Origin of the sequence: Nocardioides immobilis (assembly GCF_003515065.1) — a bacterium.
GTDB lineage: Bacteria > Actinomycetota > Actinomycetes > Propionibacteriales > Nocardioidaceae > Nocardioides > Nocardioides immobilis.
This window is the reverse complement of the sequence record NZ_QXGH01000020.1, coordinates 1-112135: the sequence shown is the minus strand read 5'-3', so window position 1 is coordinate 112135 and position 112135 is coordinate 1. Positions and strand designations below refer to the sequence as shown.

The 112135-nt window shown below is 69.9% G+C and carries 106 protein-coding genes, 1 tRNA gene and 6 pseudogenes (1 of these 113 cut by a window edge); 45 read left to right on the top strand and 68 right to left on the bottom strand.

What is annotated here, in order from left to right; translation table 11 throughout:
• The 7 genes in view from D0Z08_RS16810 to D0Z08_RS16780 are tightly spaced (at most 25 nt apart) and all read right to left on the bottom strand, a layout consistent with a single transcriptional unit that may run on beyond the window.
• Positions 1 to 591, bottom strand: partial view of an ABC transporter substrate-binding protein gene (locus D0Z08_RS16810; RefSeq protein ID WP_118926402.1) — the 5' portion only. 594 nt of this gene lie to the left of the window's left edge; 591 of the gene's 1185 nt are visible here — the first part of the coding sequence; it begins with the start codon at positions 589 to 591; the stop codon falls past the left edge of the window.
• Between the two features lie 25 nt (positions 592 to 616).
• Positions 617 to 1432, bottom strand: coding sequence for an ABC transporter permease (locus D0Z08_RS16805; RefSeq protein WP_118926401.1), 816 nt, complete (start codon positions 1430 to 1432; stop codon positions 617 to 619).
• Positions 1432 to 2268 carry an ABC transporter ATP-binding protein gene (locus tag D0Z08_RS16800; protein ID WP_118926400.1) on the bottom strand — a complete coding sequence of 279 codons (837 nt, stop codon included), beginning with the start codon at positions 2266 to 2268 and terminating at the stop codon, positions 1432 to 1434. Before D0Z08_RS16800 ends, D0Z08_RS16805 begins: the two co-directional genes overlap by 1 nt.
• Positions 2265 to 3149, bottom strand: a complete 885-nt coding sequence (locus D0Z08_RS16795; protein WP_118926399.1) for an ABC transporter permease — start codon at positions 3147 to 3149, stop codon at positions 2265 to 2267. Before D0Z08_RS16795 ends, D0Z08_RS16800 begins: the two co-directional genes overlap by 4 nt.
• A gap of 6 nt (positions 3150 to 3155) precedes the next feature.
• A complete protein-coding gene (locus tag D0Z08_RS16790) occupies positions 3156 to 4178 on the bottom strand; it encodes a TIGR03842 family LLM class F420-dependent oxidoreductase (protein WP_118926398.1) in 1023 nt (340 codons plus the stop codon).
• Between the two features lie 9 nt (positions 4179 to 4187).
• Positions 4188 to 5615, bottom strand: a complete 1428-nt coding sequence (gene hydA, locus D0Z08_RS16785; RefSeq protein WP_118926397.1) for a dihydropyrimidinase — start codon at positions 5613 to 5615, stop codon at positions 4188 to 4190.
• A 9-nt stretch (positions 5616 to 5624) separates the two neighbouring features.
• Entirely contained in the window at positions 5625 to 6464 is an 840-nt protein-coding gene (locus tag D0Z08_RS16780; RefSeq protein WP_245994062.1) for a nitrilase-related carbon-nitrogen hydrolase, read from the bottom strand.
• 94 nt (positions 6465 to 6558) lie between these two features.
• On the opposite strand from D0Z08_RS16780, the gene D0Z08_RS16775 reads away from it, so the two are divergent.
• Entirely contained in the window at positions 6559 to 7884 is a 1326-nt protein-coding gene (locus tag D0Z08_RS16775) for an aminotransferase-like domain-containing protein (protein ID WP_118926395.1), read from the top strand.
• A gap of 12 nt (positions 7885 to 7896) precedes the next feature.
• Here D0Z08_RS16775 and D0Z08_RS16770 read toward each other — a convergent pair whose 3' ends face one another.
• Positions 7897 to 8463 (bottom strand): M28 family peptidase, encoded by a 567-nt coding sequence (locus D0Z08_RS16770; protein WP_118926394.1) that lies wholly within the window; start codon positions 8461 to 8463, stop codon positions 7897 to 7899.
• A gap of 121 nt (positions 8464 to 8584) precedes the next feature.
• Positions 8585 to 9256, bottom strand: a pseudogene (locus tag D0Z08_RS33060) (PA domain-containing protein); the annotation flags it as partial.
• Between the two features lie 95 nt (positions 9257 to 9351).
• Between D0Z08_RS33060 and D0Z08_RS16760 the strand changes: the two are divergent.
• Together D0Z08_RS16760 and D0Z08_RS16755 are read left to right on the top strand one after the other, a co-directional pair.
• Positions 9352 to 10359, top strand: coding sequence for a DUF4349 domain-containing protein (locus D0Z08_RS16760; RefSeq protein WP_118926392.1), 1008 nt, complete (start codon positions 9352 to 9354; stop codon positions 10357 to 10359).
• Positions 10360 to 10399: 40 nt separating this feature from the next.
• On the top strand, positions 10400 to 10975 hold the full coding sequence (locus D0Z08_RS16755; RefSeq protein ID WP_118926391.1) for a hypothetical protein: 576 nt from the start codon (positions 10400 to 10402) through the stop codon (positions 10973 to 10975).
• 243 nt (positions 10976 to 11218) lie between these two features.
• On the opposite strand, the gene D0Z08_RS16750 is transcribed toward D0Z08_RS16755, so the two are convergent.
• Complete coding sequence (locus tag D0Z08_RS16750; RefSeq protein ID WP_118926390.1) at positions 11219 to 13423, bottom strand: 3-hydroxyacyl-CoA dehydrogenase NAD-binding domain-containing protein; 2205 nt, start codon at positions 13421 to 13423, stop codon at positions 11219 to 11221.
• A 48-nt stretch (positions 13424 to 13471) separates the two neighbouring features.
• Entirely contained in the window at positions 13472 to 14683 is a 1212-nt protein-coding gene (locus tag D0Z08_RS16745) for an acetyl-CoA C-acetyltransferase (protein WP_118926389.1), read from the bottom strand.
• Positions 14684 to 14762: 79 nt separating this feature from the next.
• Between D0Z08_RS16745 and D0Z08_RS16740 the strand changes: the two genes are divergently transcribed.
• Entirely contained in the window at positions 14763 to 15503 is a 741-nt protein-coding gene (locus D0Z08_RS16740) for a MerR family transcriptional regulator (RefSeq protein WP_118926388.1), read from the top strand.
• A 12-nt stretch (positions 15504 to 15515) separates the two neighbouring features.
• On the opposite strand, the gene D0Z08_RS16735 is transcribed toward D0Z08_RS16740, so the two are convergent.
• The 11 genes from D0Z08_RS16735 to D0Z08_RS16685 all read right to left on the bottom strand — a co-directional run bounded on the left by D0Z08_RS16735 (position 15516) and on the right by D0Z08_RS16685 (position 27403).
• Complete coding sequence (locus D0Z08_RS16735) at positions 15516 to 16973, bottom strand: DEAD/DEAH box helicase (protein WP_245994045.1); 1458 nt, start codon at positions 16971 to 16973, stop codon at positions 15516 to 15518.
• A 224-nt stretch (positions 16974 to 17197) separates the two neighbouring features.
• Positions 17198 to 18661, bottom strand: a complete 1464-nt coding sequence (locus D0Z08_RS16730; RefSeq protein WP_118926386.1) for a flavin-containing monooxygenase — start codon at positions 18659 to 18661, stop codon at positions 17198 to 17200.
• Between the two features lie 9 nt (positions 18662 to 18670).
• Positions 18671 to 19846: a CaiB/BaiF CoA transferase family protein gene (locus D0Z08_RS16725; protein WP_118926385.1), complete on the bottom strand. Its 1176-nt coding sequence runs from the start codon at positions 19844 to 19846 to the stop codon at positions 18671 to 18673.
• Positions 19847 to 19927: 81 nt separating this feature from the next.
• Positions 19928 to 21151 carry a M15 family metallopeptidase gene (locus tag D0Z08_RS16720; protein ID WP_118926384.1) on the bottom strand — a complete coding sequence of 408 codons (1224 nt, stop codon included), beginning with the start codon at positions 21149 to 21151 and terminating at the stop codon, positions 19928 to 19930.
• A 95-nt stretch (positions 21152 to 21246) separates the two neighbouring features.
• Positions 21247 to 21843 (bottom strand): TetR/AcrR family transcriptional regulator, encoded by a 597-nt coding sequence (locus D0Z08_RS16715; protein ID WP_245994043.1) that lies wholly within the window; start codon positions 21841 to 21843, stop codon positions 21247 to 21249.
• Between the two features lie 21 nt (positions 21844 to 21864).
• The gene (locus D0Z08_RS16710) at positions 21865 to 22059 is read right to left on the bottom strand and encodes a ferredoxin (RefSeq protein ID WP_118926382.1); all 195 of its coding nucleotides are present in this window, start codon (positions 22057 to 22059) and stop codon (positions 21865 to 21867) included.
• On the bottom strand, positions 22056 to 23594 hold the full coding sequence (locus D0Z08_RS16705) for a fatty acid desaturase (RefSeq protein WP_245994042.1): 1539 nt from the start codon (positions 23592 to 23594) through the stop codon (positions 22056 to 22058). The genes D0Z08_RS16710 and D0Z08_RS16705 overlap by 4 nt, the downstream gene beginning before the upstream one ends.
• An 81-nt stretch (positions 23595 to 23675) precedes the next feature.
• The gene (locus D0Z08_RS16700; protein WP_118926380.1) at positions 23676 to 25304 is read right to left on the bottom strand and encodes a vWA domain-containing protein; all 1629 of its coding nucleotides are present in this window, start codon (positions 25302 to 25304) and stop codon (positions 23676 to 23678) included.
• A gap of 33 nt (positions 25305 to 25337) precedes the next feature.
• Positions 25338 to 25745 (bottom strand): hypothetical protein, encoded by a 408-nt coding sequence (locus D0Z08_RS16695; protein WP_118926379.1) that lies wholly within the window; start codon positions 25743 to 25745, stop codon positions 25338 to 25340.
• 22 nt (positions 25746 to 25767) lie between these two features.
• The gene (locus D0Z08_RS16690; RefSeq protein WP_245994041.1) at positions 25768 to 27108 is read right to left on the bottom strand and encodes a cytochrome P450; all 1341 of its coding nucleotides are present in this window, start codon (positions 27106 to 27108) and stop codon (positions 25768 to 25770) included.
• A complete protein-coding gene (locus D0Z08_RS16685) occupies positions 27095 to 27403 on the bottom strand; it encodes a hypothetical protein (protein ID WP_118926378.1) in 309 nt (102 codons plus the stop codon). Before D0Z08_RS16685 ends, D0Z08_RS16690 begins: the two co-directional genes overlap by 14 nt.
• A gap of 174 nt (positions 27404 to 27577) precedes the next feature.
• Here D0Z08_RS16685 and D0Z08_RS16680 point away from each other — a divergent pair, with 174 nt between their 5' ends.
• Positions 27578 to 28870 (top strand): sensor histidine kinase, encoded by a 1293-nt coding sequence (locus D0Z08_RS16680; RefSeq protein WP_118926377.1) that lies wholly within the window; start codon positions 27578 to 27580, stop codon positions 28868 to 28870.
• Positions 28867 to 29574, top strand: a complete 708-nt coding sequence (locus D0Z08_RS16675) for a response regulator transcription factor (protein WP_118926452.1) — start codon at positions 28867 to 28869, stop codon at positions 29572 to 29574. The genes D0Z08_RS16680 and D0Z08_RS16675 overlap by 4 nt, the downstream gene beginning before the upstream one ends.
• On the opposite strand, the gene D0Z08_RS16670 is transcribed toward D0Z08_RS16675, so the two are convergent.
• Entirely contained in the window at positions 29555 to 30496 is a 942-nt protein-coding gene (locus D0Z08_RS16670) for a DMT family transporter (protein ID WP_245994039.1), read from the bottom strand. The genes D0Z08_RS16675 and D0Z08_RS16670 overlap by 20 nt on opposite strands.
• Positions 30497 to 30724: 228 nt before the next feature.
• On the opposite strand from D0Z08_RS16670, the gene D0Z08_RS16665 reads away from it, so the two are divergent.
• Together D0Z08_RS16665 and D0Z08_RS16660 are read left to right on the top strand one after the other, a co-directional pair.
• Positions 30725 to 31336: a TetR/AcrR family transcriptional regulator gene (locus D0Z08_RS16665; protein WP_118926375.1), complete on the top strand. Its 612-nt coding sequence runs from the start codon at positions 30725 to 30727 to the stop codon at positions 31334 to 31336.
• 68 nt (positions 31337 to 31404) lie between these two features.
• Positions 31405 to 33705 (top strand): MMPL family transporter, encoded by a 2301-nt coding sequence (locus tag D0Z08_RS16660; RefSeq protein WP_118926374.1) that lies wholly within the window; start codon positions 31405 to 31407, stop codon positions 33703 to 33705.
• A 51-nt stretch (positions 33706 to 33756) separates the two neighbouring features.
• Here D0Z08_RS16660 and D0Z08_RS32205 read toward each other — a convergent pair whose 3' ends face one another.
• The 5 genes from D0Z08_RS32205 to D0Z08_RS16635 form a co-directional block, all read right to left on the bottom strand.
• Positions 33757 to 34188: an ABC transporter substrate-binding protein gene (locus tag D0Z08_RS32205; protein ID WP_182481351.1), complete on the bottom strand. Its 432-nt coding sequence runs from the start codon at positions 34186 to 34188 to the stop codon at positions 33757 to 33759.
• Positions 34189 to 34446: 258 nt separating this feature from the next.
• Complete coding sequence (locus tag D0Z08_RS16650) at positions 34447 to 34740, bottom strand: phosphatase RsbU N-terminal domain-containing protein (protein WP_118926373.1); 294 nt, start codon at positions 34738 to 34740, stop codon at positions 34447 to 34449.
• A 1-nt stretch (position 34741) separates the two neighbouring features.
• A complete protein-coding gene (locus D0Z08_RS16645) occupies positions 34742 to 35836 on the bottom strand; it encodes a sigma-70 family RNA polymerase sigma factor (protein ID WP_220454222.1) in 1095 nt (364 codons plus the stop codon).
• A gap of 99 nt (positions 35837 to 35935) precedes the next feature.
• Positions 35936 to 36418 carry a glutathione peroxidase gene (locus tag D0Z08_RS16640; RefSeq protein ID WP_118926451.1) on the bottom strand — a complete coding sequence of 161 codons (483 nt, stop codon included), beginning with the start codon at positions 36416 to 36418 and terminating at the stop codon, positions 35936 to 35938.
• A complete protein-coding gene (locus tag D0Z08_RS16635) occupies positions 36418 to 37068 on the bottom strand; it encodes a nitroreductase family protein (RefSeq protein WP_118926371.1) in 651 nt (216 codons plus the stop codon). Before D0Z08_RS16635 ends, D0Z08_RS16640 begins: the two co-directional genes overlap by 1 nt.
• A gap of 101 nt (positions 37069 to 37169) precedes the next feature.
• Here D0Z08_RS16635 and D0Z08_RS16630 point away from each other — a divergent pair, with 101 nt between their 5' ends.
• Complete coding sequence (locus D0Z08_RS16630) at positions 37170 to 39011, top strand: carboxypeptidase-like regulatory domain-containing protein (RefSeq protein WP_182481350.1); 1842 nt, start codon at positions 37170 to 37172, stop codon at positions 39009 to 39011.
• Positions 39012 to 39140: 129 nt separating this feature from the next.
• Here the strand turns inward: D0Z08_RS16630 and D0Z08_RS16625 are convergent, their stop codons facing one another.
• Both D0Z08_RS16625 and D0Z08_RS16620 read right to left on the bottom strand, forming a co-directional pair.
• Complete coding sequence (locus tag D0Z08_RS16625; RefSeq protein ID WP_118926369.1) at positions 39141 to 40697, bottom strand: phytoene desaturase family protein; 1557 nt, start codon at positions 40695 to 40697, stop codon at positions 39141 to 39143.
• Positions 40698 to 40749: 52 nt separating this feature from the next.
• On the bottom strand, positions 40750 to 41346 hold the full coding sequence (locus D0Z08_RS16620; RefSeq protein WP_118926368.1) for a TetR/AcrR family transcriptional regulator: 597 nt from the start codon (positions 41344 to 41346) through the stop codon (positions 40750 to 40752).
• A 79-nt stretch (positions 41347 to 41425) separates the two neighbouring features.
• On the opposite strand from D0Z08_RS16620, the gene D0Z08_RS16615 reads away from it, so the two are divergent.
• The gene (locus tag D0Z08_RS16615; protein WP_118926367.1) at positions 41426 to 41926 is read left to right on the top strand and encodes a DUF2834 domain-containing protein; all 501 of its coding nucleotides are present in this window, start codon (positions 41426 to 41428) and stop codon (positions 41924 to 41926) included.
• Here D0Z08_RS16615 and D0Z08_RS16610 read toward each other — a convergent pair.
• Positions 41923 to 42342 (bottom strand): VOC family protein, encoded by a 420-nt coding sequence (locus tag D0Z08_RS16610; RefSeq protein ID WP_118926366.1) that lies wholly within the window; start codon positions 42340 to 42342, stop codon positions 41923 to 41925. The genes D0Z08_RS16615 and D0Z08_RS16610 overlap by 4 nt on opposite strands.
• Before the next feature lie 171 nt (positions 42343 to 42513).
• On the opposite strand from D0Z08_RS16610, the gene D0Z08_RS16605 reads away from it, so the two are divergent.
• Positions 42514 to 43152, top strand: coding sequence for a hypothetical protein (locus D0Z08_RS16605; protein ID WP_118926365.1), 639 nt, complete (start codon positions 42514 to 42516; stop codon positions 43150 to 43152).
• A 158-nt stretch (positions 43153 to 43310) separates the two neighbouring features.
• Here D0Z08_RS16605 and D0Z08_RS16600 read toward each other — a convergent pair whose 3' ends face one another.
• The gene (locus D0Z08_RS16600) at positions 43311 to 44048 is read right to left on the bottom strand and encodes a sulfotransferase family protein (protein ID WP_182481349.1); all 738 of its coding nucleotides are present in this window, start codon (positions 44046 to 44048) and stop codon (positions 43311 to 43313) included.
• A gap of 136 nt (positions 44049 to 44184) precedes the next feature.
• Here D0Z08_RS16600 and D0Z08_RS16595 point away from each other — a divergent pair, with 136 nt between their 5' ends.
• Complete coding sequence (locus tag D0Z08_RS16595; RefSeq protein WP_118926363.1) at positions 44185 to 44577, top strand: hypothetical protein; 393 nt, start codon at positions 44185 to 44187, stop codon at positions 44575 to 44577.
• A 475-nt stretch (positions 44578 to 45052) separates the two neighbouring features.
• On the opposite strand, the pseudogene D0Z08_RS33055 reads toward D0Z08_RS16595, so the two are convergent.
• Positions 45053 to 46182, bottom strand: a pseudogene (locus tag D0Z08_RS33055) (ISAzo13 family transposase); the annotation flags it as partial.
• Between D0Z08_RS33055 and D0Z08_RS33590 the strand changes: the two are divergent.
• The 3 genes and pseudogenes from D0Z08_RS33590 to D0Z08_RS33050 form a co-directional block, all read left to right on the top strand.
• A pseudogene (locus tag D0Z08_RS33590) lies at positions 46181 to 46381 on the top strand (hypothetical protein); the annotation flags it as partial. The pseudogenes D0Z08_RS33055 and D0Z08_RS33590 overlap by 2 nt on opposite strands.
• A 211-nt stretch (positions 46382 to 46592) precedes the next feature.
• Positions 46593 to 46928 (top strand): annotated as a pseudogene (locus tag D0Z08_RS33755) (hypothetical protein); the annotation flags it as partial.
• 118 nt (positions 46929 to 47046) lie between these two features.
• Positions 47047 to 47253, top strand: a complete 207-nt coding sequence (locus tag D0Z08_RS33050; RefSeq protein ID WP_245994035.1) for a rhodanese-like domain-containing protein — start codon at positions 47047 to 47049, stop codon at positions 47251 to 47253.
• 18 nt (positions 47254 to 47271) lie between these two features.
• On the opposite strand, the gene D0Z08_RS16570 is transcribed toward D0Z08_RS33050, so the two are convergent.
• The gene (locus tag D0Z08_RS16570) at positions 47272 to 48495 is read right to left on the bottom strand and encodes a glycoside hydrolase family 16 protein (protein ID WP_118926359.1); all 1224 of its coding nucleotides are present in this window, start codon (positions 48493 to 48495) and stop codon (positions 47272 to 47274) included.
• 228 nt (positions 48496 to 48723) lie between these two features.
• On the opposite strand from D0Z08_RS16570, the gene D0Z08_RS16565 reads away from it, so the two are divergent.
• A complete protein-coding gene (locus tag D0Z08_RS16565; RefSeq protein WP_118926358.1) occupies positions 48724 to 49476 on the top strand; it encodes a class I SAM-dependent methyltransferase in 753 nt (250 codons plus the stop codon).
• Positions 49477 to 49499: 23 nt separating this feature from the next.
• Positions 49500 to 50402 (top strand): LysR family transcriptional regulator, encoded by a 903-nt coding sequence (locus D0Z08_RS16560; protein ID WP_245994033.1) that lies wholly within the window; start codon positions 49500 to 49502, stop codon positions 50400 to 50402.
• A gap of 316 nt (positions 50403 to 50718) precedes the next feature.
• On the opposite strand, the gene D0Z08_RS16555 is transcribed toward D0Z08_RS16560, so the two are convergent.
• From D0Z08_RS16555 to D0Z08_RS32190, 3 genes are all read right to left on the bottom strand, one after another.
• Entirely contained in the window at positions 50719 to 51603 is an 885-nt protein-coding gene (locus D0Z08_RS16555) for an NAD(P)-binding domain-containing protein (RefSeq protein ID WP_118926356.1), read from the bottom strand.
• Positions 51604 to 51665: 62 nt separating this feature from the next.
• Positions 51666 to 52088: an ester cyclase gene (locus D0Z08_RS16550; protein ID WP_118926355.1), complete on the bottom strand. Its 423-nt coding sequence runs from the start codon at positions 52086 to 52088 to the stop codon at positions 51666 to 51668.
• 147 nt (positions 52089 to 52235) lie between these two features.
• Positions 52236 to 52526: a hypothetical protein gene (locus D0Z08_RS32190; RefSeq protein ID WP_182481345.1), complete on the bottom strand. Its 291-nt coding sequence runs from the start codon at positions 52524 to 52526 to the stop codon at positions 52236 to 52238.
• Between the two features lie 81 nt (positions 52527 to 52607).
• On the opposite strand from D0Z08_RS32190, the gene D0Z08_RS16545 reads away from it, so the two are divergent.
• Positions 52608 to 53348, top strand: coding sequence for a helix-turn-helix transcriptional regulator (locus tag D0Z08_RS16545; RefSeq protein ID WP_182481344.1), 741 nt, complete (start codon positions 52608 to 52610; stop codon positions 53346 to 53348).
• Between the two features lie 89 nt (positions 53349 to 53437).
• On the opposite strand, the gene D0Z08_RS16540 is transcribed toward D0Z08_RS16545, so the two are convergent.
• The 6 genes from D0Z08_RS16540 to D0Z08_RS16515 form a co-directional block, all read right to left on the bottom strand.
• A complete protein-coding gene (locus D0Z08_RS16540; RefSeq protein ID WP_118926353.1) occupies positions 53438 to 54664 on the bottom strand; it encodes an MFS transporter in 1227 nt (408 codons plus the stop codon).
• A 3-nt stretch (positions 54665 to 54667) separates the two neighbouring features.
• Positions 54668 to 56101: an aldehyde dehydrogenase family protein gene (locus D0Z08_RS16535; protein ID WP_220454220.1), complete on the bottom strand. Its 1434-nt coding sequence runs from the start codon at positions 56099 to 56101 to the stop codon at positions 54668 to 54670.
• Positions 56094 to 56972, bottom strand: coding sequence for an SDR family NAD(P)-dependent oxidoreductase (locus tag D0Z08_RS16530; RefSeq protein ID WP_118926352.1), 879 nt, complete (start codon positions 56970 to 56972; stop codon positions 56094 to 56096). The genes D0Z08_RS16535 and D0Z08_RS16530 overlap by 8 nt, the downstream gene beginning before the upstream one ends.
• A complete protein-coding gene (locus D0Z08_RS16525) occupies positions 56969 to 58360 on the bottom strand; it encodes a flavin-containing monooxygenase (RefSeq protein ID WP_220454219.1) in 1392 nt (463 codons plus the stop codon). Before D0Z08_RS16525 ends, D0Z08_RS16530 begins: the two co-directional genes overlap by 4 nt.
• Before the next feature lie 90 nt (positions 58361 to 58450).
• A complete protein-coding gene (locus D0Z08_RS16520) occupies positions 58451 to 59539 on the bottom strand; it encodes an AraC family transcriptional regulator (RefSeq protein ID WP_118926351.1) in 1089 nt (362 codons plus the stop codon).
• A 41-nt stretch (positions 59540 to 59580) separates the two neighbouring features.
• The gene (locus D0Z08_RS16515; protein WP_118926350.1) at positions 59581 to 60156 is read right to left on the bottom strand and encodes a TetR family transcriptional regulator; all 576 of its coding nucleotides are present in this window, start codon (positions 60154 to 60156) and stop codon (positions 59581 to 59583) included.
• A 227-nt stretch (positions 60157 to 60383) separates the two neighbouring features.
• Here D0Z08_RS16515 and D0Z08_RS16510 point away from each other — a divergent pair, with 227 nt between their 5' ends.
• Positions 60384 to 62057, top strand: a complete 1674-nt coding sequence (locus D0Z08_RS16510) for an MFS transporter (RefSeq protein ID WP_220454218.1) — start codon at positions 60384 to 60386, stop codon at positions 62055 to 62057.
• Positions 62058 to 62604: 547 nt separating this feature from the next.
• Here D0Z08_RS16510 and D0Z08_RS16505 read toward each other — a convergent pair.
• Positions 62605 to 63006: a RidA family protein gene (locus tag D0Z08_RS16505; RefSeq protein ID WP_118926348.1), complete on the bottom strand. Its 402-nt coding sequence runs from the start codon at positions 63004 to 63006 to the stop codon at positions 62605 to 62607.
• A 115-nt stretch (positions 63007 to 63121) separates the two neighbouring features.
• On the opposite strand from D0Z08_RS16505, the gene D0Z08_RS33045 reads away from it, so the two are divergent.
• Together D0Z08_RS33045 and D0Z08_RS33750 are read left to right on the top strand one after the other, a co-directional pair.
• Positions 63122 to 63583, top strand: coding sequence for a MarR family winged helix-turn-helix transcriptional regulator (locus D0Z08_RS33045; protein ID WP_118926347.1), 462 nt, complete (start codon positions 63122 to 63124; stop codon positions 63581 to 63583).
• 169 nt (positions 63584 to 63752) lie between these two features.
• The gene (locus D0Z08_RS33750; protein ID WP_182481343.1) at positions 63753 to 64172 is read left to right on the top strand and encodes an IclR family transcriptional regulator domain-containing protein; all 420 of its coding nucleotides are present in this window, start codon (positions 63753 to 63755) and stop codon (positions 64170 to 64172) included.
• 316 nt (positions 64173 to 64488) lie between these two features.
• On the opposite strand, the gene D0Z08_RS16490 is transcribed toward D0Z08_RS33750, so the two are convergent.
• Positions 64489 to 64572, bottom strand: a tRNA-Leu gene (locus D0Z08_RS16490).
• 191 nt (positions 64573 to 64763) lie between these two features.
• On the opposite strand from D0Z08_RS16490, the gene D0Z08_RS16485 reads away from it, so the two are divergent.
• From D0Z08_RS16485 to pknB, 7 genes are read left to right on the top strand one after another with little or no spacing between them, the layout of a single operon-like run.
• Positions 64764 to 65504, top strand: a complete 741-nt coding sequence (locus D0Z08_RS16485) for an FHA domain-containing protein (RefSeq protein ID WP_118926345.1) — start codon at positions 64764 to 64766, stop codon at positions 65502 to 65504.
• The gene (locus tag D0Z08_RS16480) at positions 65497 to 65973 is read left to right on the top strand and encodes an FHA domain-containing protein FhaB/FipA (protein WP_118926344.1); all 477 of its coding nucleotides are present in this window, start codon (positions 65497 to 65499) and stop codon (positions 65971 to 65973) included. The genes D0Z08_RS16485 and D0Z08_RS16480 overlap by 8 nt, the downstream gene beginning before the upstream one ends.
• A gap of 4 nt (positions 65974 to 65977) precedes the next feature.
• Positions 65978 to 67582: a PP2C family protein-serine/threonine phosphatase gene (locus D0Z08_RS16475; RefSeq protein WP_245994031.1), complete on the top strand. Its 1605-nt coding sequence runs from the start codon at positions 65978 to 65980 to the stop codon at positions 67580 to 67582.
• Between the two features lie 9 nt (positions 67583 to 67591).
• A complete protein-coding gene (locus D0Z08_RS16470; RefSeq protein WP_118926343.1) occupies positions 67592 to 68977 on the top strand; it encodes an FtsW/RodA/SpoVE family cell cycle protein in 1386 nt (461 codons plus the stop codon).
• Positions 68974 to 70485, top strand: a complete 1512-nt coding sequence (locus D0Z08_RS16465; RefSeq protein ID WP_118926342.1) for a peptidoglycan D,D-transpeptidase FtsI family protein — start codon at positions 68974 to 68976, stop codon at positions 70483 to 70485. The genes D0Z08_RS16470 and D0Z08_RS16465 overlap by 4 nt, the downstream gene beginning before the upstream one ends.
• Entirely contained in the window at positions 70478 to 71983 is a 1506-nt protein-coding gene (locus D0Z08_RS16460; protein WP_118926341.1) for a serine/threonine-protein kinase, read from the top strand. Before D0Z08_RS16465 ends, D0Z08_RS16460 begins: the two co-directional genes overlap by 8 nt.
• Positions 71980 to 73923, top strand: a complete 1944-nt coding sequence (pknB, locus tag D0Z08_RS16455) for a Stk1 family PASTA domain-containing Ser/Thr kinase (RefSeq protein WP_118926340.1) — start codon at positions 71980 to 71982, stop codon at positions 73921 to 73923. Before D0Z08_RS16460 ends, pknB begins: the two co-directional genes overlap by 4 nt.
• Here the strand turns inward: pknB and D0Z08_RS16450 are convergent.
• Positions 73920 to 74747: a DUF881 domain-containing protein gene (locus tag D0Z08_RS16450; protein ID WP_118926339.1), complete on the bottom strand. Its 828-nt coding sequence runs from the start codon at positions 74745 to 74747 to the stop codon at positions 73920 to 73922. The genes pknB and D0Z08_RS16450 overlap by 4 nt on opposite strands.
• 86 nt (positions 74748 to 74833) lie before the next feature.
• Here D0Z08_RS16450 and D0Z08_RS16445 point away from each other — a divergent pair, with 86 nt between their 5' ends.
• Complete coding sequence (locus D0Z08_RS16445; protein WP_245994029.1) at positions 74834 to 75358, top strand: cell division protein CrgA; 525 nt, start codon at positions 74834 to 74836, stop codon at positions 75356 to 75358.
• A gap of 96 nt (positions 75359 to 75454) precedes the next feature.
• On the opposite strand, the gene D0Z08_RS16440 is transcribed toward D0Z08_RS16445, so the two are convergent.
• Positions 75455 to 76402: a rhomboid family intramembrane serine protease gene (locus D0Z08_RS16440; RefSeq protein WP_220454216.1), complete on the bottom strand. Its 948-nt coding sequence runs from the start codon at positions 76400 to 76402 to the stop codon at positions 75455 to 75457.
• Entirely contained in the window at positions 76403 to 76960 is a 558-nt protein-coding gene (locus D0Z08_RS16435; RefSeq protein WP_118926338.1) for a peptidylprolyl isomerase, read from the bottom strand. It lies immediately after the preceding gene.
• Between the two features lie 185 nt (positions 76961 to 77145).
• Between D0Z08_RS16435 and D0Z08_RS32185 the strand changes: the two genes are divergently transcribed.
• Positions 77146 to 77730, top strand: coding sequence for a hypothetical protein (locus D0Z08_RS32185; RefSeq protein WP_182481342.1), 585 nt, complete (start codon positions 77146 to 77148; stop codon positions 77728 to 77730).
• Here the strand turns inward: D0Z08_RS32185 and D0Z08_RS16425 are convergent.
• A complete protein-coding gene (locus D0Z08_RS16425; RefSeq protein ID WP_118926337.1) occupies positions 77727 to 78074 on the bottom strand; it encodes a DUF3817 domain-containing protein in 348 nt (115 codons plus the stop codon). The two genes, D0Z08_RS32185 and D0Z08_RS16425, sit on opposite strands and share 4 nt — an antisense overlap.
• Positions 78071 to 78877: an SURF1 family protein gene (locus tag D0Z08_RS16420; RefSeq protein WP_118926336.1), complete on the bottom strand. Its 807-nt coding sequence runs from the start codon at positions 78875 to 78877 to the stop codon at positions 78071 to 78073. The genes D0Z08_RS16425 and D0Z08_RS16420 overlap by 4 nt, the downstream gene beginning before the upstream one ends.
• Positions 78878 to 79017: 140 nt before the next feature.
• Here D0Z08_RS16420 and D0Z08_RS16415 point away from each other — a divergent pair, with 140 nt between their 5' ends.
• From D0Z08_RS16415 to D0Z08_RS16405, 3 genes are read left to right on the top strand one after another with little or no spacing between them, the layout of a single operon-like run.
• A complete protein-coding gene (locus D0Z08_RS16415; RefSeq protein WP_118926335.1) occupies positions 79018 to 79764 on the top strand; it encodes a FadR/GntR family transcriptional regulator in 747 nt (248 codons plus the stop codon).
• On the top strand, positions 79761 to 80477 hold the full coding sequence (locus tag D0Z08_RS16410; RefSeq protein WP_118926334.1) for a sterol desaturase family protein: 717 nt from the start codon (positions 79761 to 79763) through the stop codon (positions 80475 to 80477). The genes D0Z08_RS16415 and D0Z08_RS16410 overlap by 4 nt, the downstream gene beginning before the upstream one ends.
• Before the next feature lie 18 nt (positions 80478 to 80495).
• Positions 80496 to 81272: an MBL fold metallo-hydrolase gene (locus tag D0Z08_RS16405; protein ID WP_182481341.1), complete on the top strand. Its 777-nt coding sequence runs from the start codon at positions 80496 to 80498 to the stop codon at positions 81270 to 81272.
• Positions 81273 to 81282: 10 nt separating this feature from the next.
• On the opposite strand, the gene D0Z08_RS16400 is transcribed toward D0Z08_RS16405, so the two are convergent.
• Complete coding sequence (locus tag D0Z08_RS16400; protein WP_147381446.1) at positions 81283 to 82236, bottom strand: hypothetical protein; 954 nt, start codon at positions 82234 to 82236, stop codon at positions 81283 to 81285.
• A gap of 157 nt (positions 82237 to 82393) precedes the next feature.
• On the opposite strand from D0Z08_RS16400, the gene D0Z08_RS16395 reads away from it, so the two are divergent.
• Positions 82394 to 83002, top strand: coding sequence for a calcium-binding protein (locus D0Z08_RS16395; RefSeq protein ID WP_118926331.1), 609 nt, complete (start codon positions 82394 to 82396; stop codon positions 83000 to 83002).
• Positions 83003 to 83104: 102 nt separating this feature from the next.
• On the opposite strand, the gene D0Z08_RS16390 is transcribed toward D0Z08_RS16395, so the two are convergent.
• The 5 genes from D0Z08_RS16390 to D0Z08_RS16370 are packed head-to-tail and all read right to left on the bottom strand — an operon-like array spanning position 83105 to position 89948.
• Positions 83105 to 86050, bottom strand: a complete 2946-nt coding sequence (locus D0Z08_RS16390; protein ID WP_118926330.1) for a S8 family serine peptidase — start codon at positions 86048 to 86050, stop codon at positions 83105 to 83107.
• Positions 86051 to 86101: 51 nt separating this feature from the next.
• Positions 86102 to 88375 carry a heavy metal translocating P-type ATPase gene (locus D0Z08_RS16385; RefSeq protein WP_118926445.1) on the bottom strand — a complete coding sequence of 758 codons (2274 nt, stop codon included), beginning with the start codon at positions 88373 to 88375 and terminating at the stop codon, positions 86102 to 86104.
• A 34-nt stretch (positions 88376 to 88409) separates the two neighbouring features.
• On the bottom strand, positions 88410 to 89393 hold the full coding sequence (locus D0Z08_RS16380) for a hypothetical protein (protein ID WP_118926329.1): 984 nt from the start codon (positions 89391 to 89393) through the stop codon (positions 88410 to 88412).
• Entirely contained in the window at positions 89390 to 89596 is a 207-nt protein-coding gene (locus D0Z08_RS16375; RefSeq protein ID WP_118926328.1) for a heavy-metal-associated domain-containing protein, read from the bottom strand. The genes D0Z08_RS16380 and D0Z08_RS16375 overlap by 4 nt, the downstream gene beginning before the upstream one ends.
• Before the next feature lie 40 nt (positions 89597 to 89636).
• A complete protein-coding gene (locus D0Z08_RS16370) occupies positions 89637 to 89948 on the bottom strand; it encodes a metal-sensitive transcriptional regulator (RefSeq protein ID WP_118926327.1) in 312 nt (103 codons plus the stop codon).
• 172 nt (positions 89949 to 90120) lie between these two features.
• On the opposite strand from D0Z08_RS16370, the gene D0Z08_RS16365 reads away from it, so the two are divergent.
• Positions 90121 to 91209: an endonuclease/exonuclease/phosphatase family protein gene (locus D0Z08_RS16365; protein ID WP_118926326.1), complete on the top strand. Its 1089-nt coding sequence runs from the start codon at positions 90121 to 90123 to the stop codon at positions 91207 to 91209.
• 29 nt (positions 91210 to 91238) lie between these two features.
• Here D0Z08_RS16365 and D0Z08_RS16360 read toward each other — a convergent pair whose 3' ends face one another.
• Both D0Z08_RS16360 and D0Z08_RS16355 read right to left on the bottom strand, forming a co-directional pair.
• Positions 91239 to 91487 carry a hypothetical protein gene (locus tag D0Z08_RS16360; RefSeq protein WP_118926325.1) on the bottom strand — a complete coding sequence of 83 codons (249 nt, stop codon included), beginning with the start codon at positions 91485 to 91487 and terminating at the stop codon, positions 91239 to 91241.
• On the bottom strand, positions 91484 to 91738 hold the full coding sequence (locus tag D0Z08_RS16355) for a hypothetical protein (RefSeq protein ID WP_118926324.1): 255 nt from the start codon (positions 91736 to 91738) through the stop codon (positions 91484 to 91486). The genes D0Z08_RS16360 and D0Z08_RS16355 overlap by 4 nt, the downstream gene beginning before the upstream one ends.
• 687 nt (positions 91739 to 92425) lie before the next feature.
• Between D0Z08_RS16355 and D0Z08_RS16350 the strand changes: the two genes are divergently transcribed.
• Positions 92426 to 93007, top strand: coding sequence for an AfsR/SARP family transcriptional regulator (locus D0Z08_RS16350; RefSeq protein WP_182481340.1), 582 nt, complete (start codon positions 92426 to 92428; stop codon positions 93005 to 93007).
• On the opposite strand, the gene D0Z08_RS16345 is transcribed toward D0Z08_RS16350, so the two are convergent.
• Entirely contained in the window at positions 92940 to 94844 is a 1905-nt protein-coding gene (locus tag D0Z08_RS16345; protein ID WP_425454063.1) for an APC family permease, read from the bottom strand. The two genes, D0Z08_RS16350 and D0Z08_RS16345, sit on opposite strands and share 68 nt — an antisense overlap.
• Before the next feature lie 155 nt (positions 94845 to 94999).
• On the opposite strand from D0Z08_RS16345, the gene D0Z08_RS16340 reads away from it, so the two are divergent.
• The 3 genes from D0Z08_RS16340 to D0Z08_RS16330 are packed head-to-tail and all read left to right on the top strand — an operon-like array spanning position 95000 to position 97055.
• Positions 95000 to 95326, top strand: a complete 327-nt coding sequence (locus D0Z08_RS16340) for a hypothetical protein (protein ID WP_118926322.1) — start codon at positions 95000 to 95002, stop codon at positions 95324 to 95326.
• 5 nt (positions 95327 to 95331) lie between these two features.
• A complete protein-coding gene (locus D0Z08_RS16335; protein WP_182481339.1) occupies positions 95332 to 96384 on the top strand; it encodes a sensor histidine kinase in 1053 nt (350 codons plus the stop codon).
• Complete coding sequence (locus D0Z08_RS16330; RefSeq protein WP_118926320.1) at positions 96381 to 97055, top strand: response regulator; 675 nt, start codon at positions 96381 to 96383, stop codon at positions 97053 to 97055. The genes D0Z08_RS16335 and D0Z08_RS16330 overlap by 4 nt, the downstream gene beginning before the upstream one ends.
• Before the next feature lie 10 nt (positions 97056 to 97065).
• Here D0Z08_RS16330 and D0Z08_RS16325 read toward each other — a convergent pair whose 3' ends face one another.
• Together D0Z08_RS16325 and D0Z08_RS16320 are read right to left on the bottom strand one after the other, a co-directional pair.
• Positions 97066 to 97737 carry a potassium channel family protein gene (locus D0Z08_RS16325; RefSeq protein WP_118926319.1) on the bottom strand — a complete coding sequence of 224 codons (672 nt, stop codon included), beginning with the start codon at positions 97735 to 97737 and terminating at the stop codon, positions 97066 to 97068.
• The gene (locus tag D0Z08_RS16320) at positions 97730 to 99049 is read right to left on the bottom strand and encodes a TrkH family potassium uptake protein (protein ID WP_118926318.1); all 1320 of its coding nucleotides are present in this window, start codon (positions 99047 to 99049) and stop codon (positions 97730 to 97732) included. Before D0Z08_RS16320 ends, D0Z08_RS16325 begins: the two co-directional genes overlap by 8 nt.
• Before the next feature lie 125 nt (positions 99050 to 99174).
• Between D0Z08_RS16320 and D0Z08_RS31685 the strand changes: the two genes are divergently transcribed.
• From D0Z08_RS31685 to D0Z08_RS16315, 3 genes are all read left to right on the top strand, one after another.
• On the top strand, positions 99175 to 99366 hold the full coding sequence (locus D0Z08_RS31685) for a hypothetical protein (protein WP_147381445.1): 192 nt from the start codon (positions 99175 to 99177) through the stop codon (positions 99364 to 99366).
• A 10-nt stretch (positions 99367 to 99376) separates the two neighbouring features.
• Positions 99377 to 99550: a hypothetical protein gene (locus D0Z08_RS32180; protein WP_182481338.1), complete on the top strand. Its 174-nt coding sequence runs from the start codon at positions 99377 to 99379 to the stop codon at positions 99548 to 99550.
• A gap of 319 nt (positions 99551 to 99869) precedes the next feature.
• Complete coding sequence (locus D0Z08_RS16315; protein ID WP_118926317.1) at positions 99870 to 101546, top strand: RNA-binding domain-containing protein; 1677 nt, start codon at positions 99870 to 99872, stop codon at positions 101544 to 101546.
• Positions 101547 to 101569: 23 nt separating this feature from the next.
• Here the strand turns inward: D0Z08_RS16315 and D0Z08_RS16310 are convergent, their stop codons facing one another.
• Positions 101570 to 101872, bottom strand: coding sequence for a hypothetical protein (locus D0Z08_RS16310; RefSeq protein ID WP_118926316.1), 303 nt, complete (start codon positions 101870 to 101872; stop codon positions 101570 to 101572).
• Between the two features lie 331 nt (positions 101873 to 102203).
• Here D0Z08_RS16310 and D0Z08_RS16300 point away from each other — a divergent pair, with 331 nt between their 5' ends.
• Positions 102204 to 103481: a tyrosine-type recombinase/integrase gene (locus tag D0Z08_RS16300; protein ID WP_118926315.1), complete on the top strand. Its 1278-nt coding sequence runs from the start codon at positions 102204 to 102206 to the stop codon at positions 103479 to 103481.
• A 57-nt stretch (positions 103482 to 103538) separates the two neighbouring features.
• The gene (locus D0Z08_RS16295; RefSeq protein WP_147381444.1) at positions 103539 to 103724 is read left to right on the top strand and encodes a hypothetical protein; all 186 of its coding nucleotides are present in this window, start codon (positions 103539 to 103541) and stop codon (positions 103722 to 103724) included.
• A 691-nt stretch (positions 103725 to 104415) separates the two neighbouring features.
• Here the strand turns inward: D0Z08_RS16295 and D0Z08_RS32175 are convergent.
• From D0Z08_RS32175 to D0Z08_RS16270, 6 genes and pseudogenes are all read right to left on the bottom strand, one after another.
• The gene (locus D0Z08_RS32175; RefSeq protein WP_182481337.1) at positions 104416 to 104871 is read right to left on the bottom strand and encodes a type II toxin-antitoxin system TacA family antitoxin; all 456 of its coding nucleotides are present in this window, start codon (positions 104869 to 104871) and stop codon (positions 104416 to 104418) included.
• A 268-nt stretch (positions 104872 to 105139) separates the two neighbouring features.
• Positions 105140 to 106027, bottom strand: coding sequence for an MOSC domain-containing protein (locus D0Z08_RS16285; protein ID WP_118926312.1), 888 nt, complete (start codon positions 106025 to 106027; stop codon positions 105140 to 105142).
• 85 nt (positions 106028 to 106112) lie between these two features.
• Positions 106113 to 107006: pseudogene (locus D0Z08_RS16280) on the bottom strand (PLP-dependent cysteine synthase family protein); the annotation flags it as partial.
• Between the two features lie 104 nt (positions 107007 to 107110).
• The gene (locus D0Z08_RS33420) at positions 107111 to 108523 is read right to left on the bottom strand and encodes a molybdopterin-containing oxidoreductase family protein (protein WP_220454215.1); all 1413 of its coding nucleotides are present in this window, start codon (positions 108521 to 108523) and stop codon (positions 107111 to 107113) included.
• Between the two features lie 67 nt (positions 108524 to 108590).
• Positions 108591 to 109313: pseudogene (locus tag D0Z08_RS33745) on the bottom strand (molybdopterin-dependent oxidoreductase); the annotation flags it as partial.
• Positions 109314 to 109364: 51 nt separating this feature from the next.
• Positions 109365 to 111011: a helix-turn-helix transcriptional regulator gene (locus tag D0Z08_RS16270; protein ID WP_118926310.1), complete on the bottom strand. Its 1647-nt coding sequence runs from the start codon at positions 111009 to 111011 to the stop codon at positions 109365 to 109367.
• Between the two features lie 111 nt (positions 111012 to 111122).
• On the opposite strand from D0Z08_RS16270, the gene D0Z08_RS16265 reads away from it, so the two are divergent.
• Positions 111123 to 111917 (top strand): class I SAM-dependent methyltransferase, encoded by a 795-nt coding sequence (locus tag D0Z08_RS16265; RefSeq protein WP_118926309.1) that lies wholly within the window; start codon positions 111123 to 111125, stop codon positions 111915 to 111917.
• The last annotated feature ends 218 nt before the right edge of the window (positions 111918 to 112135 follow it).

Below are 112135 nucleotides of genomic sequence, written 5' to 3'. Positions count from 1 at the left end.
CGCGTTCATGTCGAACGCCTGCTGGACCAGGTTGATGTCGTCCACGCCCACGCCGGCGTCCTGCATGCCGGCGAACAGCTCCCACTCGTTGCCGAAGCCCCAGCTGCCGACGTTCTTGTTCTTCAGGTCGGCGGGCGTCGTGATGTCCTTGTCCTTGAACGAGATCTGGGTGGTGGCGCTGCGCTCGAAGATCTGCGCGACGTTGGTGATGCCGGCGCCCTGCTCGATCGAGCCGAGCACCTTCGGCACCCACGAGATGGCGTAGTCGACGTCGCCGGAGGCGAGCACGTCCTGCGGGACGATGTCGACGCCGCCCTCGATGATGTTGACGTCGAGGCCCTCGTCGACGAAGTAGCACTCCGCGACGGCGGCGTAGTAGCCGGCGAACTGGGCCTGCGACACCCACTGGAGCTGGAGCGACACCTCGGTGAGCTCACCGGCGTCCCGCGCCTCCTTGGTGCGCGTCTGGCAGTCCTCGCTCTGCTTGACGTCGACCTCGGAGGACGACTTGCCGTCGTCCTCGCTGCCGCATCCGGTCACGAAGACGGCGAGCGCGACGGCGGCGGCGCCCAGCTTCAGGGTTCTCCTCATGTGCTTCTCCAGTTTCTTTCGGGTGTCATGCGGGTTGGTGGTGCCGCGAGAACCACAGCTCGACGAGCAGGGTGACGACGTAGAACAGCAGGCCGAGGACGATCGACCCGAACACGTAGGCCCACGCGAGCGGGTAGTTGCTGCTCGCCGCGGACGAGGTGATCGACTTGCCGAGCCCGCCGATGGGGCCGCCGAAGTACTCCGCGATCAGGGCGGCGATCACCGCCAGCGACGACGCGACCCGGAGACCGGTGAAGACGTACGGCGTCGCCGTGGGCAGCGTCACCGAGCGGATCCGCTGCAGCGGGCCGGCGGCGTACGCCGTCATCAGCTCGCGGTGCACGGCCTTGACCTGCCGGATCCCGCGCAGGGTGTTGAGGTAGACCGGGACCGCGACGGAGACGCCGGCCACGATGATCCGGCCGGTGTTCACCGCGGCGCCGAACATCGAGTAGAGCACCGGCGCCAGCGCGACGATCGGGATCACGGCGAGCGCCGCGACGACCGGCGCCGCCATCTGGTCGACGAACCGGAACGACCCGGCGACCGCCGCGCCGACGACGCCGAGGACCGCGCCGGCGAGCATCCCGATCAACGCGTTGCGGCCGGTGACGGTGGCGCCGTCGACGATGTTGCCGGTGTTGGCGGTGACCTGCTCCCAGATCGCGCTCGGCGCGGGCAGGATGAACGGCTCGATCTCCGCCCGGTCGACCACCAGCTCCCAGGAGAGCAGGAACAGCGCACCCAGCACCAGCGGCGCGACGACCGTGCTCCACCGGACCTCGGTGATCGGGAACCGGGCGCGGGTGTCGCGGGTGACGGTGGTGTCGACGGCGGCCATCAGCGCTCCTCCACGCCCACGCCCGCCGGCTCGACCCCCGCCGAGCTTGTCGAGGCGCCCCCGTGCAACAGCGCCCGCACCTCGGCGACGGCGCGGAAGAAGCCCTCCTGGTCGCGGGCCCGCTCGGTCCGGTCGTGGTGGTCGGCGAGGCCGTCGGCCCGCACGTCGACGATGCCGGTGATCCGGCCCGGCCGCGGCGACATCACGACCACCCGGTCGGAGAGGAAGACGGCCTCGGGGATCGAGTGCGTCACGAACAGCACCGCGGCGCCGGTCTCGGCGCAGATCCGCACCAGCTCGTTCTGCATCCGCTCGCGGGTGATCTCGTCGAGGGCCCCGAACGGCTCGTCCATGAGCAGCAGCCGCGGGCTCTCGGCCAGCGCGCGCGCGATCGCCACCCGCTGCTGCATGCCGCCGGAGAGCTGGTCGGGGTGGTTCTTGGCGAAGTCGGTGAGTCCGACCAGCTCGAGCAGCTCGGCCACGCGGGCCTTGCGCAGAGCAGGGGCGGCGCCGTGGATCTTGAGCGGCAGCTCGATGTTGCCCGCGACGGTGCGCCACGGCAGCAGGCCGGCCTGCTGGAAGGCGATCCCGTAGTCCTGGTCGAGGCGGGCCTGGCGGGCGCCCTTGCCGAAGACCTTGATCTCCCCGGACGTCGCCGTGTCGAGGTCGGCGACCAGCCGGAGCAGGGTGCTCTTGCCGCACCCGCTCGGGCCGATCAGCGCCACGAACTCGCCGTCGGCCACCGTCAGGTCGACGTCGGTGAGGGCGACGACCTGCTTGCGGCCCTTGCCGAACACCCGGTCGACGCCGGTCACCGAGATCGCGGGTTCTGTCATTGCGTGCTGACTCCTGTCAGGCGGAAGGGGCGGAGGGCGAGGCCGAGCAGGCCGATCGCGCCGGCGGCGGCGAGGCCGACAGCGACCGCCCCGAAGATGGGCGCCCACGGCTTGGCCGGGTCACCGGAGGCGGCGACGGCGTAGTCGATCACCATCCGGCCGAGCCCGCCCTTGAGCCCGATCGACACCTCGGCGACGACCGCGCCGATGACCGCGCTCGCGGCGGCGAGGCGGAGTGCGGGCAGCAGGTAGGGCACCGAGGACGGCAGCCGCAGCGTGATCAGCGACCGCCACCAGCCGACGCCGTACGCCCGCATCAGGTCGAGGTGCGTCTTGTCGGGCGACTTGAGGCCGCGCAAGGCACCGACGGCGACGGGGAAGAAGGCGAGGTACGCCGCGATGACGGCGACCGAGTCCTCGCTGCTCCAGACGTAGCTGCCGATCTGGATCTCCGAGCCCCACCGGCGGACCAGTGGCGCGATCGCGATCAGGGGGACGGTCTGGCTGAGGATCACCCACGGCAGCAGTGCCGACTCGACGATCCGGAGCCGGCTCATCAGCAGCGCGAGGAGCATCCCGACCACGACGCCGATCAGCCAGCCGCGCGCCGCCAGGCCGAGGGAGAACATGCTGGCGTCGAAGACCGCCCGGATCGCGTCCGGGGCGTCCGGCAGCCCGGTGACCGGCTCCCCGAAGCGCTGCAGCATCTCCCAGGAGTGCGGCATCGCCAGGTCGGTCGTGCGCGGCAGGACCCGGGTGTCGCCGACCAATACGCCCTGCTCGGGCCCGAACGCCTTGTAGACGTCCCAGGTCGCGACGACGGCGGCGACGCCGAGGACGCCGAAGACCACCGCACGGAAGCGGTTCCAGAGCTGGGCCAACTCAGCTCATGCCTTCGCCGTGACGTGCTCGCGCAGCGGCGGCATGACCGTCTCGCCGTAGACCCGCATCGTCTCCTCCTTGTTGTCGTGCTGGAGGTAGATCGCGAACTGGTCGACGCCAATCTCTTGCAGAGCCTTGAGCTTCGCAATGTGCTGCTCCGGGGTGCCGAGCAGGCAGAACCGGTCGACGATCTCGTCCGGCACGAACGTGGTGTGGGTGTTCCCCGCCTTGCCGTGCTCGTTGTAGTCGTAGTCCTGCCGACCCTTGATGTAGTCGGTGAGGACCTTGGGGAAGTCCCCGTCCTCGCCGTACTTCCCCACGATGTCGGCGATGTGGTTGCCGACCATGCCGCCGAACCAGCGGCACTGCTCCCGCATGTGCGCCATCTCGTCGGCGCTCCCGACGTACGCCGGCGCGGCCACGCAGAACGTCAGCGCATCGGGGTCCCGCCCGGCCTGCTCAGCGGCATCGCGCACCCGGGCGATCATCCACTTCGCGACGTCGACGTCGGCGAGCTGCAGGATGAACCCGTCTCCGGCCTCGCCTGCCGTCTTGAGCGCGAGCGGCCCGTAGGCCGCGATCCACACCTCGAGCGCGGACGTGCGCGCCCACGGGAACTGCAGCGTCGACCCGTTGTGCTCGACCGGCCGGCAGTTGCCCAGCTCACGGATCACGTGTGCGGCCTCACGCACCTCCTTGAGCGTGGTCGGCTTTCCGTTGAGGACGCGTACGGCGGAGTCCCCGCGTCCGATGCCGACCACGGTGCGGTTGCCGTACATCTCGTTGAGGGTCGCGAACACCGACGCCGTGACCGTCCAGTCCCGGGTCGCCGGGTTGGTCACCATCGGGCCGACGATGATCCGCCGGGTCTCGGCGAGGATCTGGCTGTAGATGACGTAGGGCTCCTGCCACAGGAGGTGGGAGTCGAAGGTCCACACGTAGTCGAACCCGTGCTCCTCCGCCTCCTTCGCGAGCCCGACCGTGCGCCAAGCGGGCGGGTTGGTCTGCAGTACGACGCCGAAATCCATCTGTCTCTCCTAGACCAGGTACTGGGTCAGGTCGCGCTTCAGGAACCGGCCGTGGCCCTTGGTCCCCCTGAACTCGCCGTTCTCGACGAGCACGGTGCCGCGGGAGATCGTGACGTCGACGTGGCCGTCGATCTCGAAGCCCTCCCAGGCGGAGTGGTCCATCGCCATGTGGTGGGTCTTGCCGACCCCGATGGACGTGTGGCCGTTCGGGTCGTAGACGACGATGTCGGCGTCGGCACCGGGCTGGATCACGCCCTTCTTGCCGTAGAGGCCGAACATCCGAGCCGGCGTCGTCGAGATCAGCTCGACCCAGCGCGGAAGCGAGATCCGGCCGTCGACGACGCCTTGGTAGAGCAGGTCGACGCGGTGCTCGATGGAGCCGATGCCGTTGGGGATCGCGCGGAAGTCGTCCTTGCCCAGCTCCTTCTGGTCCTTCATGCAGAAGGGGCAGTGGTCGGTCGACACCATCTGCAGGTCGTTGGTCCGCAGGCCCTGCCACATCGCCTCGAGGTGGCCCTCCTCCTCCGACCGCAGCGGCGTCGAGCAGACCCACTTGGCGCCCTCGAAGTCGCCCCACTCGTCGCTCTTGGCGCCGAGGTTCTTCTCCAGCGACAGGTAGAGGTACTGCGGACAGGTCTCGCCGAAGACGTTCTTGCCGTTGTCACGGGCCCAGGCGACCTGGGCGACGGCCTGCTTCGCGCTCATGTGCACGATGTAGAGCGGCGCGTCGGTGACGTCGGCGAGCATGATCGCGCGGTGGGTGGCCTCCTCCTCCATCTGCCAGGCGCGCGCGATGCCGTGGTAGTAGGGCGCGGTCTTGCCGGACTCGGCCAGCTGCGCCGCGAGCACGTCGATCGCGGGACCGTTCTCGGCGTGCATCATCGTCAGCAGCCCGGTCTCACGGGCCTTCTGCATCGCCCGCAAGACCTGGGCGTCGTCGCTGTAGAAGACCCCCGGATAGGCCATGAACAGCTTGTACGACGAGACGCCCTCGTCGATCAGTCCCTCCATCGCCTTCAGCGACTCGTCGTCGACGCCGCCGATGATCTGGTGGAAGCCGTAGTCGATCGCACAGTTGCCGGACGCCTTCTCGTGCCACGCCGCCAGGCCGTCCTCGACGCGCTCGCCGTACCTCTGCACGGCGAAGTCGATGATCGACGTCGTGCCGCCCCACGCGGCCGCCGTCGTACCGGTCTCGAAGGTGTCGATCGCAGCGGTGCCGCCGAACGGCAGCTCCATGTGGGTGTGGGCGTCGATGCCGCCCGGGACGACGTACTTCCCGGTCGCGTCGATCACCCGGTCGGCGTTGATGCTGCCGAGTGCCTGAGAACCAGGCGCGAGCACCGCGACGATCCGCTCGCCGTCGACCAGCACGTCGGCGGCCACCGCCCCGGTCGCGTTCACGACCGTGCCGCCCTTGATGAGAATAGTGGCCATCACGTCTCCTCAGGGCCGGGCCGTCGCGGTGTAGGAGTCGGGCCGGCGGTCGCGATAGAACTGCCAGTCGTCGCGCATCTGCTGGACCATGTCGAGGTCGAGCTCGCGCACCAGCACCTCCTCCTTCTCGCTGGAGCCGCGCTCGCCGACGAAGTTTCCGCGGGGGTCGATCACCTGGCTGGTGCCGTAGAAGTCGACCGCCTCGTCGCCGTACTCGTTGTCCTCACGGCCGACCCGGTTGGGCTGCAGGACGAAGTAGCCGTTCGCGACCGCCGCGCACGGTCCCTCCACTTCCCACAGCCGGTTGCTCAGGCCGGGCTTGGTGGCGTTGGGGTTGAAGACGATGTGGGCGCCGTTGAGGCCCAGCTCGCGCCACCCCTCCGGAAAGTGCCGGTCGTAGCAGATGTAGGTGCCGACCTTGCCGACCGCGGTGTCGAAGACCGGGTAGCCCAGGTTGCCGGGGCGGAAGTAGAACTTCTCCCAGAACTTGTCCAGGTGCGGGATGTGGTGCTTGCGGTACTTGCCGAGGATGGTGCCGTCGGCGTCGACCACCACCGCGGTGTTGTAGTAGACGCCGGTCTGCTCCTCCTCGTAGATCGGGAGCACCATCACCATGCCGAGCTCCTTCGCCAGGGAGGCGAAGCGCTGGACGATCGGGCCGTCGGCAGGCTCGGCGTAGCGGTAGTACTTCTGGTCCTGGGTGATGCCGAAGTAGGGGCCGTAGAACAGCTCCTGGAAGCACATCACCTGCGCGTCCTGAGCGGCCGCGTCGCGCGCGAACTGCTCGTGCTTGTCGAGCATCGACTCCTTGTCGCCGGTCCACGTCGTCTGGCTGATGGCAGCACGCACGATGGTCAAGATCCACCTCCGCTGGGGTCGGGAAGTTCTGTTATCTTCCTGGTTGAACATTTCGCTTCGATTTCCCTCTTGTCAAGGGTTGGGCATGGATCTGGCGGCTCTGAACGACACCACGCCGCAGGGGATCGCGGGTGCGTTCAGCCGCGCCATCAGGGCGGGCGAGCTGGCTCCCGGCGACCGGCTGCCGACCGTGCGCGGCGTCGCCGCGGAGCTGGGCGTGTCACCGGCGACGGTGTCGGCGGCGTGGCAGGCGCTCCGTCGTACCGGCCTCGTGGTCTCGCGCGGTCGCGCCGGCACCTACGTCCGCGACACCCCCACGCCGTGGCTGTCGCCGCGGCAGCGCGGCCTCGTCGGCGCCGGCCCCGACGGCCTGCGGCTCGACCTCTCGCGCGGCACCCCGGACCCGACGCTGCTCCCCGACCTCGGGCCGGCGCTGCACCGGGTGTCGCAGCGCGCGGGCACCCTCGCGTACCAGGAGGAGCCGGTGCTGCCGGACCTCCGCGAGGTTCTCGAGGCGTCCTGGCCCTACCCGACCGAGGCCATCACCGTGGTCGACGGCGCGACCGACGGCGTCACCCGGATGCTCGAGCAGGTCGTCTCGTACGGCGACCGCGTGGTGCTCGAGTCGCCCGGCTTCCCGCCGTTCTTCGACCTCGTCGAGGCGCTCGGCGCCGAGGTGGTGCCGGTCGACCTCGACGCCTCCGGCATCACGCCCGACTCGTTGCGCCGCGCGCTCGACGCACGGCCGGTCGCCGTCGTCCTGCAGCCGCGAGCCCACAACCCGACCGGTGTCTCGACCACGATCGCGCGCGCGGAGCAGCTGGTGCGGGTGCTCAGGCGGCGCCGGGCAGACCTGCCGTGGATCGTCGAGGACGACCACTCCTCCGGTATCTCGGTCGCGCCCGACGTGAGCCTCGGCGCCTGGCTGCCGGAGCGGGTCGTGCACGTCCGGTCCTACTCGAAGTCGCACGGGCCCGACCTGCGGATCGCCGCGCTGGGCGGGCCGTCGGAGATCATCGACCGGATCGTCGCCCGCCGGATGCTCGGGCCGGCCTGGACGTCGCGGATGCTGCAGACGATCCTGCTCGACCTGCTCACCTCGTCGCAGTCGCTGGACCAGGTGGGCGAGGCGCGCCGTCAGTACATGGCGCGCCAGCGCACGCTCGTCGGCGCCCTCGGCGCCCTGGGCATCGACACCGCGGTGCCGGACGGGATCAACCTGTGGCTGTCCGTCCGCGACGAGCGGGCGGCGATGGTGCACCTGTCGGCGTCGGGGATCCGGGTCGCCGGCGGGTCGCCCTTCCTGGCGACGGACGGCGCGGCCTTCGTCCGCGTCACCTCCGGGCTGGTGTCCCCGGACGACGCCGACGACGTGGCGGCCGCACTCGCGGCCGCCAGCGTCGCGGGCTGAGCAGGATCAGCCTCACCCGGCGTTGATGGCCTCCCGCCGCGAGGCGTAGAGGAGCACGACGTACGCGACGGCGTCGGCGTTGATGCCCAGCGCGTCGTGGTCGAGGTTGTCGATCGTGTCGCAGGCGGAGTGGTAGCACGGGTCGTAGGCGAGGCCGGCCGTGCCGCCCCACTTGGCCGCCTGTGCGGGTGTCTTGACCCCCTCGGCTCCGGTGAACAGGCCGCCCGACGGGATGCCGTTGTTGATGAACGCCTGGTAGTCGGACCGGCCGCTGAACGCGGTCGGCTCGGACGGGATGCCGAGCTCTGCGTAGTACCGCTCGAAGAGCGCCTCGATCTCGTCAGAGCCGTCGGGGCCGACGAGCCCGAAGCCCGAGCCGTCGCCGTCGTAGATGAAGAGGCCGTAGTTGGGCGAGCCGATCAGGCCGGCTTCCTCGGCGCCCCACCAGGCGAAGCGCACCTTGTTGGGCAGCTTCAGCTTGGCGATCTGCTCGGCGACCTCGATCAGACCGCTGGACCCGGACCCGTTGTCGTTGATACCGGGACCCTCGGGCACCGAGTCGAGGTGGGCGCCTGCCATGATCACGTTGCTCGCGTCGCCGCCGCGCCACTCGGCGATGACGTTCTGCGTGGTGGGGGGTCCGGCTGACGTTGGCGAAGAGCCGGATCTCCAGGTCCGGGATGCCTGCCAGCTCGGCACCCAGCGCGTACGTCGCGCTCAGCGCCGGGATCTCGGCGGTGTAGTCGTTGCCCAGGGTGACCGCGGGGATGCCCTGCCGGCCGGCGTCGGTCGTGTTGCCCTGGTTGAACAACAGCACGCCGGAGGCACCGGCAGCAGCCGCGTTCTCAGCCTTCAGCTCGAACGTGCAGGTGCCGCGCTGGATCAGGGCGATGTCGCCCGCGGGGAACCCGGCGAAGTCGGCGGCCTCACAGCCGCTGGTCGAGGTGTTGCCGAGACCGAGCTGGATGTCGACCGGGGTCACGCTGGCCGTGACGTCGCCCGGCTCGGAGTGCGGTGTCGCCGCGAAGTCCGTGCCTTCGACATAGGTCTCCGGGGTCGGGCTGGTCTGCTCCAGGGCGGAGTCGCCGACCTCCTCCCAGCTGAACACGTTGAACGTCTGGCGGGTGACCACGTAACCGGCCCGGGTGAGCCGGTCCTCGACATAGTCGACCGACGCGTCGTAGCCGGGCGTCCCGGCCGAGCGGGTGCCGCCGTTGGCGTCCGCGATCTCAGCGAAGGCCTGCTGGTGCTCGAGGACGCCCTCGACCGTGACGCACTCGAGCAGCTTGCGCACCGAGTCGTTGGTCCGACCGCACCAGCGTTCATCGGCCTCCACCGATGTGGGTGTTGCGACCAAGACCACCAGGGCCATGCCGAGGGTTGCCAACGTTGCGATGATTCGCCGAAAGGGAATGGGGTCGGCGGATCGACAAGGAACCGATCGTTGCCGCGCGCCGTCGTACGGTCATGAGGCCTGCCGCGCGCCGTCGTACTCCGGTCCTGCTCTCGTTCGTCGCTGTGCTCCTCGCGGTCCTGCTCGCCGCCGCCGCGTGCTCGTCGGCCGGCAGTGACGACGACGGCGGGGTGAATCCCGCCTCCGACGCAGCGGAGCGGGAGGTGCCGGCGGACGCTCCGGCCATGACGGAGGGTCGGGACGGCGTCGCGGAGCGATCCATCGGCGACAACGCCCCCCTCGACAGCGCCGACCAGCTGTCGGTCGCGCTCGACGCCGCGGGCCGCCCGGACGACGGGGCCACGGACCGCAAGATCATCGCGAAGGGCAACGTCTCGCTCGAGAGCGACGACGTCGAGGCCGCGGTCGTCGACGTCCAGAAGATCAGCGACCGGTACTTCGGCGAGATCACCGAGCGCGAGACGACCACCAACGACGACGGCGACGTGAAGACGGCGCGGCTGCTGCTGCGGATCCCGGTCGCCGACTTCGACAAGGCGTTCCTCGCGCTCCAGGAGGTGGCGGACCTGGAGACCGCCAACACCGGCAAGGAGGACGTCACCACCCAGGTGATCGACACCCAGGTCCGGATCCGCGCCCAGCGCCGCAGCCTGGCCCGGGTCGAGGCGCTGCTGGACCGCGCGCAGTCGATCAGCGACATCGTCCGGATCGAGGGCCAGCTCACCCGTCGGCAGGCCGACCTCGAGTCACTCGAGCGGCGGTTGTCCTACCTCAGCAACCAGACGTCGATGTCCACGATCTCCGTCAACATCTCCCTCCCGCCCCCGGCGAAGGAGAGGGAGAAGAAGGAAGAGCCCGAGGAGGCCGGATTCCTCGCGGGCCTCGAGGACGGCTGGAAGGCGCTGAAGTCCTTCGGCACCGACACCGCGACCATCACCGGCAAGGCGCTCCCGTTCGCCGGCGTGCTGCTGGTCATCGGCGCCCCGCTCTTCCTGGTCCTGCGCCGCCTCCGACGCGGGGATGACGACGCGCCCGCCCCCGCTGCGCCGGCCGACGCCTGATTCGCCGGTGCGTCGGACGGTCCGCCCCTATCGTCAGCCCATGAGACGCAGTCGGACGGTCGCCGTACTCGGGGTTGCGTCGGCGGTGCTCGCGGCGTGCGGCAGCGATCCGGGCGAGGACGCCGGCAACCCCGGCGCATCCGACGACGCGCCCGACGGGAACGGCATCCTGGTGACGACCAGCGACGACCAGACGCTCGAGTTCACCGACTTCGTCGTGTCGTGCGAACCGACCCACGAGGACGACGGGGTCCGGTGGGACACCGCCGTCCGCGCGATCGCGGGCGCCGGCGACGGCGATCCGATGACGGACCGCGACGTGCCGGCGATGATCATCGAGGCCGACGCCGCGGTGGCTGACGGGAGCACGGTGGCGCTCCCTCACCACAACAAGGGGGGTCAGAAGCACACCTTCGTCAGCGTCTTCATCACCCATGCTGGTCCGGCGACCGAGCTGTCGTCGGCCGTGGAGGAGACGGCCGGAGAGATCGAGCTCGTCAGCGCGGGTTGTGACCCGGCTCCGCACCTCGAGGTGCGGATGGACGCCACCCTGCACAGCGAGTACATCGACGGCGGAACCGTCACCGCCGTCGGCACCGTCAGCGCGCCTGACTGACTGGGCGGCGCGCACTCGGACCCCGTCGACGTCTGGCGAGCGGGCGGGATGCGGCGGAGCCACTCACGCCCCAGAGGTCACATCGCCCAGGCAAAACTGGCGCTTATCGGGGGTTGCATTGGCCGATAAGTGCAGGGATCACCGGTGGACCGGGGATTCCTGCAACCCCTCAGACCGCCAACGCCAGAGGGCCCGCCGCGAATCGCGACGGGCCCTCCGGAGGGCTGAGCAGGTGGTGCGGGATCAGGCGGGGAAGGACCCACCGGAGGCGGCGAGGTCCCGCAGCCACGGGGTGGCCTGGAACCGGTCGCCGTACTTGGCGGCCAGCTCGTCGGCCCGCTTGAGGAAGGCGTTGAGACCAGTTTCCACGGTCTCGCCGGTCCTGTCCTTGCGCTCGTAGCCGGTCATGAACTGGGCGGCGCCACCGGTCATCGGCGGGAAGCCGATGCCCATGATCGAGCCGATGTTCGCGGCGGCTGCCGAGGTGATGACGCCCTCCTCGAAGCACTTCGCGGTCTCGAGCGCCTCGGCGAAGAGCATCCGGTCCTTGATGTCCTCGATCGACGGCTGCTCCTCGGCGACGGGGAACAGCTCGGCGAGACCGGCCCAGATGGAACCGCGCTTGCCGTCCTCGTAGTCGTAGAAGCCCGCGCCGCGGAGGCGACCGGGACGACCGGCCTCGAGCATCTTGTGGACGACGGCGATGCCGGGGTGCTCGACGTAGTCGTTGCCCGCGGCCTCCTCGCCTTCCTTGGTCGCCTTGGCGATCTTCGCCATCAGCTCGAGGTTGAGCTCGTCCGACAGCTGGAGCACGGCGGCCGGGTAGCCGGCCATCAGGGTGCCGCGCTCGATGGAGTACGGCGCCACGCCCTCCGCGAGCATCGCCATGCCCTCGTTGACCATGTAGCCGATGACCCGCGAGGTGTAGAAGCCGCGGCTGTCGTTGACGACGATCGGGGTCTTCCGGATCTGCTGGACGACGTCGTACGCCTTCGCCAGCGCGACCTCGTTGGTCTCCTTGCCGGTGATGATCTCGACCAGCGGCATCTTGTCCACGGGGGAGAAGAAGTGCAGTCCGATGAAGTCGGCCGGCCGGTCGACACCCTCGGCGAGCTGCGTGATCGGCAGCGTCGAGGTGTTGGAGCAGAGCAGCGCGTCCTTGTTGATGAACGGCGCGATCTCGGCGAACACCTTGGCCTTGAGAGCCGGGTCCTCGAACACGGCCTCGATGACCAGGTCGCACCCGGTGAGGTCCTCGGGGTTGGCCGTCGCGGTGATCCGGCCGAGCAGGTCGGCCTTCTTCTCCTCGGTCGACTTGCCGCGCGAGATCGCCTTGTCGAGGATGCCCTCGGAGTACGCCTTGCCCTTCTCGGCGTTCTCGACGGCGACGTCCTTGAGGACGACCTCCATGCCGGCCTTGGCGCACACGTAGGCGATACCGGCGCCCATCATGCCCGCGCCGAGGACGCCGACCTTGGTGGCCTTCCACGGCTCGATGCCCTGCGGGCGGAGCGAACCGGAGTTGATCGCCTGCAGGTCGAAGAAGAACGCCTGGATCATGTTCTTCGAGTTCTGGTTGACGACCAGGTTGGCGAGGTAGCGCGACTCGATCCGCGAGGCGGTGTCGAAGTCGGTGTTGGCGCCCTCGATCGCGGCCGACAGGATCGCCTTCTGCGCCGGGTAGTCGGCACCCTTGACCTGCGAGCGCAGCAGCGCGGGGAACGCCGGCAGGAACGCGGCCAGGGCCGGCGACTTCGGCGTCCCACCAGGCATCTTGTAGCCGGGGGCGTCCCACGGCTGCGCGGATGCCTCGGGGTTGGCCTTGATCCACGCCTTCGCGGCCGGGACGAGCTCGTCGCGGGTCGCGACCAGCTCGTCGACGAGGCCCTTGTCCTTGGCCTTCTGCGGGTCGAACTGCGGGCCCTGGAGCAGCAGGTCCATCAGGGCCGTCTGGATGCCGAACATCCGCACGGTGCGGGTGACACCGCCGCCGCCCGGGAGCAGGCCGAGGCTCGCCTCGGGGAGGCCGACCTTGACGCTGCGGTCGTCGACCGCGATGCGGTGGTTGGCGGCCAGGCAGATCTCGAGGCCACCGCCGAGCGCTGCCCCGTTGATGGCAGCCACGACCGGCTTGGGGAAGAGCTCGAGGCGGCGCAGGGACGACTTGATGCTCTCGCACTGGGCGAACACCGCTGCGGCGTCGTCCTTGGTGGTCTGGGTCATCAGCTTGAGGTCGCCGCCGGCGAAGAAGGTCTTCTTCGCACTGGCGATGACGACGCCGGTCACGTCGTCCTGCTCGGCGTACAGACGCTCGACCGCGGCCTCCATCGAGGTGCGGTAGAGCTCGTTCATGGTGTTGGCGCTCTGGTTCGGGTCGTCCAGCGTCAGCGTGACGATGCCGTCGCTGTCGCGCTCGTAGCGCACAGCGGTCTGGGTGTCAGTGCTCATGAGTCCTGGTGTGTTCCTGTTCGTGAAAGGTTCGAGGAGTACGACGAGTCAGACGCGCTCGACGATGGTCGCGATGCCCATGCCGCCGCCCACGCAGAGCGTGGCCAGGCCGCGGCGCAGGTCGCGACGCTCGAGCTCGTCGATCAGCGTGCCGAGGATCATCGCGCCGGTCGCGCCGAGCGGGTGGCCCATCGCGATCGCGCCGCCGTTGACGTTGGTGATCTCGTGGCTGATGTCCATGTCGCGCATGAACCGCATCGCGACGGCGGCGAACGCCTCGTTGATCTCGAACAGGTCGATGTCGCCGACCTCCAGGCCGGCCTTGGCCAGCGCCTTGCGGGCGGCGGGCGCGGGACCGGTCAGCATGATCACCGGGTCGGCGCCGGACACGGCGGTCGCGAGGATCCGGGCCCGCGGGGTCAGACCCAGGTCGGTGCCGGCCTCCTCGGTGCCGATCAGGGTCAGCGCGGCCCCGTCGACGATGCCGGAGCTGTTGCCGGCGTGGTGGACGTGGTTGATCTTCTCGAGCCAGTGGTACTTCTCGAGCGCGACGTTGTCGAAGCCCGCGTCGGCACCCATCTGGGCGAAGCTCGGCTTGAGGCCGGCCAGGCCCTCGGGGCTGGTGTCGGGGCGGACCGTCTCGTCGTGGTCGAGGATCGTGACGCCGTTGAGGTCCTTGACCGGCACCACGGCGCCGGCGAAGTAGCCGTTGGCCCACGCCTTGGCGGCGCGGTGGTGCGACTCGGCGGCGTAGGCGTCGACGTCGTCGCGGCTCCAGCCCTCGATCGTGGCGATCAGGTCGGCGCCGATGCCCTGGGGCACGAAGCTCGCCTTGAACGCGGTCGCGGGGTCCATCGCCCAGGCGCCACCGTCGGAGCCCATCGGCACCCGGCTCATGGCCTCGACGCCGCCGGCGACGATCAGGTCCTCGAAGCCACCGCGGACCCGCGAAGCGGCCTGGTTGACGGCCTCGAGGCCGGACGCGCAGAAGCGGTTGAGCTGGACACCGGCGACGGTGTCGGGCAGGCCGGCCGCGAGTGCAGCGGTCTTGGCGATGTCGCCACCCTGCTCGCCGATCGGCGACACGACGCCCAGGACGACGTCGTCGATCCGGTTGGTGTCGAGCGTCGGGTTCCGCACCTGGAGCTCGTCGAGGAGACCCACGGCGAGGTCGACGGGCTTCACCTCGTGGAGGGTGCCGGTCGCCTTGCCCCTGCCGCGCGGGGTGCGGAGGTGGTCGTACACGAATGCTTCTGCCATGACCGTCCTTGGAATTTGAGGAAACGCGCAGACAGCGCGATCAAGAGTGGCTGCTCATGATTGTGACACTATTACTGTCATGGTCAAGGGCGAGGGCACTGCGACGCAGGTCACACCGGGTCGGAACGGCGGCTCCGCGGAGGCGCTGCTGACGCTCGACGACCTCACGAGACGGGTCGGGATGAGCGTGCGGACGGTGCGGTTCTACACGACCAAGGGCCTGGTGCCGCCGCCGCTCCGACGCGGCCGTTCCGGCTACTACACGCCCGAGCACGTCGCCCGGCTCGAGCTCGTCCAGGAGCTGCAGAGCCACGGGTTCACGCTGGCGGCCATCGAGCGGTACGTCGCCGGCATCCCCGCCGACGCCACCCCCGAGGACATCGCGCTCGCCCGGACGATGCTCGCGCCCTGGCAGTCGGACCTACCGGTCGAGATGGACCGCCGACAGCTCGAGACCAAGGCCGGGCGGCCCCTGTCCGACGAGGACGTCGCCACCCTCCAGGCGCTCGGAGTGCTGCGGCGCCGCGACGCGTCGTACCTCGTCGCCGGCAACCAGCTGGCCATCGGCCTGCGGCTGCTCGAGCTCGGCTTCCCCCGCGAGGTGGCGGTCGCTGCCGCCGCCGTCTACCAGGAGCACGGCGAGCAGATGGCGAAGGAGCTCTTCGAGGTCATCCGCGACAAGCTGGCGCCGCTCTACGACGACCACCAGTCCGAGCACTTCCGTGAGGTGATGGAGCGGCTCAAGCCGCTCTCGGTCGGCGGCCTGGTGACGGCGTACGAGGCCGCCGTCGCGCGCACCGCCCGCAACCCGCGGGCGTGACGCGAGGACGCGTCAGCGGCGCCCGGAGCTGAACGACGAGGCGCTGTGCCCGCCGCCGGAGCCGGTACGACGACGCGAGCCGCCGCCGTTGCCACCGCCGCTGCCGCCCGAACGACCACTGCCGTTGCCGCCGGACTTCGGAGCACCACTGCGCTTCGCGCCGGCGCCGGCGCCGGCGCCGGAACCGCCGCGCTGGCCCGAGGGCTTCCGCGACCGGTTGCCACCGCCACCGCCGCCACCCCGGTTGCCCTGGGAGCGGCCGGCCGGCTGGGTCGACGATGCCGTCATCAGGCCGCCCGGGAGGGTGCGCTCGCCGGGGGCGAGCTCCTTGAGCACGGGGTGCTTGACGTCGGCCAGCTTGGTCGTTGTGGGCTTCACGCCGGCCGCGCGGGTGAGCGCGCGGACGTCGCGGACCTGGTCGTCGGTCATCAGGGTGACGACGGTGCCCGCGGCGCCGGCGCGCGCGGTGCGGCCGGAGCGGTGCAGGTAGGCCTTGTGCTCGGCCGGCGGGTCGGCGTGGACGACGACTGCGACGTCGTCGACGTGGATGCCACGGGCCGCGATGTCGGTCGCGACCAGCGTGGTCGCGGCGCCGCTGTGGAAGGCGTCGAGGTTCCGCGTCCGCGCACCCTGGCTCAGGTTGCCGTGCAGGTCGACCGCCGGAACGCCGGTCTTGTTGAGCTGGCGGGCCAGCGCCTTGGCACCGTGCTTGGTGCGGGTGAAGATCACGGTGCGACCGGGCGCGCTGGCGAGGTCGACGAGGACCGCCATCCGCAGCTCGCGGGAGACGTGCAGGACGTGGTGGTCCATCTGGGACACCGGCGACTGCGCCGAGTCGGCCTCGTGCACGACCGGGTGCTCGAGGAAGCGCTTCACCAGCACGTCGATCGCGTTGTCGAGGGTGGCGGAGAAGAGCATCCGCTGACCGCCGCGCGGGGTCTGACCGAGCAGGCGCCGGACGGCGGGGAGGAAGCCGAGGTCGGCCATGTGGTCGGCCTCGTCGAGCACGGTGATCTCGATGGCGCCGAGGTCGCAGTGGCCCTGGTTGATCAGGTCCTCCAGCCGGCCGGGGCAGGCGATGAGGACGTCGACGCCGCGCTTGAGCGCCGCGACCTGCGGGCCCTGGCCGACGCCACCGAAGACGGTGTGCGTGCGCAGGCCGGTCGCGTCGGCGAGCGGGCGGAGGGCGGCGTCGATCTGGCTGACGAGCTCGCGGGTCGGCGCGAGGATGAGTGCGCGCGGCTTGCGGGGGGCCGCGCGGCCGCCCTTGGCGGCGAGGCGAGCGGCGACCGGCAGCGCGAACGCGTAGGTCTTGCCGGAGCCGGTGCGGCCGCGGCCGAGCAGGTCCTTGCCGGCGAGCGAGTCGGGCAGGGTCGCGGCCTGGATCGGGGTGGGGACGGTGATGCCGTGGGCGGCCAGCACCTGGTCGAGGTTGGTGGGCACGCCGAGCTCGGCGAAGTTCGTGGTCACGAGAGGTCTCTCTGGAGCGCGCGCCATCAAGTCGGCGGGCTCCCTGTCGGGCGTCTCGCCGTGCTGTCCCGCCGGCGGCGGGAAGGGAAGCGGGCCTCGGTTTCGAGGAGCGCGGCGGACGATCCAGAAGCTCAGAAAGTCTGCGGTGCGCAGGGCCCGGGGCAAGACCGGCCGGACCAGTGTCATCAGCCTAGGGGTTGGCGACCTGCCGACGTGAATCCCCGCTATGTGAAGCGCAGCACCCCGTCGTCGATCTTGGCGCGCTGGATCACCCGCCGGTCGACGAGGTAGTTCTGGTCCAGCCGCCACGGCGCCCGGTCGCCCTCGCTCGGCAGCAGGTGCGCGGAGCGCTGGATGTAGCCCGAGGACAGCAGCATCAGCGGCCGCCGCTGCACCGCCGCGTCCGGCACGGGCACAGCGGTCCGGTAGCCGTGCTGGTCGAGGTGCGCGAGCAGTCGGCACACGTAGTCGATGACCAGGTCGGCCTTGAGGGTCCAGGAGGCGTTCGTATAGCCGAGGGTGAAGAAGAAGTTCGGCACGTCGCTCAGCATCAGCGCCTTGTAGGCCAGCCGCGACGGGAGGTCCAACGGCTCCCCGTCGATGTGGAACTCGATGCCGCCGAACGGCAGCTGCATCTGGAAGCCGGTCGCGGTGATGACGAGGTCCGCCGGCAGCTCCCGGCCGGAGGCCAGCCGGAGCCCGTCCGGCGTGAACGACTCGATGGTGTCGGTGACGACGGACGCGTCGCCGCTGCTCAACGACTTGAAGAGGTCGTTGTTGGGGACGAAGCAGAGCCGCTGCTCCCACGGGTTGTACGGCGGCGCGAAGTGCTCGTCGACCGCGAAGCCGGGCGGCAGCTGGCTCACGGCCCCCTTCCGGATCAGGGCCTTCGCCCGCGCCGGCCAGCGCATGCTGAACTTGTAGAAGCCGACCGCCTGCAGGATGTTGGCCCACCGCGCCGCCCGGTAGACCACCCGGTCGGGCAGCCGCAGCTTCGTGAGCAGCCGGGCCACCGGGTCGTGGCGGCCGCGGTTGATGACGTACGTCGGCGTCCGCTGCAGCATCGTCACGTGCTCCGCGGCGCCCTCACCAGTCAGCATCGCCGGCACCAGCGTCACCGCGGTGGCACCGCTGCCGACCACGACCACCCGCTTGCCGGCGTAGTCGAGATCCTCGGGCCAGTGCTGCGGGTGCACGATCTCGCCCGCGAAGTCGGCCATCCCGGGCCAGGTCGGCTGGAATCCCTGCTCGTACTGGTAGTAGCCGGCGCACGACCACAGGAAGCTCGCCGTGAGCGTGACCGTCTCACCGGCGGCAGGGTCGCCGACGCTCGCGGTCACCGTCCAGCGCGCCTGCTCGGAGTCCCAGTCGGCGCGGGTGATCCGGTGCCGGTAGCGGATCAGCCGGTTGACGTCGTACTCGTCGGCAACGGTGTCGATGTACTCCCGGATCAGCGGCCCGTCCGCGAGCGCGATGTCGCTCTGCCACGGCCGCCAGGTGTAGCCGAACGTGAACATGTCGCTGTCCGAGCGGATGCCGGGATAGCGGAACAGGTCCCAGGTGCCGCCCTTGGAGTCGCGGGACTCGAACACGGCGACCGTCTTCTTCGGCAGTCGCTCGCGGACCTGCGCGGCAGCGCCGACGCCCGAGAGACCGGCTCCGATGATGAGGACGTCGACGTGCTCCATGGGAGCTTCCTACTCCTCGGCGACCTGCACCGCGACCCCCTGCAGTAGGAGATCGTCGACGTTCGCGATGCCCCATGCGGTGAGTGCCGCACGCGTGTGGGCGCCGGCCTTCGGAGCGGGCGCCATCCCGAGGGTTGCCTCGGTGCGGGAGAACCGCGGTGCCGGCGCCGGCTGCACGATCCCGTCCTTCTCGACGAGGATCTCGCGCGCCTTCATGTGCGGGTGGTCGACGGCCTCGCTGAGCTTGAGGATCGGCGCGACGCAGGCGTCGGTGCCGTCGAAGACGGCGCACCACTCGTCGCGGGTCTTCTCCTTGAAGCGGGCGGCGATGAGGTCGCGCATCTCGTCGAACCGGTCGAACTCGAGCTGCCCGGGGACCTGCTCCCTGATCCCCAGCAGGTCGACGAAGGCAGCGAAGAACTGCGGCTCGAGCGCGCCGACCGACATGTGCTCGCCATCGGCGGTCTCGTAGATGCTGTAGAACGGCGTGCCGCCGTCGAGCAGGTTGCTGACCCGCTCCTCCTTGAAGGTCCCGCCGGCGAGGAACGCGGCGAGCATGGTGTTGAGGTGCGCGGTGCCGTCGACGATCGCGGCGTCGACCACTTGGCCCTCGCCCGAGACCTTGGCCTCCAGCAGCGCGGCCAGGATGCCGATGACGAGGTACGTCGACCCCCCGCCGAAGTCGCCCACCAGGTTGGCCGGGAACTGCGGCTTCTCGTTGACCTGGCCGAGGCCGTGCAGGGTCCCGGTGATCGCGATGTAGTTCATGTCGTGGCCGGCGGCCTGGCTCCACGGGCCGTCCTGGCCCCAGCCGGTCATCCGGCCGTAGACCAGCCGCGGGTTGCGGGCGAGGCACGCGTCGGGTCCGACGCCGAGCCGCTCGGCGACGCCGGGTCGCATCCCCTCGATCAGTACGTCGGCGTCGGCCACCAGGTCGAGGATGACCTGCGCGGCGGCCGGGTCCTTGAGGTTGAGGGCGACGCTCGGCCGGCCGCGGGTGAGCAGGTCGGTCGGGCCGCCGCTCAGCAGCTGGCCACCCGGCCGCTCCACCCGGATCACGTCCGCGCCGAGGTCGGCCAGGATCGTGCAGGCGTGCGGGCCGGGGCCGATGCCGGCGATCTCGACGACCTTGATCCCGCGCAGCGGACCGGTGCCCTGACCCAGTTCGATCTTCTCGAGCGTCATGCGGCCGATCATTGCACAACGCTGACAGTATCGCTGTCACGGTTCACGTTCTCGTCCGCCGAGCTCGTCGAGGCGTAGGGATCACCCGGGGTTCTTGATCTGCTCCAGCTCGAAGTGCATCGGGTCGGTGTAGGCCCAGTCGCCGCCCCAGGCGAAGCCCCAGTACTTGAAGATCGACACCACATCGGGATGCATCTGACCGACGGTGCCGCGCTGGTTCTCCAGCGAGTTGATGTCGATCGCCAGGCCGAAGGAGTGGTTGGACAGGGTCGTGCTGCCGTGGATGAAGCGCGGGTAGTAGCAGCCGACGTGGTACTTGATCTCGTTGGCGAGACCGCGCCGCTGGACCTCGGCGAGGGCCGCCTTCAGCTGCGGCATCATGTACTTGTTGCAGGTGAGCTCGCCGAGGATCGGCACCGTCTCGGTGACGATGTGCTCGCGCACCCAGGCCGGGTCGGGCTGGATCCGGCCGCCGCCGATGGGCGTGTAGTTGAAGACGCCGACTGCTTCGGAGAAGGTGCCGACCAGCACGGCGGTCTGGAAGGTGTTGGGGTCGATCCCCTCCTCCGCGACGATGTCGAGGTCGGTCATCGAGATGTCGCCGACGATCGGCTTCAGCTTCTTGCGGAGCGCCTGCGGGGAGATGACACCGGTGTAGAGGACCAGGGCGTTGTTCTCGACCAGGCCGAGCTGCTCGCCCCACTCGGTGTTGACGACCGCGTCGATGGTGCCGACCTGGTCGACGAAAGCGCCGACGTGGATCGGGAACGTCCGCTCACCGGAGCCGACCGCGAGGTAGCCGTCCTTGTCGACCGGCAACCGCGGCTCGAGCGCCTGGTCAACGGCGATCTCGCCGGCAGCGACCCGGTCCCAGGCGTCCTGCAGGACCGCCGACGTCTGGGGCGTGAACCGGCGGTAGTCAGCCGCGTCGACGGCGGCGACCCGGTAACCCTTGTTCTCGAGGGAGAACTCACCGATCGAGAGCGGCTCCGCCGCCGTGACCGCCTTCTGGCCCGCGATCCTGATGGCGAGGATCTGCTCGACGACGTCGTCGGGAATCGTCTCGGTGCTGACGAGGAGCATGTCGTCGCCGTTGAGGCGCCCGTCGTACTCCCCCGGCGGGTCGACCTCGTAGCGGGCGTACGTCGCCGAGGGCTCACCACCTTCGCCGGGCGGCGTGCTCGTCGACGATGCGGCGTTGCTGGCGTCCGGATCAGGGTCGTCGGCGGGTGCCGCGCAGGCAGCACCGAGCAGCGCGACGGCGCTGACCAGCGCAAGTCGCGCGCGGCGCGGCGCAACCCCCATAGAGCTTCCCTCCCCCTCCGAGGGTAATTCGGAACCTGAAGTGCTGCGAACCAGTCTCGCGCATCAGGCGGCGGGTGCGGGGCAGACCGAGCTGATCAGCCGAGGACCCGCTCCGCGACCCAGGCAATGTCGTCGGCCGTGGTCGCGGGATCGGCCGACGGCTGCATCACGTGGCTCAGCACCAGCCGGACCACCATGTCGATGCTGGCGTCGAGCCGGTCGGCCGGGAGGTCGATCTGGTAGCCGGCGAGCCGCTCGCCGACGACCATCTTGGCCGCGACGAGCAGCGACTCGGCGTGCGTGGTCAGCAGCGGGAGGAGCTCGGTGTCGGCGCCGTGCGTGGCCGAGACGACGGCGTGCAGGAGCGGGTTCTTCTGGGCGTACTTGAGCACCCGCCGGGCCGAGTCGCGGATCGCCTGGACCAGGTCGGTGGGGTTCTCGTCGAACGAGCGGATGACGCCGGCGAGGAACCGGTCGAGCTCCCTGAGCACGACGGCCTCGGCGAGATCGTTCTTGGTGCCGATCTCGTTGTAGACCGTCTGCCGGCTCACGCCGACCTCGTCGGCGAGCCGCGCCATCGTCACCCGCGCCCAGCCCTCGCTGGTGATCACGGCCGCGGCCGCGTCACAGAGCCGGTCGCGCAGCGCACCGACCGGGACCGGGGGCGGCACTGCCGCGGGCTGGGCGCTCACACGCGCGAGGATAGACATCGATCAGTCGGTCAGCGACAGCGCCAGCACCGGGCAGGCCTGGACCGCGGCGTACACGTGGGCCCGGTCCTCCTCCGGCGGCGAGTCGTCGAGGACGTTGACCTGGTCCTCGTCCTCATCGACCTCGAAGTAGTCGTTGGCCATCGCCTCGCACATGCCGAGGCCTTCGCACTTCTCGAGATCCGCGACGATCTTCATGGGGCATCCACCTTCTCCGGGTCGAACGGCACGAAGTCGATCTTCTCGCGGACGCCGCAGTCAGGACAGCACCACTCTTCGGGAATCTCGGCCCATGCCGTGCCGGCCAGGAAGCCCTCGTGCTCGTCGCCCGCGGCGACCTCGTAGACATAGCTGCAACCCGGGCACCTCGCGGCCAGCACCTCGCCCTCGAACTTCTGGGCGAAGTAGTCGTCCTTGTGCACGTCGTGCTCGACCGGCGCCGGGAATTTCTTGAGGTACTTGTCGACCTTGCGCGGGTGGATGTTCGAGAGGGTGATGTCGCCGTCGAGGTGGTCGACGACGCGCTTGTCCATGACCTTGCGCCAGAGCGGCGGGAACAGCGCCAGGGTGAGCATGCCGGCGTACCCGGTCGGCAGGGCCGGCGACTCCTTGAAGTCGCGCAGCGTCTGGTACCGCCGGGTCGGGTTCGCGTGGTGGTCGCTGTGGCGCTGGAGGTGGTAGAGGAAGATGTTGGTGACGATGTTGTTGCTGTTCCAGCTGTGCATGGGCAGCACCCGCTCGTACCGCTGCTTCTCGCCGACCTTCTGGCGCAGCATCCCGTAGTGCTCGAGGTAGTTGATGATCTCCAGCAGCGAGAAGCCCGCGACGATGATCACGAGGCAGTAGGGGATGACCTGCCACCCGAAGACCGCGATGATCGCGCCGTAGAGGACGGCCGACATCAGCCACGCGTTGAGCACGTCGTTGCCCACGTGGAACGGGTGGGTGCCCTTGCGCTTGTAGCGCTTGGCCTCCAGCTCCCAGGCGCTCTTCAGCGAGCCGGACACGGTGCGCGGCCAGAAGGCGTAGAAGCTCTCACCGAGACGGCTGGACGCGGGGTCCTCGAAGGTCGCGACGCGGACGTGGTGGCCGCGGTTGTGCTCGATGTAGAAGTGGCCGTAGAAGGTCGGCGCGAGCGCGATCTTGGACAGCCACCGCTCGACCGACTCCTTCTTGTGCCCGAGCTCGTGGGCGGTGTTGATGCCGATGCCCATCACGCCGGCCGCGGAGAACGCGATCGCCAGCTTCTCCCACCAGGCCAGGTCGGAGTGGCCGTCCGCGTTCTGCATCGAGCGCACCAGGTCGGCGCCGAGGGTGTCGGCGGCCCAGTCCTTGATGCCGAACAGGTCGGTGACGTAGGCGATCGGGTTGCCGTAGGCGATGAGGTACATGACCGCCCACAGGATGAAGAACTGCAGCGGGAGGTACATGAAGACGATCCACCGGTAGTACCGGTCGTTCTCGAGCTCCTCGATCACGTCGTCCGGCGGGTTCGACGGGTCGAGGCCGAGGGCCAGGTCGAGGACCGGGATGATCAGGTTGACGAGGATCGGGCCGGCGAGCAGCAGCCACCACCAGTCGGTGTAGGCGTAGGCGACGACCGCCATCACGCCGAAGCCGGGAACCATCAGGCCGAGCAGCCAGAGGTACCGCTTCTTGTCCTTCCACACCTCGGTGGTGCCGTCGGGAACGGTCTTGCCGATCTGCTCGGGGCTCATCCCAGAGGTCTCCATTGATCTCTCCAAACGTCTTTGTTGACAAGACGGTAGTATTTGTCAACGACGTTTGACAAGTCTCCCGCGAATGTAAACCTCTCAGTCGACGTCGATCGCCTGCTCGACGAGCGTGAGCAGGTCGCCGGCACCAGGGACGTCGGCGTCGACCAGCTCCTCGGCCCGGACCAGGAGGCCGTCGAGCGTGACGGCCCGGTCGGCGTACGGCGCCCTCTGCTTGAGCACCTGCGCGAGGTCGGCGACGGTCGCCGCCAGCTCCAGCCGGTACGACGGCGCGGCCTCCGGGTTGTCAGGGTCCGCGGCGACCAGGTCGATCGCCACCTCCTCCTGCGGCGTGTCGCCGGTGCTGCCTGTGCCAATTGGGTTCCAGCGGACCGCCGCGTTGCCGATCACCGCACCGGGCTCGACGCCGGGCGCCAGCCGCACCTCGTAGAGCGCGGTCGCGTGGTGGCCGGCGCCGAGCTCGCCCGCGTCGGTCCCGGGATCGGTGAAGTCCTCGTCCGCGATCTCCCGGTTGTCGTAGCCGATCAGCCGGTAGGAGGTGACCAGCTCCGGGTCGAAGGTGACCTGGGTCCGGGCCTCGGAGGCGACCGGGGTCAGCGTCGTGACCAGGTCCTCGCCGAAGAGCTGCTCGGCCTCGGCGTAGTCGTCGACGTACGCGTAGAAGCCGTCGCCGAGGTCGGCCAGCTGCTCCATCAGGTGGTCGTTGTAGTTGCCGAGCCCGTAGCCGACGGTGACCAGGTGGATGGCGCCATCACCAGAGCGGCCCTCCTCCTGGATGGTGTCGATGATCGAGCCCGGCCCGGTGCTGCCGACGTTGGCGACACCGTCGGAGGCGAGCACGACCATGTTCACGGCGTGGGGGTCGAAGGCGTCCCTCGCCTGCTCGTAGCCGAGGCGGAGGCCGGCTTCGAGGTTGGTGCTGCCGCCGGGCTTCAGGCCCTCGATCGCCTCGACGATCGCGGCCGTGTTCGCCACCGGCGTCGGCTCGAGGATCGGTCGGGCCTGGTCCTCGAAGGAGACGACCGAGACCGTGTCGTCCGGGTTCAGCCGGGCGGCCAGGAGGGCGAGCGACGACTGCACGAGGCCGAGCCGCTCGCGGATGTCCATGCTGCCGGACCGGTCGACGACGAGGGTGATGTTGACCCGCGGCCGGTCGGCGGCGGACACCTCACGGGCGGAGACCCCGACCCGCACCAGCTGGGTGCCGTCGGTGAGGCTCGGAGCGAGGCCGGTCTCGGCCGACAGGCCGAGGTCGCTGTCGGTGGGGGCGGGGTCGTCGTACTCGTAGGCGTTCACCCACTCCTCGACCCGGATCGCCGCCCGTGGCACCCGCAGGCCGTCACGCAGGAAGGTGCGGGCGACGCCGTACGACCCGGTGTCGACGTCGAGCGCGAACGTCGACCTCGGGTCGGCGGTCGCGTCGACGAAGCCGCTGGATCCGTGGTCGCGGAAGACGTTGTCCTCGTTCGGCCCGGGCGGGATGGTGGGCTCGGCGACGTCGCCGGCCTCGCTCTCGGCCTGCGTCGAGTACGTCGGCGCGGAGCCGTAGTCGGTGTCGGTGTCCGAGTCGTAGTCGTCGTAGTAGGACCGCGCGTCGATGTCCCGTGGGGAGTCGGGGCCGGGCTCCGGATCAGTGCCGGTGCACGCGGCCAGGACGGCGGTGGAGAGGAGGGCGGCGATCGCCGCTGCGGAGATCCGAGGGTTCATAGGCCTCCGACGGCTGGCGCACGCGCGTGGTTCCTACCCGTTGCGCTGCCGCCGGCCGATGATCCACAGCGAACCGGTGATCCACGCGACGCACGGGCCGACGAGGAGGACCAGTGTCCAGGGCAGGAGCGGGGCGCTGGACGCCATGACGCCGGCGAGCGCGGCGACCCCCAGCGCGACCAGGCCCCAGGTCACGGCCGGCGACATCGCGGACCCGTCCGACGGACCGGTCTGCAGCGGCAGGAGGAACGCGAGGAACACCCCGAGGACCCAGACCCCCAGGGCCACCAGGAATCCCTTCCCGATGTGCTCGAGGCCGCCGAACGCGAACGCGGCAGCCGCTGCGGTGGCAGGCAGACCGAACCCCAGCAGGACGAACGCGGTCACCAGCGTCGCTTCCGGTGGCGAGTCCTGGCGCGGACTCGGGACGTCGCTCGTCACACGGGGAGGTTAGAGCAGAACATCACGTCGCAGGCACTCGCGCGAGGGTCGAGACAGGCAGGTACTCGTAGCCGCGGAGCACCCGGGTCGTCCGCCGCTCGGGCCGGCCGACCACCCGCAGGTCGGGATACCGGTCGTAGAGGGTGCGGAGGGCGACGGCGGCCTCGAGCCGGGCCAGGCTGGCGCCGAGGCAGAAGTGGATCCCGGCGGAGAAGCCGAGGTGCTCGGCCGCGTTGGGGCGTCGTACGTCGAAGCGTGCCGGGTCCTCGAAGACCTCGGGGTCCCGGTTCGCCCCGCCGAGGTAGACGAGCACCGCCTCGCCCTCGGCGACCCGCTCGCCGGCGACCTCGGTGTCCCGCGTCGCCGCCCGCATCGTCAGCTGGACGGGGGCGTCGTAGCGCAGCACCTCCTCGACCGCGTTCGGCCAGCCGTCGGGATCGGACTGGAGCAGCCGCCGCTGGTCGGGGTGCTGGTCGAGCAGAGCGACGGCGTTGCCGATCAGGTTGACGGTCGTCTCGAAGCCCGCGCCGAGGACCAGCAGCCCGATGCCGTGCAGCTCCGCCCGGGTCAGGTCTGCGGCGTCGGGATCCTGGAGCACCTGGCTGAGCAGGTCGTCACCCGGTGCCCCCCGGAGCCGGTCGAGGTGCTGCTCGAACCACGCGTTCATCTCGCGCAGCGCGGCGGCGGCCTCGCGGTACTGGGGCCAGCTCAGCCCCGGGTCGAGGGTGGTCGCGGCGTGGTTGCCCCAGCCGAGCACCTGCTCGCGCTCGTCGTCGGGCACGCCGAGGATGTCGGCGATCACCGCGACCGGCAGCAGCGCGGCGTACCGCCCGACCAGGTCGAACGTCGGCTCGTGCTCGAGGTCGTCGAGCAGTCGGGTCGCGACCGACTCGACGCGGTCGGCCATCCGGCCGACCTTGCGCGCCGTGAACGCCCGTGCCACCAGGCGCCGGTAACGGGTGTGGTCCGGCGGGTCGACGACGAGCATCGACGGCGGGTCGACCGGGCTGAGCGTGTCGGGATCGCGGACCAGCTGGTGCAGCCGCCGCAACGCCGGCGGCAGCTCGCCCTGTCCGGCGCCGGTGCCGAAGTCGTCGCTGCGCAGGATCGCGTTGGCGACCGCGTGGTCGACGGTGCCGGCGACGAAGCCGTTGCGCACGACCCGGCCGTCGCTGCGGATCTGCTCGTACGACGGGTACGGGTCGTCGTAGAACGCCCGGTCGGTCGCGAGCCGCGCCATCAGGTCGCCGCGCTGGGCGGCGCGGTGCAGGAAGCGGCGCTGGATCCCGTGGGCGAGCGTCCAGGCGGCGTACGAACGCGGCGTGCTGGTGACCCGGTCGAGCGCACGGTCAAGCAACGGCACGGTGCCCACCCTGCTCCTCCGTGGCCGCGCGGTCCAGGATCCGCAGCATGGTCTGCGTCCGCTTCTCGACCCGGACGCGCTGCTCGTCCCACGCCGGCTCGGGCGAGTCGGTGTCCAGCTGGGCCTGGCGGGTCAGCTGCCAGCGATAGCGCAGGGCAGTCACCAGGTGGTCGCGGTCGCCGAACAGCTCGGCGAGCTCGTCGTTCCACGGAAGGGTGGCCGTCGGGTCCGCGACGAACAGGTCCTCGATCTCGCGCATGATGTGCCAGCGGCGCTTGGTCTCGCTCCAGGTCATGGTGCTCACCGTCCTCGGTGATGGGTGTGGTTCTCCGGTGACCAAGACGCTATTCGGTAACGCCCCCTCCGGACATCGCCCGAGGGCAGGCACTTCACTGCGACCCTGGTAGGAGGCGGACTCACCCTCTGGGGTCGGATGACGCCACCCCCTGAGGTGCCTACGCTGAGTGGTGTGAGTTGGACGATCCTGCGCAGGTTCCATGCGCGCATCGAGGAGCAGTGCGCTGCCCGCGGGATCCTCTACCCCTGGTGGGTTCCGATGATCGGCTTCGGCGGCCAGCTGACCTGCGTGGGGATGGCGCTCTACCTGCGGGACGCGCTGTGGACGCCCGACCCGCTGCTGCTCGCGCTCCCCCTGGTCCTCCTGGCACCGGTCGTCCAGCTCGGGTTCGGCAAGTGGCTGCCGTGGTGGCTCGACTCGCTTCCTGCGCTCGCGGTGGCGGGCTGGCTGCTCTCGGTGGCGCCCGATCTCGACCGCGCGCCGATCGACGCGGCTCCGGGTCTGCTCGCGTTCGTCGTCGCCGACGTCACCGCTCGTGACGGGGTGCGACCGGGCATCGCCGTCGGCGGCATCTCGTACGGCATCCTCGGCGTGGGCGCCGTCCTCGGGCCCGGCATCGTCGGCTTCTCGGTCCACGCCATCCTGCTGGAGGTGGGGTTCGTGGTCGGCGCGATGCTGCTCTGGCAGATGCGGGCACTGCTGGCTGAGCGCCAGCGGCGGGAGGCGACCTGGCAGCAGGCGACCACCGCCGAGCGTGAGCGGATCGCCCGCGAGATCCACGACCTGGTCGCGCACTCCCTGAGCGTCACGCTGCTGCACATCACCGGCGCCCGCCACGCCCTGCGCGACGTCGTGACCGGGGCAGTGCCGGCCGACGATGCCGTCGAGGAGGCCGACTCCGCACTCGCCGACGCCGAGCAGGTCGGCCGGCGCGCGATGACGGACATCCGGCGCACCATCAGCACCATGGCCGAGGGTGCCGGCAGCCGGCAGGCACTGCCCGGCGCCGCCGACATCGCCGCGCTGGTGCGGGAGGTCGACCAGGCCGGCCTGCACGTGGAGTACGACGAACGCGGCGACCTCGCCCAGCTCGCCGACGCCACCGGGCTCGGCCTCTACCGGATCGCGCAGGAGTCGCTCGCCAACGTCGCCAAGCACGCGCCCGGCAGCACCGCCCGGGTGGCGCTGTCCGTCTCCCGCGGGAGCGCCCGGCTCGTCGTACGCAACGAGCTGAACGGGACGCCCCGGACGCGCCGTGCCGACGGGCAGGGGTCGGGGCTGGCCGGCATGCACGCCCGGGCCGCGCAGCTCGGTGCGTCCCTCACGGCCGGTCAGGACGGCGACGAGTGGCTGGTCGACGTACGACTCGGGCAGCGCAGCGGCGGCGTCGAGCTGCCGTGCGGCCACACGATCCCCGGGCTGGGCCGGGCGCCCGGCGTCACGCCGAGCGGGGCGGTCTCGTGAGCGAGCCGACCACGCTGCCCGTGCGGGTGGTGCTGGTCGACGACCAGGAGCTGGTCAGGTCGGGGCTGCGGCGGATCCTGCGGCGCCGCGACGGGTTCGAGATCGTGGCCGAGTGCGCCGACGGCGCCGAGGTCCCGCGCACGCTTGCCGGGCTCTCTGCACAGTCGGGCGACGGCGACCCCGGGGTCGACGTCGTGCTGATGGACCTGCGGATGCGGGGGGTCGACGGCATCACCGCCACCCGCCGGCTCGGGGCCGACCCGGACGCGCCGCCGGTCCTGGTGCTGACGACGTTCGACGACGACGAGATGCTGTCGGGCGCCCTGCGCGCCGGCGCCGCCGGCTTCCTGCTCAAGGACTCCTCCGCCGACGACCTGATCCGCGGGGTGCGCGCTGTCGCCGCCGGCGACTCCTGGCTCGACCCGGCCGTGACCGGCCGGGTGCTGCGCAGCTACCGCAGCAGCGCTCCCAACACCCCTGTCGACCGCGGCGTGGTCGACGCGCTGACGCCGCGCGAGGTCGAGGTGCTGCGGGCGATGGCGATCGGCCGGAGCAACGGCGAGATCGCGGCCGACCTGGTGATCTCCGAGCTCACGGTGAAGAGCCACATCGGCCGGATCTTCACCAAGCTGCACCTGCGGGACCGGCCGGCGGCGATCGTCTACGCCTACGACCACGGCCTCGTCAGTCCGGCGACGTCCTGACCGCCCCCGTCGGCCCGGCCTCGGCCACCGGCTCGCGACCGGCTCCGGCGACGGCCGCCAGCACGAGCAGGATGCCGAGCGCGCCGAGCACGCCCACCCGCTCGTCGAGGAACAGGGCGGCGACGATCGCGGCGGTCACCGGCTCGAGCAGGCTGGCGATGACCGCCGCCGTGCTCGACGTCGTGCGCAGGCCCGCGTAGAGCAGGCCGTAGGCGAGCGCCATCGTCATCACGCCGAGGTAGGCCAGCGCGCCGAGCGCCACCGGGTCGCCGGTGGTGAGCGGCCCGCCGAGGAGCAGGGCGACAGGCACGAGCGCCACCGCGCCGGCGGTGGTCGCCACGGTCGTCAGCGCGAGCGGATCGGTGCGTTGCGAGAGGGGGCGCCCGAGCGCGGTGGTGGCGGCGTACGTCGTACCGGATGCGACCGCGAGGGCCACTCCCAGCCACGGGTTCGGCCCGGTGGACTCCTGACCGGCGGCACCGCTGACCAGCACCAGGCCGGCGAGCGCGGCGGCGAGGACGAGGAGCCGCCGTACGCCGGGATGCCGGCGGTGGTGGGCCGCCTCCGCCGCGGTCAGCAGCACCGGTGCCAGGCCGAGGCTGACGACGGTCGCGACCGTGACCCCGACCTCGACGACGGCGCCGAAGTACAGCGCCTGGTAGGCGCCGGTGCCGACGCCGACCAGGCACGCGGTGCCGGGTGAGGAGCGCAGCAGCGCCACGAGCTCGGCGCCGCGGCGCAGCAGTACGACCGCCGCGGCCAGGGCCACCGCCGCGATCAGCATCCGGTAGCCGCTGATCGTCACGAACGACATCGACGCGTGGTCGCGGATCACCTGCAGGGTGATGCCGCCCGTCCCCCAGAGCACCCCGGCCAGCGAGACCTGGACGATCCCGACCGGGAGGGTGTGGGTCGGGTTCACAGCCGCTGACGCTATCCCGTGAGTCGGCGCGTCTCGGACGGTGCAGGACGCCGAGTCGGCGCGTCTCGGACAGTGGAGGACGCCGAGTCGGCGCGTTCTGAGATGAGCCGACTCGGCGGGGCTGGCAGTCAGATTTGCGCCGGCTCGACGTGAGTTCGGGTCCGAGATGAGCCGACTCGCGCTGCCTACCGAGAGTGACGACCGTCACAGTTTTGCACTCTACGCCCGATGAGTGCAAAGATTGCTGCCATGACCGCGGCGGGCACCAAGTGGGAGGCACGTCGGGTGGAGACCACCCGGCGCCTCGAGTGGTGCGCGCTCGAGCTCACCCGCGACCGCGGCTTCGACGGCTGGACAATGGACGACCTGGCAGCGGCGGCCGACGTGTCGCGCCGCACGGTCTTCAACTACTTCGACAGCAAGGCCGCCGTCGTGCTCGGTCCCGACCACGAGCTGCCCGACGAGACCGTCTCCGCGTTCGTCGCGGGCGGCCCGACCGGCCACCTCTTCGACGACCTCGTGCACATCGCGAGCCAGGCGCTGCAGGAGAAGAGCGCCGACCTCGAGCTCGTCCATCTGCGCCGCAGCGTGATGTGCAAGGACCCGCGGGTGATCGCGATCGCCCACGAGCGGTTCGAGGTGATCACCGACGACGCGATCGAGATGATCCTGCAGCGCGAGGGCCAGGAGTACGGCGCCCAGCGCGCCCGGCTGCTCGTCCAGCTGCTGATCACGATCGTCGACTCCGTGCTCGAGCGCTCCGAGCCCGACCTCACCCGCCCGCTGCCCGACCTGATCAACGACGCGGTCGGGGACGCCCGCGCCGTACTCAACGCCTAGTCACGACGGCCCGCCGCAACCCGGCGCCCGTTCTATCCGCGCACGCCCACCAGGACCAGGAGATCCCCATGGCCCGCATGCTCTACCGCCTCGGCTCGACCGCCTTCCGGCGGTGGCCGTTCTTCATCGCCGGCTGGCTGCTGTTCGCCATCCTGCTCGGCAGCGTCGCCGCGGCGTTCTCCAAGCCGATGTCGGACGAGTTCACCATCCCCGGCATCCCGTCGGAGCAGGCGGCCGACCTCCAGCAGGAGCTCTTCCCCGAGGCCGAGGACGCCTTCGACGACGCGACCGTCAACGTGGTCGTCGCCGCGCCGGAGAGCCACACCCTCGCCGAGCAGCCGTACGCCGCCGCGATCGCCCACCTGATCGCCGCGATCCCGTCGCTGCCGCAGATGAGCGACGACCCGGAGGCCAACCCCGGCCTGGTCGACCCGAACGTGGCCGCCGCCAACGCGCCGCCCGCGTTCAGCCCGCTCTCCGAGGACGGCCGGATCGGCATCCTCAGCTTCTCGTGGGACGTCGACTCCCCGGCCGACATCAAGCCGACGACGATCGAGGCCGCCGAGGAGCTGTTCGACGAGCACTCGGGCGACGGGTTCGTCGTCGAGGCCAACGGCGCCGGCATGCAGGCGATGTCGCCGCCGGGCGGCGCGGCGGAGCTGATCGGCATCGGCATCGCGCTCGTCGTGCTCCTGCTGACGTTCGGCTCCGCGATCGCCGCGGGCATGCCGATCATCACGGCCATCTTCGGCGTCGCTCTCGGCATGACCGGCATCACCGCGATGACCGCCATCACCGACGTCGGATCCAGCACCCCGATGCTGGCCACGATGATCGGCCTCGCGGTCGGCATCGACTACACGCTCTTCATCCTCGCCCGCTACCGCAACGAACTGCACCACACCGACGACCGCCGGCACGCCGTCGGCCTCGCCGTCGGTACGGCGGGCTCGGCGGTCGTCTTCGCCGGCCTCACGGTGCTCATCGCCCTGTCGGCGCTGGCGATCGTGCGGATCCCGTTCCTGACCGCGATGGGCCTCGCTGCCGCCGCCACCGTGCTGATCGCGGTGCTGGTCGCGCTCACCCTGCTGCCCGCGATCCTCGGCATGCTGAAGTCGTGGACGTTCCGCGGCCGGGTCCGCAAGGAGCGCGTCAAGCGCGACGAGCAGGGCCTGGTCCTCAACAACGGCGTGCGCTGGGGCTGGCTCGTCGGCCGCGCGCCGATCGCCTTCGTCGCCGTGATCGTGATCGGCCTGGGCGCGCTGGCGATCCCGATCGGCCAGATGTACCTCGCGTTCCCGACCGACAGCACCGCGCCCAGCGACACGACCCGCCGCCAGGCGTCGGACCTGATGACCGAGGCGTTCGGCCCCGGTCGTGAGGGCCCGCTGCTGGTGGTCGTCGACGGCCGCGACATCGCCGACGACGAGCAGCGCCAGGCCGCGTTCGACGACGTCGCCGCCTGGGCCGGCGGCCAGGACGACGTCGCCAACGCCCAGCTGGTCGCGACCAACGCACCGGTCGGCCAGGACGGCACCCCGCAGGGCGTCGGCACCGGCGCGATGATCCAGGTGACGCCCGAGTCCGGCCCCGACGACGAGGCCACCCTCGACCTGCTGCAGGCGCTGCGCGACGGCCAGGGCGACATCGAGGAGGAGACCGGTACGACGACCGGCGTCACCGGCCTGACCGCGATCACGACCGACGTGTCCGACCGGCTGACCGGCGCGCTGCCGCTGTACCTGACCGTGGTCGTCGGGCTGGCGTTCATCCTGCTGATGCTGGTGTTCCGCTCGATCCTGGTGCCCCTCACGGCGACCCTGGGCTTCCTGCTGTCCGTGCTGGCCACCCTCGGCGCGACCGTGGCGGTCTTCCAGGAAGGCGCGCTCGGCATCTTCGAGGGCCAGCCGATCGTCAGCTTCATGCCGATCTTCCTGATCGGCATGGTGTTCGGCCTGGCCATGGACTACCAGGTGTTCCTGGTGACCCGGATGCGTGAGGCGCACGTGCACGGCCTGTCGACCCGCGAGGCGGTCGTCGACGGCTTCCGCAACAGTGCGAGGGTCGTCGTCGCGGCGGCCACGATCATGATCGCGGTCTTCGCCGGCTTCATGCTCGAGGACGACGCCGTGGTGAAGTCGATGGGCTTCGCCCTGGCCGCGTCGATCCTGTTCGACGCGTTCATCGTCCGGATGGCGCTGATCCCGGCCGTGCTCTACCTGCTCGGCGAGAGGGCCTGGTGGCTGCCGAAGTGGCTGGACCGGATCCTGCCGAACGTCGACGTCGAGGGCACCTCGCTCGAGCGGGACTCGGTCCCGGTCGCGCAGGAGACCCAGGTCGAGAAGGAGCTGGCGCCCGCTGGTCGCTGACCCCCACGTCGGACCCGGCCTGTTGGCCGGCCCGGTCCGACGCGGGTGGGGTCAGGCCGCGAGGCCGAGTCCGGCGAGCAACCGGTTGAGCAGGTTGGAGATGCCGGCGAGCGGACCCCCGCCCGGGTTGTCGAGCAGCCCGGCGATCGCGCAGAGGAGGTTGCCGAGCAGGTTGCCGGCACCCGGCACCGCGGTGATGTCGAGGCTGATCGGCGACAGATCGATCACCAGGCCCAGCAGGTCGAGGTGCAGCGGGCCGAGGTCGAGGTTGAGGATGCTGCACCCGGCACGGCTGCCCGGCCCGTCCGCGCCGGAGGTCGTGAGCTCCTGGATCGACGCGGTGAACGGCGCCCCGCCCTCCGGGATGCCGGTACCGGTGACGGTGCCACTGAGCTGCAGGACGTCGCCGACGACGGCGGTCGTGAGGTTGCCGAGCGCGCCGGTGAACGCGGTCCCGTCCGCGAGGGTCCCGGTGACCGGCAACGTCGCGCCCGTGGGTCGCGGCGCCTACGCCGTCACGGCGGTCTCCGGAGCGGCGGTTGCTGGTGGGGCGGGCAGGGTGGCGACGGCGCTGCCGAGTGCGACGGCGGTGAACGCCGCCATGAGCTTCATCCAGATCATGGATTCCTCCTGGGGCTGGTGATCGATCGGTGCCCGGGATCTCCGGGCCTCCACGGATGAAGAGCCCGCGGCACCGCCCGCATGACGCACCTCCAGAGGGAAATCTCGCCCGGTGCGCGATCAGTCCGCGCCCTGCGGCGGCTGGAGCATCTCGACCGCAGCGAGCACCTCACCGAGGAACTCCCCAGCCCGGTCGACGATCTCCGCGACCTCGTCGGGCGCCGCGTCGCTGAGGACCTCACCGAGGATCTCGTGGTGGATCTGGGCCAGCACGAGCACGCCGGTCCGCTCGGTCACCGCGACGCGGCCGAGGTCGTACGCACGCACGAGCGGATCCTCCGCCCGCCTGGTCAGGTAGCACAGGAAGGCCGTCCGGTAGTCGCGCCGGAGGTCCGCTACGCGATGGCCGGCCATCTCAAGCCGAGGGAGCAAGGCCGGCGGCGGGCGACCGGCGCCACTTCGTCATCGTCACCGTCGTGCCCCGGCCGGGACGGGTCGTGAGGTCGAAGTCATCCATGAGGCGCTGGGTTCCCGGCAGGCCGAGGCCGAGGCCGTCGCCGGTGCTGTACCGGACGGCCATCGCCCGCTCAGGGTCGAGGATGCCGGGCCCCGCGTCGCGGATGGTCACGCGCACGCCACTGCGCCCGTCGGCCGTGACCCGCTCCACGAGGAGCTCGCCACGGTCGGCGAAGGTCACCACGTTGCGGGCCATCTCGGAGACGCCGGCGGCCAGGACCGTCAGGTCGGACCCAGCGAGGCCCGCCTCTCGCGCGACCCGTCGTACGGCGCGGCGCGCGGCGACGATGTCGGCGTCCTGACGGACCGGCACCCGTACGTCGGCCGCGCGCTCCTCGTCCAGGTCGAGGAGCGGGACGGCGACCCGGGCGCAGAAGTCGCACTCCAGGCGGTGTCCTTCCGCGTCGGCGGCCCGCTGGCGGCGCCGGTCGCGCGCGGAGAAGGCGAGCAGGACCGTGCGGCAGCGCTCGGTCGGCGGCTCGGGCTCGTCGGCCAACAGGTACTCGACGCGGAGCCTCGACCGCAGCCGGTGCAGGCGCGCCCCCACCGCGGCAGCGGTGGCCCCCCGCCGCTCGGCGAGGACACCGAGGCTCGCGCGCTCCGCCTCGTGGGCCACCAGCAGGTCCCGGTCGTCCGGGCTCAGCTGGTCGAGGACCCGGGACATCGCGACCCGGTTCTCGGTCACCACCACCTGCTCGTCCGGGCCTGCGACCTGGCCCGGGTCGTGCAACCGGGGCAGGCAGCGGTGCAGCCGCTCCCGATCACGCATCAGGCGGGCCACCAGGTGTCGCGCGGTCGTGATGGCGTACGCCTCGGCGGTCCTGGCGTCGATCCGCTCGCCCGCCTCGATCACGCGGGCGAGCGTCTCCTGGACCAGGTCCTCGGCGTCGGCCTGCGGCACCCGCCCCGCAAGGACCCGCTGGACGACCGGCACGAGTGCGCCGACGTCGACCGTCTCCGGGCAGGCTTCGCCCGTCCTCCCTCGTGCTCCCACGATCTACGCTCCCTCCCCCCATGCCCTCGGCGGGGAGGTACCCATCCGCGCGGAAAGGTGACGCCCGCGACGAGAATGGCTGTCGGGAGCGCGGGCCGATCAGCGGGCGAGCGCGGCCTCGATGTCGGGGCGGATCTTCCCGGGCTTGGTCGTCGACCCGAAGCGGTCGATCACCAGGCCGTCGCGACCGACGAGGAACTTGGTGAAGTTCCACTTGATCGCGCCGCCGAGCAGGCCGCCCTGCTCGCTCTTGAGCCACTGGAAGAGCGGGTGGGCGTCGTCGCCGTTGACCTCGACCTTGGCGAACATGGGGAACGTGACGCCGTACTCCTTGTCGCAGAACGCCGCGATCTCGGACTCGTCACCGGGCTCCTGGTGACCGAACTGGTCGCACGGGAAGCCGAGTACGGCGAAGCCCTGGTCGGCGTAGTCGTCGTGGAGCCGCTGCAGACCCGCGTACTGCGGCGTGAAGCCGCACTTCGACGCGGTGTTGACGAGGAGGACGACCGATCCGTCGTACGACCCGAGATCGATCGCCGCGCCGTTGATGTCCGCCGCTTTGAAGTCGTGGAGGGTTGGCATCACGCCATTGTTGCAGGTGCCCACGGCACGCCCCACGCGTCGCCGTACGCGATCTCCGCGAGCTCCTTGCGGACCCGCACCCGGTGCTCGCGCTGCTGGTCGCGCTCGGAGACCTCGGCGGGGTTGCCACGGACGCCGACCGCGATGCCGGCGACGATCCGCCAGTACGGCGGGAAGCCGAGCCGGTCGGAGACCGCCTCCTTGTCGAGCCCGCCGAACTGGTGCGCCCACAGCCCCATCGCCTGTGCCTGGAGGGTGAGGTGCGCGGCGGCCTGCCCGAGGCAGTAGATGTTGATCGGCACATCGACCGGCTTCTCGGTCTCGGCACGGTCGGGAGCGTCCGCGACCTGGGTCGCAGCGAGGAACACCACCGAGGCCCGGGGCACCCACCCGGAGTTGCCGCGGCTCAGGTGCGGCACCAGCGCCTGGTGGGCGACGTCGCCGCGCTCCGCCACCACGAACCGCCACGGCTGGAGGTTGCCGCTGCTCGGCGCCCACTGCGCCGCGTGCAGGAGGCTGACGATCTCGGACGCCGACAGCCGGTGCCCGGCGTCGAAGATGCTCGGGCTCCAGCGGGAGCGCAGCGGCTCGGTGAGCGCCTCGGCGCCGGGCATCGGCGCGTGCGACTCAGCGTCCGGCTCGTCAGGCATGCCGCCCAGTATCCCGATCATCCTCAGGGATGAGTCCGTTGCAACCATCCGCGGACCGGTCGCGTCCTTCACCCGCAACCCCACTGGAAGAAGGAACCACCGTGACCACCCCGCGCTTCACCCTCGCCGCAGCCGCGGTCCTCACCGCCGGCCTGGCGACCACCCTCCCCGTCCTGACCTCCCCCGCAGCCGCTGCCGACCCGAGCGGGCTCGGCTGGGTGACCGGCGTCGTCGTCGACCGCTCCGGCGATCCCGTCGAAGGCGCGCTCGTCAACGTGCTGCCGCCGCGCGAGATCCCCGAGTTCGGGATGCTCGACGACACCACCGACCGGTGGGCGGTCACCGACGCCGACGGCAAGTTCCGGGTGCGCCAGGACCGGCACGGCTTCCTCGTCCAGGTCTGCGACCACGACGAGGAGCGACGGGCGACCTGCACCCAGCTGACCGAGGCCGACCACCTGATCCGGTACGTCGGCCCCGACGGCCAGTACGACAGCTGGCTCCAGCACACCGACCTGTACGACGCCAGCGGCACCGACCTCGAGGTCGGCACGATCGAGGTCCAGCCCACCGCGAAGATCGAGGGCACCCTCACCGGCGCCCGCTTCGAGAGCATCCAGGTGATGCGGCTCAACGACACCAAGAGCCTCGACGGGCAGACCGACGGCGAGGGCCGGTTCTCGATCGACGGCCTCGCACCCGGCACCTACTACCTGCGGGCCGGCGGCTTCGGCACCGTCCCGTGGGAGTCGGACGCGGTCACCATCGACGCCGAGAACCCCGGCCACGTGGCCGGCACGCTCGACCACGGCACCACGCTCGCCGGCACGGCGGTCGACCGGCGGACGGGCGACCCGGCTCGTCGTACCGAGATCTTCCTCGCGCACAGCAACGGCGACCTGATCGCCAGCCTGTTCACCACGCAGCGCGGGACCTTCCGGTTCACCGGCCTCACCCCGGGTGAGTACCAGGTCGGCGTGCTGCGTCAGGGCGGAGCCTTCATCCTCGGCTCGACGCCGGTGACCGTCGCGGACGGCGACGACCGGGTCAGGGCAACCGTGCCGCTGACGCGCGGCGCCAGCGCCACCGTGCACCTGCGCGGCACCGAGGGCCGGGTCGACAGCGAGCTGCGGGACAGCCGCGGCAACGTGCTGTACCCGAACCTGATCCGCGAGGACGGCACCGCGACGTACCCCGGCCTGCGCCGCGGCACCTACACGCTCGCCGCCAAGGACGGCGACGGCTACGGCCTCCGCACCTTCCGGGTCCGCAGCCTGCGCGCCGCCTACGACCTCGGCAGGCTGCGGCTCGACAAGCCGCTGCTCACCCTGCGCGGCCGGACGGCGCCGCACGCGGTGGTCGAGGCGACCACGAGCGACCTCTGCCCCGTCGACACGCCGTTCATCAACGGCGGCTTCCACGAGATCGAGCAGGCCGACGCCGCGGGCCGCTACGTGATCCGCGGCCTGGTGCCCGGTGAGTGGATGGTCGCGGCGGACGGGTTCCCGCACAACTACACCGCCGTCTGCCACGAGGACGTGAAGATCTGGGCCTCGCGGCGGTACGACGTGCCCCTCGCCACCGGTCACACCCTCACCGGCCGCCTCGTCTACGAGGGCACCGACCTGCCGGTGATCACCAACATCGGCTACGAGGTCAACTACCCGGCCGGCCTGGTCACCAACCCGACCACCGAGCACCCCACCCGGGCCCGCACCCGTGGCGCCTCCGGCGAGTTCACGATCCAGCGGCTCCCGAGCGGGGAGGCCACCGGCGGCCTGGCGGTGACGCCGCGCGACGAGGTGTGGGCCCGCAGCCTGTGGGTCTACTTCCCCACCCAGCCGGGCACAGCGGGCTGGCTCGAGGCCGAGCAGCAGCAGCTCACCGTCGACGGCGACATCGACCTCGGCGACGTCGAGCTGGTCCTCCGCGGCGCGGCGTAACCCCCGGGGGACCCTCCTGCGTGACGTCATGCAGGGTGACGCGGCAGTTGCCCTGCTTGACGTCCCGCAGGGCGACGCGGCGGTTGCCCTGCTTGACGTCATGCAGGGTGACGGCCCGTCGGCCGCGGGTCAGCGGCGGGCCAGGACGGCCTGGGCGGCGTTGTAGCCGGGGATGAAGGTGATGCCGGGGCCTCCGTGGCAGCCGGCCGAGCCGAGGAACAGGCCATCGATCCCGTGCGGCAGGTCGTTCCAGCCCGCCGGGCCGGGGCGGTAGGGGCCCATCTGGTCGGGATGGATCAGGCCGTGGCACCAGTCACCGGACGGCGCTCCGAACATGGTCCCCATGTGCTTCGGCGTGAACGTCGTGTGCTTGAGGATGAGGCTCTCGAAGCCCGGTGCGATGCGGGAGATCTTGTCGATGACCCGCTGCCCCATCTCGGCCTTCCGGGCGCCGAAGTCGCCCGCGTCATCACCCTCGACCGGGAACCAGAGGGAGTACGCCGACGCTGCGTGCTTTCCGGGCGGCGCGAGGCCCGGGTCCTGGGCGGACGGGATCTGGAACGCGACGGCGGGATCAGCCGGCACGATCCCGCGCCGGCAGTCCTCCCACTGCTGCTGCAGCTCCTCCGGCGTCGAGAACAGCCCGATCGCGCCCTGCATCCTGGGGTCGTTGAGCAGCTCGTACGGCGCCGCGAACTCCGGCGCACCGTCGAGCGCGAAATGCATCTGCACGTAGGAGCCGCGGTGGTCGACCCGCTCGAGCCGCTCCCGCACGGCCGTCGGCACCGCATCGCCGACCAACCCGTTGAGGGTCAGCCCGGGGTCGATCGCCGACACGACGATCGGGGCGTCGTACCGGACGCCGTCGGCGGTGCGGACACCCGCGACGGCGCCGTCGACCGTGACGATCTCCGCCACCGAGGTGGCGAGCAGCAGCTCTCCGCCGGCGTCGGAGTACAGCCCCTCGAGGTGCCGGGTGAGGGCGCCGATGCCGCCCTCGAGCTTGGTCATCAAGGATGCGCTCTCGTCCGGGACCGCGAACCCGTAGGCGAGCCCGGCGGCACTGCCCGGGGTCTCGGGCCCGCGGTACTGGGAGTTGCAGGCCAGGAAGGCGAGCATCCCGCGCAGCGCACCGTGCTTCTCCCGGTCCGGGACGAACCGGTCGATGACCTCGCTCGCGGAGCCGAAGAGCAGGTCGGTGATCGCCTGCCGTTCGGCGTCGGTGGTGGCGACGGCGTACATCTCCTCGAGGCTGCGCGGTGCTCGGTCCGCGTCGAACCGGCCGAGCGCCCGGGTGGGCGCCTGGCTCCAGGCCGCCAGCTCGGCCATGCCGACGACGACCTCGGAGCCGTGCACCTCGTCGAGGTGGGTCATCAGCTCCATCACGTCGGTGTAGTAGACGAGCGGCGGGTCCCCGATCCCCCGCATCGACACCGACATCACCTCGAGGGGAACGGTCGGCAACGCATCGAGTCCGAGCGCGGCACTGACCACCGCCGAGGTCGGGAACTGCAGGGACCCGGCGATCTCGAACCGGAAGCCCTCGAAGAGCTCGACCGTCGACGCCATTCCCCCGGCGTACCGCTTCGCCTCCAGCACCAGCGTGCGGAGGCCGGCCTGCTGGAGGAGGACGGCAGCCGTGAGTCCGTTGTGGCCGGCACCCACCACGATCGCGTCGTACACCATCCGGCGAGGTTGGCATCCCCCGGCAGGTTTCGTCAATAGTGACAAAACATCATCAGCGCACGGGGAGGCCGTCCGCGATGGAGGTGAGAGCCGTGCGGCACAGCTCGGCCAGGTCGGCGAGCGATCGCTCCTCACGCTGCATCCAGACCTCCATGCCCGCGAAGACCGCGGCGGCGACGCATCGCGCGGTCACCGTGATCGCCAAGGCCTCGTTCCCGGGGTCGTCGGAACGATGCTCCAGGTGGTCGCGCACGGCGTGCGCGAAGTCAGACTGCACCTCGCGCATGTGGCGCACGATCCGGCTCGGGTCGAGCTCGTCGGCGCGCAGGCTGGCGATCTGGGTGACGGCGTCGACGTCGTAGGGGAAAGCGAAGATCGCGGCCTGGACGGACTCGATGACCGGTTCGCCGTCCGGCCGGTCCGCGAGCGCGCGACGGAACCAGTGCAAGCCGGCGTCGTAGTCAGCGAAGAGCAGGTCGTGCTTGGAGCCGAAGTGGCGGTAGAACGTGCGGAGCGAGACGCCGGCGTCACGCGCGATCTGCTCGGCCGAGGTCTCCTCGACCCCTTGGGCGAGGAACCGCACCATCGCCGCGCGGCGCAGCGCCTCGCGGGTGCGCTCGCTGCGCGCGGTCTGCGGAGGGCTGGCCATGCGCGGCATCGTAGGCGACCACGCATCGCGCGTTCTGTCACTATTGACAAAACTGGTACGACGGCGTGACCCTCGGGCGATGGTCTCCCTCATCGTGCACGCGGTGCTCGGCATCGCGGTCGTGCTGTGGATCGTGCGGTCCAACCCTGCGATCTTCCGGCGTCCCGCAGCCGGCCCTTCATTCTCCACCCTCGAGATCGCCTATCTCGTGGTCGGTGTCGTCTCGATCGCGCTGGGGTGGTGGTTCAACGTCACGTTCGTCCTCGACTACGGGCCGGACCGCGCGTTCTTCAACCCGCTCTGGGGTGACGGTAGCTGGGCGCAGTACCTGGAGCTCATGTTCGACAACCCAGCGGCCGGCTCGGCCGGCGCGGACTTCACGGTCGCGAACGTCGTGGTGCTGCCGCTCCTCACCATCGTCGACGGCCTGCGCCGCGGGATCGCGCGGCCGTGGCTGTTCTTCGTCGCCACGCTCTTCACCAGCTTCTCGTTCGGGTGGGCGTTCTACCTCTTCACCGTGGAGCGGCAGCGGCGAGTGGCGGCGTCCTCCGTGAGCGACCTCGCTCCTGTTGTCCCCTAGGCGGCGCCGCCGCCGATGTTGACCATCCAGCTGATGCCGAAGCGGTCGGTGACCTGACCGAACTCGTCGCCCCACACCTGCTTCTCGAGGGGCACGTTCACGGTCGCTCCTTCGGAGAGCGCCTCCCAGTACTTGCGCACCGTGTCGGCGTCGTCGCCGTCTCCGGCGAGGCTGATCGTGATCTGCGACCCCGGGGTGAACTCCATGCCCTCGGGGGTGTCGGACGCCATCAGCGTCAGGCCGCCGGGTGTGGTGAGCTGGCTGTGCATGACCAGGTCGGCGCCCTCGGCGTACTTCTCGCCGTACTCGCCGAAGGTGTTGATGGTGAGCTCGCCGCCGAAGACCGACCGGTAGAACTCCATCGCGTCGCGCGCGTTGTCCTTGAAGCTGATGTAGGGGTTGAGCAGCAGTCCCATCCGTGGTCCTCCGAGGTCGAGGGGCCGGTCGCTCCGGCCGACGGGACCCAACGTACGTGTTCGACGGCCTTGGGTGCGTAGCGATCGCGGATGTACGTAGGGAGCTGCGCGGAGAGAGTTGTGGTCAACGACAGACCCACCCGATCCTCTCCCACCGAAAGGCCCGCAGCCATGAACATCATGAACAAGCTCAACTACTCCAACGTCGCCTCCACCGTGGCGCTCGCCATCGCCGTCAGCGGCGTGGGCGGCGTCGCCTACGCCGCCGGGGTTGCCAACAACTCCGTCGGCTCCCCGCAGATCATCAACGGCTCGGTCCGCGCCGTCGACCTCGGCAACGACTCGGTCCAGGGCCCGGAGGTCCTGGCCGGATCCCTCAACAAGAGCGACCTCAACTCGTCGACGCGGACCGCGTTCACCGACGGCTCGGACGCGTACTACGACTCGCTGCAGTTCCACAACATCAGCTCGGGCAACGCGGACAAGACGATCTTCAAGTTCGAGGTGCCGGAGGGCAAGAACTACCTGGTGACGGCGTCGGCCAACATCACCAACGGCGGCGACGTCAACGACTTCAGCTGCGAGCTCACGCAGCCGGTCGGTGAGTACAGCAGCACCATCGCCACCTCCGAGGTCCGGGTCGCCCCCGGTGGCGACCTCGGCACGATCAGCCTCACCGGTCTCGCCATCGACTCCGAGGGCGGCGGCGAGATCACCATGACCTGCGAGGGCCAGCAGTCGCCGTACTCCGGTCAGGTCGTCGACCCGAGCATCGTCGCCGTCGACCTCGACAGCGCGACCTCGAAGTAGGGCTCCCCTGCCGCAACCCACGAAGCTCCCGGCCAGATTCGTCTGGCCGGGAGCAACTTCTTTCATGCGGGGACTGCGGCGGCGGTGGAGTGCGAGCTCACCCCCCTCGGCCGGTCCCTGCGCCGTTGACGCCGGTCGCTCAGCCGCGTGTCCGGTACTCAGGCGAATCTGACGTCGCGGCCGTAGCCGAACGCATCGAAGTCTCGTGCGTAGATCTCGCGGACCAGGGTCGCGCAGCGGTCGTCGGAGTAGTACTCGTCGAGCCGTCGATGTGCGTCGGTGGCGTGCCCGGCGCGGCGGGTGAGGAGCTCATCGGGTGCTGTCACTCCGGAGACCGTCATGAGGCGGCGTAGGTCCGCTTCGAAGCTCTCGAAGCGGCCGATGAAGTCGAGACTGATCTTCCCCCAGCCGGTCAGGCGGGTCTGCGGGCTCCAGTGGATGTCCATCTTCCTCTTTGGCTGCTCCGAGACTCTCTCCAGGAACTCTCGGAAAGAGACCTTGTCGTCGGGGGCCAACCCGAGGTTGTGCACCTTCACGTCTCGATAGCTGCGGCGGTGCGGAGGCCCGATCTTGTCCAGGTAGCAGGACAAGAGCCGAGAGTAGGGGTTCCGGACGAACGCGAAGGTCAGCCATGGGCTGTGCTCCCCGAACAGCTCGTCGAGGTCGAAGCCGTCCCGGAGCGGCGCCCCTAGAGGCGACGCGTCGCGCTGGTGCACCGACACACCGGGGCTCGGCTGGGTCCCGCCCGACTCGCTGTGTTGCAGGACCCGCTTGATGACAGTGCAGCCGGTCTTGGGCACTTCGAGGTAGACGACGCGGTGCCGCCGCGAGATGTGCGTCAGATGATCGATCCGGTACTCACCGTGACGGAAATAGGTCGAGGCCTCCGCCTTCATCGTTCTCCGTCGCAGATTCGTGCCGCTGCCCCATGGCCGGCGCTCCCGTGGTCCTTGCCCAGTATGGGGCATCGCGGCCGGACCGGAACCTGTCAGTCTCCCGAAAGTCGGGTCCCCACCCCTCGCACAAGCGCTTTTGACCGCGTCTGGTCGCCGCTATGCGGCGCCGATCTCGGCAGTCGACGCGGACCTGCGGGTCGTGTTCTCGCTCGAGGGGACGCCCAGGCAGTACGTCTTCCGGATCGACGGCAAGGAGTCGTGCCGCTCGAAGAAGGGCGTCTCCGGTCGGCACCAGTTCCTGATCCTCAGCCTGCAGTCGAACTCCTACGAGATCCCGCTGCTCGACGGGGACCCTGCTGCCCCGCACTCTATCGAGCACCTGCCCCAGCACAACTTCAAGGGGCTCACGTACCTGCGCGACAAGTCGAAGGACCGCTTTGCGATGGGAGTGGTGCTGTACACCGGCAAACAACCGCTGCCCTTCGGCGACCGCCTCTGGGCCCTTCCTTGCTCCGCGCTGTGGTCCTGACCCTGCCGCGCGGGAGCACGCGCCAGAAATCAGTACGCGCCTGGTGATCGCTCGCGGCACACCGCGGGACTTAGGTGACTGAGGCACACGAACGCGCGGCCAGGAAGGAGACCGACGCCGAGGCAGGAGCGACAGCCGAACACCGCGAGGGCAAGCCTCCGCACGTAAGGGCTCGTCAGCTACTAGTTGGCGTGTTGAGGGCGGCGAGTTCGGCTATGCCGTGGCGGACGGTGTCGGGGCCGACGTCGGCGGCGCGCGCGACGATGTCGATCCCGTTGGGGAATCCGTGTGCGATCAGGTCGTTGGCGTCGGCGGCGAGCACGAGCCGGGTCTGGGACTGACCGAGGAGGGGCAGGAGCGTCTGGTACCGCTCGCGGAAGCTGGTCTCGGGGTCCTCGAACGGGTTGCGCATGAACCCCATCATGCGGCCCGCCCCGCCGTGACGTCTGCTCGTGGGGCCTGATCGCCACCGGCGGGGGATCTTGACCCCGGCGGGGTAGTCGCGGGTGTCGAGGACGGCACGCACTTTCAGCCCGGTGGCGGTGGTGGTTGCGGCGATGGTGTTGACGATGACGTCGTGGCTGGCCAGAGGTCGGCCACGCCAGTTCATCGAGATGTGGGAGAAGAGCCGGTGCTCGATCTTGTTCCACTTGCTGGTGCCCGGCGGCAGGTGAGCGACGGTGATCCCCAGCCCGATCTCGGCGGCGAGTCTGGCGAGCTCGGTCTTCCATGCCCGGACCCGGTAGCCGTTGGAGCCGCCGCCGTCGGCGGTGATCATCAACCTGGTCGCGGCGGGATAGAGATCGCGGCCGACCTGCTGCCACCAGGTGCGGATGGTGTTCACGGCGAAGGCGGGGGTGTCGTGGCTGGTGCCCACGCTCACCCAGCCGGTGTTGGCGCCGATGTCGTAGACCCCGTAGGGGTTGGCCCTGCCCTGCTCGCCGATGAAGTCGTGCACGTTCACCTTCGGCGGCGACCCGGCCGGGGCCCACTCCCGGCCTGGGTTCTTGTACCCCCGACCAACTCCTTCTTCTTGGTGTCCACGCTGATCACCGGGTCCCCGGCGGCGTGGTGGTCGGCGACCTGGGCGGCCAGATAGTCGAACTGGGCATCACGGTCAGGATGCGCAGCACCCTCGATGGTCTTGGCACATGCCTGCAGGCTGAACCCGTTGGCTTTCAGCAGCCGGGCCACCGTCGTATGCGAGACCCAGTGACCCGCAGCGGTGAGCTTGGCGGCCAGCCGACGGGTGGACAGGCTGGTCCAGCACAACCCGGTCATCGGATCCCCGCGGCGAGCGGGCTCGACCATTCCAGCAGCGCCGGCACCAGACCCGGATCGATCTCCTCGACGCGCGGTCGGCCCGCACCCGGTCGACGCACCCGCCCCGGCGACAACGGCTCGGTTCCGGAGTCGAGCTCGTCGAGGCCGGCGGTCACGGTCTTCGGGTCGACCCGCGGCAGCACGAGCCACCGCCGCGATCCCGCCATGGCCAATCGCCTGTGCGTCAGCCCCCAGCACCAGCCGCCGAGCCCGCTCGTCCAGATGTGGCAACAAGACCTCATACCTCGCTCGAAGCTGCCGATCGGTCCAACTCGCACTCATGGTCATGGCCGCCCGAACAGCCGACACGGTCCGAAAGTTCCTTACACGCCCTAACCTCGGCAACGTGCCCGAGCCGCCCGAGGTCGAGGCGCTGGCCCTGGATCTCCGTGGCCGGCTGGCCGGTCGTGCGATCACCAAGGTCCACATCGCGGCGTTCAGTGCGCTGAAGACCTACGACCCGCCGTTGTCGGCGATCGAGGGCACCCTGGTAGACGACGTACGGCGGCACGGCAAGTTCCTCGACATCGAGGCCAGCGGCCTGCACGAGGTGGACGGGCTGACGTCGGGTCTCGACGTGACCGAGGCCGGCACCAGGAAGTCGCTCGCGCTCTACCTGGTCCGCTCGCCGGCCGACGTCGCAGGCATCGCGCGGCTCGGCCCCGACCCGCTCGACGACGGCTTCACCCGCGATGCGCTCGCCGCGATCCTGGAGTCCGAGGGACGCAAGCAGATCAAAGGGCGTGCTGCGACATCAGGGCACCATCGCCGGCATCGGCAACGCCTACTCCGACGAGATCCTGCACGCCGCGCGGATGAGCCCGTTCAAGCCGGCCGACAGCCTCACCCACGACGAGCTCGCCACGCTCTTCGCTGCGGTCAAGGAGACCCTGGGCGACGCGGTCGACCGGTCCCGCGGACTGGCCGCCAGCGAGCTCCAGGCCGAGAAGAGGTCGAACCTCGCGGTGCACGGCCGCACCGGACAAGCCTGTCCGGACTGTGGCGACACCGTGCGCGAGGTCTCGTTCGCCGACTCGAGCCTGCAGTACTGTCCGACCTGCCAGACCGGCGGCAAGCCGCTCGCGGACCGCCCGAGAGCACTTCGAGTGGGAGGCCGGCCACATCGACGGCGCCCTGCACATCCCGATGATGGAGCTGCCCGACCGGCTGGGCGACCTGCCCGACGCGCACACGCTCGCGGTGTGCAAGGTCGGCAGTCGCTCGGCGCAGGTGGTCGGCTACCTCGCCCGCCAGGGCTACGACGTCGTCAACCTGGCCGGCGGCCTCTACGACTGGGAGGCTGCGGGCCGCGCGCTCGTGAGCGAGTCGGACGCGTCGCCGTACGTCGCCTGAGGCTCGATCAGAGGCCGGTCACAGCTGCCAGAAGCGCACCCAGTCGACGTACATGTGCTGTGGCAGGTTCTTGCTGTACTTCAGCTCGTAGTCGTTGGCCTGGATGCTGAGGATGAGGTACTCCGCGGTGTGCGAGACGAGCCTGCTGGTGCGGCAGGTCTTCTTGCCGTCGATCCGGAAGGTGTAACCCTTCCTGGTCCACTCGACCGAGAAGACGTGGTACTTCGTCCACCAGTCGCTGCCGTAACGGCGAGTGTTGCTGACCAGGCCGCAGGTGTTGTCCTTGTCTCCGGTCCAAACCCGCTGCACGAAGCTGCTCATCTCGGTGTTGTTGTTGGCACGGTCGCCGAAGAACTCGATCACGTCGATCTCGGTGCCGGGGTTGTCGACGGTGCTGGTGGCGGGCATCAGCCACAACCCACCGTGCTGGCCGGCCTCTCGGTGGAACTTCAGCCGCGCGGCGGCGAAGCCGTACTTGAACGCCTTGCTGTGTTGAGTCGAGACGTGACCGGTGTACCGGTAGTCGTAGTTGCCGTAGTCGGTCCGACACCTCTTCTGGTAGATCGGGTTTCCGGTGAGGGGGTCTTTCCCGATCAGTCGACCCCGCGGGTTCCTCGTCACGCTCAGGCGCAGGGCTCCTCCGGAGACAAGGATGTTGTCGGGGTGGTCGCGCGCGACCGCGCACTTCCGCTTCCCCTGATAGGGCGGATTCGTCGGACGGTGCGCCCAATTGGCCGGCAGCGCCGAGCCGTCGAAAGTATCACTGAGGTCTGCGTTGCCCCACTTGGCTGCCGAGACGGCGCGGGTGGTCGTCTTCGGCAGCCCCTTGTATCTCACCGTGTAGGCGCGATAGGTCTGGACCTTGCCCCGGCGTGCGTAGGGGGCGTTGAATTCGGCGATCCCGCGACCGTCCTGCCGAGCCTTGGCGACGTTGACCCAACTCTTCCCCCGCTGTCGCTGGAGAACCACGGTTCGGCCACGCTTTGCAGGCTTGAACTTCGCCGCCATCGAGCTCTTCGCCCGGCTCGGGCTCATCGGCTTGGCTCCGGGGTGCGCCAGCTGGGGGTACATCAGCAGTTTGCCGCGCTGGCGGACTGCGCGGGCTGCCTGGGTCTCGTCCGCAGTCGTCGCGGTAAATGCGCGAACCTCAGTGCTGGAGGCCGGGACGGCGGTCCCTGCGAGTCCGGTGGTCGTCAACATGGCCGCGGCGAGCGCGGCGACAACAGATTTTGCGGGTGACATGGGGTTCCCATTCCAGTGTCAGAGCGACCGAGGTCGGCGACCCCTCCCCAGGGCGCGTCATCATGATAGAGCGGCTCCCCGGCCACTGCGACGAGATTGGGAGAAGAAGGGTCCCGATCTCAACAACTTTGCATAAAGGTTGACGTGCGGTGCTCCTCCCGCTCTGGCTTCGGCTCACGAGCGGTTAGAGTTCGCGGACACGCCGACTTTCACCTGGAGTCCCAACGCATGCCGGATCTCGATGACACGATCCACCTGGACATGCTGAGGGCTGGCCGCGATGAGCACCCGAGCCAGGAGCTGTACGGCCTGCATTGGGGCGACCCGGCTACCGCCCCCCACCTTCAATTCTTCGCGAAGAAATACATCGCTCCTTACCTCGACCCGACTGTGGACGCGGTCGAGATCGGACCCGGCGGCGGCCGGTGGACCCAGATGCTCATGGGCTTCCGACGGCTGTACGCCGTCGACTACCACCAGGAGCTGCTCGACGAGTTGGCCCGTGGAATCAGGTCTCCTCGGGTCACTCCGGTGCTGAACGACGGGACCACGCTGCCGGGGATTCCTGACCAGTCGATCGAGTACGTTTTCAGTTTCGGTGTCTTCGTGCACCTCGAGCGACCTATCCGTGATGCGTATCTCCGGGAGATCCGACGGGTCTTATCCCCCACCGGGGTGGCTGTCATCCAGTACGGCGAGAAGCGCAAACGGCGTGCCGCCAAGAACCGAGGGTTCGCGCACAACACGGCGCCCGAGATGCGGGAGTCGATCATCGACGCAGACCTGTTCATCCGAGAGGAGAACCTCACCCTCTTGGGGCACTCGAACGTGGTCTGCTTTCAACGCAACGAGTTGAACTACGAACAGACTCCGCCCGGATCGCTCAAGAGACCCGGAAAGGGCAGGGTCGGTCGAGCACGTAAGGGCACTCTCACTCACCAGGCGCTCACCCGACCAACCTCATCGGTGGATCGAGACTAAGGGCGTGTAAGGATTTTCGGACCGTGTCGGCTGTTCGGGCGGCCATGACCATGAATGCGATCGGTGAGGAGGGGTCGGTCACCAGCGCCGCTGCCGCCTTGGGATACACGCCTTCCGCGATCTCCCAACAGCTCCTGAGGCTCGAGCGCGAGGCTGGACAACCGCTCCTCGACCGTCACGCGCGCGGCATGACGGCGACAGACGCAGGCTTGGTGCTGGCCACGCACGCCCGCAAAGTCCTCCGCCAACTGGCGGCCGCGGAGTCCGATCTCGCGGAGATCGCCGGCGTCCGGCGCGGCAGTGTCACCCTGGGAACCTTTCCCACGGTCGGCAGCTCGTTCCTGCCGCTGGCGGTCCGCCGCTACCGCGAGCTCTACCCCAACATCACGCTGACGATCAGCAGCGGCCGGGAAGACCACCTCGTGCGCATGCTCGAGGAGGGCACAGTCGCGATGTCTTTCCTGTGGGACTACGAGTGGCAGCGGATCAACAACGACGAGCTGGTGCTGACCGAGCTCTTCAACGACCCCACCGTGCTGCTCGTCGGCTCCACCCACCGCCTGGCCCGGCGCCGTACCGTCCGCATGGCCGACCTCGCCGACGAGCCCTGGATCATCCGCGCCGGAGGACACCCGGTCGTCGAGGTGCTGCAGCGCAGCGCCGTGGCCGCCGGCTTCACCCCGACCATCGCCTTCCAGGCCAACGACTACCAGGAGGCCCAGGCCATGGTCAGCGTCGGCCTCGGCATCGCCCTGGCGCCCAGGACGGCCACCGTCAACCAGCACCCCGACGTGCGGGTCGTCTCCTTGGGTGACACCGCGCCCTCTCGGCGGGTCCTGGTCGCGCACCGGCCCGGCCGCGTCCGGAGCGCCGCTGAGCTCGCCCTCCACGAGGTGCTGGTCGAGACCGCGTCGACCTATGCCTGAGTCAGCGGTGAGACCACGCGATAGGGGCGCTGCGTCGCCGGACGGCCCGCTCCTGAAAGGACGAAGCCCCGGATCCGAGGACCCGGGGCCTGTCACTACGTGCGCGAGGGAGGAGTTGAACCGTAGGAGCACGACGCTCCCTCACGCGCCGAACACCGTCCTGAGCGTGAAACCGGCGTCCTGATACCTCCGGTTGGCTCCCGTTTCGTCTGGGGCGTGCACCCCCGGGGTGCACCAGGCAGTGTTCAGCTGCACCATCGTCGATGGCCGTCCGTCATCCGAGCCTGCCCGGCGCATCCGTCGCAGCCAGAGTTCCTCAGCGCGTCGCCACGTGCTCCGCGATGCAAGTCCAGTCGGTCTCCCCGTGGCCCGATTCGGAAGCGGCAGTGAACAAGCGGTGGAGCGCGTCGTACATTCCTGGGTCGATGCCCATCTCCCGCAGGGCTGCGCCGTACTCCGCTGCCCACGCGGCCATCACGTCCACGGGGACTTCCACCACGGGTTCTGACCGGTCCGGCGGTGCGACGATCTGGTCGAGCAGCTGCTCGATGTGGAATTGGTAGAAGTCCAGGACGCCCTTTCTGAATACCTCGCGGGGGATGTCCTGGGACTCGGCGATGCGCGCCCCTTGGAGGAGGCCGACAGCCATGGGAAGGAACCCGAGCTGAACTGCCATGCCGCTCAAGTACGCCGAGGCGGGAGCTGCGTTCACATAGGTGACGCGCCCAATCCGCTCGAGCCGCTCGCGGTGCGCCTCGAAGGCCGTTCGATGCCCCGAGACGAGGAAGACGCCGGCCCTGGCTCGGACCTGGCGGGGTCCGGCAGCGATCTCCAAGTCAAGGTACGCCCCTCCAGCTGCGCTCACCACGGCTTCGAACTCTTGCGCTTGGTCGGCGGTGACGAACGAGGTGGAGGCAACGACGCTTCCTCTGAGGACTTGTCCTGCGCCTTCTACGAGGATGCGCGCCACGTCGTGATCCGAGACCGACATGATCGTCAGCGGGCTCGACATCAGCGCCACGTTCACCGACTCCGCCAGATGCACCCTCAGGCCGGAAAGCACCTCGGCCTTCGCCTTGGTCCGGTTCCAGACAGTCACGTCGGCACCAGAGGCTTTCAGAGCCTCCACCAGCGCGGTGCCCATCGCCCCGGTCCCGATCACCGAGACGTCACTCACCTGGCAGCCTCCGAACCCGCTCATCGCGCAGGGGCTCTTCCACCTCCGCCGCTGGGACAGCCGAAGTGGCTTCGTCGTCGGTGCCGTCAGCCCATGAGGCCGAGCTGCGCCAACATCCCTGTCGAGTCAAAGTACGCACATTCCTCCACGATCAGGTCGCCTGTGCCGAGAGTCCAGAAGATTGCCATGTCCACGGCGAAGGGCTTGCCGGTGGCGAGGATCTCACCGTCGGGCCCGGGCATAGGACCTGTCATGGTGCCGGTGGCGTGCAGCTCCCAGGCGATGGCTCCGCTTCCCACGACCGGATCACCGGTCAGGGTCCAGAGCATGTCGGGGAACGCCCTCCGGAACGCCGAGGCGGTCGCGAGCACGGCCTCCCGGCCCTTCATCGGCTCGGGGGACATGGGATCCACGAGGACCACGTCGGCGGCGTAGAAGACCCCGAGGGCGGCGGCGTCGCCTGAGTTGTAGATGTCGACGTACCTCCGAACCAGCTCTGCGTCAGTCATGCGTCATCTCCCCGCAGTCGAACCGAACCGATATCTGCAAATCTGTTCCGTCAGTTGGGCGTTCGTCCATTCCAGAAACCTGGCAACTCAGCGGCCGCGGCTCGATATCGTTGATCTGTCTTGGGGTCTGGAGGCCAGATGGCACGGCTATCGATGGATGACGCGAGCGCCCGGATCCGTCAGCTCGCCCGCGCGGGACTCCATACCCGCGCGTTCTTCGAGGCGGCGGGCGAAACGGTGTGTCGCGCTGTCCCGGTCGGCGGTGCGCCACCGTTCTGGAACACCATCGACCCCTCGTCCCAGCTGATCACCAGCGTCCACTTCGACGGTGAGTGCTTTTTCGACCTTGCTGGTCAACTTGAGTGGGAATACCTCGCGGATGACGTGAACAAGACCGCCGACGTCCTCGCGTGCGATCTGGGTGTCCAGACGCTTCACCAAGTGACCGGCGGGGTCCCTGAACGCAGCCCGGTCTTCCGTGAGTACCTGCGACCGCACGGCATCGAGCAAGAGGTCGCCGTGGCGTTGCGGGCAAGGACCGGCGAGGCCTGGGGATCCCTGCGCCTCAACAGGTGTGCCGGCCAGGCCATGTTCAGCGCCGTTGAGCTCGACTTCCTGTGCTCGGTGGGCCTCCACCTGGCGGAGGGGGTGCGCCGCGGTCTGATGCTGGGCGAAGCCCTTGAGCCCGACTGGCCCGATGCGCCGGGCCTGGTGGTCATGGGCGAGGGTCTCTCGGTCGAATCCGTCTCCCCGGAGGCAGAACACTGGCTGAAGGAGTTGACCGAAGGGCATGAGCGCTCACCGGCCGCGCTCTTGTCGGTCGCAGCTCGAGCCACTGGCTGGGACGGACCCGCACAGGCCCGGGTCCGTACCACCACTGGAAGGTGGCTCCTCCTCCATGGAACGTCGATCACGACGCCGGTAGGCCCCCGCGCGGCAGTCATCATCGAACCAGTTGCCAGGGCTCGGATCGCGAGCGTGCTGATGGCGGCCTACGGGCTCACACCTCGAGAACGCGAGATCACGAGGCTGGTGCTGATGGGTCAGTCCACCGCGCAGATCGCCGACGATCTGGTGATCGCCCCGGTCACCGTGCAGCAGCACCTCAAGAGCATCTTCGCGAAGACCGGCGTCCACAGTCGCCGCGATCTGGTTTGCACCGTGTTCGTCGACCACTACGACCCAAGGGTGCGCGACAACGAGCAACGACGGGTTGTTGCGCGACCCTCACGCGGTGGCCCCGCCCCGCTCAGCAAGTGAGCGCACTTCGTGCTCCTCATGTAGTTGATCCGGCTCGCGCCGATGCGGCAACCGTATTCGAAGAGCATCGCGCCGGCCGCTGCCACCGGTCACCATGGCACGGATGCTGGCTTGACGCGCTCGTCCGGCCAGCGGCGATCGTCGTCGATGTGGGAGCGAGCATGCCTGGGCAGCCGGGCGGCGAGCAGCAGGCCCGGTACCACGACCGCCGACATCGCCGACATCGCCAGGTAGGGATTGCCGAGGGCGGCCTGCACGATCAGCACCACCACCACACCGCCCAGGTTGCCGGCGAGCAGCAGGAACCCCGTGGCCGTGCCGGCCCGATCGGGACCCGACTCCAACTCCGACCAGTCCAGCGCCATCGGAAGGCCTGCGAGGAGGACGAACCCCACGAGCGCCAGCAGGACGCCGACGAACAGCACGCCGGACAGCAAGGCGAGAGCAACGGCGATGGCCAGGAACGCGACCACGCTGATCAGTGTGGTCGCGACCAGCAACGCGCGGCGCCGGTCATGGCGCGCGGCGAGTCCGGGCAGCACGGCCGCGCCGCCGACCCCGAAGACCGTCATCACCGCAATGAGGGTCCCGGCGACACCGGGATGACCCAGGTCGACGAGGATCGTGTCCAGCCAGGTGGCCACGGCGTTGAACACGCCGACCCCGATGAAGAGCAGGCCGGCCAGTCGCCACATCAGCGGATCGCGGCGCAGCCACCTCAGCGACGTCTCGCCGGTCGCGCCGAGCGCGTACGACGCGGGCACACGGACCGCTACCAGTACCGCCGCGGCAGCCGCCACCGCGAAGCCGGCCTGAAGACCGAGCACCAAGCCGAGGCCACCAGCGCCCATCAGCGCCCCTCCGGTCAACGCGGCGACCAGGATGCCGCCGAACTGGGCGGCGCTGGCTACCGAGATCGCCGCGGTCCGCTCGAGCGGCGGGAAGTAGCGAGCGGCCACCTTCGTGCTGGCGTTCAGCACGAACGGCTGTCCGACGGACATCACCACCTGACCGACGAAGACCGTCTGGTACGACGAGGTGTCGACGGTCCGGATCACGGCGCCGATGGCGGTGAGCAGCGCACCGGCGGCCAATGCGGTGCCGAACCGCCGGTCCAGCCAGCGGCCGGCCGGTATCGCGAGCAGGACGAACATCAGCGGGTTGATGACCGCGAGGTCGCCGATCGCTCCCTCGGAGACGCCGAGCGCGTCGCGGGACTGCCGGGCTATCGGTGCGAAGGTCAGCCAGAGGATCTGGGTGGCGCTGACCAACAGGGCGAAGGCGGCGAGCACCAACCAACGGCTGCGGCGTGGCACGCCTCAGACCCCCCCGCTCCGGGTGCGCAGCCAGGTCACCTTGGGCAGGGTCCACTGGTCGAAACCAGCCAGTGATTTCTCCGCGCCGCCGAAACCGGACTGCTTCCAGCCGCCGAACGGGGTGGTGATGTCGCCCTCGCCGTAGCAGTTGATCGAGACCACGCCCGCCTCCACCCGCCGGGCGACCCGGAGCGCGCTGTCGATGTCGCGCGACCACACGGATGCCGCCAGCCCGTACTCGGTGTCGTTGGCGAGGGCAATGGCCTCATCCTCGTCCCGGAAGGGTGACACCGTGACGACGGGTGCGAAGGTCTCCTCCCGGGACAGCGCACAGTCACGCGGCACGTTCGAGACGACAGTGGCGGGCAGGTAGTGGCCTCCCGGCAGGACCTGGACCGCAGACCCGCCGGTGAGCAGCTCGGCCCCTTGCGTGACGGCGTCGCTCACTGCGGACTCGGCGCGCTCGAGTGCGGCGTGGTTGATCAGCGGCCCCATCTGGGTGCGGGCCTCGGCCGGGTCACCGAGCACCAGCTTCTCGGCGACTGCGACAAGCCGTCCGACCACCTCGTCGAAGATCGACGCGTCGACGTAGATGCGCGATCCTGCGGTGCAGTTCTGGCCGCTGTTGAGGAACGCGGCGACCGCCATCTCCTCGAACAGCTCCTCGCCGAACGAGAGTGCATCGCGCATGAGGATCTGGGGACTCTTGCCGCCCATCTCCAGCGAGACCCGTTTGAAGTTCGAGGCGCCGGCGCCGGCGAGGATCTGCCTTCCCGTGGCTTGCGCGCCGGTGAACGAGATCGCGCGGACCAGGGGGTCCTCGGCCAACGCCCGGCCGGTCACCGCTCCGTGACCGGGTAGCACGGTGAGCACCCCGGTCGGCAGGCCTGCCTCGGCCGCGAGAGCGGCCAAGTGCTGGACCGAGCGAGGTGTGGCCTCGGCCGGTTTCAGCAGCAGGCAGTTGCCCGACGCCAGAGCAGGCCCGATCTTCCAGGCCGCCATCGCCAGCGGGTAGTTCCAGGGGACGAGGGCCGCGACCGCGCCCATCGGGTGCCGGGTGGTGATGCCCAGGGCACTGTCGTCGGTGGGTGCGACCGACCCGGACACCTTGTCGGCGGCCTCGGCGAACCAGCGGATCGACTCGATCGCGCCGGGGACGTCGCCGGTGATGCAGTCGGTGATCGGCTTGCCGCCGTCCTCGGAGTCCAGCCTCGCCAGCACTGGTGCGTCGCGCTCCATCAACCTGGCCAGCTCGGTCATCAGCTCGCCTCGCGCCCGCGGATGCAGCGCGGCCCAGGCGGGAGCTGCCTCGGCCGCCACCGCGACTGCCTCCCGGACACCCCGCTCGTCAACCGGACGGTACGTCGCCACGGCGGCGCCGTCCGCAGGGCGCCGTACCGTGATGAGCTCGGAGAGCCCGAGCCGGGACTCAGACACGCTCCGCCTCCACCCACTCCCAGCGGGAGCCCTCTCGCCGAACAATGCCTCGTCGCTCCAGTGTGCGCAGGTAGCGCTCCATGCCGCGCTCGCCCTGGCCGCGGAACAAGGGGAGCAGCCTCGGAAGCAGGTTGGGGGCCAGCATCGCCACGCGCGTCAGGACGGACTCCCCCGGCCGGGGATACGCCTCTAGCCGCGGCCGATCGAGCAGCGAGACCATCGCCCGAATCACGTCGGCAGGTTGCTGCGGTGGGTTCTGGAACTGCAGGCTGTTGCCGCCGTCGACCGCCTCCTCCTGCAGCATCCGGGTGTCGACGGCCGACGGCAGGACGGATCCTGCCTTGATCCCCTTGGCCTCCAGGTCCAGGCCGATCGCCAGCATCGCGCCGCGCAGCCCGAACTTGGAAGCGGTGTAGATCGGAGTCTCCCCGAGCGGGAAGATGCCTCCGAGCGAGACGGTGGTGACGACCCGTGGGTCCGACGACCGCCGGAGCAGTGGGATCGCCAGGCGGGTCAGGACCAGCGGCGAGAGCAGGTTCACAGCGAGCTCCCGCTCGATGCTCTCTACCGATCGCTCGTCGAACCGTTCCGAGCTGGTCATGCCGACGTTGTGCACCAGCACGTCGACGCGCCCGAACCGACTGCCCAGGGTGTCGACCAGGTCCTCTACGAAACCCCGGTCGGTCAGGTCGCCGGCGATCGGCGTCCCCTCTCGCGGCAGTCCCTCAGCGACCCGCGCCGCCCTGCGAGCATCGATGTCCACCACGACGACGTCGGCTCCGCGCGCGGCGGCGAGCGTCGCGAACGCAGTGCCGATGTCGCCCGCGCCGCCGGTGGCCACGATCAGCTTGTCGTGGAAGTCGAACTTCACGACACCATCTCCAGGTGCGCTGGCGTCGGCCGATCGCCGCGCTGCTCGACAGCCCGGGGTGGGCGGCCCTCGCTGCGCCAGCCGAGCTGCTTGGCGATCTTGCGGAGGTAGCGCTTGAAGTCCGGTGCGTGGACGTACCCCTGGTGCCGCGGTGAGGCGACGAACCGCAGGCCTCCGGTGAGATCCGGCCGGTCGTGCGCGATCCGCAGCGAGAACCTGCGTGCGCTCGCGGTGTCCTGATCACGCTCGTCGATGTAGCTGGCGATCAGCTGCGCCTGCAGGTCGAACATCTGGTAGGCGCCGGAGTTGGTCTCGATGAAGCCCACCGCGTAGAGCCCCGGGTGCCGTCGCGAGAACGCCGACAGGTACAGGTCCGGGTGGTGGCTGTCGCCGAAGAAGTCCTGTGCGAACGGGACTCGCTGCTCGTAGCCGGTGGCCAGGATGACCAGGTCGTAGTCCGCCTGGCTGCCGTCGGCGAACCGGACTGTCGAGCCCTCGCTGTCGACGATGTCCGGCTTTGCGATCAGGTCACCGTGGCGGAGGTGGTGGAGCAGCTGTGAGTTCACGATCGGGTGTGATTCGAGCAGCCGGTGGTCAGGCTTCTGCAGACCTGCCGCCCGCAGGTCGCCCTCGAACAGGCGCAGGAGCCCGCCGAAGAGCTTCGACTCCAGCCGAGCCGGGAGGTGCGGTCCGCTCTCGCCGATCACGTCGACCGGCTTCCCGAACAGGTGCTTGGGGATGATCCAGTAGCCGCGACGCATGCTGATCGCGGCCGAGTGCGCGTTCGCGGCGGCGTCGCAGGCGATGTCCACGCCCGAGTTGCCCGCGCCGACGATCAGGACCCGCTTGCCGCTGAGCTCCGCAGCCGAGCGGTAGCTGATGGAGTGGCGAACCTCGCCGGTGAACGTGCCGGGCAGCGTCGGTTGGTTGGGGTTCCATTGCGCGCCGGAACAGACCACGACGTCGCGGTGCTCGGTGCGTACGCCGGACGCGCGCGTCACGGACCAGGTGCCGTCCGCGCCCCTTTCCACGGCGACGACCTCCTGTTCGAACTCGATCCGCGCCGTGAGGCCGTAGGCGTCGGCGAAGCTGCGCAGGTAGGACAGGATGTCCTCGCGCGGTGGGTAGTCGGCGTACCACTCCGGCATCGGGAAGCCACCGAATCCCGACAGCGTCCGGCTGGAGATGAAGTGCGCCGATTCGTACATCGGCGTACCGGGGTTGTCGATGTCCCAGATTCCGCCGACGGCCGAGTGCCGCTCCAGGTGGGTGTAGGGAAGACCCCTCTCGGCCAGGGCGCGGGCGACGGCCAGTCCGGCCGGGCCGGCCCCGATGATGCAGGTGTCCGGCACGGCGCTCGGCGTCGGTGGTTCGGTGTGGGTGCTCACGACGGCTCCTCCGTCAGGGGAATGCTGGCCCCTTCATGGTCGGGGCCGCGGCACCGGTGGGCACTGACCTCTCCGGCCAGGAGGAGGACCTCAGCGGCCAGGAGGCAGGGTCGGAAGCGCCCGCCCGTCAAGCATCGTCTTGCGCAGCTCCTGGGGTGAGCTGCCATGCCAACGTCGCACCGCTCGACGGAGCGCTCGCTCGTCGGAGAACCCGGCGCTCCGCGCGATCTCGCGCGCGGTCAGCTCGGGGCGGCGCAGCAGCCCTTCCACCCGTTCGCGACGGACGCCCTCGACGAGCTCCTGGTACGTCGTGCCGCACTCGGTCAGCCGCCGGCGCAGCGTCCGCTCGCTGAGCGCCAGGCGGCGCGCCTGTTCGGCGAAGGACGGGACGTCGGGAAGCCGCTGCGCCACCGAGACCTCGAGCACCTCCAGCAGCTCCTGCTGGTCGCGTCGTGACGCGATCAGCGCCTCGAGCAGCTCCAGGCACGACGCGAGAGTGACCGGGTCCCGGCCCGGCATCCTGGCCCATGCCCAGCGGGCGTCGAGCACCAACCGACTGACGGGGGCACCGAACCGGACCGGACAGCCGAAGAACCCTGGATACGGGTCGGCGCCGACCGGCGGCGGCAGTGCGAGCTCCACCGCACGGGGTGCGAGCGAGGGCCCGACGGCAAGCCGGGCGACCGTGATCACCGACGTCAGCGCCTCCTCGAGCAGGAACATGCCGACCGCCGGGTCCAGCGCCGGATCCGGCAGTTCAGCCCGTAACCCGAACCCACCCTTCTCGGAACCACACGACCAGACGACCATGGCACCGGAGAGGTTCTGGTACCTGACCCCGGTCTCGATGGCGTCGGCGAGGGTGTCACTGGCCATCAGCGCCAGGCCGAGGAGCCCCCACGCGGTCAAGTGCTGAGCAGCCCCCACCGACATCCCGAGGTGCTCGTCCCCCGTCAAGTCCAATGCGCGACGGATCACCGAGCTGCCCTGCCGGTAGGACACGCGGAGGTCGACGGAGCGCATCGCCACCTCGTCCAGACCCACCTGCTCCAGGGCAGGTTTGAGGTCGACTCCACGCTCCTCGGCGACGAGAGCGAGGTACCGCAGGATGTTCGGCTGGATGGTCGCCGAGGTGCTCCGACTGGTGCCCGCACCTGAAGGGCGCGGATCATCTGGCATGTCACCGACCTCCTTTCCCAAGGCCCTCGCAGGGGAGGGGCTTACCGGATGTCCAGAAACCGACGCGCCTCGTCGACGGCCTTCGTGGCAGTGGCGGCGTCGGCGCCGGCAAGCATCAGGCTCGCCGTGCTGACCGCGGCCGCCGGATCGCCCACGACGCCGCGGTTGTGTTCCTCGAGGATGACGATGGTCGCGTTGTCGGCCAGCGCGACGATGGTTTCGGCGGGGAGGTAGTCGGAGAAGGAACCGTCGGCCTGGCCGGCGGCCACGATCTCGACGGTGCGCTGGCGTGCAGGTCGCATCAGCCGCACGATCGTTTGGTCGCCCAGCTCGTGGCGGCCCAGGCTCAGCAGCAAGCGGTACCTGTTCGCAACAGGCCAGGTCCAGAAGGTGAGTACTGCCAGATCGGTCGGCGGCTTGCCGGTGAGTGATCCCAGCCGCTCCATCAACGTCTCGAGGTCCTCGGCGGCCTGGTCGGCGATGGCGCCAACGAGCTCCGCGCGCGAGGCGAAGTGGCCGTAGATGGTGCGCCGGGCGACGGCGGCCGCGGCCGCAACGTCCGACAGGGTTGCGTCGGGGTGGGCCCCCAGGGTGTCGATGGCCGCCTCGATGATCATGTCTCGCTTAGAGCGCACGCTTGCCCCGCTCCTCTCTCGTTCACTTCTGTGCCTGCACAGCTCCGCCGCGGGCCGCTCGTTCTCCGCGGCTCGCGCCGCCAGCTCCGCGGGTCGATTCCACCGCGGTGTGCGCAACACACTATCCCGACTTGCACACAAGTGTGCAAGTGTTGCAATCTTCTTGCACACCAATGTGCAAGTAGATCGGAGTTGTTGTGGCGTTCATCGTGAAGAACCCTGTAGAGGCAGATGCGCGGCCCTATCCGCGGCGCTGGCCGGCTCTCGGCGTGCTCTGCCTGAGTCTGCTGCTGGTCGTCATGGCCAACACCTCGCTGATCGTGGCGCTGCCCGACATGACGGCCGACCTCGAGCTGCGCAGCCACGAGATGCAGTGGTTGGTCGACGGCTACACCGTTCCGTACGCCGCCCTGATGCTGCTCTTCGGCGTGTTGGGCGATCGGGTCGGGCGACGTCGTGCGCTGATCGCCGGCCTGGTGGTCTACGGCGCTGGGTCGCTGCTCGGATCGTTGGCAGACAGCACCGAGGCGGTCATTGCTGCCCGGTTCGCGATGGGCGTCAGCGCGGCGGTGATCATGCCGGCGACCCTGTCGTTGCTGGTGGCGATCTTCCCGCGCGCCGAACGGGGAAAGGCCATCTCCATCTGGGCAGCGACCTCCGGGCTGGCGATCGCGCTGGGGCCCCTCGTGTCGGGCGCCCTGCTCGCGAACGCAGGGTGGTCCTCCACCTTCCTGGTCAACGTGCCGTTCGTGGCCGTCGCGATCGTGGCCGCGCTGGCGCTGATCCCGCCTAGCCGCGTGGAGAGCCGGCAGCCCCTCGACTACCTGGGCGGCATCTACTCGATCGTCGCGATCGGGACAATGGTCTACGCCGTTATCGACGGCTTCCACGCCGGGTGGGGAGCGCTCCAGCTCTCGCTACTCGCGCTGGCAGCGCTGACCAGCCTGCTCTTCGTACGACGACAGCTGCGCCATCCTGCGCCGCTGCTGGATGTCCGCAAGCTCGCCGACCGCGCCGTCGGAGGCTCCTCGCTCGCCGTGATGCTGCTGTTCCTCTCAGCGTTCGCGGTCATCTATTACGTCGCGCAGTACCTCCAGGCGATCTTCGGCTACGGGCCACTCGAGACGGGGATCCGTCTGCTGCCCTTGGCGGTCGCCGTCACCATCGGCTCACTGCTGAGCGGCATCTTGATGCGGTGGGTCAGCGGCAGATGGCTGATTGTCACAGGGATGCTGTTGGGTGCAGGCGGCGTGCTGATCCTGACCCAGGCAGATGCATCGTCGACCTACGTCTCCTACCTGGTCGCGCTCTCCCTGCTCGGCCTCGGCATGGGCCTGAGCGAGCCACCGGCAACCGACACCATCATGGGCGGGTTCAGCGAGAGCGAGCTCGGCGCCGCTGGCGGACTCAACGACACCGCGATCGAGCTCGGCGGCTCGCTCGGCATCGCGTTCCTCGGCTCGATCCTCGCCACCACCTACGACGAGCGCCTGGCCGACAAGACCGCCGGCCAGACAGCAGCCGTCCCCGAGGCGCTGCGCGGCCAGGTAGACGGCGCGTTGGATCGTGCCGCGGACCCCGTCGGCGCGGGCGCCGGCGTCGCGGAACACCTCGCGAGCGATCCGAGCACCGCCACTCTTGCCGACGCGCTCATGCACTCGGTAACCAGCTCCTACGCTGAAGCGGTGGCCACCACCAGTTGGGTGGCGGGGCTGATGCTGGTGGTCGGCGCGATCGCGGTTGCCCTCATCCTCCCCCGGAACCTGCGCGGCGGTCACCACCACACGGACGGCGAAGAGCGCTCAGCCGGCGCGGACGGCCCGGGCGGAGGAGACGGCGCCGACAGTCAGCACCCGAAGCAGCGAGTCCGAGCGGGCGTCTGAGGTGCCGGACCCGCGCCAGGGAGCTCGCGTGGAAATGGACGAAGCCCGGATCCGAGGACCCGGGCTTCGTCACCCGTGCGCGAGGGGGAGTTGAACCGGAGAATCCCCACGCTCGGCCAGTCGCAAACCGTCGTCCTGAGCGTGAAACCGGCGTTCAGTTGCATCCGGTTCGCTCCCGTTACGTCGGGGGTGTGCACCCCGGGGGTGCACCAGCAAGTGTCGAGTTGTCCAGCTTCGATGACTGCAGCGGCCGCCGTAGTTGATGAGACATTTCTGGGCCATGGGCGAGCGTCAGAAAGGACCCCGCGGGGGGATCATGAGTTGCTGATCCTCGCTGGGCTCTGTCTCACCCGATGCCGCACCGACCAATTGCGCCTGTTGCAGCGGAGATGGGGATCTCGCGCCCTTACGCATCGAGACCCTGCGTCGCACGAAGAAGTAGTCCGCCTCGCCACGCGGGGCAATCCGCTGCGCGGTGTGAACTCGATTCCGACGATGAGTTCCCGCGACGCTCGCGGGGGTGTGCGCAGCTGACTCGGTCGCGGCATCAGGGCAGGACGGCGACTGCCTTCAGCTCGACGAGGTACTCCGGAGCGGCCAGAGCGGCAACCCCGATCAGGGTCGCCGGCGGGACTGGCCTCCTGCCGAGTCGCCCGGCGGCACGGTCCAGACCGTCGACGACCTCACTCATCCGTGCTGGCGCCCAGTCGACGACGAACATGGTCAGGTCGACGATGTCGTCCACAGAGCCCCCCGCCCCAGCGAGCGCAGTCGCGACGTGGGCATAACTGTCTTCGATCTGCGAAGCAAGATCGGACTCACCGACCTCACCTGCGCCCCACGAGACCTGGCCCGCTATGTGCACGATGCGGCTTCCAGTGGCGATGGAGACTTGGCGGTACAGGTCGATCTCGGGCAGACCGTCCGGGTTGGTGAACTCGATGGACACAGCGACTCCTTCATTTGACTTCATGCTTGAACTCAAGTGTTCATGAGTTCAAGCATGAAGTCAAACGGGTACGCTGTCTCGTCCATGCACACCACACACGACTCGAGGGGACAACGTGCCGACCAAGTGGCTGACGGATGCAGAGAAGGAAGCATGGACCGGGTTGATCTCCCTGATCCTTCTCCTTCCTGGACGACTGGAAGGGCCCCTGCAGCGCGAGGCCGGCCTCACGCTGTTCGACTACATGACGCTCAGTCAGATGTCAGAGGCACCTGACCGTCGGCTTCGCATGAGTGAGCTGGCCTTCCTCACCAGCGGATCGTTGACCCGGCTCTCGAACGTGGTCAAGCGGTTCGAGCAGAGGGGATGGGTCATCAAGTACCCCGATCCGAGCGACGGTCGATACACGATCGCCGAGCTCACCGCGTCCGGGTACGACAAGGTGGCGGAGGCAGCGCCACTCCATGTCGAAGCCGTGCGCCTCCACGCCATCGACCTGCTCTCGCCCGCTGACCAACGCGCCCTGGCACGCATCGCGGCACGACTCCGAGTCCGACCCCAGGACGTGCGGAACTAGGGAACACTCCCCGCCCCAGCGCCAGCCCGCGGTCTTGAGGTTCCTTGATCCGCCGAGCGTTGCCCTTGCCGAAACCGCGGGCGCTGCGAGCCCCCGGTTGGAAACACCGTTCCGGTGCGCCGCCGCTTCTCCATCCATGACATGTCCAAACCTCTCCGAGTAGAGGCTGGTGCACCCGTCGTTGCGGCCTTCTGCGTTCAGGCAAACTCCGGAAATCAGTAAAGCCCCAGGTCATACCTGGGGCCCAGCGATCGGTACGCGCATCCCCTTCGAGACCAGCGCCACCGGACTTGCCATGCTCGCACGCATGAGCGCCGACGAAGGGTGTGCACGGATCGGCGAAGAGCGCTACGCCGCGGTCGAGGCCCGGTTGGAGTGCGTGCGCAAGTCTGGGTCCGTGGCGCTCGTCCGCGACAGCCTGGGCCCCGGGGTGAGTGCGATAGCTGCCGCAGTGTCGGACCGCTCTGGGACGGTGGTCGGCGCAGTCAATATCTCTGGGCTCCGTCTAGAACAGCACCTCGACCCGGCCTCCGACGTAGCGCGCGAAGTCGGTCGTACCGCCACGAGCATCATGGGAGCGCTGCAGTAACCGGTGGACTCGCGTGGCCCTGGGACGGAAGTAGATGCCCCAGCCCGAGGTCGTACAGCGGGAGTGCTCCCCGGGATGCATCTACGGCCCGCAAACATCTGGCGTTCGGCCCAAGAAATGACCCTCCGCTAAGTGATCGCTGAAGGCGCGCGTGAGCCGACATAGGCGACTGAGACCAGCTCGCCTTCGTACGCCAGGAGGTCGACGCCGCAGCGACGGCGACAACAGCACATCCCGGTGCGTCTCAGCCCCGCACGACGGGCCTACTCCGAAATGGACAAAGCCCCGGATCCGAGGACCCGGGGCCTGTCACACGTGCGCGAGGGGGGAGTTGAACCCCCACGTCCTTTCGGACACACGGACCTGAACCGTGCGCGTCTGCCTATTCCGCCACTCGCGCGCTGCTGAATGATCAGCCGGGCAAGGCTATCCCAGGGCCGCCACGCGTCCCAAACCGGTGAGGGGGTCTTGGTCTCGAGGCTCGCTAGCGCTCGCACCTCAACCAGCGACGATGCGCACACCGATACGATCGAGCGAATCCCGCACCGGCGGGTGCGTGACGACGAGCGGACGGGAAAGGAGGCTCCCGCAGTGGGCGGACTGCAACGCTTCGAGCACAAGCTGGAGCAGGCCATCTCGGGGGTTTTCGCTCGCACGTTCCGCAGTGCGGTGCAACCGGTCGAGATCGCTGCCGCGCTCCAGCGGGAGCTCGACAACCAGGCACAGATCCTGTCGCGGGAGCGACGGCTGGTGCCGAACGCGTTCTCGGTCGAGCTCGCCCAGTCCGACCTGGACCGGCTCGCGCCGTACGACTCGGCCCTGGCCGCCGAGCTGGTCGAGCAGCTGCAGGAGCACGCCGACCTCCAGTCCTACGTCTTCCCGGGTCCGATCCGGATCGTGTTCGAGGCCGCGGAGGACCTCGGCACCGGCCGGTTCCGGGTGCTGAGTAAGGCGGAAGCGTCGGTGAGCGGGCACGCCCGCTACAGCGCCCGCCAGCGCACCCGGGCCGTGCTCGAGGTCAACGGCACCCGTCATCCGCTGCAGCCGCCGGGCCTCGTCGTCGGGCGCGGCAGCGAGGCCGACCTCCAGATCAACGACCCCGGTGTGAGCCGGCGACACGCCGAGTTCCTGGTCACGACACAGTCGGCCGCGGCCACCGCACCCGGCGACGGTCCGCTGCAGATCGAGGTCCACGACATGGGCTCCACCAACGGGATCACCGTGGATGGGCGCAAGGTGAGCAGGGCAGCCCTGCGCGACGGATCGCGCGTGCAGGTCGGTCACACGTCACTGGTCGTCCGTCTCCTGGAGGAAGAGATCACCGATGTCTGAGCTCACGTTGTTCCTGGTCCGGGTCGCCTACCTGGCGATCCTGTGGATCTTCGTGCTCTCGGCGATCTCGGTGATCCGTTCCGACATGTTCGGCGCCCGGCTGCCGTCGGCCGGCGGTGGCGCCGCTCCACCCGCCCCCAAGCCCCCGAAGCAGAAGGCACCGCCGAAGCGACGCGGATCGCCGACGCACGTCGCGGTGATCCAGGGCCAGAACTCCGGCGTGACCGCGAACCTCGCCGACGCGCCGATCCTCATCGGACGTGGCAACGACGCCGCGATCCGCCTCGACGACGACTATGTCTCGACCCGTCATGCTCGGATCGCCGCCTCCGGCGACCAGTGGTACGTCGAAGACCTCGGCTCCACGAACGGCACCTACCTCGGGACCCAGCGCATCACGCAGCCGACGACCATCGGCCTCGGTGCACAGGTCCGCATCGGCAAGACCATCCTGGAGCTGAGGAAGTAGTCCTTTGACGTCTGACGACAACCAGCTCCCGGACGAGCGCACGGTGCCGCCCGAGCAGCCCGAGCAGCCCGAGCAGCCCGAGCAGCCCGAGCAGCCGGAGCCACCCCCGCCCACGGAGCCGCCGCCGGCCGAGCAGCCGCCGCCGCCCGACACGGTCGAGACCGAGACCGAGCCGGAGCGGCCGACGACCGACCTCCCGGTGCCGCCCGCCGGCGCCCCGGCCGACCTGACGATGATGCGGCCGCTGCCGTCCGAGCAGCCGCTGCCTCCCGACGGCCCGACGGTCGACGCCCCCGAGGAGGAGCCGCCGCCCGTCCCCGACACCGTCGAGGCCTCGACCGAGCCGCTCCGGCTCGGCTACTACGCGATCTCCGACGTCGGCCGGGTCCGCAAGGACAACCAGGACTCCGGCTACGCCGGCCCGTGGCTGCTCGCCGTCTGCGACGGCGTCGGCGGCGCCGCCCGCGGCGACATCGCGTCCGGTGTCGCGGTCAACGAGCTCCGCCAGCTCGACGAGGCACCCGGATCCGTCGACCTGCTGGTCCGGGTCACCGACGGGCTCCACGAGGCACACGAGTCGATCGCCGGCCAGGTCGACAACGACCCCGCCCTCAGCGGCACGAGTACGACGGCGACGGTCGCCCTCTTCGACGGCCACCGGATCGCCGTCGGCCACATCGGCGACTCCCGCGGCTACCTCCTGCGCGGCGGCGAGCTCTCCCAGATCACCAGCGACCACACGTTCGTGCAGAGCCTCATCGACGAGGGCCGGATCAGCCCCGAGGAGGCGCGGATCCACCCGCACCGCAACCTCATCCTCAAGGCGCTCGACGGTCTCCACGAGGTCGAGCCCGACCTGTTCACGATCGCGCTGGCGCCCGGCGACCGGGTGTTCCTCTGCAGTGACGGCGCCTGCGGCGTGCTCGAGGACGCGCGGATGGCCGACATCCTCTCCAGCGGGTCGCCGGAGTTCGCCGCGATCGAGCTGGTCCGGGCCAGCCTCGACGCCGGCAGCTCGGACAACGTCACCTGCGTCGTCGCCGACGTGCTCACCGAGGAGCAGTTCGCGGCCAGCCCGCTGCACGACGACACCGAGCCGATGATCGTCGGCGCCGCGGCCGACCTGAAGCGGCGCATGCCCCGCAGCCTGTTCCGCGGGCACCGCTCCGGCGACACCGGCGAGCTCGAGCCGGTCGACGCCGAGATCCCCGAGGGCGTCGGCTACGCGATCCAGGCCGACCCGCCGGTCGACCAGGAGGAGTACCGCTACGCGCCGCTCCCGCCGCCCCGCTACACCTGGCTGCGCCGGATCATGGCGCTGGCGCTGGTGCTCGGGCTCGTGTGGGTCGGGCTGGCGTCGGCGTACTGGTGGACCCAGCAGCAGTACTACGTCGCCGAGCACGACGGCCAGGTCGCCGTCTACCGTGGCATCGACGGCATCCCCGGCCTCTCCAGCGTGTACCGCACCAGCGACCTCGCCGTCGACGAGCTCCCGGAGGCCGCCCAGGCGGATGTCGAGGAGGGCATCGCCGCCGACGACTACGAGGACGCGACGTCGATCGTGCGCAACCTGGCCGAGAAAATGATGCCCGCGGACGACGAGGAGTAGCCCAGACTCGTGGCCGCCAACGCCAGCCTCCTGCAGTTCGTGCACCGCCGCCGCCGCGGTGCCGAGCTGTTCCTGCTGATCCTCGCCCTGGTGGTGGGGATCGGCGCCTACGCCTCCGTCGGCCTGGGTGTCAACGGCGAGGTCCCGACCAACATCGTCGGGTACGGCGGCTGGCTGGTCGCGCTCGTGATCGCCGCCCACGTCGTGGTGCGGCTGGTGGCGCCGTACGCCGATCCGGTGCTGCTGCCGATCGTCGCCGCGCTCAACGGGCTCGGGCTCGCCGTGATCCACCGGCTCGACCTCGCCGAGGACACCGGCCGCGCCGACCAGCAGCTGATCTGGATGACGGTCGGCGTCGTGCTCTTCGTCGCGACCCTGGTGCTGCTGCCCGACCACCGGCTGCTCGCGCGGTTCACCTACACGTCGGGCCTCGCGGCCCTGGTGCTGCTGATCCTCCCGATGCTGCCGGTGATCGGCAACGAGGTGAACGGCGCCCGGATCTGGATCGCCCTGGGCCCGTTCAACTTCCAGCCCGGCGAGGTCGCCAAGGTGCTGCTCGTCATCACCTTCGCCGGCTACCTGGTCGTCCACCGCGACGCGCTCGCGCTCGCCGGCCGTCGGGTGCTCTTCGTCGACTTCCCGCGCGGCCGCGACCTCGGGCCGATCCTCGTGATGTGGGGCATCAGCCTCAGCATCCTGATCCTGCAGAAGGACCTCGGCTCGAGCCTGCTGTTCTTCGGCCTGTTCCTGATCATGCTCTACGTCGCGACCGAGCGACCCGGCTGGCTGGTCGTCGGCGGGCTGCTGTTCTTCGGCGGCGCCGCGGTGGCGTTCCGGATCTTCGGCCACGTCCAGCAGCGGGTCGAGATCTGGCTCGACCCGTTCGCCGACCGCGACGGCGACGGGTACCAGCTCGTGCAAGCCGTCTACGGCTTCGCCTGGGGCGGCCTCACCGGCCGCGGCCTCGGCCAGGGCATGCCGTCCCGCGTCCCCGAGTCGGAGTCCGACTTCATCATGGCCGCGATCGGCGAGGAGCTCGGGCTGACCGCGGTGATCGCGGTGCTGCTGCTCTACGGCCTGATCGTGGAGCGCGCTCTCCGCGCCGCCCTCATCTCCCGCGACGGCTTCGGCAAGCTGGTCGCGACCGGTCTCGCCGGCGTCCTGGCGCTCCAGGTGTTCGTCGTCATCGGCGGTGTGACCCGGCTGATCCCGCTGACGGGCCTCACCACCCCGTTCCTGTCGTACGGCGGCTCGTCCCTGGTCGCGAACTGGGCGATCATCGCGCTGCTGCTGCGCATCTCCGACCAGGCACGGCGGCCCGTGCCCGAGATCACCGAGGAGTCCGAGGATCCTGACCTGTTGCAGACCCAGATCGTGAAGGCGGTGCCCAAGTGAACCGGCCGATCCGCACGGTCTCCATCTTCTGCATGTTCCTCTTCCTGGCGCTGATGGTGAACATCACCTACCTGCAGTTCTGGCACGCCGAGGAGCTCAACACCGACCCGCTCAACGCCCGGGTCGCCGAGGCCGCGTTCAGTCGCGAGCGGGGCGAGATCCTCGCCGGCGAGGGCCGCGACCAGGTCACGCTGGCGCGCAGCGAGGAGTTCGACGACCGGTACAAGTACCTCCGCGTCTACCCCAAGCCCCGGCTCTACGCGAACATCACCGGCTTCCTCACGCTCGGCACCCAGACCGGCATCGAGCGCTCCCAGAACACCGTCCTCTCCGGCGAGGACCCGCGGCTGTTCGTGACCCGGCTCATCGACCTCGCGCAGAACCAGAGCAACAAGGGCGGCAACGTCCTCACCACGCTCGACCCCGCGGCCCAGCAGGCGGCGTACGACGCCCTCCTGTCGACCGTCGGACCCGAGGGCGAGGGCTCGGTCGTGGCGATCGAGCCGAAGACCGGCCGGATCCTGGCGATGGTGTCGCTGCCGACGTACGACCCCAACGACCTCGCGACCCACGACTTCGACGCTTCCGAGCAGGCCTACGAGCGGCTCGACGAGGACGACCGCGAGCCGCTGGTCAACCGCGCGATCCAGACCCGGCTCTTCCCGGGGTCCACGTTCAAGGTGGTCACGGCCGCGGCCGCGATCGAGAACGGCCTCTACTCCTCCGACGACAACGTCCCGTCCGGCGCCACCTGGCAGACGCCCGGCACCACCGGCGAGAGCAACGTGATCGACAACGAGGGCCGCTTCCAGTGCAGCCCCGAGGAGGTCTCGTTCCTGACCGCGATGGCCTACTCGTGCAACACCGCGTTCGCGAAGATGGCGGTCGAGCTCGGGCCGGAGAAGATGCGGGAGCAGGCCGAGGCGTTCGGCTTCAACAGCGACTACCTCAATGACCTGTCACCGCAGGCGCAGTCGGTCTACCCGGAGAGCGTCGAGGGTGCCGACGGCTCGCAGGTCGAGCTCAACGACGCCCAGACCGCCCAGACCGGCTTCGGCCAGTTCGAGGTGCAGTCGACGCCGCTGCAGATGGCGATGGTCGTGTCGGCGCTGGCCAACCGCGGCACCCTGATGCGGCCCTACCTGGTCGAGGAGGTGCAGTCCGCGGAGTACGAGACGCTCGAGACCACCGAGCCCGAGGAGCTGCGCGACGCCGTCTCCCCGACCACCGCCGACCAGGTCACCGACCTGATGGTCGAGACCGTTGCCAACGGCACCGCCTCCCCCGCCGCGATCCCCGGCGTGAGCATCGCCGGCAAGACCGGCACGGCGCAGCGCGGCGTGGAGGGACTGCCGCCGTACGGCTGGTTCGTCTCATTCGGGCCCGCCGAGGACGCGGAGGTCGCCGTGGCGGTCATGATCCAGGAGGCGCCCGGCAAGGAGATCGCCGGCGGCGCCCTGGGCGGACCGATAGCGAAGGCAGTGATGGAGGCGGTCCTGAATGACTGATCAGTACGCCGACGGGGCCCACCGCTACCGGCTCGACGAGCGGATCGCCACCGGCGGGATGGGCGTCGTCTGGCGCGCCACCGACACCCGCCTCAACCGCCCGGTCGCCGTGAAGGTGCTCAAGCACGAGTACGCCGACGACCCGCAGTTCCGCACCCGGTTCGAGACCGAGGCCCGCAACGCGGCCGCGCTCCAGCACCCCGGCATCGCGGGGGTCTTCGACTACAACTCCGACCCGGGCCCGGACCACGCCGGGTCGCCGTACCTCGTGATGGAGCTGGTCGAGGGCCAGCCGCTGTCGACTCTGCTGGCCCAGGCGAAGGGCAGCGGTCGGGCCCTCGACCCGGCGGTCGTGCGCGACCTGGTCCTGCAGACCGCGGATGCGCTCGCGGTCGCCCACCGTGCCGGCATCGTCCACCGCGACGTGAAGCCCGCCAACCTGATCGTCACCCCGGACCGTCGGGTGAAGGTCACCGACTTCGGCATCGCCCGCGCCGCAGATGACGCCCAGATCACCCGCACCGGCGCGGTGATGGGCACCCCGCAGTACCTCTCGCCCGAGCAGGCGCGCGGCAACCCGTCGGTGCCGGCGTCCGACGTCTACTCGCTCGGCGTGGTCGCCTTCGAGTGCCTGACCGGACGGCGGCCGTTCGAGGCCGACAGCCCGATCGCCACGGCGCTCGCGCACCTGCAGCAGCCCGTCCCCGAGCTGCCCGCCGAACTGCCGGAGGACCTGCGGAGCATCGTCCGGCGGGCGCTGGACAAGGACCCCACCCAGCGGTACGCCGACGGCGGGGAGCTCGCGGCCGCGCTCCGGGGTGCCGAGGTCGCGCCGCCCGCCGCCGTACCGCCGATGCCGCTGACCGACGCGACCGCCGTGCTCCCCACCACCTCGGAGCAGGTCGCCCCTGCCGCGGTGGCGGGTCCCACGCCGCGGCTGGACCGGCCGTCGGCCTACGAGGGCACCGCGCCGCCGGAGAAGCGGAAGAAGCCCGTCCTCGCCGTCGTCCTGATCGTGCTGCTCCTCGTCGCCGCGGCGATCGCGCTCGTCGTCTTCCTGCTGGGACAGGACGACGAGGAGCCCACCAGCGACGAGGCCCCCACCCGCAGGACCTCCGAAGTGACCTCCGCCACGAGCGAGACGACGTCCAGCGAGCCGACCACACCGACGACCACGGTGGATGAGACCGTGACCATCAACGCCGCCGACTACATCGGCCGGGATCGGTTCGAGGTCGAGGCCGAGCTCCAGCGCCTGGGGCTGGACCCGGTGCTCATCGAGGACCAGAACCCCGGCGGTGAGGAGCAGGACACCGTGAGCTCCCTCCAGGGCGGCGAGTACGAGGTGGGCGACTCGATCGACGTGCACTACTGGGGGGCGCCCGCGCCCACCGAGACGCCGACCACCGAGACGCCGACCACCGAGACGACGCCGCCGTCGGACACGGCCGGCACGGACACTGGCGGCACTGATCTGACGGAAGGTGACAACGGATGAGCAACGCCGGGCCCCCGGGCCCGACCGGTTCGACCGGGTCGGGATCGACGGTCGGCGGCCGCTACCAGCTCGGTGAGCTGCTCGGTCGCGGCGGCATGGCCGAGGTCCGCAAGGGCATCGACGCCCGCCTCGGTCGCGTGGTCGCGGTCAAGCGGCTGCGCACCGACCTGGCCAGCGATGCCACCTTCCAGGCGCGTTTCCGGCGCGAGGCGCAGTCCTCGGCCTCGCTCAACCACCCGGCGATCGTCGCGGTCTACGACACCGGCGAGGAGGCCAAGGACGACGGCGGCGACATCGTCCAGCAGCCCTACATCGTCATGGAGTACGTCGCCGGGCGCACCCTGCGCGACATCCTCCGCGAGGGTCGCAAGATCCTGCCCGAGCGGGCTCTCGAGATCACCAGCGGCGTGCTCTCCGCCCTCGACTACAGCCACCGCGCCGGGATCATCCACCGCGACATCAAGCCCGGCAACGTGATGCTCACGCCGTCGGGCGACGTGAAGGTGATGGACTTCGGCATCGCCCGCGCGATCAGCGACGCCGCGTCGTCGATGACCCAGACCGCGGCGGTCGTCGGCACCGCCCAGTACCTCTCGCCCGAGCAGGCCCGCGGCGAGTCGGTCGACTCCCGTTCCGACGTCTACTCGGCGGGCTGCCTCCTCTACGAGCTCCTCACCGGCCGGCCGCCGTTCGTGGGCGACAGCCCGGTCGCCGTCGCGTACCAACACGTGCGCGAGCCCGCCGTACCCCCGTCCCACCACGACGCCGACCTGACTCCCGACATCGACGCGATCGTCATGAAGGCGCTCGCGAAGCGGGTCGAGGACCGCTACCAGTCGGCGGCCCAGATGCGCGCCGACATCGAGCGCTACCTGGCCGGGCGGCCGGTGTCGGCGGTCGCACCGCCGCCCCTCCCCGACGAGCCGTCGACCACGGCGACCGCTGTGGTCCCGGCCGTCAACGGCACGGCCGAGACCCAGGTCCGGCAGCGGCCCGCGCCGCCCGCCGACGACCGCGACCGCAGCCGCAAGATCTGGCTCTGGCTGGTGCTGGGACTGCTGGTCCTGGCGGTGCTGGCCGCCGCCTACGTCGTGTGGCCGAAGCTCTTCCCCGACGAGCCGACCGACGTCCAGGTGCCGTCGGTCGTGGGCTACGAGGTCGACGAGGCCCGCGGGCTCCTCTCCGACGAGGGGCTCACGGACATCGACGACAAGCAGCGCCAGTGCAGCGACCAGTACGACGCCCGCCGGGTGATCGAGCAGGACCCCGAGGCGGAGGTCTACGTCGACCCCGGCACCCCGGTCTCACTGGTGCTCAGCAGCGGACCCTGCGACTTCGCGATGCCGCGGGTGATCGGCAGCCTGGAGCGGATCGCGATCGCCGACCTGGTCGACGCCGGCATCAAGCGCGCCAACATCACGGTCGCGTCCGAGCGGTGCGACACCGACGACGCCGCCGGCACGGTGGTCGAGCAGACCCCGCAGCCGGAGGCCTCGGTCGGCCGCGACGACATGGTCACGCTCTGCGTCTCCGACGGTCCCGAGGTCGTGCCTCAGGTCATCGGGAAGCGGCAGGGTGAGGCCGAGCGACTGATCATCCAGGCAGGGTTCGAGGTCGACGTCCGCGAGGACACCACGTCCGAGGCCCCGAAGGGCGAGGTCACCGACGTGATCCCCGGCGAGGGCGAGGAGCTCGACCAGGGCGAGACGGTCACCATCTTCGTCTCCACCTTCGAGGAGCCCACCACCTCGGCTCCGCCGCCGCCGACCGACACCGACGGCGACGGCCTGTCCGACGAGGACGAGGCGACGCTGGGCACCGATCCCAACAACCCTGACTCCGACGGCGACACGTACAGCGACGGCGACGAGGTCGCGGCGGGGAGCGACCCGCTCAACGTGCTCAGCGTCCCGCCGCCCAACGGGAACGACAACGACTAGGGGTTCGTGACGACCGGCCGGGCGTAGCGCAGGTCGAGGAGTCCGTCGTACGCCGGCGCGACGACCTCGTCCTCGGTCTCCGCGTCCCACCCGATCTCGAGGTAGGGGTTCACGGCGTCCGAGCGGTAGCCGCTGACGAGCGGATCGGCGTCGAGGGCGGCCATCAGGTCGTCCGGGTCGCCCACGGCCTGGATCACGTAGGGCTGCGGGTAGGGGACGCCCTGCAGCTGGACGGCGTTGCCCTCGCACTTGATGCCGGTGGTGGTGATGACCCGCTGCCCGGCGATGGTGACCGCGGTCGCGCCTCCCGCCCAGAGCGCGTTGACGACCGCCTGGATGTCCTGCTGGTGCACGACCAGCCGGTCGGCCTTGTAGTCGTGGGCGACGGCCTCGTCGAGGTTCTCCTCCGGAGCGTCGCTCAGCGTGACCGACACGCCCGCACCGGTGCGCGGCTCGAGGCCCGCGGGGTCCCGCAGCACCTCGATCCGGCCCCGGGTGCGGGTGACCCCCAGCGTCTGGACGTCCTCCGTCAGCGCATCGACCTCGTCCTCGAGGTCCTCGAGGTCCTGCCGGATCTCCTCGTACTCGGCTGCCTCCGCCTCGACCAGCCCGGCGAGGTCCGTGTAGCGGCCGGGTCGCAGGTCGGTGCCGCGGCTGTCGGCCGCCGAGATCACGAACAGGGCACCACTGAGAATCGCGACGCCCGGCGTGCCGATCCGCCAGGCGAGCGACCGGCGCCGGCGCTGTGGCGGGGGCTGGGGCGCGTCCTCGGGCTCGGGCTGGGGCGCGGCCTCGGTCGGCCCAGCCGTGTGCGCACCCGTCATGGTGTCTAGGGTAGGCGGCGACCACGTACGTCGTACCGAGGTGTCGAGCCCTGATGCCGCCGGTGCAGAGTTGAGGAGCCAGCGAAGTGAAGTTCTCCCGGCCGAGCCTGAAGCGCTCGGACAACGCGGCGTTCAAGGACCCGTCGAGCGGTCCGATGTTCAGCATCCGCTTCCTGGTCTCGCTGGTGCTCATGCTGGGCGGCATCGCCTGGATGGCGTACTACTACATCGGCGTTCGTCCGGTCGCCGGCTTCGGCGACGACGACAAGCCCCTGTTCGACCTCGACGCCGGCAAGGAGGGCGTCGTCACCGGTTGGCAGCTCATGGGCGACCTGCAGGAGTGGAACTACCTGATCGGCTTCGGCGCGATCATGCTCGGCCTGATGATCGCCGCCCACCCGTCGACCCCGCTCGGCCGCGGCCGCGGTGTCGTGGTCGGCATGCTCGGCTGCTTCGTCCTCGGCCTGCTGTGGATCTGCACCTACTACGTCGTCGGCACCGGCGACCACGCGCAGGACCTCGCGGTCTTCAACGACCTCGAGCAGAAGAACCTCTTCGTCGGCATCGCCTTCATGGCCGTGGGGTTCACGTTCGCCACCAAGTGGGAGTAGCGCTCCTCCACAGGGTTCTCCACAGCGGGGGATAACTACAACGTTGTAGTTACCCACAGCTGTGGGGAAACCTGTGGGAACTCCGCAGCAGAGTTCCTACGCGAGTACGGCGGTGCGGGCGAGCGTGGCAGCGGACAGCGCCACGACCACCAGGGTGATGCCCGCGACCTGGAGCTGCCGGCGCCGGTCCTTGGGCGCGTAGACCACGATCGCGGTCACGAGAGCGCCGCCGAGGAAGCCGCCGAGGTGGCCCTGCCAGGACACGTTGGGGAACGTGAACGTCAGCACGGCGTTGATGCCGAGCCACATCACGATGCTCTGCACGTTGCCGCCGACCTTGTGGACCACGATCAGCAGCGCGCCCATCAGGCCGAAGATCGCGCCGGAGGCGCCGAGCGTCGCCGAGCCCTCGCCGGAGAACCAGTAGACGCAGACCGAGCCCGCCAGCCCGGACACGAGGTAGAGCGCGAGGTAGCGAGCGCGGCCGAGCACCGCCTCGAGCTGGGGTCCGAGCAGGAAGAGCACCAGCATGTTGAAGCCGATGTGCCAGATCTGCACGTGCGAGAACATGCTGGTGACCAGCTGCCAGTAGGCACCGTCGGACACCCCGGGGAACCAGGAGCCGTCCGGCACCCCCTCGCAGAGGCGGTCGGAGTCGAGGCTGGGGTAGTAGACCTCCGCGTTGCCCTCCTCGTAGCACCGCCCGGTCGGGAGCAGGGCGAGCCGGTCGACGAGCAGGCTCTTCGTCCAGCCGGTCGCGAGGATCGCCGCCCACACCAGGCCGTTGAGCCCGATCAGGACGAACGTGGTCACCCGTGGATCGGCGGAGCGGCGGCCGCCGTACGCCGCCTGCGCCTGGCGCGTGGTCTTCGCGCCCTCCTTGACGCAGTCCGGGCAGTGGAAGCCGACGGCTGCGTCACGCATGCAGTCCGGGCAGATCGCCTTCTCGCAGCGCTGGCACCGGACGTAGGTCTCGCGGTCGGGGTGCCGATAGCAGGTCGGCACCCCGGCCGGCGGCCCCGACGGCCCCGACGGACCGGTCACTCAGGCCCCGGTGATCTCAACCGACTCGATGACGACCGGCTCCTTGGGGCGGTCACCCGGGCCGGTCGGGACGGCGGCGATCGCGTCGACGACGTCGCGTCCGGCCTGGTCGGCGACCTCGCCGAAGATGGTGTGCTTGAAGTTCAGCCACGTCGTCGCGCCGACCGTGATGAAGAACTGCGAGCCGTTGGTGCCCTTGCCGCCCTGGACGCCGGCGTTCGCCATCGCCAGCAGGTAGGGCTTGTCGAAGGTCAGCTCGGGGTGCGGCTCGTCGTCGAAGTTGTAGCCGGGACCGCCGGTGCCGGTGCCCTGCGGGCAGCCGCCCTGGATCATGAAGCCGGGGATGATCCGGTGGAAGGCGAGGCCGTCGTAGAACGGCGTGGATCCGGCCGAGCCCTCCCGCGGGGACGGGCGGTAGGGGCCGTCCGCGGACACCTCGACCGGGTTGCCGGTCGCCAGACCAACGAAGCTCTGCACCGTGCGCGGTGCGTGGTTGGGGAACAGGTTGATCGTGATGTCGCCCTTGTTCGTCTTCAGGATGGCCTGGAGGTCCGCCATGAGCTGCCTTTCGCGCTGCAACGTCGGTGCGGACGTCGGTGCCCGCACCCTCGCGCCGATCCTACGGGGGCCGTGAGATTCATCGTCCGCACGGGCTGCGCGGTGTGGGATGCGCGTGGTGGGATGGGGTAGTGACTAGGACGGAAGGTCCGGCGCACAGATCTCGGATTCGGAAAGGTTCGGCCATGGGACTTCGCAGGAAGAAGACGCTTCTCGAGCAGGCGGAGGGGTACGTCGAGGCAGCGATCGACCAGGCAAGGGACTTCGTGCACGACACGGCCCGACCCGCGCTCCACGACGCCAAGGAGAAGGCAGCTCCCGTGGTCGCCGCGGGTGCCGCGACTGCTGCCGAGAAGGCTGCTGAGGCGAGGCAGAAGGCCGCCCCCGTGATCGCGGCGGGCGCCGCCACGCTCGCCGAGAAGGCCTCCGAGGCCAAGGACTACGCAGAGACCAAGGCCGCTGAGCTCAACGGGTCGAACCCCAAGAAGCGGTCCAAGATCAAGACGCTCCTGATGCTCGGAGCCGTGGGTGGCGCCGTGGCCGTGATCGCCAAGAAGCTCCAGGGCGGCAACGACGGCGGTGGCTGGCAGACGTCGTACGACCCGGCGCCGCCGCCGAGCCCCGCCGCAGCCGTGCCGACCCCGGTCGACACCCCCGCCGACACCCCGGCCGAGGAGCCCCTCGACGCGGTGGACGCGGCCGACGCCCCGTCACCGGACCCGCTGTCCGACCCGCTCCCCACCGAGGCAGACCCGGAGTCCGAGCGCTAGCGACTGTCTCGAGACCCGACGAGCTCCGGGTGCTCGGCCCGGAGCTGCTCGGCCACCCGGCGCTCGACCCAGAAGATGAGCGCCGGGACCAGGCCGGCCACCATCATCAGCAGGAAGCGCGGCAGCGGCCAACCCGCGCGCTGGGTGAGCACGAACGCGATCACCACGTAGACCATGTAGACCCAGCCGTGGACGACCCACACCGGCGTCAGCTGATCGCCGAGCTCCTGGAGCGAGCCACCGTCGGGGAAGCCGTACTTCAGCACGAAGCCGACGGTCCCGACGAGCAGCAGCCCGCCGACGATGAAGGCCAGCACGCGGTAGGTCTTGAAGAGGCCGTTCACGGCGACGAACCTACCGCGCGGGCCTCGTCGTCCGGGGCGGTGGGCTCGCGCCGTACGGCGGTGGCGTCGCGCACGAACCGCCACCACAGGAAGAGCGCGAAGGCCGCGAAGAGCCACCACTCGATCGCGTAGGCGATGTTGCGCCACGCGGTGAACGTGCCGGCGGGCGGGAGCTGGTCGAGCGTGGCGGGGCCGAGGTCCGCCGTACCCGCGTTGCGACCGCCGGCCTCCTCGGTCGCTGCCGGGTCGACGACCACGTAGCCGCCGTAGAGGTCGACGTCGACGCGCTGCACCAGGTCGGCGATCCGGACCTGCGGGAAGACGTCGTCGGTCGGGTCCTCGTCGGCCGCGCCCGTGCCCTCGCCGGGCTGCAGCCAGCCGACCAGGGTCGCCGTTCCGGTCGGGGGCGGTGGCGCCGACTCGGGGTCCACACCGGGCAGCCAACCGCGCACGACCGGGATCGCCGCCTCGTCGGGCCCGTCGACAGCGAGCGGCGTGACGACCCAGCTGCCGTCCTCGCCGTCCGTCTCGCGACCGGACACGAGCACGGTGCCCTCGGGGAGCCAGGTGCCCTCGACGGTGACCGGGCGGCCGACGTGCTTGGTCGGGAACGGCTCGTCGGGTCCGAGTACGTCGGTCAGCGGCTCCGGCTCGGCGTTGGTGAGGTCGACCCGCTCGGCCGCGCGATGGGCCTCCCAGGCGTCGTACTGCCACAGGCCGAGCGCGATCGCCGCACCCACGCACCCGAGCGCGATCAGGTGCGCCGCCCACAACCGGGGGCTCCACCACGCGACGGCCTGCACCCGGTCAGCCTACGGACCGCCGACCCGGCGCATCTCTGCGCCTCAGCAACGCCGAGTCGGCGCGTTCTGAGTTGAGCCGACTCGGCAAGATTGGTATTACCACTTGACCAATGTGCCATCACCGACGTACGGTCGGCCGCATGGCGTTGAAACCCGTGACCCGGAAGTCCGTGTCGGACCAGGTGTTCGACCAGGTGCTGGGCGAGGTGATGGACGGCGGCCTCGAGGTCGGCGAGCAGCTCCCGAGCGAGCGCCGGCTGGCCGAGGTGCTCGGCGTCTCCCGTCCGGCGGTCCGCGAGGCGCTCCAGCGGATGACGCAGACCCGGCTGGTCGAAGTCCGGCACGGGGGCGGCGCGACCGTCCGCGACTTCCGGAGGTACGGCGGGCTCGACCTGCTCCCGCACCTCCTGGTCAGGGACGGCGGGATCGATCCGTCGGTCGCGCGCAGCGTGGTCGAGGCGCGGACCTCGGTGGCGCCCGGCATCGCGGCGCTGGCCGCGGAGCGCGGCGGGCCCGCGCTCACGGCCGCGCTCGGCACGGTGGTCGACCGGCTCGTTGCCACGACCGACCCGGTGACCTGGCAGGAGCTCGCGCTCGAGTTCTGGGACGTCGTCGTCGACGGTGCGGACTCGATCGTGTTCCGGCTGATGTTCAACGGCCTGCGGGCGGCCTACGAACCTGCCCTGCCGGCCCTCGCGCCGGCCCTCGCCGCCGAGGTCGGCCAGGTCGACCCCTACCGCCTGCTCGCGACGGCGATCGCGGCCGGCGACCCCGCCACCGCCCGCGCCGCCGCCGAGCGGGTGCTGGCCCCCACCAACGCCGCCCTGATGGACGCCTTCGCGGCGCTCGCGGCGACCTCCACGACCACCGAGGGAGCCGAGTCATGACGAGCAACGACGTCGAAGCACAGGCCCGCCGCCAGGTCGAGCGCGACGAAGCGAGGATCACGGGCGGCCGTCGTACCAGCCAGTCGCTCGGCCAGGTCTTCACCGAGTTCTGGCGGCACCCGTCGCCGTACATCCTGGGCACCGCCCTGACCGGCGCGATCACCGGCCGCGTCCTCGCCGGTCCGGGTGCCTGGTGGGAGCTCCTCATCCCGGCCGGCCTGGTCGCGATCATGCCGGTCGTGGAGTGGGTGATCCACGTCTGCATCCTGCACTGGCGGCCGCGCCGCGTCGCCGGCCTCACGATCGACCCGCTGCTGTCCCGCAAGCACCGCGCCCACCACGCCGACCCCCGTTCGATCCCGCTGGTGTTCGTGCCGTGGCAGGTCGAGCTGACGACGGCGCCGTTCCTGGTCCTCGTCGCCTGGGCGGCCACACCGACCTGGTCGTCGACGTTCACCGTCATCGTGACGGTGGTCGTCCTGCTGACGGCGTACGAGTGGACCCACTACGTCCTGCACAGCGACTACCGGCCCAAGTCCCGCTGGTTCCGGTCGGTCTGGCGCAACCACCGGCTGCATCACTACAAGAGCGAGCACTACTGGTTCACGGTCACCTCGGCCGCGACCGCCGACCGGCTGTTCGGCACCTACCCGGACCCGGCCACCGTCCCGACCTCGCCGACGGCGCGCAACCTCCACGGTTTGGAAGGCTGACCTGCCACGATGGGCTCCGTGCGGGTCCACCACCTCAACTGCGCCAGCTTCCGGCCTGCCATCGCTCCCCCGATGGTCGCCCACGTCCTCCTCGTCGAGCGGGACGGCGGTCTGCTCCTCGTCGACACCGGCTACGGCTCCGGCGAGCTGGCCGACCCCGGGCGGCTCGGCAAGCCCTACCTGCTCGCGGTCCGGCCCGCCCTCGACCCCGGCGAGACCGCGCTCGCCCAGGTGAAGGCCCTCGGCTTCGCGCCCGAGGACGTCACCGACATCGCGGTGACCCACCTCGACTCCGACCACGCCGGCGGGCTGGTCGACTTCCCCCACGCCCGCGTCCACATCCACCAGCCCGAGCTCGACGCCGCCCGGCACCCGAGGTTCATGGAGAAGCAGCGTTACCTCCCCGCGCAGTGGGCGCACGGCCCGCAGTGGGTCCAGCACTCCGAGCCGGGCGACGACTGGTTCGGCTTCCCGTCGGTGACAGCGATCGGCGACGACGTCGTCATGATCCCGCTGCTGGGCCACACGCGCGGTCACGCCGGCATCGCCGTCCGCGACGCCGCCGACCACTGGCTGCTGCACGCAGGCGACGCCGTGTTCGACGGCGACCAGCTGGCGACGCCGCCGTCGTGCGCCCGCTCACTGACGGTCATGCAGACATTGATGGCGGTCTCCAACAAGCTGCGTCGCGAGAACACCGAGCGGCTGCGCGAGCTGGTGGCGACCCACTCCGACGAGGTCACCGTGTTCTGCGCGCACGACAAGGCGCAGTACGGCGCACTCGCCACCCGCTGAGTGAAGCGGGTCAGTCGCCGCAGACTGCGAACGGCAGGTGCTGGTCGGTGATCAGCGCCGTCGCTGCCGACGGCCGCTGCAGGTCGTAGCCGAGGCGACCGGTGGACGGGTCCGCCACCCCGCGGGAGAAGGCGGCGCCGAACTCGGGGCGGATCGCCGGCATCACCTCGTCCAGCCGCAGCCGGTCGAACGCGTCGGGGCGGTTTTCTCCCAGCTTCACCGTCGCCAGGCTGCCGCCGAGGGCGACCGAGAACCCCTCGAGCGGGTCGAGCGCGGCGAGCGCCGCGCGCGGCGCTTCCGCGAGCTGCGCCTCCATGCCCTCGCCGAACACCGTGTCGAACGGCAGGCAGGACCGCTCGACGTACGTCGCGTTCGCCTCCTGTCCGACCAGGTCGACGACCTCCTCGAGCGCTGCCCAGCTGTCGTCACCCTCGGGCGGCTCCGCCGAGGTCACCACCCTCCGCTCTGCGTCGAGCACGGCCCCGGCGAGCGGGCCGACCCGGTCCCGGATCGCCTCCTCGACCTGGGTCATGGACACGTCGTCGTGGAAGGCCATCACCCAGCCGTCGGCCCCGCCGGCGTACGTCGCCTCCCAGGCGACGTCGTCCGCACCGAAGCCGTAGGCCCGGAGCTCCTCGGCCGCGGGCCGCAGCATTCCCGTCGACAACGTCGCCGCCTTCGGCAACGCCCGCCAGAACCGGGCGCGCTCGGCGGCCGACGCTTCGCGGTTGAGGAAGCCGAAGCCCAGGGTCAGCCGGAGCTGGTCGAGGTCGGTGACCTCGAGAGTCGTCGCGTCCGAAGGCACCAGTGCGAGGACGGCGGCCGACGGCTCCAACGACGGGTCGTACTCCGTCGAGATCGCCGACGTGTCGGGATCCTCCGGATAGACCGGGTCGGCGGGGTCGCTACAACCGGCGGCCAGCAGCACCACGACCGGCACCAGCCAGCGAACCCCAGAACTCACGGCGCTGAGTCTGCCACGACCTAGCAGATTCTCTCGTCCGGACGGCGGCGCGGTCGGCAGTTCGGGGGGTCGGCAGTGGTGCAGGTCTCGCCCGGGGAATTCGCGCTCGGGGGAATTCCCCTTATGGTCCTTGGAGCCTAAAACAGGAGGAGTCTCCTTGCTTCGCACTATCGTCACATTCCTCGTAGCCGCCGTCGCCGGCCTCTCGGTGGGCATCAGCCCCGCGACCGCGGACAACCTTCCCCCGCTGATGCTGGGCCCCGGCGACGCCGGCGTCAGCGACATGGGTGGCAGCGCGATCGTCCGCTACTCGAAGTACGGCCCGGTCTACATCTCGGGCAAGCACAACCAGCACCTGCGGGTCACCTGGGTCTCGGAGCGCCACAGCATCCGGTTCCGTGACACTCGCACCAACCGGTGGAAGAGCCTGCCCGACCGTTGCCAGAAGGAGCGGGTGAAGGTCGGCGTCTCGGCGGTCTGCAAGGTCCCGCCGCGCTTCAACACCCAGCGGATGTTCATCCAGGTCTGGCCGCGCCTCGGTCACGACTACACCGACGGCCGCACCCTGCCGAGCCGGTTCCGGCTCTGGGTCCTGACCGACGCGGGCAACGACATCGTCTACGGCGGCGATGGCCGCGACTTCGTCAACGGCGCCAAGGGCAACGACCGCATCTACGGCGGCCCCGGCCGTGACTGGCTCCGCGGCGGCCCCGGTGCCGACCGGATCGTCGGCGGCAGCGGCAGCGACCGCGTCAGCCACGGCTGACCACCAGCTGAACGCACGAAGCCCCGGACCGTGAGGTCCGGGGCTTCGCTCATTTCGGGTCGGTCCAGGGCGTGCGCCGATCGCACGCCGTGAACTCAGCGGTCAGCCGACCGAGAGCAGCGTGACCTCGTCCGAACCGGCGTACGAGATGACCCCGAGCCACCGCTTTGCCGGATCGAGGCCGCTCCAGGACGCGGTGAGTGTCAACGGCTCGCCCAGGGTCGCCGGTGCGGGCGAGGGGGTGACCGTCGCGTTGCCTGCCGATCCCTCCTCGACCACGAAGTTGGCGAGGCCGTAGGACGTCGAGCCGCCAGGTGTCGCGAACCCGTTGACGTAGACGTCGTAGGTGCCCGCCTCCGGCGCCAGCAGAGTGACCTGCTCGTCGGCCGCGCCGGACGCGGAGAGATCGACGAAGGTGCCGTCGAGGTAGACGAACAGGTCGAGGTCCGACGTGTCGTCGTCGGCGTCCAGGCTGAACCGAGCCGCCTTGGCTCCGGCCGGCACCGTCACCTCGTACAGCTTGGTGTCGGCGTCCGGGGTGGGGTTGTCGATGTCGAACGGTCCCGTCGTCACGCTGTCGGCGATCGGGGTGACCCCGACGAGGCCGTGCACCGAGCTCTCGAGCTCGCCGGTGAAGCCCGGGATGACCTCGAAGTCCTCGGAACCGCTGGCGCTCGCGTCGGCGTGCACCTCGGACGGCGCGGAGACCGTGACCGGCTGCAGGGCCACGGGGCTGCGTACGACGTGCCCGGCGCCGGTCCAGGTCAGCGAGCCGATCGCCCACTCGCCCATGGGCGCGTCGGAGCGCGTGAACGTCACCTCGAACGAGGCTGCCTCACCCGGGTCGAGGGTGAGCTCGGCCGGTGTGACGACAGCCTCGAACCCAGGGACGTTCGCGGTGGCGGTGTACGTCGCCGCAGCGTCGTCCACGTTCCTCACCCGCCGCGTGACGGTCTCGGTGCCCGCCAGGTCGCCGATCGCGATCGACGCCTGGTTGAGGTCGGACGCCTGGATCGCCGGCAGCGTGTCGAACGGCGGCGCGAACTGCACGCCGAGGCCGATCATGAACCCGCGGTACTCGTTGGGCGTCGTCGGGTAGACCAGGCCTGGGTCGGCGGCTGGATTGGGCTGGACGAAGCCGGCGCCCTGGGCGAACGGGTCCTCGGCGCTGGAGACCGTGTCCATCGTCGTGGTCATCAGGGCCGACTTGATCTCGGAGGGCAGCCAGTTCGGGTGCTGGTCCTTCAGCAGGGCGCCGAGGCCCGCCGTGTGGGGACTGGACATCGACGTCCCGGAGTAGAAGTCCCAGTTGCGTCCGAAGTTTCCGGGCGGAGCCACCGCCGCGACCACATCGACGCCCGGCGCCGCAAGGTCGGGCTTGAGGATGTCGCCATCGGTGGTGACCGACGGTCCGCGCGAGGAGAACGCGGCGATCTCCGGCACCTGCGGCGCCTCCGCCAGCTCGGCTGGAGTGAGCGGCAGGATCGCCGCCGTCGCGCCCGCCCCGGCATCCGCGATGTAGTCGAGGATGGCGGTACGGGCGGTGTGGTCGACGTGCACGGAGGGCACGAAGTGGAAGTCACCGTTGAGCGAGTTGGCCGACGTGTTGGTCAGGACCATCGCGACGCCGCCGGCCCGCTTCACCTCGGCGCTCTTCGAGATCCGCGACGTGACGCCGCGGTCGCACTGCACGACCTTGCCCGCCGCCTTCGCGGGATCGAGGGAGCCGTCCACGCAGAGGGCCGCAGCGCTGTCGCTCGCGGACGTGTTCTTGACGCTCACCGAGGTCACCAGCGCGGTCTGGGTCGGGAGGCCCGCGGTGGTCGAGACGCCGACGTACCGTTCGCCGTTGCCGAGCTCCACCGCCAGGAAGGCGCGCCGGAACGTGGCCGCCGCCACGGTGGTCAGCCATGGTGACGGGTGGTCGAAGGTGCTCGCTCCCGGGCCGCTGTTGCCCGCCGAGTTGGCGACGTACACACCGGCGTTCGAGGCGCCCCGGAAGGCCTGCTCGACAGGGGCGAGAACGGTCGACTCGGACCCGCCGCCGATCGAGTAGTTGAGGACGTCGACGCCGTCCAGGACCGCTTGGTTGATGGCGGCCACGCTGTCGGAGTCGAAGCAACCGGGGTCGACACCGGGGCGGCCCTCCCAGCAGACCTTGTAGGCCGCGACCTTGGCACCGGGAGCCATGCCCGAGCCCGAACCGATCGCGTGGCCGTCGATGGCGACGTCCGTGCCGTGGTTTCCTGCGGCCGTCGACGCGGTGTGCGACCCGTGACCGGACCAGTCGCGCGGGGAGAGGAAGTCGGTGGTTGCGACGAACTGGCGGCCGAACCCGCGCAGGTAGTAGCGCGCACCGACCAGCTTGTCGTTGCAGGTGCGCGGCGTGAACCGCTCGCCGGGCTCGCACTGACCGCTCCACGTCGCGGGCACCGGGATGTCGGTTCCACCTGCGAACGCGTCACTCTCCGGCCAGATGCCGGTGTCGATGATGCCGACCACCACACCGGCGCCGGCGTCGTCGGGACCGCCGAGCTGCTGCCAGAGGCCACCAGCAGCGTCGAGCCCCAGGAAGGACGGGGAGTCGGTGGTGTCGACCTGCTGCTTCCGGTCGGGCGTGACCGCGATGACGCCCCGCATCTTGTCGAGCCGCGCCGCTTGGCGACCGGTGAGGTGGGCGGCGACGCCGTTGTTGGTGACCGTGAAGTCGTAGTACTTCGCGGCGCCAACCCGCTCGAGAGCGCGGTCGTGCCGCTCGCGCAGGAACCCCCGCCAGCGGCGAACCGCCGCGGAGTCACGATCGATCTTCCGTCCACGCGCCGGCATCGTCCGCGGGTAGCCGCGCCGGTAGCCGGTGTAGCTGGCTACCGGTTCGTCGGCGAAGGTGACGATGTAGTCACCTTCGGTGAACCCGGTGGACGGTTGCGCGCCGACGGACGCTCGTCCGTCGACGGCGGCTGGCGGAGCGGATCCGGTGGATCCGGCCGGACCGGCCGGCACGACCAGGGTGAGACTGATGGTGAACGCGAGGACTGCGATTCGGCGCATGACGATGCCTGGTTTCCGCGGGGGGAGCTGGAGCTGCCGCTAACCGGCACGCTAGGTCTGTTGCCTCCCCCGGTCAATGGCGGAGAGACCGTGACTCGTCGGAGCGCTGCGGAAGCTGCGCAGGCGGAGGCTGTTGGAGACCACGAAGACCGAGGAGAAGGCCATCGCGGCGCCGGCGAGCATCGGGTTGAGCAGCCCGGCGGCCGCGAGCGGCAGGGCCGCGACGTTGTAGGCGAACGCCCAGAACAGGTTGCCCTTGATCGTCGTGAGCGTCCGCCGCGAGAGCCGGATGGCGTCCACCGCGACCCGCAGGTCGCCGCGGACCAGGGTGAGGTCGCTGGCCTCGATCGCCACGTCCGTGCCCGTGCCCATCGCGAGGCCGAGGTCAGCCTGGGCCAGAGCCGCGGCGTCGTTGACGCCGTCGCCGACCATCGCGACGACCCTGCCCTCGGCCTGGAGTCGCTTCACGACGTCGACCTTGTCGGCCGGGAGCACGTCGGCGAACACGTCGGCCTCGTCGATCCCCACCTCGGCCGCGACACTGCGCGCGACGACCGCGTTGTCGCCGGTGAGCAGCATCGGACGCAGGCCGAGCTCACGCAGCTGGGTGATCGCAGTGGCTGACGTGGACTTGATCGCGTCGGCGACCACGACGATCCCGCGGGCCTTGCCGTCCCAGCCGACCGCGACGGCTGTCCCGCCGGTCTCCTGCGCCCGGGCCATCGCTTCCTCGAGCTCGGACGTGAGGTGCTGGGACCACTCGGCCAGCAGCCGGGGGCGGCCGACGAGGACCGCACGGCTGGTATCGCCGTCGACCCCGTCAAGAACGACGCCCTGGACGCCGAGGCCCTCGACGTTGGTGAAGTCCTCGACCGTCGGCAGGTCGCCCAGCCGCTCGCGCGCGCCGGTGGCGATCGCCTGGGCGATGGGGTGCTCGGACGCGTCCTCGAGGGCGCCGGCGTACCGCAGGACCTCGTCGGGGTCCTCGCCGTCGGCGGCGATGACGTCGCGCAGGGTCATCTGACCCGTGGTGACGGTGCCGGTCTTGTCGAGGACGACGGTGTCGACCCGGCGGGTGGACTCCAGCACCTCGGGGCCCTTGATCAGGATGCCGAGCTGGGCGCCGCGGCCCGTGCCGACCATGAGGGCGGTCGGCGTGGCGAGGCCCAGCGCGCAGGGGCAGGCGATGATCAGGACCGCGACCGCAGCGGTGAATGCTGCCCCCAGGCCGCTGTCGGTGCCGAGCCAGAACCCGAGTGTGCCGACGGCGAGCAGGATGACGATCGGCACGAAGAAGCCGGAGATCTGGTCGGCCAGCCGCTGGACCTCGGCCTTCCCGTTCTGCGCGTCCTCGACCAGCCGGGCCATCTGGGCGAGCTGGGTGTCGCCGCCGACCCGGGTGGCCCGGACCACCAACCGGCCGCCGGCATTGACCGTGGCGCCGACGACGGTGTCGCCGGGCCCGACCTCCACCGGCACCGACTCACCGGTGAGCATCGAGGCGTCCACGGCCGACGTACCCCGTTCGATGACGCCGTCGGTGGCGATCTTCTCTCCCGGCCGTACGACGAAGCTGTCGCCGACCGTGAGGTCCTCGACCGGGATCCGGGTCGCGGTGACGCCGTCCGGCCCGAGCACGGCGACGTCCTTCGCACCGAGCTCCATCAGGGCGCGCAGTGCCGCGCCGGCGCGGCGCTTGGACCGCTGCTCGAAGTAGCGGCCGGCGAGGATGAACGTGGTGACGCCGGCGGCGGCCTCGAAGTAGATGTTGCCGCTGCCGTCGGAACGCTCGATGGTGAGCTCGAAGGGGTGGGTCATCCCCGCGATCCCCGCGGTGCCCCAGAAGAGCGCGTAGACCGACCAGCCCAGTGCCGCCAGGGTGCCCAGCGAGATCAGGGTGTCCATCGTGGACGTGCCGTGGCGCAGGTTGGTCCACGCCGCCTTGTGGAACGGCCAGGCGCCCCACACCACCACCGGTGCGGCCAGCGTCAGGGACAGCCACTGCCAGTTGGTGAACTGCAGCGCCGGGACCATCGCCATCGCGATCACCGGCACGGTGAGGGCCGCCGAGACGAGCAGCCGTTGCCGCAACGGGGCGACCGGGTCGGGCTCGGCAGGCGCCCCGGTCCCGGCGTCGGCCTTCGCCGGCTGGGGCACGGTCGCGCCGTACCCGGCCTGCTCGACGGCCGCGACCAGGTCCTCGGGGGTGAGGTCGTCGGCGTACGTGACCTTGGCCTTCTCGGTGGCGTAGTTGACCGTCGCGGTCACGCCCTCGAGCTTGTTGAGCTTGCGCTCGATCCGGTTGGCGCAGGAGGCGCAGGTCATCCCGGTGAGCGCGAGCTCGATCTGGCGCGTCGGGTCAGTGTGCGTGTCCACTGCTCTCTCCGTGCTCGTCGGGCTTCGGGGTCTCGCCGGTGCCACCGGCGGTGACGGTGAAGGCCGCGGTGCGGACGACGCCGTCGTGCTGGAAGTCCAGGTAGAGGTGATAGGTGCCGGCACTGGGCACGGCGGCGTAGAAGGTGACGTCGGGGCCGGGCTCGGTCGTGCCGTCGCCGGGCGTGCCCTCGGGGTGGACGTGGAGGTAGGCGAGGTCCCCGCCGCGCAACGCGACCAGGTGGCCGTAGGCACCGAGGTAGGGCTGCAGGTCGGTGACCGGCTCGCCGTCCTTGGCCACGCTCAGCGTGAGCTCGGCGTCGGCGCCCGCGGTGAGGTCGCCGTCGAGGGTGACCTCGTAGTCGCCGACCACGGCCGTCCGCGACTCCTGCGCGGGCGGTCCGGGCTCGTAGGCACCGGACACGGCGAGGTCTGCGCCGAGCGTGAGCGCCTCGGCACCGGTCGCCTTGAAGTCCGCGAACACGCGCCAGTCACCGGGCTTCAGGTCCAGCTCCGTGCTCCACGTGCCGTCGCCCGCAAGGGTCGGGTGCACGTGCTGGAACCCCGTGAAGTCGCGGCGTACGGCGATCAGGTGGAGCTCCTTCTCGTGCTCGACGTCGTACTCCGTCACCGGGGCGCCGTCCGGGCCGGTGATGGTGAAGGACAGCGGCCGGTCCTCGCCTGCCGGGGCGCGGGCCTCGGTGAGTGCGAGGGTGTAGCCGTCCTGGGATATCATGAGTCCTCCTGGGACCTCTTGTGCGGTGGGTGGGGTCGACTCGTCGTCGTCCTCGTGGCCGTCCTCGTGCCCGCCGTCGCGCTCGTCCGCGGCGGGGTCGTCCGCGTGGGAGTCGCCGTGGGAGCTGGAGACCTCGTCGTCGAACGGCCCGACGCCCTTGCCGATGACCGAGGCGATGCCGAAGACGGCGGCGATCGCGGCGACGAATCCGGCGAGCCTGACCGGGGTGCTCATGCGAGCTGGTAGCCGGCTTCCTCGACGGCGGCCTTCACGGCGGCGTCATCGAGGGGCTCGGCGCTGGTGATGGTCACGGCACCGGTGGGCAGGTCGACCGCGACGTCCTCGACGCCCGGGATCTCCTGGACCTCTTCGGTGACCGACGCGACGCAGTGGCCGCAGGTCATCCCGGTGACGGTGTAGGTGCTGGTCTGGCTCATGGCTGGTTCCTTCCGGGTGGGTTGCTGTCGAGGGGTTGGGTCAGGAGCGGACGAGGCGAGCGATCGCGTCGGAGGCTTCCTTGAGCTTGCTCTGGGCGTCCTCGCCGCCGACGGCGACGGCGTCGACGACGCAGTGGGCCAGGTGCTCGTCCAGCAGCCCGAGCGCGACGGCCTCGAGAGCCTTCGTCATCGCGGAGATCTGGGTGAGGATGTCGATGCAGTACTTCTCCTCCTCGACCATCCGCTGCAGGCCGCGGGCCTGTCCCTCGATCCGCCGCAGCCGCTTGAGGTAGTCGCCCTTGGTGTTGTTGGCGATGTAGCTGTGCTGGTGCTCGTCGTGCGTGTCCGGCATCGGGCTGTCCTTCTGGTTGCGTGTCTTGGACCTCCTCCGAGCGTACCCCCCTAGGGTATAGCGCTCAAGTATGCCGCGTCTCTGGAAGCGCCGTCGGTCATCGGTCCCCCAGGTATCGTTCTCAAAGCCGGCGGTCCGCGCGGCGTTGGTCTGAGCAGAACCGGGTGGGGACGTGGTCACCAACGAGCACCCGCGCCGCGAGCGGCTCCTGCCCGTGGTCGGACTCGTGGCGCTGGTCGTGGTGCTGCTGGCCGTGGCGCGGTTCGGTATGTCCGACGAGCCGAGCGACGGGCCCGTCACCGGACCCGGCACATCGCCCGCGATCCCGAGCGACGTCGTCGACGCCGGGATCAGCGAGGAGGAGCAGCGTCAGACCGAACGCCACAGCCGCAGGCGCAACCGGATGCTCGACCGGGAGCTCGCGGCCAAGCTCCGCGATCGCGTCCAGCAGACCGTCGACGGCTTGAGCGCCGCGCCGGCCACCTTCCGGATCGCCAGCTTCAACGTGCTCGGCTACTCCCACACCAAGCCGGGCGGCAACAAGTGCTGTCGCTGGGCCGGCGGGGTGGCCCGGATGGCCTCGGCCGTCCAGCTCATCCGCGGCAACAACTTCCACGTGGTGGGCTTCCAGGAGTTCGAGAAGGAGCAGTACGGCGCATTCCTGTCGATGACCGGCGGCGGTTGGCAGGTCTACCCCGGGCTGCGCCTGGGCACCAATCCGGTTCGGAACTCGATCGCCTGGGACACCTCCACCTTCGAGCTCGTCTCAGCACACACCACCCCGATCCCGTACTTCCACGGCCACATGGTCCCGATGCCGTACGTGCTCCTGAAGCACCGCGAGACCGGTCGCCTGTCGTGGTTCATCAACATCCACAACCCGGCGAGCGTGCGCGGACCCGCGCAGCACTGGCGCGACCTCGCCACCAGCCGGGAGATCGCCTTGATGCGCGACCTCCAGAAGCCGCGCGCGGGCTATCCGCTCGGCATCCCGACCTTCCTGATGGGCGACTTCAACGAGAAGGCCGAGGCGTTCTGCCGGGTGACTGCCGGCGCCAACGCCCAGGCCGCCAACGGAGGCTCGAGCACGCCCTGCCGGCTTCCTGGCAACCACGGCATCGACTGGATCTTCGGCACCAGGGAAGGCGTCACCTTCTCCAACTACGCCCGACTCTCCGGCGGCCTCATCAGCCGGACCACCGACCACCCGTTGATCTACAGCGACGTGACCTTGGACGGCGACGCGCCCTGGGTCAGCTGATCCCGGTCCGTCGGCCCGGGCTTCGCCGTTCAGGCAATGCCGTTGCCGCCCAGCAGGATCGCGAGAAGGAACGCCCACCCGCCGGTCAACCGGGCCTCGGGGCGCTTCGGACGGGCAAGGCCTGCGGGCCCGCCGAAGAGGAGGTACGCCGGACAGGCGAACGGCGGGAGCATCAGGATCAGCCAGAACCAGGCCCACCGGGTCGCCCGCCACGGTTCACCCGCGGCGCCCAGCATGCCGATCGTCATCACGAACAGTCCGGCCATCAGCCAGGTCACCCGCGACCCGGCCGCGAGCGGGGTCCCAGCCCTCCCTCGACCCGGACCTCGTCGACGTCGCCCTCGGCGATGGCGTCCCGGAGGCTGTCGATGCTGGACTCGCGCTCCCCCGTTGCGACCGCCGCGACGGCCACCACGAGCCAGCCCGCGAGGAGCACCCACGCCACCCGGCGCAGGTTCAGTCGCGATCGGACGGACCGCACCTGGGGCGGGACCGGCCCGCTGTCGGTCGTGTCCGTCGCTGTCGTCACGTCAGGATTCTGGCACCGGTGCCGGCGGTGCGTGGACGCCCAGCTCGTGGAAGTCGGGGTGGCACGTGCACAGTGGGGTGACAGGAGGCTCGCCCCTGCTGGCGGTGCCCCGGGCTGCCTCATCCACATCGACCACCGGAGCGAGCAGGGCGCGTCCGAGCACTGTCCACCGCCGCGGCGGACAGAGCGCCGGCCAGAACTGGGTAAAGAACTCTCGAAGCGACATGCCGGGTGCGTCCTCGACGAGCCGCGAGCTACCGGCGACGGGACGAAGCGAGGTGACCGTCCGGCGTCAGCCCCGACCGAGCAGAGAAAGGTGCTGACTGCATGACGTGTTCCTTCATCATCGGTGCCCGGCGGTCTCGGGCGTGGTGACGAACACGGTGCGACCCTGCAGTGAGGTCAGCGTGAGCCCCCGATGAAGGAGTTCTCATCCTCCGGACCTTGTCGGCCGCTGCTGCGCCGCATCGAACCGTTGCCGCTCAGCCGACCTGCTCGTGTTAGCGACGCCGCGCCCGCCGCCACCGGCATTGACGTCATGCGGTGGCATGCGCGCGCGTTTCCGGTGCAGGCGCCGCGGCTCGGTGGGATGGTGGGTGCAACGGAACTGCCACACCGGCCGGGCAGTGTGGCAACCGGGCACTCGGGCTGCACCCTGGAATGAGGGGACACCGAGGAGGTGCAGGCATGGGCGGATTCCCTGGCCAGACGACGGAGACCACGTCATCGCTGGGCATCCAAGCCCTGGGCGCGGTGCAGGTGAGCCGCGACGGCGTCGAGCAGAAGATCGGCGGCACCCGCCAGCGGCGCCTGCTCTCCGTCCTGCTCATCCACCGCGACAGGGTCGTCTCCGTCGACCGGGTCGCGGAGGTCGTCTTTGAAGGCGAACCGACCGACGCGGCGGCCACCACTCTCCGCAGTTACGTGGCCCGGCTGCGCCGCACGCTCGGAAACGCCGTCGTCACCCGGTCACCGGGCTACCAGCTCGATACGGCGGGGATCGCCATCGACGTCGTGGACTTCGAGGCAGGCGTCCAGGCTGGCCGCGCGGCGCTCCAGCGGCAGGATCCAGCGGGCGCCGTCGAGCGACTGAACACTGCCCTCGCACTCTGGCACGGTGACGCGTACGCCGAGTTCGCCGACGAGCCCTGGGCCTACCCGGAGGCGCAGCGACTGGCGGAGCTAGCAGGGGATAGCTGGGCTAGCCGACGTGGACGTGTGGCCGGCTGGCCCGGTCCGCCTCGGCGCGACGGATCACTTCTCGGGTGACCGGTGCGACGTCGCCGACACCGAAGAGGAGGAACCGGAGGACGTGCATCAGCGGGTTGCCCTCGGTCCACTCGAAGTAGATGTGGGGCCGGACGCCGGTCCGGTCCCGGATGTCGAGGACGAGCGCCGCCAGCGCGTTCGGGATCGACGATGCCTCGACGGTGAGCACCCGGTACCGCCCGTGCAGGGCAACGCCGCGCACCTCGATGTCGCTCTCGAAGTCGGAGTAGTCGGGCACGGTGACCTCGACGAAGATGATGTCCCCGGCATCCCGAAGATCGTGGTCGTCGACGAGCTGGGCGATCTTCTCGTCGTACTCGGCCTCGTCCCTGGCCCCAGGCTCGTTGGCGACTAGCCGGATCGTCCGTCGCGCACAGTCCCGCAAGAAGGACTCGGCTCGCGCGTCGTAGGAGATCTCGATCGTGCGCAGCTCGAGCGCGCGTGAGATCCGGGACAACAGCGAGACGGCGATGATCGCGGCGATGAAGCAGGCGCCGATCTTTACGCCGTCCGGTCGCTCGACGACGTTGTCGGCAGTGGTGTAGACGAAGACTAGGCAGATCAGCCCGAAGGCCACCGTCAGCTTGCGCTGCCCGGCACGACGGGCGGCGAGGGTGACCGCGACGGCAGCGGAGGTCATCAGGACCAAGACGCCGGTGGCGTAGGCGCCGCCCTGCGCGTCCACGTCGGCGTCGAAGATCCAGGTGATGAGGAACGCGGTCAAGGTGAGAACGACGACCAACGGCCGTACGGCGCCCGCCCACTCCGGCGACATGCCGTAGCGCGGCAGGTAACGAGGGATCAGGTTCAGCATGCCCGCCATCGCCGAGGCGCCCGCGAACCACAAGATCATGATCGTCGAGACGTCGTACAGCGTGCCGAAGCCCTCGCCGAGGTAGAGGTGTGCCAGGTAGGCGAGCGCGCGTCCGTTGGCGCTGCCACCGTCCTCGAACTCCTGCGCGGGGATCAGCAGGGTGGTGACCAGGCTGGATGCGATCAGGTAGCAGCTCATGATGCATGCGGCGACCGTCAGCAGGCGCTTGGTGTTGCGGATCCGTCCCGCAGGGCGCTCGGCGCCGTCATCGGGGTCGCCCTCCACGTGGCTCATCACGGCGACGCCGGTCTCGAACCCGGACATGCCGAGGGCGAGCTTGGGGAACAGGGTGAGCGCGACCGCGATCATCAGCGCGATGTTGCCGTGCTCGGCGGTCAGGGCACTGCTCCAGTCCGTGACCAGGTGACCGTCCTCGATGACATGGGCTGCGGCCACGATGATCACGACGGCGTTGAGCGTCAGGTAGAGGATCACCAGGACCACCGCGACGCCGATCGCCTCGCGGAAGCCCTTGAGGAACACCGCGCCCAGCAGTGCGATCAGTCCGATCGTGATCCACAGCTCCTGGCCGTGCAGAACCTCGGGCACGTGGGGGTTCTCCACGATGTGCACGCTCGCGTCGGCGGCGGACAGCGTGATGGTGATGATGAAGTCCGTGAGGGCGAAGCCGAGCAGGCCGAGGACGAAGATCTTGCCGCGCCACAACGGCAGCAGCCGCTCGAGCATCGCGATCGATCCCTGTCCGTGCGGGCTCTCGGCGGCGACCCGGCGATAGACCGGCAGCGCGCCGAACAGGGTGAGCAGGACCAGGATCAGGGTCGCGAGGGGGCTGAGCAGGCCCGCGGCGAGGAAGGCGATGCCGGGCTGGTAGCCGAGGGTCGAGAAGTAGTCGACGCCGGTCAGGCACATGACCCTCCACCACGGTTGCGGCTGATCGGAGGCGTGGTGATCGGCGGCAGGTGCTTCCTCCGCGATGTGCAGTTCGAGGCTCACGGAGGCCATGAAAGTCTCGGATGGCAGTACTTCCGATGCACCTAACGACTCCCTAACGCGACCGGTGTCACACCTCGTTAGGAGGTCGTCAGGGATCCGCGTCCGGGCGTCAGGATCCTGTCAGCGCGCCCGAGGTCGTGTTGTTCTCGCGCTTTGCTGGGCGCGTGCCTGAGTCCGACCTGCTGCAGCTCGACGGGGTCCGCGTGGGCGCCGGCGGTGCCGCCCTGTTCCTGACAACCGCCGCAGGGGTGGTGGTCGGACTGCCGGTCGTCGGATTCACCGTGGTGCTCGTGGCGGTCACCGGTGCTTGCGCGACCGCCGTGCATCGGCCCGGTGGGCTACTCCTGGGTGTCGCCGGTTGGGCGTTCTGCACGGGCTTCGGTGTCAACGAGCTCGGCGAGCTCACATTCACGCAGGCCGACCTCCTCCGGTTGTCGGCGTACCTCGGCTGCGCCCTGCTCCTTGCCGGCGACCGGTGCCCGGCACAATGACCGACATGCGGTCAGGAAGCCTCAGCGCGCGCCGCCGGGTCTGGGGCTACGGTCTCGCGGTCGGCGGTCCTGCCATGCTGCTGCCCGGTCTCGTCCCGCTGCGCGGCACGCTCAATCTCGCCGGTGACGTCGCGGTCTACTTGGTGCTCGTTGTGGCGGCCTCGTTGGTCGGCGGCCTAGGCCCCGCCCTGGTCGCTTCGGTGGTCTCTGCCGGAGTGCTCAACTTCTTCTTCACCCGCCCCTACCATCGGCTCACCGTCAGCGACCCCGACAACGTCGTCGCGCTCTGTGCGTTCGTGCTGGTGGCGGTGATGGTGAGCTGGCTCGTCGACGTCGCCGAGCGTCGGGCCACCGCTGCCGCGGCGGCTGCGGAGATCGAGGCCGCGGACCGGCTGCGGGCGGCGATCCTGACGGCGGTGGGCCACGACCTGCGCTCGCCGCTCGCGGCCGCGAAGGCGGTGGTGTCCGGCCTGCGCGCCGAGGACGTCACCCTCACCGAGTCCGACCGGCGTGAGTTGCTCGAGGCGGCTGATGGCGCCCTCGATCGCCTGACCGGTCTGGTCGACAACCTGCTCGACATGAGTCGCCTCCAGGCCGGCGCACTGCCGATCCACTCCCGGCCGACGGCCATTGAGGATGTCCTCGCCCGGGCGCTCGACTACCTGGGCGTCGAACCACGAGCCGTCGTGCTCGATGTCGAGGAAGGGCTCCCCGACGTCGTTGCCGACGCCGGCCTGCTCGAGCGGGCGATCGCCAACATCGTGGCCAACGCGCAGCGATTCGCCCCAGTTGGAGAACCGCCGGTGGTCCGGGTCGACGCCGTGGGCGAGGACGTGCGGCTGCAGGTCATCGACCGTGGTCGCGGGATCCCCGAGGCGGCCCGGGAGGAGGTGTTCCAGCCCTTCCAGCGGCTGGGCGACACCGGGACCGGGCTTGGTCTCGGACTGGCACTCGCCCGCGGGTTGGTCGATGCGATGGGTGGCTCGGTCACCCCGACCGAGACCCCCGGTGGCGGCCTGACGATGGTCGTCACCCTGCCAATCGCGAGGCCCGCATGACCCGGGTCCTTGTCGTCGATGACGAACCACAGATCCTCCGGGCACTGCGGATCAACCTCGCCGCACGCGGATACGAAGTGGTCACCGCCGCGGACGGTGCCGGCGCGCTTCGTGTCGCGGCGGAGCAGCGGCCCGACCTCGTCGTACTGGATCTCGGTCTGCCCGACATCGACGGCGTCGAGGTCATCCTTGGCCTTCGCGGCTGGACGAGTGTGCCGATCCTGGTCCTTTCGGGTCGGTCCGACAGCGGCGACAAGGTCGACGCTCTCGACGCCGGTGCCGACGACTACGTCACCAAGCCGTTCGGCATGGACGAGCTGCTGGCGCGACTGCGGGCGATGCTGCGCCGAGGCAGTGGGACGGAGGATGAGCCGCTGGTCTCCTTCGGCGAGGTGGTCGTCGACCTGGCTGCGACGCGGGTGACCGTCGGTGGGGACGAGGTGCGGCTGACTCCCACGGAGTGGCAGCTGCTGGCCGTGCTCGTCCGCAACCCGGGGAAGCTGATGAGCCAGCGGCAGCTGCTCCTCGAGGTGTGGGGCCCTGGCTACGAGACGGCCCAGGGCAACCTGCGGCTCTACATGGCGCAGCTCCGCAGCAAGCTGGAGCCGGATCCGGCAAGACCGGCGTACTTCCGCACCGAACCAGGCATGGGGTACCGCTTCGACCCCTAGCCAGCCCGGTTCAGCGGCTCTGGCAGAACTTCTCGACCAGTCGGGTCGGGCCGGAGACGATGAGGTGGTCGTGCGCGCGCACCTCGGTCTCGGGGCGCGCGTAGGTGAAGTCCTGTCCCACCCGCTTCACCCCCACGACGGTCACTCCATGAGTGGTCCGGGGCGCCGACTCCGCGAGCGTCTTGTCCCAGGTGAAGGGCGGGGCGAGGGTGCGTGCGATGGAGAACTCGTCGTCGAACTCGATGTAGTCCTCCATCCGGCCGGTGAGCATGTGCGCCACCCGCTCGCCCATGGAGAACTCGGGGTAGACGACGTGGGACGCCCCGACGCGTTGAAGGATCCGCCCGTGCTTGCGGGTGATGGCCTTGGCCCAGATGTCCTTCACCCCGGCCTCGGCCAAGGCGAGGACGGTGAGGACGCTGGCCTCGATGTCGTCGCCGATGGCGACGACTGCCCGATCGAAGTCGGCGATTCCGAGCTGCCGAAGGGCTTGGTCATCGGTGCTGTCGGCCTGGACCACGTGGGTCAGCTCATCTGCCCACCGCTCAACCAGCGCCTGGTCCTCGTCGACCGCGAGCACCTCCTGACCCATCTGGACCAGCGACGACGCCACGGCGGAGCCGAAGCGACCGAGCCCGATGACGACGACCGAGGTGGAGTCGGACTTCCTGAACTTAGCCAACGACGGGTCGCTCCTCTGGAAGGTGGTAGTGGCGGTGGCGTGACTTCAGGGCCAGGGCGGACGCCACCGTGATGGTGCCGACTCGACCGATGTACATCAGGGCCATCAGGGTGAGCTGGGCGGTGGGCGGTAGATCTGCGGTGATGCCGGTGGACAGGCCGACCGTGGCGAACGCGGAGATGGCTTCGAACAGCACGACGTCAAGGGTGTAGCCGGTCGCAAGGAGGATGATCATGGTCCCGATCGCGATCGCGCCGATGGCCAGGAGTACGACGGTGAGCGCTTGCCGCAGGGTATCTCCGCTGATCCGCCGGTGGGCGATGTTCGTGTCTTGCTCGCCTTGGACTTCGGACCAGATGACGTAAGCGAGCAGGAAGAAGGTGGTGACCTTGATCCCGCCGGCCGTGCCGGCGGAACCGCCGCCGATGAACATCAGCACGTAGTTGACCGCGAGGGTCTCCGGTGTGATCTGGCCGTAGTCGACGCTGTTGAAGCCCGCGGTCCGCGGTACGACGCCGCCGGTCACCCCGCCGACGATCTTGCCCCAGGGAGACAACGGGCCGAGGGTGCCCGCGTTGGTCCACTCCAACGCCAGGAACGCGCCCGTCCCGAGGACCAGGAGCAGCAGGGAGCCGTACACGGTGAGCCTGGTGTGGACCGACCACATCGACGGCCGACGCCACCGCTGGCGCAGCTCGAACAGGACGGGGAACCCGATGCCGCCGGCGATGATCGCAACGCAGATCGGGGAGGCGATCCAGGCGTCGTCGACGAACCCGATCAGGTTGTCGCTGTAGAGCGCGAAACCGGCGTTGTTGAACGCCGAGACGGAGTGGAACACTCCGTGCCAGACAGCCTCGCCGAGGCTCTCGTCGTACCGGATCCGGAACCTGACGGTCAGGACGAACGCGAAGAACACCTCGAACAACAGCATCGTCACAGCGACCCGGCGGATCACGTGCCGCACGTCCCCGATGTTGAGGGTCTTGGTCTCGGTCTGCGCGATCAACGAGGACTTCAGCCGGAGCTTCCCACCGACCAGCAGCCCGAGCAGGGTCGCCAGTGTCATGATCCCGAACCCGCCGACCTGGATGAGCGCCATGATCACGACCTGCCCGAACGGCGACCAGTACGTCGCGGTGTCGACCGTCGTCAGCCCGGTCACGCACACAGCAGAGACGCTGGTGAACGCCGCGGTCAGGATCGGCGGTCGCGTTGGCCCAGGGGTCGAGATCGGCAGCGAAAGCAGGGCGGTGCCGATGATGATCGCGCTCAGAAACGCAAGGGGGACGATCCGTGCTGGATGGGTCATGCTCCGCCGAGTCTTTCCCAACGCTTTCCTCTCGTCGACGGCACGCGCGGTCCTAACACAGCCCTAACACAGCCGCGCGGACAACACCGTCGTCCACCGTGAGCACATCCTGCATGATCGATCGCATGAGCGGAGAGAGGCGAGCTCAGGCCGCGCTAGCCGTGATGCTCATCATCATCTTCGGAGGATCGCCATTGATCGTGGTGTCCGAGCGCGTCTTCCACCGCAGCCTCGATCTGGCGATGGTGCTCCTTGCGTCGCTCCCGCTTCTCGCAGCCGGCATCGCGGTCAAGGTCCTCGAAACCGACGCGGACTAGGAACCCGCACGTGGTCTGGATCGCCGTCACGTGTCTGGCTCTGGGAACGGTCGGCATCGTTCGCGGCGCGATAATCGTCGCCGTCGGTAGCGCCGGACGGTTTCGCGGTGACGCCGCGGCCAGCCTGATCGTAGGCTTCGCCCTCGCCCTGACCGGGCAGCTTCTTCTCGTAGCCGCGGTCTGACCCGCGGTTTCCCGTGCCGCGGCGACCGCCGTCGAGCTGGAGCGGCAGTTCTCGCGCCGAGTGGAGATCGAGTGGGGGATGCGGGACGGCTGGGGATGGCCAAACCGCGGGCTCGCCTGCGCGCGCGTCGGTGCCGAGCTCATTGCACGAGGCCTTCCTCGGTGTCGCGCCGCGGGTCTTCGCCCACGGGCACGCCGTCGTTCGCTTCCAATCGTCCATGGTGTGCTCCAGCGCGGTTAATGAGCGAACAATGCATAGTTATGGACACGGCCAGCGTGCCTACTTGCCAGAGCCATAACTATGCATAACTATGGTGTCCATGACTCCGGACGAGCTCGCACAGGTGATCGCCGCTGGCGAGTCCTTTACCGTGGAGTTCAAACGCGGCCAGAGGTCGGCGATGAGCGACACCGACATCGTGGACGCAGTCATCTGCATGGCAAATGGCGATGGCGGCCTCCTGCTGATCGGGGTCGAGGACGACGGAACGATCACCGGCCTGGAGCCTCGGCACGGCGCAACCACCCACCCGCACCTGCTGCAGGCGATGATCCTCAACAAGACCGAGTCGCCCTTGGCGACCGACGTCGAGATGGTGGACATGACCGGCCTGCCGGTGGCCGCGATCGAGGTGCCTAAGGCACCAGTTCCTGTGGGCTCCAAGTCCGGCAAGTACCTGAGGCGCTCGCTGCGGGCGGACGGGAAGCCGGAGTGCGTCGCATACCCCTTGCACGAGATGTTGTCGGTGGGACTGACGGCACAAGGTCGTGACTACGCAGCGACACCCGCGCGCGGAGCGCGGATCGACCACCTTGACCCCGCGGAGTTCGACCGGTTCCGACGCATGTGCGCGGCCGGGAAAGGCGACCGCGCGCTCGCCGAACTCAGTGACCAAGAGATCCTACGCAGCCTTCGTCTGGTCCTCCCGGAGCACGACAACGAACTCACTCTCGGAGCGATCCTGCTCTTCGGCACATCCGCCTCCCTTGAGCGCTTCGTCCCCACGGCCGAAGCCGTGTTTCAGGAGTTCGGCGGCACGACGGTCACCACCAACGAGACGATGAGGCTGTCCCTCTTCCGCGCCGCCGAGCGCCTCTTCGAGCTCATCGAGGTCCGCAACTCAGAACAAGAGTTGATGGTGGGCCTCCACCGAATCGGCATTCCGCGAGTTCCGGAGGGAACCGTCCGCGAGTCGATCGCCAACGCACTGGTGCACCGCGACTACTCCGAGATCGGTCCTATCTCGGTCCAACTCGCGGACGATCAGTTCCGGGTCAAGAGCCCCGGTGGCTTTCCGGCTGGTATCACACTGAAGAACTTCCTCGACGACTCGAAGCCACGCAGCGCGATCTTGGCCGAGGCATTCAAACGCGCGGGCATCGTCGACCGAGCGGGGCGTGGCATCCGCGAGATGTACGGCCAGTTGCTGCGCGCGGGCCGCGGCGTCCCCGACTACTCGGCGTCGAACAACAGCGCCGTGATCGTTCAGATCCCGACCAGCGACGCGGACCTCGAGATGGTCCGCTTCGTGGTTGAGTACGAGGAGTCGAACGGACGAACGCTCCAGCTGACCCAGTTGCAGATCCTGCACGAGATCAAGGCCATGGGACCCGAAACCACCAGCGAACTCGTGCAAGCCACTCACGAGTCCGAATCGGTCGTTCGCGCCAACGTCACCAGGCTCGCTGAGATGGGTCTAGTCGAGTCCCGGGGGAACGGACGCAACCGTCGCCACCACCTGACGGCTTCGTTCTTCCGGCTCGCTCAAGCGAGCGCATATGTGCGCCTGCAGGACACCGACCCAATCCAGCAGGACCACATGATCCTGGCGTACGTCGACCAGTTCGGCAGCATCACCCGCGGTAAGGCCGCTGAGCTGTGTCATCTGGCGCCCGGTCAGGCGCGGGTTGCACTCAAACGCCTCACCGACGCCGGGGAACTTCGCCTGGTTGGTGAACGTCGCGGGGCTCATTACGTCCGGGCGATCGCACCCTGACCGTGACGGCTCCGGCAGCAGCCTCAGTCCGCGAGCTCGGGATAGTGGCCACCGACAATCGCACGAACGGCGTCACGTCGGTCTCTCGCTTCGGGATGGCTGTCAGCAACGGCTTCGGCCAGGAGCGTGACGAGGTCGCACAACCCACCGACGATGCTCGCCTGGATCTTCTTGTCCGTCGCCAGTAGCTTCAAGATCCGCTTGTCCGTGTCGCGACCCAACCACACCGCCATCGCGAGCGGGAGGTCGTGCCCATTCATCCAGACGTCCCGGTCCGAGCGCGAGCTCTTCGCCAAGAACCTCTGACGCCCCGACGTGTCGGTCACGGTTCCTCCTCGTGGTGCTGACATCGACGCAGGGCCGCCACAACTTGGGTCAATCTGGCATATATCTGGCATACCTGCCGCCGATCGATCTCGTCGGCGACGACCGAGAACGACAGAAACCGCAGGCTGACCTGCGGTTTCTCGTGGTGGAGCCTAGGGGACTCGAACCCCTAACCCCCTGCTTGCAAAGCGGGGTGATAGAAGCGTCCCCCCGCGTGACCCAAGCCGCTGACCTGCGGATTTACGGTCAGAAGTGGACACGGGTACCCGTCCATCTGGCACCACTCTGGCACCACTTGAGGTAATCTGGCACCACCGAGAGGCGGTGGCAATGGCCAGAAGGGCAGCGGCGGGCAACGTCCGCAAGGTCCACCTGCGCTCCTGCCACCACCGGCAGCGCTGCACCTGCGGTGGCCGCGGCACGCATATGAAGCCGTGCCCGAAGGCTCAGCGGTGTCGGTGCGAGGGCCGCTGGCAGGCCCGCGTCACCGCTCCCAACGGCGCGACGGTCACCGCACCCTCGACGTTCAAGGCCCAGATCGACGCCGAGGAGTGGGTCAAGAGGGAACGCGCCCTGATGGAGGACCCGTCGGCGTACGTCACCGCCCAAGCCCGTCTCCAGGCCGCGAAGGAGCAGGCCCGGCTCGACGCGACGAACACCTTCGCCGTGCACGCCGAGCGATATCTCGCCTCGCGCGACCTCCGGCCGAAAACGCTTCGGGAGTATCGCGGGCTGCTCGACCGGACGCTCCTCCCCGCGTTCGGGGCGACGCCGCTGAAGCAGATCACCCGCGAGTCGGTGCGCAGCTGGCACGAAGCGCTGCCCAAGAACACGCCCGCCGCGAACGCCGCGGCCTATCGCCTGCTCCGCTCACTGATGGCTGCCGCCGAGGACGACGAGCTGATCGACCGCAACCCGGTGCGCATCCAGAGGGCCTCGACCGCTCGCGTGCAGAACCCACAGCGGCCCTCCCCCGTCGACGAGATGGCAACCATCGTCGACAACATGCCCGAGCGGCTGCGCCTCTTCATCGTGCTCGCCGCCTTCGCCGGCATGCGCGAAGGCGAGATCTTCGAGCTCCGCCGCAGCGACATCGAGCCGACCTCGGGCTCGATCTCGGTGACCCGCAAGATCGAGAAGGACGCCGACCCGAAGGCCGATGGCGCCTGCCCCGAGTGCGGCCGGGTGATCGGGCCGCCGAAGACCGAGAAGGGCATCCGCGTCGTCCACCTGCCGCCGACATTCCTCCCGCTGCTCCGCGCGCACCTGCTCGCCCACACCGCGCCCGGGTCCAACGGACTGCTCTTCCCCGGCGAGCGCAAGGACCATATGAGCGCTCGTTACCTGCTCGACCGCTACAAGGTCGCCCGCGAAGCCGCCGGCCGCCCCGACCTCACGATCCACGGCCTGCGCCACTCCGCGCTCACCCTTGCCGGCCAGCACGGCGCCACCGCGGCCGAGCTCCAGGCCCGCGCGGGCCACGCGTCCCAAGCCGCCATGGCGATCTACCAGCACGCCACCGTCGATCGCGACCGCCAACTCGCCGAGAGGATCGGTGACACGGTCGCGACCTCGTCGGCATGGCTTCCAATGCTCAGCGACAGATAGAGCGATGCGGGTGAAGACTGGACCCTGAACGGCCGGCCGGCAGTCGTGTATCTCGACATGAATGTGTGGATCGCGCCGGCGAAGGGCCTCAAGGACCAGGCAAAGATCACCAGTTTGAGGCGCGCCATCGAGCACCTCAGCGAGGATCGGTCTACCCGGTGGAGTAAGGACGCCGCGAAGCTCGCCGACCGAGCAGCAGCCCACGTCGAGGAGCTGTCTCGGCTCATCACAGAACATCCGTGAGCCACGTCCGCGCTGCAAGGGCCGGACTCCAGGAGGCCATACAGCCAGCCTGGCTTGGAAAGCGTTCTCACGCCGGGGTCCTGCTCGCCAATCGGGTTTGGCGCGCACTTGTGCGGACGCCGCTTCGCGGTAGGACATTGCCGCTTCGCGGCTACGACTGCATGAGCCCCGCAGAGCTTCCATCGCCCTCCAGGCCGATGAATCGCTCTCCCGTTCCCCCGGTTATGGATCCGTTTGCGGGACGGATGGACCGCAGCGTCAAGCGCAAGGCCTGCCCGTGCTTGACAGTCATACGCGGCGCAAAGACGTACGTGCAAGCCGCGCTCGTGGACCGCGTCCACGACCACGAGGCGTCCGCCCGCGGCACGCGCCGCGGCGACAACCGTCTCCAGAGCATCGAGAAGCAGCTCGCCCCCGAGGTCGTGACCTTGCAGGCTTCGGTCGACAGCGAGTTGCGCGATCAGATACCCCGGGACGACAGTCGGGCCACCTGCCGCCGAACCGGGGAGGTCCTCCCGATGTGTGTCGTGCGGAGCCACGGCATAGAAGCCGAGCACCCTCAAGTCATCCGGACGCGTCAGTACGCGGGGCGGGCGCTTCCCTGTCGCTGGGTTCGCAGCCCGTTGGCGCGCAGCCAGTTGTCCGTCTCCGGCTCGCCGCTTGTCGAACCCGGACACGTCGTGGTCCGGGCTCAGCAGCCCTGTGACGAACTCGGGCTCTGTTGCCGTCGCCGCCTCGCGACTCGGCGCGGCCGCGAGGCGAGTTCGACGACCTCGGGCACGACGGTGGTGTCGTCGAGCGCATCGATCATCGCGTCGAATTGCGCCGCCGGCATCAGCGTCCGTTCCGCGCGCGCGACAATCGCCTCGTCCTTCTCCACCGCGGCGCCCACCACGAACGAGGAGACTGTCGCGTTCAAGAGCTCAGCGGCGCGCGCAATCACCGTCACTTCGTCCTCGGTCGCGCGAGCCTCAAGCCGCTCCGACTTGGCGGCCGCGGAAGCGCTGCGGGCACCGGCAGCCGAGCTCGACGTCAGGAGGGATGACGCCGCGGTGGCCGCGGCAGCCCGGAGAAGGGCGGCACCATTACCGCTGGCGACGTGCGCGGTGCACGAGCCGCGGTGGATGACGGGATGGAGAACCTGCACCGGGCACGCTGGGCACGCGCCACACCGCAGCACCGGCGCTTCCTTCAAGGTGTCGCCGGAGGCGGAGGCGGAGGCGCGACCCGCGAGGAGATCGCGGACCGCATCCGCAGGAGCCCCAACGCCCTGAGCCGTCCACGCGACGAGCTGATCGAACGCGGCCTCATCGCGCCCAAGGGGGCGCGGCGGCGTTGCCTTTACGATTCCCGGGTTCGGCGACTTCGTCCGGCGCCAGCCGGCCCTCGACGAACGCCAATGTGTCACGCCGTCCTCAGACGAGCACCACACTTTCACCGGTTCGGGCCGTGCCCGTGGCTGCGACCACACCGTAGACACCCGCACACGGATAGCGGCCTTCCCCCTCCAACTCCAGCCGATTGTGTCGCACCAGCGTCCTGAGGACGTCGCTGTCCCTGGGCAGATCGTCCTGTGCCAGCGTCGGCATCACGCAGCGTGGGTCCGGCATCGTCACCTGGACGCGGGGCCCCCGGCCAAGGGCGAGGGTTCGGTCGATCCAGTCGTTCTCGACGAACCCATCTGCGTCGCTGTCGACGATGACGTTCATCCGGAACCGACGAGCCTCGAAGCGGCTCTCGGGCTGGAGGCTGCGCAGCTTGTCGAGAGTGGACGTGGACATCACCGACACCGGGAACAGATCGAAGAACGCGCCCACGGGCACCGGTGACGGCGCGCCGATTTCGGCGAACAGGGCCGAGCCGAGCTTCGTCTCGACGACGGTGTCGCGGTGGCCGGCGGGATCCGCCTCAGGAACATCGGGATGGTACTGGTCGATGGTGAAGTTCTCCGGCGCCACCGAGCTGAGCGTCACCTTCCGGTCAAAGAACCGCGACAGCACACTGTCACAATCCGCGTCGTCACTGGTCACCGAGCGCGCATCAGGGAAAGTGATCTGCACTGGTGGCTTCTCCGCACCCACCTCGGGCTCTTCGAGAAATGCAGCCCGACACTCCAGGATGCCCGGAAAGGTCTTCACGCTCTTGGCGCTGACGACCTTGCCGGTCTGGACGTCGACGAGAGCGTAGGCCCGGTCGCCGACCAGCCCGCGGGTGATGAACGCTGCCTCGGACAGCTGCTCACCGGCCATGGACTTGACGGGGAACCGCCACAACTCTGAGATCCTCCCCACCATCTCGGTCATGCTGCTCACCTCCTAGAGAAAGCCAGCTCCACTCAAGCACCAAACGCCGGCGGGCACATGACCCATTGTGATGACGGTTGGGCGGTCACACGTAGGGCGCCTTGCTGAGGTAACGGAGGCCGGAGTCGACGGCGATCGTGACCACCCGCGCGCCCGAAGGCAGGGTCTCGGCGACCCGCAGGGCCGCGATGACGTTGGCCCCGGTCGACGTACCGGCGAAGATCCCTTCCTCGGCGGCGAGCCGACGGGCCATCAGCTGTGCGTCGTCGCTGCGCACCTGCTCGATGGAGTCGACCTCTTCAGGCCGCCACAACGGCGGGATGAACCCGATGCCGATGCCCTCGATGCGATGCGCACCGGTAGGAGCGCCCGACAGTACGGCGGACTCGGCCGGCTCGACGGCCACCACCATGGGTGGCGCGGCGGTGTCCTCGAACCCCAGCGGAACGCCGTGGATGGAGTGGGCGGTCCCGACGGCATGGACAAATGCGTCCACCCGCCCTCCTGCCTGCCTCCAGATCTCCTCCCGCATGGGCAGGTAGCCCCGCAACCCGTCGTGGTTGTTGAGCTGGTCGGACCACCAGTGCCCGCGACGTTCGCTGATGACCTGGGAGGTGGCGATCATCCGCTTGATGAGCTCCTCGGTGATCTGACCGCCGTCGCTCGGCTCGTCGGTGATCTCAGCGCCGAGCGCGAGCATCGTCTTGCGCTTCTCCACGCTGAATGCGTCGGAGAAGACCACATGCAGTCGGTAGCGGAGCGCGGCACACACCAGGGCGAGCGAGATGCCGGTCGTCCCGGCGGTGTACTCCACGACGGGGCCGCCGGGCGCCAACCGCCCGTCCGCCGCGGCCGAACGGACCACTTCGACGGCCATCCGGTCCTTCATCGAGCCGGTGGGATTCGCCGGCTCCCACTTCACGAAGATCCGGGCTCCCGAGCGCGGCACGAGACGTCGGAGCTCCACCATCGGAGTCCCCCCGACAGCCGCCAACACGCCGCTTGACCAGCCGTTGGGGGGTGCCATTGCCCCAGTGAACACCTCTGCCATCTCCTCCGCCGGAAAGGCCTGCGGATGAAGGTTCATGGGGAGGGTGCGCCAGCGGCTCGACCGGTCAGGAGAGCATTGCTGAGCGGGGCGACGTCGCATACCGAGGCGCGGAGGGGTGAGCTGCCGCTGATCGGGTCGCTCGGCGTCTGGCGCAGCACGAGGTTGAGGTTCGCGCTGTCCGGCCCGTACGGCGGGTAGCCGGGCGCTCCCAGTTCGTCGCAAGCCTCCCACCAGCCGTGTTGGCCGATGACGACCTGCGGGTCGAGGCTGGCGTTGAGTTTGGCTCGGGCACGGATGCTGCCGTGCGGGGTGGCCAGGGAGACCCAGTCCCCGGCGGTGATGCCGCGGGCCGCGGCCGTGGACGGGTTTATCTCGACCTGCGGGTCGGGCGCGCTCTTGCGCAGGGCGGCGACCTGACGGTGCTGGGTCTCGCAGAAGAACAGCGACTTCGCACAGCTGAGCACCAGCGGGTAGCGGTCCGCGAGGTCCGGCCGGGAGCGGGGGCTGGTGAGAGGTTCCTCGAAGTCCGGCAGCGGTGAATAGCCATGGGTGGCCAAGGTGGCCGAGTACAGCTCGACCTTGCGTGACGGGGTCGCGAACCCGGTGTCGGTGTACTTGCGGTAGCGCGTTGTCAGCGGCACGCGTACGCCGGCCGGGTTCGCCCGCAGCTCCTCCAGGGTGATCCCGCCCGGCGCGAGCTGATGGCGGAACGCTGCCTCGATGTCGCCGTTCCAGAAGTGCGCGCCCAGACCCAGCCGCGTGGCGAGGTCGAACACGATCTGCAGGTCCGAGCGGGCCTCGCCGCGGGGTGGGACGAGCGGCGGTCGCAGCTGCACGAGCGACTGCGCCTCTTGGCTGTACTCGAAGCCGATCTTCAGTGCCTCGGATTCGAACGGCGTCGTCACGGGCAGCACGATGTCGGCGAGTTCGGCCGTCGGCGTCATGAACAGGTCGGCCTGGACGAAGAAGTCCAGCTGGCGCATCGCCTCGCGGCCGCGGGCGCTGTCTGCGTGGGCCATCACCATGTTGCCACCGAAGCTCACCAGGGCTTTGATCCGTCGGTCGAGGGCGGCGGTGTAGAAGTCCTCGCCGGTGACGAACTCGAACCGGGCCGGGCCGAGCGGCCGCTCCTCGACACCCACCGCCGGCGGGCGCGCGTCGGACAGGAACTCCGCCCCGTCGATCGGGTTCGATGGCACCGCCTCGAACAACACGTTCCCACCGCGGACGTCTAGGCTGCCGGTCAGGGCATAGAGGACGTTGATTGCGCGCATGGTCTGCGTGGTGCCGCTGTGCTGCTCCAGGCCGCTCCAGGTGTAGAACGCGACCGGCCGGGCCTCCCAGATCGTCCGCGCCGCGGCGACGATGTCTGCAGCCGGTACTCCCGTTAACTCCGCTGCCAGGTCCGGCGCGTAGTCGGCACAGCGGGACGCGAGCAGATCCACAGACGGTACGGCCGTCGACTTCGTCGGCCGCGTTGGTCCAGTCGTGGACGAAGTCGGCGTCGTACCAGCCGTTCTCGATCATCACGTGGGTGAGAGACAAGGCGAGCGCCGCGTCGGTGCCGGGCCGTACCCGCAGCCAGTGGTCGGCCTTGGCGGCCAGACCCGCTTTGCGCGGGTCGACGACGATCAGCTTCGCGCCTCGCGCGACTGCAGCAACGGTGCTCGTCGCGTGCGCGAGGCGGGCCACGGACGGGTTGTACCCCCAGAACAAGATGCAGCCGGCGTTCTCGAGATCCGGCAGATAGGCGCCGGGGACCGAGCAGCCGAACGTGTAGAGCGGGGCGAGGTACCGGCCCCACCCGCACAACTCCATGTAGTTGCAGTAGTTCGGGCTGCCGAACGCACGGATCAGCCGCTGAACCCAGTCCACCGCGTCGCTGATCGCCGACGTGGAGGGCGAGCTCGAACTGAACCCCACCGACTCGGGCCCGTCCGAGGCAGCAAGAGCCATCATCCGCTCAGCCACCGTGTCGAGCGCTTCGTCCCAAGTGATCTGCTCCCACCTCGGGTCCGCGGAATCCTTGGAGTTGGTCCGCCTCAGCGGGTGCAGAAGCCTGGACTGGTGGTAGACGATCTCCGGTGCAGCCTTGCCCTTCAAGCAGATGGCCTTGCCCGTCGGGTGGGACGGATCCGGATGCAGCGCGACGAACGCCCCGTCCGTGACGGTGGCCAGCGCCCCACAACGCGAGACACACAACGGGCAGAACGTCGGGACCGGGTCCCTACCCATCACCCGATAATCTCGCCTTGCCCGCGCGCGTGCAACGGCCCAAGCGATCCTTCACGACGACGTCCCCCGGTTACGCGCGGCGTAGGCAGCGGCCTCAGCTCGGGAGCGGAGGGCCAGCTTGGTCAGGATGCTGCTCACGTGGTGAGCCACTGTCTTGCGACTCAGGAACAGCCGCGCGGCAATCTCCGGGTTGCTCAGCCCGTCGGCGACGAGGGCGAGCACGTCCTGCTCACGCCTGGTGAGCACCCCGGGGTCACGGGGCTCCGGTCCGGGGACCACGCCCAGCTCGCGCAGAAGTGCGGCCGCCGCGGCCGCCTCGCCAGCCGCCCCCAGCCGCCTCAGGTCGCGCAGCGCCCCCGCCGCGTGACCGGCAGCGGCCGCGGGATCCTCGGCAGCGACGGTCCTCGCCAGATCCAACCGGGTCCGGGCGGCCTCGAATGGCAGGTTGTGCCGCTCGAACGCGTCGAGCGCGTGGGCCAGCCGTCGCGCCGCTGTCGCCGCGTCGCCCGATGCCGCCGCGACCAGCCCCGTGCAGCGGGCCAGCTGGGCCCTCCCACGAGGGAGCAGGGACCTGGCCGGGTCGGCCCGGCGAGCGTCCAGCGTCGCGGCAGCGCCTGGCACGTCACCGAGGGCCAGATACGCCTCGCTCAGGGCTGCCGCGAGCAGATCACCTTGCGGGTCGTCCGCCTCGAGCAGCCCGAGCCCGGCGCGCAGCAGTGCCGCGGCCTCCTTGCCTCGGCCGTCGGCAAGCCGCACCTCGGCAACAACCAGGGTGGCGCGGGGGCCGCTGGTGTCGAGCCCCTCCACCAGCTCGGTGGCCTCGGACAGCCGGCCCTGCCGGAGCCGGAGAGCAGCCAGAGCGGCCCTCGCCTCGACCAAGGGTTGGCGTCCGACGTCCTCCGACATCGACAGTGCTCGCAGGAGCTCGGGCTCCGCGAGACCCCAGCGCCCGGCGGCGACCAGCACCGAGCCGTAGTGGGCCCGACATCGCGCGTGCAGGAAAGGGCAGCCGTAGGCCTGCGTGAACTCTTCTGCCGCCCGGCACCACTGCGTCGCGCGAGGCAGGTCGTCGACCAAGCTGCACGCGGCGAGCATGTTGCAGCTCGACCAGACCACAACCTCCAGCCGCCCCTCGTACCCACCCAGGGTGGTCGCCATCGCCTCGTCGAGGAGCCTCATCCCGTCCTCCACCTCGCCGCCGGCCACCCGGAGCAGCCCCAGGTCGGCGAGCGCCATTGCGTGCAACCCGTCGTCGGAGGCCTGAACGGCCAGCGCTCGGGCCACCTCGAGACCGTCATATCGCTCCCTGGGGTCGGACGAAAGGTACGCGCCGATCAGCACCAGCCAGCCCCGGACCGCACGGTCCGTCGTGCGCTCGGCCGCGCGAGCAGCACGGGCCAGCCAGCCGCTCGCCGCCGCGCCGTTCTCGAGGTTCGTGAGGTACCACACGCACAGGTCGAGGGCGACGATGGCCGCCTCGTCGTCTCGGCCCGTCTGGCGCAGCAGTGTGAAGGCACGCTCCCGGTGGCGGATCGCGGAGCGTACGTCGCCCAGCCACCAGCACGCCCGGCCCAAGCCGTCGAGCGCGTCCGCAGACTCATCCACGGCAGCCGACGCGGCGAAGGCTGCCCGTGCCTCCTCCCAGCGCCCGGCGCTGAACGCAGCGCGGGCGGACTCGAGGCTCTCAACGGTTGCCACTCGTCCATGATCGCCATCGGAACGCGCCCACGGATAGGTCAGTTGCCCGATGTCTCGAACGCGCACCCGGTCCAGGCTGGTCAGGTCTCCCCGAACCCAGGAGGTGGCCCCATGACCGAGACCTTTCAGCTCACCCGCGAGCAGGCGCGGGCCTACGACGAGCTCTTCGTCCCTGCCCTTTTCGGGCAGTGGGCACCCAAGCTGCTGGACTGCGCGCGGGTGCGCCCTGGCCAGTCCGTGCTCGACGTGGCCTGCGGCACGGGCGTGGTCGCCCGGACGGCCCGGGACGTCGCCGGGCCAGGCGGCCGTGTCGTCGGAGTCGACCTCAACCCCTCGATGCTCGAGGTCGCCCGAGAGGCGCGGCCCGACCTCGAGTGGGTGCAGGGCGACGCCGAGGACCTCCCCTTCGCGGACGCCGAGTTCGACGTCGCGCTGTGCCAGTCCGCCCTCTTCTTCTTCGCCGACCCGGGCCGGGCGGTGACCGAGATGGCACGCGTGGTGGTGCCCGGCGGCGTAGTCGCGCTGCAAACCTACGCACCGCTGGCCGAGCAGCCGGCGTATGGTCCCTTCGTCGACCTGGTCGCCGGGCACGCCGGCCCCGAGGCCCGAATTCTGCTCGGCACGTATTGGTCCCAAGGCGACGTCGACGGCCTGCTCGCGCTCACCTCGGCCTCCGGTCTGTCGCTACTGGAGTGGCGTTCGAGCCTCGGAGTGGCCGTCTTCCCGTCTGCGGCCGCCGTCGCTCACACTGAGATCCAGGCCACACCGTTGGCTGAGCGGATCCTGCCGGAGACGTATGCGCTGATCACTGCCGACACCGAGGAGCTGCTCGGTGAGTACGCCGACGAGTCTGGCCTCGTGCGCGTCCCGATCCGGGCCACACTCATCGCAGCGCGCAAGGGATAGGCCACACGCGAAACTCTCTAGCCGCCGTTGAACGGCGCGTAAGAAAACACCGAAGTGCCCTCTGCGCAGAGAAAGCTTGGACTGGTCGAAGTGAGGTTCCCCCCGGACCGTAGAGGCATCGACAATGAGGATCGAGATGCCAGAGAAGCGGAAGAAGTACGACCGGGAGTTCCGTGAGGGAGCTGTCCGGATCGTCGAAGAGACCAACAAGCCGATCG

What these genes read in the sequence shown, in the direction of transcription:
- D0Z08_RS16315 (WP_118926317.1), top strand. Translation starts at nt 99,870, where the DNA reads ATGACTCCGGACGAGCTCGCACAGGTGATCGCCGCTGGCGAGTCCTTT.
- D0Z08_RS16775 (WP_118926395.1), top strand. Translation starts at nt 6,559, where the DNA reads ATGGATCTGGCGGCTCTGAACGACACCACGCCGCAGGGGATCGCGGGT.
- D0Z08_RS16760 (WP_118926392.1), top strand. Translation starts at nt 9,352, where the DNA reads ATGAGGCCTGCCGCGCGCCGTCGTACTCCGGTCCTGCTCTCGTTCGTC.
- D0Z08_RS16370 (WP_118926327.1), bottom strand. Translation starts at nt 89,948, where the DNA reads ATGCCGGACACGCACGACGAGCACCAGCACAGCTACATCGCCAACAAC.
- D0Z08_RS16265 (WP_118926309.1), top strand. Translation starts at nt 111,123, where the DNA reads ATGACCGAGACCTTTCAGCTCACCCGCGAGCAGGCGCGGGCCTACGAC.
- D0Z08_RS16415 (WP_118926335.1), top strand. Translation starts at nt 79,018, where the DNA reads ATGGCGTTGAAACCCGTGACCCGGAAGTCCGTGTCGGACCAGGTGTTC.
- D0Z08_RS16710 (WP_118926382.1), bottom strand. Translation starts at nt 22,059, where the DNA reads ATGAAGATCGTCGCGGATCTCGAGAAGTGCGAAGGCCTCGGCATGTGC.
- D0Z08_RS16385 (WP_118926445.1), bottom strand. Translation starts at nt 88,375, where the DNA reads ATGACCTGCGCCTCCTGCGCCAACCGGATCGAGCGCAAGCTCAACAAG.
- D0Z08_RS16295 (WP_147381444.1), top strand. Translation starts at nt 103,539, where the DNA reads ATGAATGTGTGGATCGCGCCGGCGAAGGGCCTCAAGGACCAGGCAAAG.
- D0Z08_RS16665 (WP_118926375.1), top strand. Translation starts at nt 30,725, where the DNA reads ATGAGTGCAAAGATTGCTGCCATGACCGCGGCGGGCACCAAGTGGGAG.
- D0Z08_RS16555 (WP_118926356.1), bottom strand. Translation starts at nt 51,603, where the DNA reads ATGAGCGGGTTCGGAGGCTGCCAGGTGAGTGACGTCTCGGTGATCGGG.
- D0Z08_RS16410 (WP_118926334.1), top strand. Translation starts at nt 79,761, where the DNA reads ATGACGAGCAACGACGTCGAAGCACAGGCCCGCCGCCAGGTCGAGCGC.
- D0Z08_RS16320 (WP_118926318.1), bottom strand. Translation starts at nt 99,049, where the DNA reads ATGACCCATCCAGCACGGATCGTCCCCCTTGCGTTTCTGAGCGCGATC.
- D0Z08_RS16635 (WP_118926371.1), bottom strand. Translation starts at nt 37,068, where the DNA reads ATGCCTGACGAGCCGGACGCTGAGTCGCACGCGCCGATGCCCGGCGCC.
- D0Z08_RS16700 (WP_118926380.1), bottom strand. Translation starts at nt 25,304, where the DNA reads ATGAACCCTCGGATCTCCGCAGCGGCGATCGCCGCCCTCCTCTCCACC.
- D0Z08_RS16730 (WP_118926386.1), bottom strand. Translation starts at nt 18,661, where the DNA reads ATGGAGCACGTCGACGTCCTCATCATCGGAGCCGGTCTCTCGGGCGTC.
- hydA (WP_118926397.1), bottom strand. Translation starts at nt 5,615, where the DNA reads ATGGCCACTATTCTCATCAAGGGCGGCACGGTCGTGAACGCGACCGGG.
- D0Z08_RS16390 (WP_118926330.1), bottom strand. Translation starts at nt 86,050, where the DNA reads ATGCGCCGAATCGCAGTCCTCGCGTTCACCATCAGTCTCACCCTGGTC.
- D0Z08_RS16725 (WP_118926385.1), bottom strand. Translation starts at nt 19,846, where the DNA reads ATGACGCTCGAGAAGATCGAACTGGGTCAGGGCACCGGTCCGCTGCGC.
- D0Z08_RS16550 (WP_118926355.1), bottom strand. Translation starts at nt 52,088, where the DNA reads ATGACTGACGCAGAGCTGGTTCGGAGGTACGTCGACATCTACAACTCA.
- D0Z08_RS16650 (WP_118926373.1), bottom strand. Translation starts at nt 34,740, where the DNA reads ATGGCCGGCCATCGCGTAGCGGACCTCCGGCGCGACTACCGGACGGCC.
- D0Z08_RS32185 (WP_182481342.1), top strand. Translation starts at nt 77,146, where the DNA reads ATGGGACTTCGCAGGAAGAAGACGCTTCTCGAGCAGGCGGAGGGGTAC.
- D0Z08_RS16450 (WP_118926339.1), bottom strand. Translation starts at nt 74,747, where the DNA reads ATGACGGGTGCGCACACGGCTGGGCCGACCGAGGCCGCGCCCCAGCCC.
- D0Z08_RS16285 (WP_118926312.1), bottom strand. Translation starts at nt 106,027, where the DNA reads ATGACCGAGATGGTGGGGAGGATCTCAGAGTTGTGGCGGTTCCCCGTC.
- pknB (WP_118926340.1), top strand. Translation starts at nt 71,980, where the DNA reads ATGAGCAACGCCGGGCCCCCGGGCCCGACCGGTTCGACCGGGTCGGGA.
- D0Z08_RS16745 (WP_118926389.1), bottom strand. Translation starts at nt 14,683, where the DNA reads ATGGCAGAAGCATTCGTGTACGACCACCTCCGCACCCCGCGCGGCAGG.
- D0Z08_RS16740 (WP_118926388.1), top strand. Translation starts at nt 14,763, where the DNA reads ATGGTCAAGGGCGAGGGCACTGCGACGCAGGTCACACCGGGTCGGAAC.
- D0Z08_RS33050 (WP_245994035.1), top strand. Translation starts at nt 47,047, where the DNA reads ATGATGGAGCTGCCCGACCGGCTGGGCGACCTGCCCGACGCGCACACG.
- D0Z08_RS16380 (WP_118926329.1), bottom strand. Translation starts at nt 89,393, where the DNA reads ATGAGCACCCCGGTCAGGCTCGCCGGATTCGTCGCCGCGATCGCCGCC.
- D0Z08_RS16750 (WP_118926390.1), bottom strand. Translation starts at nt 13,423, where the DNA reads ATGAGCACTGACACCCAGACCGCTGTGCGCTACGAGCGCGACAGCGAC.
- D0Z08_RS16640 (WP_118926451.1), bottom strand. Translation starts at nt 36,418, where the DNA reads ATGCCAACCCTCCACGACTTCAAAGCGGCGGACATCAACGGCGCGGCG.
- D0Z08_RS16660 (WP_118926374.1), top strand. Translation starts at nt 31,405, where the DNA reads ATGGCCCGCATGCTCTACCGCCTCGGCTCGACCGCCTTCCGGCGGTGG.
- D0Z08_RS16335 (WP_182481339.1), top strand. Translation starts at nt 95,332, where the DNA reads ATGCGGTCAGGAAGCCTCAGCGCGCGCCGCCGGGTCTGGGGCTACGGT.
- D0Z08_RS16480 (WP_118926344.1), top strand. Translation starts at nt 65,497, where the DNA reads ATGTCTGAGCTCACGTTGTTCCTGGTCCGGGTCGCCTACCTGGCGATC.
- D0Z08_RS16300 (WP_118926315.1), top strand. Translation starts at nt 102,204, where the DNA reads ATGGCCAGAAGGGCAGCGGCGGGCAACGTCCGCAAGGTCCACCTGCGC.
- D0Z08_RS16755 (WP_118926391.1), top strand. Translation starts at nt 10,400, where the DNA reads ATGAGACGCAGTCGGACGGTCGCCGTACTCGGGGTTGCGTCGGCGGTG.
- D0Z08_RS16350 (WP_182481340.1), top strand. Translation starts at nt 92,426, where the DNA reads ATGGGCGGATTCCCTGGCCAGACGACGGAGACCACGTCATCGCTGGGC.
- D0Z08_RS16625 (WP_118926369.1), bottom strand. Translation starts at nt 40,697, where the DNA reads ATGGTGTACGACGCGATCGTGGTGGGTGCCGGCCACAACGGACTCACG.
- D0Z08_RS16570 (WP_118926359.1), bottom strand. Translation starts at nt 48,495, where the DNA reads ATGTCACCCGCAAAATCTGTTGTCGCCGCGCTCGCCGCGGCCATGTTG.
- D0Z08_RS16800 (WP_118926400.1), bottom strand. Translation starts at nt 2,268, where the DNA reads ATGACAGAACCCGCGATCTCGGTGACCGGCGTCGACCGGGTGTTCGGC.
- D0Z08_RS16460 (WP_118926341.1), top strand. Translation starts at nt 70,478, where the DNA reads ATGACTGATCAGTACGCCGACGGGGCCCACCGCTACCGGCTCGACGAG.
- D0Z08_RS16805 (WP_118926401.1), bottom strand. Translation starts at nt 1,432, where the DNA reads ATGGCCGCCGTCGACACCACCGTCACCCGCGACACCCGCGCCCGGTTC.
- D0Z08_RS16435 (WP_118926338.1), bottom strand. Translation starts at nt 76,960, where the DNA reads ATGGCGGACCTCCAGGCCATCCTGAAGACGAACAAGGGCGACATCACG.
- D0Z08_RS16770 (WP_118926394.1), bottom strand. Translation starts at nt 8,463, where the DNA reads ATGGCAGGCGCCCACCTCGACTCGGTGCCCGAGGGTCCCGGTATCAAC.
- D0Z08_RS16790 (WP_118926398.1), bottom strand. Translation starts at nt 4,178, where the DNA reads ATGGATTTCGGCGTCGTACTGCAGACCAACCCGCCCGCTTGGCGCACG.
- D0Z08_RS16720 (WP_118926384.1), bottom strand. Translation starts at nt 21,151, where the DNA reads ATGGGGGTTGCGCCGCGCCGCGCGCGACTTGCGCTGGTCAGCGCCGTC.
- D0Z08_RS16615 (WP_118926367.1), top strand. Translation starts at nt 41,426, where the DNA reads ATGGTCTCCCTCATCGTGCACGCGGTGCTCGGCATCGCGGTCGTGCTG.
- D0Z08_RS16685 (WP_118926378.1), bottom strand. Translation starts at nt 27,403, where the DNA reads ATGACCTGGAGCGAGACCAAGCGCCGCTGGCACATCATGCGCGAGATC.
- D0Z08_RS31685 (WP_147381445.1), top strand. Translation starts at nt 99,175, where the DNA reads ATGAGCGGAGAGAGGCGAGCTCAGGCCGCGCTAGCCGTGATGCTCATC.
- D0Z08_RS16705 (WP_245994042.1), bottom strand. Translation starts at nt 23,594, where the DNA reads ATGGAGACCTCTGGGATGAGCCCCGAGCAGATCGGCAAGACCGTTCCC.
- D0Z08_RS16610 (WP_118926366.1), bottom strand. Translation starts at nt 42,342, where the DNA reads ATGGGACTGCTGCTCAACCCCTACATCAGCTTCAAGGACAACGCGCGC.
- D0Z08_RS16345 (WP_425454063.1), bottom strand. Translation starts at nt 94,844, where the DNA reads ATGGCCTCCGTGAGCCTCGAACTGCACATCGCGGAGGAAGCACCTGCC.
- D0Z08_RS16375 (WP_118926328.1), bottom strand. Translation starts at nt 89,596, where the DNA reads ATGAGCCAGACCAGCACCTACACCGTCACCGGGATGACCTGCGGCCAC.
- D0Z08_RS16520 (WP_118926351.1), bottom strand. Translation starts at nt 59,539, where the DNA reads ATGCCAGATGATCCGCGCCCTTCAGGTGCGGGCACCAGTCGGAGCACC.
- D0Z08_RS16620 (WP_118926368.1), bottom strand. Translation starts at nt 41,346, where the DNA reads ATGGCCAGCCCTCCGCAGACCGCGCGCAGCGAGCGCACCCGCGAGGCG.
- D0Z08_RS16605 (WP_118926365.1), top strand. Translation starts at nt 42,514, where the DNA reads ATGAACATCATGAACAAGCTCAACTACTCCAACGTCGCCTCCACCGTG.
- D0Z08_RS16330 (WP_118926320.1), top strand. Translation starts at nt 96,381, where the DNA reads ATGACCCGGGTCCTTGTCGTCGATGACGAACCACAGATCCTCCGGGCA.
- D0Z08_RS16515 (WP_118926350.1), bottom strand. Translation starts at nt 60,156, where the DNA reads ATGATCATCGAGGCGGCCATCGACACCCTGGGGGCCCACCCCGACGCA.
- D0Z08_RS16600 (WP_182481349.1), bottom strand. Translation starts at nt 44,048, where the DNA reads ATGAAGGCGGAGGCCTCGACCTATTTCCGTCACGGTGAGTACCGGATC.
- D0Z08_RS16565 (WP_118926358.1), top strand. Translation starts at nt 48,724, where the DNA reads ATGCCGGATCTCGATGACACGATCCACCTGGACATGCTGAGGGCTGGC.